Origin of the sequence: Bordetella pertussis 18323 (assembly GCF_000306945.1) — a bacterium.
In the GTDB taxonomy this organism is placed as follows: Bacteria; Pseudomonadota; Gammaproteobacteria; order Burkholderiales; family Burkholderiaceae_B; genus Bordetella; species Bordetella pertussis.
Map to the genome: position 1 here is coordinate 449,356 of NC_018518.1, position 114,833 is coordinate 564,188.

Consider the following 114,833-nt stretch of genomic DNA (forward strand, 5'->3'; position numbering starts at 1 on the left):
TGGAGCCAGGAAGCCGAGATCGACAACCTGGTCCTCGAAGAATTGCTCGACGACGAAGGCTCCCGCCGGCTGCATTGATGCGGCCGCGCCAGACATGGCGCGCCGGCCCGTGCTGGCGCGCCATCGCATTGATTTCCGGAACCGCGTGAATTACATCGGCCGCTTCGCCCCCAGCCCCAGCGGGCCGCTGCATGCCGGCTCGCTGGTCGCGGCGCTGGCCAGCTGGCTGGACGCCCGCGCCCATCATGGCCTGTGGCGCCTGCGCATCGAGGACGTCGACACGCCGCGCACCGTGCCCGGCGCGGCCGGCGTCATCATGGATCAGCTGCGGGCCCTGCACTTGCATTGGGACGGCGAGATCATGTGGCAGTCGCGGCGCGGCGCGGCTTACCAGCAGGCATTCGACGCCCTGGCCGCGCGCGGCCTGATCTACGGCTGCGGCTGCACCCGGCGCGAGATCGCCGACTCGGCGCTGCGCGGCACGGCTGGCGTCGATGGCGAACGCCCGTATCCCGGCACGTGCCGCGAGGGCCTGCCCGCGGGCCGCCAGGCGCGTGCCTGGCGGGTGCGCGTGCCGCCCGGCGTCGAGACCTTCGTCGATCGCTGGCTGGGGCCACAGCAACAGGACGTGGCGGCCGCGGTCGGCGATTTCGCCCTGCGCCGCGCCGACGGCCTGTGGGCCTACCAATTGGCGGTGGTGGTGGACGACGCCGACCAGGGCGTCACCGACGTGGTGCGCGGCGCCGACCTGCTGGGCTCGACCGCACGCCAGCGCGTGCTGGGACGGTTGCTGGGCCTGGCCCCGCCGCGCGTCATGCATGTGCCTCTGATCGTCGACCCGACCACGGGCCTGAAACTATCGAAGCAGAATGGCGCGCCGGCGCTCGATTGCAGCCAGCCGCTGCGCATGCTGCAGCAAGCCTGGAGCGGCCTGGGCTTCGCGCCCCTGGCGGCAGCCACGCCCGAGGCATTCCTGCAGGCGGCCACCGCACAATGGGCGCAACGTTTCGGCATGCGCCACGCCACCGTGCCGGCCGGTCCTAAAGCGGATTGAGATCCTCGCCCAGCATGCGCACCAGCAGGCCGGTCCCCCTGTCGTCCACGCGCATCTCGCCGTAGCGCGCGCGCTGGTAGCGCTGCTGCTCGCCTTCCGGAAAGAAATAGGCGTTGGTCACCAGGCGCACGCCGCTGGCGCGCAGGCGATAACGCAGCACGATCTCGTTGCCGTCGCGCGGCGCGGCCTGCTCCTGGATGCGCACCGGGCGCGCCACGCCGCGCTCGTCGGGAGCCAGTACGACGTAGCCATCGATGTGGGCGAACGCGGCGGCGTCCTGCCCGTCGGCCGGCCTGTCGTTGCGCCAGCGTTCGATATCCTCGCCCGCGGCAAATCGCAGCGCCATGTAGTCGCCCTGCATGAGCGAACGCGGATCGACCGGGGCCAGCTCCAGGATCGCCACCCGGCCCTTGGCCAGCAAGGCTTCGCGCTGCCAGATATTGCCGTTGACGACGGCCAGGGTCACGGCCAGCCCGGCCAGCACCAGGGCCACCCGCCAGCGCAGGGAGCGCGACGGCGGCCCCATGGGCGCGCGCGTCGCCGGGGCAGCGGTGCGCATCCATTGCGGCACCAGCCACACCAGCAGCCGGCCCAGGAACAGCAGCAGGGCGCCGCCGGCCAGCCACAACGCCTTGTCCAGCAGCGGGATCTGCAACTGGTAGTAGTAGATCATCAGGTAGGCCAGCAGGCTGATCACGCCCAGCATGGTCAGGCGCGGCTTGTGCAGGCCGAAACCCAGCAGCAGCCACGCCAGCGCGAAGGCCACGCCCGGGCTGGGCAACCAGAACAGCGCCAGTACCAGCAAGGCCAGCGGGACGCCCCAGAGCATGCCGGCGGTCAGCTGGCGGCGGCGCGGCCACAGCACCGACAGCGCAACCGCCACGGGCAGCAGGACGCCGGCGACCGTCAACACGGCGGTGGAGGGGTGCAGCGCCCAGAGGGCCCGCAACTGCATGGCCGTCACGCCGCCCGCCAGCCACACCATCGATTGCACCGCCAGCGCCAGCGCCCAGCCCAGCGGGTCGAGCTGCTGCGGCCGGATGCGCGACCATCGATGGCCCAGGCTGAACGCGACCGCCGCGCCCCAGGCGCCGACCACGGCCACGGGCAGCCATACGAATGCAGCGCGCAGCGCGTCGAACTCCAGCAGCAGGCCCAGCAGTTGCTTGTCGCCCATGCCGGGGGTGAGCCCGCGCCAGATCAGCCCGGCGCCGGCCAGGGCGATCATCCAGCCGCTCAGAAAGCGCAGCAGGAGATCCGGCGTGAGGGCATAGACCACCGCGCCCAGGGCCAGAATGAAGAAGCACGCGCTGGCGAACGAGGCGCTGTCCCATAGCCCCACCATCACCAGGATCTGGCCCGCAAAGCCCATCGCCGTGGCGCACTGGCGCCAGAACGGGCCCGAGTCGGTGCGCAGCACCGTCACCGCCACGATACACAGGCCCAGGCCGGCCACCAGCGCCCCTTCCTTGCTGGCGACGATGCCCGACGCGGCCACGAACAGCAGCAGCAGCCAGGTGGCCAGCCAGGCGCTCAGTCCCAGCAGGCCATGCACGTACCAGGGCGTCTCGGCCGCGCCACGGGCGTCCTCCGGCGCCAGCTCCAGCACTGGAGCGCCGGCTTCGGCCGGGTCGAGCCCATTGCCGGCCGAGGCGCCCGCGGGCTCGGCGTCGACCGCGGCCCGGGTGGACTGCTCGCCCAGCCGGCGCAGCCAACGCACCGCCCAGACCGCCTCGGCCATCAGCAGCCCGGCCAGCGGCAGCGCCGCCCACACGCCGGGCTCCAGTTCCAGCAGCCAGGCGCCGACCACCCGCAGCGATACGCAGATCATGGCCGCCGCCAGCAAGGCCAGGATGACCAGGTCGCGCCGCACCTGCTGATAGTAGAAACCCATGCCCAGCGTCGTGGCGATCCAGGCGATTCCGGTGGCCGAGGCCAGGTCGGCCAGGGCGCCGAAATCGAACAGCAGGGCCGCCACCAGCACGCCTTGCGCCAGCAGCGCCAGTACGCGCGGGCCGACCCGCGTGCTGACGTGGCGGTGATGCGCCACCCATTCCCAGCAGGCCAGCATGGCCAGGTTCAGGGCCGCCAGCACCGGCGCGGGAAATCCCGCCCCGGACAACGACCACCACCATGATAGTAAGCGCTCACCTAGCCAGAGCGCCACGGCTACATTGAGTATCAGTGCCCAAAGCAGCCAGAGCGCCTGGCTGGCGCCGGCCAGCGCCCATGGCAGCAGCAACAGCGCCCACCAGGCGAACAGTTCCCAGGTATCGGCGCCAGTCTGGTAAGTTTGACCCAGCAAGGCCAGCAACGCCCCCAGGAACAGGCCTGCCAGCACCAGCAATGCGCCGACGCCATGGCGGCGTACCCCGGTGGCCTCGCGCAGGCGCCAGGCCACCCAGGCGGCGATCACGGCCGACAGCGCCAACAAGCCCTGCGCCCCCGCGAATCGCTGGATTTTGGTCATGGCCGGCCAGTTGGCCGCCACCCAGCAAACCACCGCGCTGCCCAGCAGCACGACCCCCAGCCACAGGGTCGCGCGCCCCAGGAACTGACGCCATGCGTACAGCTCCGAACCCGCCTGTTGGTGAGTATCGACTTGCATGCCCCGATTCTCCGCTCTTATCATCCGCGCTAACTGCGGCGGGACTGCCGCCACTGGATACACATGAACAAAACGTTGATTATTGCCGAGAAACCCTCGGTGGCCCTGGATATATCACGCGCCTTGGGAGGCTTTGCGCGCGAGGGCGACTATTTTGAAAGCGATCGTTACGTGCTGGCTTCCAGTATCGGACATTTGCTCAGTCTGGTGGCGCCCAACGACCCGGTCAAGGGCAAATGGAGCTTCACGCACCTGCCGGTGATCCCGCCCGCCTTCGAACTGGGACCGACCGACAAGAAATCGGCCGAGCGCCTCAAGCTGCTGGTACGGCTGGCCAAGCGCAAGGATGTCGACGCCATCATCAACGCCTGCGACGCCGGGCGCGAAGGCGAACTGATCTTCCGCTACATCGTCCAGTTCGCCGGCGTGAAAAAGCCGATCCAGCGCCTGTGGCTGCAATCGATGACGCAGCAGGCGATCCGCGACGCCTTCGCCAACCTGCGCGACGACGAACAGCTCAAGCCGCTGGAGGCCGCCGCGCGCTCGCGCGCCGAGGCCGACTGGCTGGTGGGGATCAACGGCACGCGCGCCATGACCGCCTTCAACAGCAAGGACGGCGGCTTTTTCAAGACGCCGGTCGGCCGGGTGCAGACGCCCACGCTGGCCATCGTCAATGAACGCGAAAACCGCATCCGTTCGTTCGTCTCGCGCGACTACTGGGAAGTGCACGCCACCTTCGTGGCGGCCGCCGGCCTGTACGAAGGCCGCTGGATCGACCCCGCATTCAGGAAAGACGAGCGCGATCCGGAAAAGCGCGAGTCGCGCCTGTGGTCGCTGGCCGCCGCGCAAAGCGTGGTGGCGGCCTGCCGCGCCCAGAGCGGCAGCGTCACCGAGGAATCCAAGCCCTCGACGCAGATGTCGCCGGCGCTGTACGACCTCACCTCGCTGCAGCGCGAGGCCAACGGCCGCTTCGGCTTCTCGGCCAAGACCACCCTGGCGCTGGCGCAGACGCTGTACGAGCGGCACAAGGCGCTGACCTACCCGCGTACCGATTCGCGCTATCTGCCCGAGGACTACATCAACACCGTGCGCCAGACCATGCAGGTCCTGGCGCAGGGCGATTCCAACGCCGTCGGCGCCCTGTCGCGCCATGCCGATACGGTACTCGCGCAAAACTGGGTCAAGCCCAACCGGCGCATCTTCGACAACAAGAAGGTGTCCGATCACTTCGCCATCATCCCCACGCTGCAGGTGCCGCGCGACCTGAGCGAAGCCGAAGGCAAGCTGTACGACCTGGTGCTCAAGCGCTTCCTGGCGGTGTTCTTCCCGGCCGCCGAGTACCGCGTCACCACGCGCCTGACCGAAGTGCAGGGCCACCGCTTCAAGACCGAGGGCAAAGTGCTGGTCACCCCCGGCTGGCTGGCCGTCTACGGCAAGGAGGCCCAGGGCGAGGACGCCAACCTGGTGCCGGTGGCCGACGGCGAGACCGTGCGCGCCGAGGACGTCGAAGCGGTCGGCCTGGCGACCAAGCCGCCGGCGCGCTACAACGAAGCCACGCTGCTGTCGGCGATGGAAGGCGCCGGCAAGCTGGTCGACGACGAAGAGCTGCGCGAGGCCATGTCCGAGCGCGGCCTGGGTACGCCGGCCACCCGCGCGGCCATCATCGAAGGCCTGCTCAACGAGGCGTACCTGCGCCGCGACGGGCGCGACCTGGTCCCCACGGCCAAGGCGCGCCAGCTGATGGCGCTGCTTTCGGGGCTGGACGTCTCCGAACTCACCTCGCCCGAACTCACCGGCGAGTGGGAGCACAAGCTCAAGCAGATCGAGCAGGGCGCGCTGGACCGCGCCGCCTTCATGCGCGAGATTGCCCAGATGACCCAGGTCATCGTCAAGCGCGCCAAGGAGTACGAACGCGACACCGTGCCGGGCGATTACGCCACGCTGCAAACGCCTTGTCCCAAGTGCGGCGGCGTGGTCAAGGAAAACTATCGCCGCTTCGCCTGCACCCAGTGCGATTTCTCGATCGGCAAGCATCCGGGCGGACGCACCTTCGAACTGCCCGAGGTCGAAGAATTGCTGGCCAAGCGCGAGATCGGCCCGCTGCAGGGGTGCATCAGCAAGATGGGCCGCCCGTTCGCCGCCATCCTGCGCATCAGCGGCGAGTACAAGCTGGAGTTCGACTTCGGCCAGAACGACGAGGAAGACAACGAAGCCGTCGACTTCTCCGGCCACACGCCCGTGGGCGCCTGCCCGAAATGCAGCGCGCGCGTCTTCGAGCACGGCATGAGCTACGTGTGCGAGAAATTGGTCGGCCTGCAGAAAAGCTGCGACTTCCGCTCGGGCAAGGTGATCCTGCAACAGGAGATCTCGCGCGAGCAGATGGAAAAGCTGTTGACCGCCGGCCGCACCGACTTGCTCGACGGTTTCGTCTCCAGCCGGACCAACCGCAAGTTCAAGGCCTTCCTGGTGCGCCAACCCGACGGCAAGGTAGGCTTCGAATTCGAGCCGCGCGGCGACAAGCCCGGCCGCCCCGGCGCGGCGGCCAAGAAGGCGGCAGGCAAGACCGCCACCAAGACGGCGGCCAAGGCGCCTGCCAAGACCGCGGCCAAGAAGGCCGTCAAGAAAGCCGCCCCCAAGAAGGCGGCCACCAAGACCGCCGCCAAGAAGGCCGCCAAGAAATCGGCTGCCTGAACGCACGGCCCCGCGTCATCGCGCACCCCGCGCGATGACGCGCCGCATCCTGCCCGTACCCGCACCGCGCGGTCCACGCGACCGACGCGGCCAGTTGCGTTATCGTTGCCGCAATCCACTGGCAAAACCGCCTCCCCCATTCGAGGATGACATGACTGCACTCCGTTCCCCCCGCGGCGCCACGCGGCGGCGCTTCCTGGCCGGCAGCGGCGCCCTGATGGCCGTGGGCCTGGCGGGCTCGCGCCTGTCCTGGGCGCAGCCGGCGCTGGGCCGGGTTGCCTACGGCCAGGGCAGCATCGATCCGTTCTTCGCCGCGGGATACGTGGCGCTGAAGCAGGGCTATTTCGCCGCGGACGAGCTGGAGGTGGAATACCTGAACTCGCAAAGCGGTCCGCGCACCAACCAATTGCTGGCCGCCGGGCAGATCGTGTTCGGCGCCACCGCGGCCACCGCCGCGCCGGCGCTGACGCTGGCCGGCAAGCCGGCCGCCCTGGTGTTCGGGTTCGACCGCAAGCTGACCTACGCCAACATCATCGTGCGCCGGGCCGACTACGAAAGCGGCAAGATCCGCACGCTTGCCGACCTGGCCGGCAAGCGCGTGGGCGCGACGCAGCCGCAATCGAGCACCTGGCTGATGGCGCTGTACCTGATGCAGAAGGCCGGCGTGGCCGACAAGGTCGATATCCGCCCGCTGGGCGACCTGGCCACCATGCTGGGCGCGCTGAAGACCGGTTCGGTATCCGCCTCGATGGCAACGCTGTCGATGATGGAACAGGCCGTCCAGGAAGGCTGGGGCATGCCCATCTTCGACGCCACCACGGAAGCCTCGTGGCAGGAGTTCATGGGCGGCGACGTGCCCGGCATCGCCGCGCTGACGCTGCAGGACACCATCCAGAAACGCCCGGAAGTGGTGCAGGCCTTCGTCGGCGCCCTGGTCAAGGCGCAGGATTTCATCAGCGCCAACAGCGCGGCCGCCGTCACCGATCTGATCTACGACGACTACCTCAACGCCTACGCGCGGCCGGTCATCGAGAAGACCATAGGGCTGTACCAGCAAACGGTTTTCCTGCGCGACAACATCATCACCGAGGACGCCTACGCGCGCATGACCGCCATCATGGGCGACGGCCGCCAGTTCTCCAACGAGGAGCTGAAGAAGGTGCCGTACAGCGCCTGCGTGGACATGCGATTCGTGCGCAAGGCCCGGGGCCTGTGATGATCGAGCTCGAGCACGTCGGCAAGGTCTACCAGGCCCGCAATGCCACCGTGCACGCCGTAGGCGAGGTCAGCCTGCGCATCGACGATGGCGAGTTCGTCGCCATCGTCGGCCCGTCCGGCTGCGGCAAGAGCACGCTGCTGAACATGATCGCGGGCTTCCTGCCGCCCACCACCGGCACGGTCCGCGTCGCCGGCGCGCCGGTGGCCGGCCAGGTTCCGCCGGCGCTGGGCTACATCTTCCAGAAAGACACCCTGCTGCCCTGGTTCAATGTGCGCAAGAACGTGGCGCTGGGCCTGCGGTTCCAGGGCGTGGACAGCGCGCGCATCGCCCGGCGCGTGGACGAACTGCTGGAGCTCGGGCACCTGAGCGGTTTTGCCAACGCCTATCCGCACCAGTTGTCCGGCGGCATGCGCCGCCGCGTTGCGCTGCTGATGAGCCTGGCCGTCGAGCCACGCATCCTGTTGCTGGACGAACCCTTCGGCGCGCTCGACACCCACACCAAGACCCATCTGCATCGCGAGCTGGGCGAGATCTGGCGCAAGCTGGGCCAGACCATCGTCATGGTCACGCACGACCTGGACGAGGCGATCACGCTGGCCGACCGGGTCGTCGTCCTGTCGGGCCCGCCCAGCCGCGTGCTGCTCGACGAGCGCATCGCCATCGCCCACCCGCGCGACGTCTTCACGCTGCGCGACACGCCGCAGTTCACCGCGCATATGCGCAGCCTGTTGGCCGTCCTGGGCCAGCAGTTCCGCAACGCCGCCTGAGCCCGCCGATGTCCTCCGATTCCCCGCTCCCGGACGCGCTGCGCGATGGCGTGCGGCGCCGCCTGCGCGTCACGGCATGGCAGCTGCTCATCCTGGCGCTCATCCTGGGCGCCTGGGAAGGCCTGACGCGCGTTCCCTGGTTCGTGCAGAACACGATCTTCGATCCCTTCTTCATCAGCCAGCCCTCGCGCGTGGCGCAGCGCCTGTGGCAATGGATGCAACCCGGACCGCAATCGGTCTGGCCGCACCTGTGGCTGACGCTGCAGGCCACGCTGCTCGGCCTGGCGGTTGGCGTGGGCAGCGGCTTCGTGGTCGGCCTGGCGCTGTCGCGCAGCCGCATGCTGGCCGATGTGTTCAACCCGTTCATCGTGGCCTTCAATTCGATGCCGCGCATCGCCTTCGTTCCGCTGATCACGATGTTCTTCGGGCTGGGCATGGCCTCCAAGGTCGTGACTTCGTGGTTCGTGGTGTTTTTCCTGGTGTTCTTCAATACCTACAAGGGCGGCCGCAGCGTCGAACGCGAGCTGGTGGACTTCTGCCGCACCCTGGGCGGCTCGCCGCGCCAGATCCTGTGGCGCGTGCGCATCCCGACCGCCGCGGCCTGGACCTTCGCGGCGCTGCCCAACGCCATCAGCTTCGCGCTCATCGGCGTGGTGCTGGCCGAATTCGTCGGCTCGACCACCGGCATGGGCTACCTGATGATCACCGCGCTGGCCACGCTGAACGCCACCGACATGTTCGCGGCCGTAACGCTGCTCTCCGTCGTCGGTATCGTCCTGGTGTACTGTGTAACGTGGCTCGAGCGTAGACTATTGCACTGGGCCCCGGAATTCCGTGACTGAACGTCCGTAGACATGATCTCCCTACCGTATCTGCAACGCTTCGCCCTGTCCGGCCAGGTGGCCTTGGTCACCGGCTCGGCGCGCGGCCTGGGGCTGCGCATCGCGCAGGCACTGGCCGGCAGCGGCGCGCATGTACTGATCAACGGCCGCGACGCGCACGCCGTCGAGGCCGCCGTGTCGGACCTGCGCCAGCAGGGCCTGCGCGCCAGCGCGCAGCCGTTCGACGTATCCGACGAGCAAGCCATGGAGCAGGCCTTCGCGCGCATCGACGCCGAACACGGCCGGCTCGACATCCTGGTCAACAATGTCGGGGCTCGCAACCGCAAGCCGCTGGCCGAGACCAGCCCCGCCGAAATCCGCGCCATGATGGACACCAACCTGATCGCCGGCATCCTGCTGGCGCGGCTGGCCGCCCAGAGCATGATGCGCCAGCGCTATGGCCGCCTCATCGCCATCACCTCGGTGGCAGGCGAACTGGCGCGCGCCAACGACGCCGTCTATCCGGCCGCCAAGCAGGGCCTGACCGGCATGATGCGCGCCCTGGCCGTGGAGTTCGGCGGCCACGGCATCACCAGCAACGCCATCGCGCCTGGCGCGTTCGCCACCGAGACCAACGCGGCAATCGCCAACGACCCGCAGGCCGGCGCGGCCATGGCGGCGCGCAACCCCACCGGCCGCTGGGGCGATCCCGAAGAGATCGCCGGCGCGGCCGTCTTCCTGGCCTCGCCGGCGGCCTCGTATGTCAACGGCCACGTGCTGGTGGTCGACGGAGGGCTGTCCGTCCAGTTCTGAGCTTGCCCGACCCGCGAGGCTGCGCGCCGTTTCCCTGCAGGACTTCCCCAACATTCTTCAGAGGTGGTACAGCATGAAGCAGCACTTTATCGACAACGCCTCGGTACCCGGATCCTCGGGTGAACGCATTCCCGTCATCGATCCGTCCACCGGACAGGAATTCGACAGCATCGCGCGCGGCAACGCCGCCGACATCGACCTGGCGGTGCAGGCTGCGCGACGCGCCTACGAGGGCGCCTGGGGCCGCCTCAGCGCCGCCGAACGCGGCCGGCTCATGCTTGCGCTCTCGCTCAAGGTGCTGGAGCACCGCGACGAGCTGACCGCGCTCGAATCGCGCGATTGCGGCAAGCCGCTCAAGCAGGCCCGCGCCGACGTCATCGCCATCGCCCGCTATTTCGAGTACTACGGCGGCGCGGCCGACAAGCTGCACGGCGAGACCATCCCCTACCAGCAGGGCTATACCGTGCTGACGCTGCGCGAGCCGCACGGCGTCACCGGCCACGTGGTGCCCTGGAACTACCCCCTGCAGATCTTCGGGCGCAGCGTCGGCGCCGCGCTGGCGGCCGGCAACGCCTGCGTGGTCAAGCCCGCCGAGGACGCCTGCCTGTCGCTGCTGCGCGTGGCCGAACTGGCCGCAGAAACCGGCTTTCCCGCCGGGGCGCTCAATATCGTGACCGGCTATGGCCATGAGGCCGGCGACGCCCTGACGCGCCACCCGGGCATCGACCACATCTCGTTCACCGGTTCGCCGCGCGTGGGCGTGCTGGTCACGCAGACGGCGGCCGAGCGGCATGTCCCGGTCACGCTGGAACTGGGCGGCAAATCGCCGCAGATCGTCTTCGCCGACGCCGATCTCGACGCCCTGGTGCCGGTGGCCGTCAATGCCATCGTGCAGAACGCCGGCCAGACCTGCTCGGCCGGCAGCCGCCTGCTGGTCGAGCGCGGCGCCTACGAGCGCGTGCTGGAGCGCCTGGGCGCGGCCTTCGCGGCCTTGCGCGCCGGCCCCGCGCAAAGCGACCTGGATTGCGGCCCGCTGATCCGCAAGACCCAGCAGGAGCGCGTGCGCGGCTTCCTGGACCTGGCGCGCGGCGATGGCATCGCCACGGTGGCGCAAGGCCGCATCGTCCCCGAGGCGCCGGCCGAGGGCTACTACCAGGCGCCCACGCTGCTGCGCGACGTGCCGGTGGACCACCCGCTGGCGCAGGAAGAAGTCTTCGGTCCCGTGCTGGCGGCCATTCCGTTCGACGACGAGGCCGACGCGGTGCGCATCGCCAATGCCACCGAGTATGGCCTGGCGGCCAGTGTGTGGACCCGCGACGGCGGCCGCCAGCTGCGCATCGCGCGCAAAGTGCGCAGCGGCCAGGTCTTCATCAACAACTACGGCGCGGGCGGCGGCATCGAACTGCCCTTCGGCGGCGTGAAGGCCAGCGGCCATGGGCGCGAGAAAGGCTTCGAGGCGCTCTACGGCTTCACGGTGCTCAAGACCATCTCGATCAAGCACGACTGACCCATACCGACAACGAGGAGACACAAGATGCGATTGAATGGCAAAACGGCCATCGTCACCGGCGCGGGCTCGGGCTTTGGCGAAGGCATCGCCGCGGCGTTCGCGCGCGAGGGCGCCAAGGTGGCGGTCGCCGATATCAACGAAGCCGGCGGCCAGCGCGTGGCGGCGGCGATCAACGCGGCCGGCGGCCAGGCCGTCTTCGTGCGCGCCGACGTCTCGGACAACGCCGCCGTGGCCAACCTGCTGGCCGCCACGCTGAAGGCGTTCGACGGGCTGGACATCGTCGTCAACAACGCCGGCACCACGCACCGCAACCGGCCCATGCTGGAAGTCGAAGAAGACGAGTTCGACCGCATCTACGCGATCAACGTCAAGAGCATCTACCTGACCGCCAAGCACATGGTGCCGTACTTCCGCGCCCATGGCGGCGGCTCGTTCATCAATATCGCCTCCACGGCCGCGATACGGCCACGTCCGGGGCTCACCTGGTACAACGGCAGCAAGGGCGCGGTGGTCACCACCAGCAAATCGATGGCCGCCGAGCTGGGGCCGGACAACATCCGCGTCAATTGCGTCAACCCCGTGATCGGCGCCACCGGCCTGCTGGCGGACTTCATGGGCGTGCCCGACACGCCCGAGAACCGCAAGCGCTTTCTCGCCACCATCCCGCTGGGCCGCTTCTCCACGCCGCAGGACATCGCCAACGCCTGCCTGTACCTGGCCAGCGACGAAGCCGCCTTCATCACCGGCGCCTGCCTGGAGGTGGATGGCGGCCGCTGCGTGTAGGCGCGCGGCGACCGTCCCGGGTGCCTGTCCCCGCCGGGGGGACAGGCACCCGGGATCACGCCTGCGGGCTCGGGGACTCCGGCAAGGGCGGCTCCTCGTACCACTGGCCGTCGGCCAGCATCATGCGATGATGGCCATGGCCGGCCGGCATCATGGGAAAGCAGTTCTCCTGCTCGGCCACCGCCACGTCGAGGAAGTAGGGACCAGGGTGTTCGAGGCAGGCCGCCAGCGCGGCATCCAGGTCCTGCGGCCGCTCCACGCGCGCCGCGCCCCAGCCGAAGGCGCGCGCCAGCGCCACGAAATCCGGTAGCGACGCGTTGTAGCTGTGGCTGTAGCGCCCGCCATGGATCAACTCCTGCCACTGGCGCACCATGCCCATGTAGCCGTTGTTGCACAGCACGATCTTGACCGGCACATCGTGCTGCATGGCGGTGGACAACTCCTGGATGTTCATCAGCACCGACGCGTCGCCGCTGACGCACACCACGGTCTTGCCGGGATGCGCGATCTGCGCGCCGATCGCCGCCGGCACGCCGTAGCCCATGGTGCCCGCGCCGCCCGAGGTCAGCCAGCGATTGGGACGGTCGAAGCGCAGGTACTGCGCGGCCCACATCTGGTGCTGGCCCACATCGGTCGACACGATGGCGTCGCGTCCGTCCAGCGCCGCGCCCAGGCGGTGCATGAGATGCTGCGGCAGGATCTCGTCGGCCGCCGGCGTGTACGCCAGGCAGTCCCGGGCGCGCCAGGTGTCGATACGCTGCCACCAGGGCCCCAGCCGCTGCGCCGGCAGCGGGCTTGCCGCCAGTTCGTCGCGCAGCGCCTGCACCAGCGGCAGGCAGTCGCCCACCAGGGCGACGTCCACGCGCACGACCTTGTTGATCGACGCCGGATCGATGTCGATGTGGATCTTGCGCGCATGCGGACAGAACTCGGACAGCTTGCCGGTAATGCGATCGTCGAAGCGCACGCCGATGCACACGACCAGATCGGCGTTGTGCATGGCCAGGTTGGCCTCCAGAGTGCCGTGCATGCCCAGCATGCCCACGAACTGCGGATCCGAGGCGGGAAACGCGCCCAGTCCCATCAGGGTCAGCGTGCAGGGCGCGCCGCTCTGGCGCACCAGCTCGGTGAACGCGGCGCAAGCCTGCGGCCCCGAATTGACCAGGCCGCCGCCGCCGTAGAAAACCGGCCGGCGCGCCTGCGCCAGCAGCGCCGCGGCGCGCCGCACCGCACCCTGCGGCACCCGTGTGGCGGCCTTGCCGCCCTGGCGCCGTGCGCGCAGCGCCGCCAACTGCCTGCGCGCCGGATCGGCCTCGCCCTGCGGCGCGTCCGCCGGGCTGGCCAGCTGGATGTCTTTCGGAAAATCCACCAGCACCGGACCGGGACGTCCCTGGCGCGTCAGGTCGAAGGCGCGGCCCACCACCTCGGCCACGTCCTGGACCGCGCGAATCTGCGTATTCCACTTGGTGACCGAGCGCGAAATGCCGATGGCGTCGCATTCCTGGAACGCGTCGGTGCCGATCGCCGCGGTCGAGACCTGGCCGCTGATGCACAGCACCGGCACCGAATCGCACATGGCGTCCAGCAGACCCGAAGTGGTGTTGGCCATGCCCGGCCCCGAGGTGACGAACACCACGCCCGGCCTGCCGGTGGTGCGCGCGTAGCCTTCCGCCGCGTGTACCGCGGCCTGTTCATGACGCACCAGCACATGCCGCAAGCGCGGCTCGGCGTACAAAGCGTCGTATAGCGGCAACACGGCGCCGCCCGGATAGCCGAACACCGTATCGACGCCACGCTCGATCAGGGTGTGCAGGAGTATCTTCGCGCCATTGACGGCGGCCGCGTGTTCGACTTGCTGAAGGGCGGAAAGCGTGGAGGTATGCAGACGGTCGTTCATGCTGACCATCTTATGGGGTTTTAGGAAGAATACTTATCTTCTTTTCCAACAAATACCCCAAATCGCAGTAAATTAGCCCATGTTTTTCATCCGATTTAGAAAATGAAACTGGACAAGTTCGATCTGGCGATTTTGAAGGCCCTGCAGGACAACGCGCGCGCCAGCCTCAACGATATCGGCGCGGCGGTCGGCCTGTCGTCCACCCCGTGCTGGAATCGCATCAAGCGCATGGAAGGCGCCGGCATCATACGCGGCTATACGGTCGACATCGACCCCGCCAGCATCGGCTTTACCGATACCGTCATCGTGCATGTCACGCTGGAAAGCCACAGCGAGGAAACGCTCTACGAGTTCGGGCGCGCGCTGGCGCAGATCCCCGAAGTGCTGGAAGCCTTCCTGGTCTCGGGCGATTACGATTACTACATACGCATCGCGGTACGCGATACGCGCGATTACGAGCGGCTGCTGCACGAACGTCTCTATCGCATTCCGGGCATCCGGCACAGCAAGTCCTGCTTCGTGCTGCGCAGCCTGAAGGAAACCCGGCTGCCGCTCACGCCGCCGCCCGAGCAGGCATGACGCCGCGCCAGGCCGTTCAGGTCAGCACATAGCCGCGCGGCAACAAGGGCGCGGGCAGGGGATGGGCACCCAGGCCCTCGAGCAGGTCGATTTCGAGATCGCGCGCCAGCGCGGCCAGCGGCAGGTCGTTCTCGGCCAGGCCGAACGGCTCCTCCAGCTCATCGCCCAAGGCATCCAGGCCGAAGAACGTGTAGGCGACGAACGCCACCGCCAACGGTGTCAGCGGCCCCAGCGTGCCCACCAGGCCGAACGGCAGCAGCAGGCAGAACAGCCAGGCCGTCCGATGCAGCAGCAGCGAATACGCGAACGGCGTGGGCGTGGTCTTGATGCGCTCGCAGGCCGCCTGCACTTGCGCGCAGGCCAGCACGCGTTGCTGCAACCCCTGGTACACCACCTCGCCATAGCGGCGCTGCGGCCCGCCTTCGTGCAGGTCGCCGGTCACGGCGCGCAGGATGGCATCGGGCACGTTGCGGTGGCCGGCCAGCGCCATGCTTTCGGCGTCCGGCAGCCAGGGGCGCGCGGCGGTCAAGGGATCGCCGCCGCGCAGGCGCGCGACCAGCGCATGATTGAAGCCGATCAGGCGGCGCACGATACGCGCCTGGCGCGGCGCGTCGGCCGCGCCGGACAACACGGCCGCAGTCTCGCGCGCGAGGCTGCGGCACTGCGCGCTCAATTCGGCCCATTGCTTGCGGGCCTCCCACCAGCGGTCGTAGCAGACGTTGTTGCGAAAACCCAGGAACACCGACAGGGCCAGGCCGAACAGCGAAAAGGGCACGGCATTGAGGTGGCCGGGCGCGAACCACTGGCGCGCGTGCAGCCACGCAACGACACAGGACAACGCGACGATGACGGCAACCTTGGCGGCAATGTGCGGAATGACGGAGCCGCGCAAAATGAACAGCAGGCCCCAGGCGGTAGGGCGCGGACGGACAATCATGACAATCTGGCTACAACGGAACTTCGGCAACCACAACTATAGCCTGTGAAGCGCGCGGCGCCGTCGATATAATGGCCCGCTTGCCCGCCCACGCCTTTTGCGTCCTATGACCGAGATCATCAAACCCTGGCACTCCGTGCGCCGCTCCAGGCTGCACGGCAACGGCGTCTTCGCGACGCGCAAGATCCCGGCCGGCACCCGCATCATCGAATACGGCGGCAAGCGCATCAGCGCCGAAGAAGCCGATCGCCGGCACCCCACCAATCCGGACGATCCGTTCCATACCTTCTTCTTCTCGCTGAGTTCCGGCCGCGTCATCGACGGCGGCGACGAAGGCAACGACGCGCGCTGGATCAACCACTCGTGCGACCCCAACTGCGAAGCGCAGGAAGGCCGCCACGGCAAGCGCGTCTATATCGTGGCGCTGCGCGATATCGCGCGCGGCGAAGAGCTGTTCTACGACTACGGCCTGGTGCTCGACGGCAGGATCACCAGGAAGCTGAAAGAAGGCTACCGCTGCCTGTGCGGGACGACGCCGTGCCGCGGCACCATGCTGGCCCTGCCCGAGAAGAAAAAGACCAAGGCCAGGAGCGCCGAAAAGGCCTAAGGCCGACAGGGTCTGTCGGGCGCCGCATCGCAATCGGCGTACAATGGACCGGCCGCAGCAATGCGGTACAGGGCCGGCGGCGCCGCAAAGCACCGTCCGTCCCCAAGCAGTACGTCTTCAGGGCGGGGTGCAATTCCCCACCGGCGGTATGCCACGCAATGTGGCGAGCCCGCGAGCGCCCTGCGTTGGCAACAGCGCAGGGGTCAGCAGACCTGGTGAGATGCCAGGGCCGACGGTCATAGTCCGGATGAGAGAAGATGTGCCGGCACTTTCCCGCCAGACGGGCGCTCGCGCGCCTGCGCGGTATTGCGTTTGGCTGTCGATTTAGCCCTGAAACGTTTTTCGCCATTTCCTTTTTTGCGAGAGCGTTTCAATGTCCAACGTCGTTCCCACCCCTGTTTTCCCCCTGTTCGCCCAGCCTTTCGCCACGCGCCTGGAGCGCGCCCTGCAGCACCTGCGCATCGGCCGCCCCGTCATCCTGATGGACGATTTCGATCGCGAGAACGAAGCCGACCTGATCGTCGCGGCCGACAAGCTGACCGTGCCCGTCATGGCGCAACTGATCCGCGACGGCAGCGGCATCGTGTGCCTGTGCCTGCCGGGCGAAACCCTCGACCGCCTGGAGCTGCCGCCCATGGTCGACAGCAACCGCAGCCGGTACTCGACGGCCTTTACGGTGTCCATCGAGGCACGCGAAGGCGTGACCACCGGCGTGTCGGCGGTCGATCGCGTCACCACCATCCGTGCCGCCATCGCGCCGGGCGCGCGCAGCGGCGACGTGGTCAGCCCCGGACACGTATTCCCGCTGCGCGCGCAGCCAGGCGGTGTGCTGACGCGGCGCGGCCACACCGAAGGCTCGGTGGACCTGGCGGCCCTGGCGGGCCTGCGCCCGGCCGGCGTGCTGTGCGAACTGATGAATGCCGACGGCACGATGATGCGCGGCGCGTCGCTCGAGCGCTACGCCGCCAAAGAAGGCCTGGTCGCCCTGGCCATCGACGAACTGGCGGCGCATCTGCAAGCGCGTGGCGCCACCGGCGCGCCGGCCGAACTGGCCGTCGCCGCCTGAGGCGCGCGAGCCGTCAAGACGTCGACGCACGTGCCTGCGCCGCCATGGCGGCCAGGCACTGCACAGCGTCGCCGGCCACCACGCGGGCGGTGCACGCCAGCATCAGATTGAGATTCAGGCCGAAGTCCTCGACCGTGTAGCCCTGCGCGTCCACGTGACGCGACGGGTCGTGCGGCGCGCGTCTTGCGCCAAGCTGCTCGACCAGGCTAGCTGTGAAGATTCAATAGGTTGTATGCATGGTTCATCCGAACCGGATTTGAGAAACTGGAAATCGCCACCCCCCCAGTTCACTCAAGGAGCCCGGCCGGATGAACACCCATAAGCATGCCCGATTGACCTTCCTACGTCGACTCGAAATGGTCCAGCAATTGATCGCCCATCAAGTTTGTGTGCCTGAAGCGGCCCGCGCCTATGGGGTCACCGCGCCGACTGTGCGCAAATGGCTGGGCCGCTTCCTGGCTCAGGGCCAGGCGGGCTTGGCCGATGCGTCCTCGCGCCCGACGGTCTCGCCCCGAGCGATTGCGCCGGCCAAGGCGCTGGCTATCGTGGAGCTGCGCCGCAAGCGGCTGACCCAAGCGCGCATCGCCCAGGCGCTGGGCGTGTCAGCCAGCACCGTCAGCCGCGTCCTGGCCCGCGCCGGTCTGTCGCACCTGGCCGACCTGGAGCCGGCCGAGCCGGTGGTGCGCTACGAGCATCAGGCCCCCGGCGATCTGCTGCACATCGACATCAAGAAGCTGGGACGTATCCAGCGCCCTGGCCACCGGGTCACGGGCAACCGACGCGATACCGTTGAGGGGGCCGGCTGGGACTTCGTCTTCGTGGCCATCGATGACCACGCCCGCGTGGCCTTCACCGACATCCACCCCGACGAGCGCTTCCCCAGCGCCGTCCAGTTCCTCAAGGACGCAGTGGCCTACTACCAGCGCCTGGGCGTGACCATCCAGCGCTTGCTCACCGACAATGGCTCGGCCTTTCGCAGCCGCGCCTTCGCCGCGCTGTGCCATGAGCTGGGCATCAAGCACCGCTTTACCCGACCTTACCGCCCACAGACCAATGGCAAGGCCGAACGCTTCATCCAGTCGGCCTTGCGTGAGTGGGCTTACGCTCACACCTACCAGAACTCCCAACACCGAGCCGATGCCATGAAATCCTGGCTACACCACTACAACTGGCATCGACCCCACCAAGGCATCGGGCGCGCTGTACCCATCTCCAGACTCAACCTGGACGAATACAACCTATTGACAGTTCACACCTACCGAGTACGAACTGGTGGTGCGCGCCAAGGTGGCCGGCCTGGAGACTGATTACCAGGGCGAGATCCTGCTTTCTGATCTGGATCCTCCCCATTCCTGTACCGTTGCCTTCGAAGGCAAGGGGCTGGCCAGCGGCCTGGCTATCGGTACCGCCCAGGTCAACCTGAGCCCCAAGGACGACGGGACGCGCCTGAGCTATACGGTGGCGGCCATGGCCGGCGGCAAGCTGGCCGAGCTGGGCGAATCGACCATCATGAAGGCCGGCAACAAGATCGTGGAGAAGTTCTTCGCCGCGTTCATCGACCATATGGCCGGCCAGCCCCGCCTGGCGCCGTCACCGCCGCCGCCGGAGCCCGAACCGCGCGGCCTGACCAATTCGCGCTGGTCCTGGGCGGTTGCGCTGTGCGTGGTGCTGGTGATTCTGGGATATCACACCTTCTTCAAATAGGCAGCAAGAATCGGTGTTTTCCCTAGGTTGGCGGTGCTATGCTTGAGAGCATGAGCGCGCCGCCTACTCAAGACCCAGAAATTACGACGACAACTCAAGAATCCCCCCATTCTCGGCGCGATTTGTTACGAGCGATGGCGGGCGTGTCCGCCACCGTGGTGCTGGTGGCGTTCGACTCGACCATTGTCACGACCACGCTGCCACGCGTGGCGGCCGCGCTCAACGGGATGGCGTTGTACGCGTGGGTCGGCACGGCCTATCTGTTGGCGACCGCCGCCTCGATCCTGATTTTCGGCCGGCTGGGCGATATGTACGGCCGCAAACCCCTGATGCTGGTGTCGGTGTCGCTGGTGGCGCTGGGCTCGATCGCCTGCGGCCTGGCGCAGAGCATGCCGCAGCTGATCGCGTTCCGGACCCTGCAGGGCATAGGCGGGGGCATGATGATCGCGACGGCATTCGCCGCCCCGTCGGACCTGTTTCCCGACGCCGGCCAGCGGGTGCGCTGGATGGCGCTGGTGTCGGCGACGTTCGCGATGGCCAGCGGGATAGGCCCCGTGCTGGGCGGCGCGGCCACGCAGGCGCTGGGCTGGCGCGCGGCGTTTTTCATTTCGCCGCTGGCCGCGGTGGCGGCGTTGTTTCTGCTGGCGCGCTATTTCCCCCGCATCCGGCCGGCGCAGACGGCCAGCCGCCGCATCGACTGGGTGGGCGGCCTGTTGCTGATCGTGGTGGTGGGCGCGCCGCTGGCGGCCATCGAACTGGCTTTCGCGCCTGGCGATGGCGCCCATCCGCGCGTGGCGCTGGCGCTGGCGGTGGCCGGAATCGCCGCGGTGGCGCTGCTGGTGCCTATCGAGCGTCGCGTACGGTCCCCTATTTTCCCCCTGCGCGTGCTGGCCGGCCTCGAACCCCGGCTGCTGAACCTGGCTGCGGTGGCGGTGGGCGCGACGATGTTCATCCTGATTTTCTACAGTCCGCTGCTGCTGCAGCACGAGCTGGATTATTCCCCGAGCTGGATTACTCCCCGAGCGAGGCGGGACTGCTGCTGACGCCGCTGGTGGCGGCGATTTCGTTCGGCAGTATCATCAATGGCCGCCTGTTTCCCAAGCAGACCGAGCCGCAGCGCCTGATGGTGTTCGGCAGCTGCCTGCTGGCGGCCGGTTCCGCCATGATGCTGGCCGTGAGCGCCGGGACGTCGGCCTGGTGGATCGTGGCGGCATTCTTCGTCAACGGCACGGCGCTGGGATTCCTGCTGCCGAACCTGACGCTGTTCATGCAGATGCTCAGCGAACGGCGTGACGTGGGGGTGGCCTCGGCGCTGGTGCAGACCACCCGCGCCATGGGCAGCGCCGCCGGCACGGCTCTGGTGGGTATCGCGATTTCGCACAGTTCGGTGCTCGATGGGGTGCGTGCCGGCCTGATTCTCTGTGTGCTGCTGTCGCTGTTCAGCGCCGTGGTGGCGCACCGCGTGAAAATGAAGAACGTCGCGGCCACGCCCGCCGCCTGACCTGGAACTGATCCCATGCCGCGTCGTGATCTGCTGGACTTGCTGGCGCTGGCCGCCGTATGGGGCGGGTCGTTCCTGTTCATGCGCGTGGCGGTGCCCGAGTTCGGGCCCGCCGCCCTGATGGAGCTGCGCGTGGGGCTGGCCGCGCTGTTCCTGCTGCCGCTGGCCCTGTGGCGCGGCAAGCCGGCGTTGATCGCACGGCACTGGAAGGCGATATTGGTGGTGGGCACGCTGAATTCGGCGCTGCCCTTCCTGCTGTATGCCTATGCGGCCCAGTCGCTGGGCGCGGGCTTTCTGTCGGTGGCCAATGCGGTCACGCCGGTGTGGGGCGCGGTGATCGGCTGGCTGTGGCTGGGGGACCGCCTGCCGCGCATGCGCGCCCTGGGCCTGCTGATCAGCCTGTCGGGCATCATCGTACTGGTATGGGACAAGCTGGATTTCCATGACGGCGGCACGGGGCCAGCCGTGCTGGCCGCCATCAGCGCGCCGGTGTTCTACGGCATGGCGGCCAACTGGACCAAGCGCTATCTCGGCCACGTGGACGCGCTGACCAACGCAACGGGCAGCATGGTGGCCGCCTCGCTGGTACTGGCGCCCCTGGCGATCATCCACTGGCCCGAACAGGCGGTATCGTTCGAGGCGTGGCGCGCCACGGTGCTGCTGGCAATCGTCTGCACTGGCGCGGCCTATATCGTGTTCTTCCGCCTGATCGCCCGTGTCGGCCCGACCGCCGCGGTCAGCGTGACATTCCTGGTGCCGGTGTTCGGCGTGCTATGGGGCGTGTGGTTCCTGGACGAAGCGGTGACGCCGCGCATCCTGGCCGGCGCCGGCGTGATCCTGGTCGGCACCGCGCTGGCGCTGGGCCTGGTGGGCGCCCGGCGCGTCGCGGCAGCCGATTAGTACCGCCCCGCGCGCCCGGTCAGCGCCACGCCGATGCGCAGCATGGTGTAGGCCGCGACGTCGACGCATCGCCGCAGCCAGCCGCGCCGCTGGTAGTCCAGGGGCCGGATGAACTGGCCGCCCAGGGCAATGGCGCGCTCTAGGTGTGAAGATTCAATAGGTTGTATGCATGGTTCATCCGAACCGGATTTGAGAAACTGGAAATCGCCAACCCCCCAGTTCACTCAAGGAGCCCGGCCGGATGAACACCCATAAGCATGCCCGATTGACCTTCCTACGTCGACTCGAAATGGTCCAGCAATTGATCGCCCATCAAGTTTGTGTGCCTGAAGCGGCCCGCGCCTATGGGGTCACCGCGCCGACTGTGCGCAAATGGCTGGGCCGCTTCCTGGCTCAGGGCCAGGCGGGCTTGGCCGATGCGTCCTCGCGCCCGACGGTCTCGCCCCGAGCGATTGCGCCGGCCAAGGCGCTGGCTATCGTGGAGCTGCGCCGCAAGCGGCTGACCCAAGCGCGCATCGCCCAGGCGCTGGGCGTGTCAGCCAGCACCGTCAGCCGCGTCCTGGCCCGCGCCGGTCTGTCGCACCTGGCCGACCTGGAGCCGGCCGAGCCGGTGGTGCGCTACGAGCATCAGGCCCCCGGCGATCTGCTGCACATCGACATCAAGAAGCTGGGACGTATCCAGCGCCCTGGCCACCGGGTCACGGGCAACCGACGCGATACCGTTGAGGGGGCCGGCTGGGACTTCGTCTTCGTGGCCATCGATGACCACGCCCGCGTGGCCTTCACCGACATCCACCCCGACGAGCGCTTCCCCAGCGCCGTCCAGTTCCTCAAGGACGCAGTGGCCTACTACCAGCGCCTGGGCGTGACCATCCAGCGCTTGCTCACCGACAATGGCTCGGCCTTTCGCAGCCGCGCCTTCGCCGCGCTGTGCCATGAGCTGGGCATCAAGCACCGCTTTACCCGACCTTACCGCCCACAGACCAATGGCAAGGCCGAACGCTTCATCCAGTCGGCCTTGCGTGAGTGGGCTTACGCTCACACCTACCAGAACTCCCAACACCGAGCCGATGCCATGAAATCCTGGCTACACCACTACAACTGGCATCGACCCCACCAAGGCATCGGGCGCGCTGTACCCATCTCCAGACTCAACCTGGACGAATACAACCTATTGACAGTTCACATCTAGGCGTTCCTGCAGGTCCCAGGCGAAGGGCTGGTCGTCGACGACCACGTTGGCTTCGCGGGCCAGCAGCAGGCTGAAGGGATCGAGATTGGACGAGCCGACGGTAGCCATGTTGTCGATGACGGCGACCTTGGCGTGCAGGTAGCCCGGCATGTATTCGTAGATCTCGATGCCGCCGCGCAGCAGCCGGTCGTACAGCGCGCGCGTGGCGAAGTACTGCATGCGGTATTCGGGCTTGCCCTGCAGCAGCAGCCGCACGCGCACGCCGCGCGCGGCGGCCTGCATGAGGCTCTTGCGGAATTGATGCCCGGGGAAGAAATAGGCGTTGGCGATCAGGATGTCGCGGCGCGCATGCTGGATGCCATAAAGGTAGGCCTGCTCGAAGGTCTGCCGAAAGCGCAGGTTGTCGCGCAGCAGCAATGCCGCGCGCAGCTTGCCGGCCGGCGAGGCGTCGGCGTGCACCGGCTTGAACAGGCGCATCCAGTCCCTTGGGTGGCGGCGCAGGCGGGCCCAGTTCAGCCGTACCCACAACAGGTCCTGGGCATAGAGTATGTGCGGCACCAGGGGGCCCTGCACCGCCACGGCGAAGTCGAAGCGCGGCGCGGGGATGTCGTCGCCGGGGTCGAGGTCGTCGTAGTCGTCGACGATATTGATGCCGCCGACGAACGCCAGCTCGGCGTCGACCACGGCCACCTTGCGATGCAGGCGGCGCAAGCGGCTGCGCGAGAACGCCAGGTGGCCCAGCCAGCGGGGCTCGGGCCGGAAGATGCGGCACTGGCCGCCGGCCTGGGTGATGCGCAGGCGTATCGTCTCGGCCGTGCCGGCGCTGCCGAAACCGTCGAGCACCACGCGCACCTTGACGCCGCGGCGGGCAGCGCTCTCCAGGCATTCGAGCATCTGTCGCCCGGTGCGGTCGAGCAGGAAGATGTAGGTCTCCAGATGCACCGACAGGCGCGCCGCGTCGATGGCCTCGCATAGCGCGGGAAAGAAATCGCCGCCGTTTTGCAGCAGGCGGATGGCGTTGCCATCGGTCCAGTGCAACCTGACGATCTGGGCCTTCACGGCAATTCGAGCTCGGCCAGCAGCGGCGAATGATCCGACAGGCGCGCCCACTCGCGCCCGCGCAGGACGCGGGCGCTGCGCACGGCGAAGCCGCGTTGGTAGATGCGATCCAGGCGGAACCACGGGAACACCGCCGGGAAAGTCCGCGGCGGCGGCAGGGGACAATAGGCGCCGCCCATGCCCAGCTGGTTGTTGCGTTCGAGCACCGCCACGCTGTTGGGCACGCCGCGCAGTACGTTGCCCAAGCGCCTGACCGAGTCGCGCAGGCGCGGCAGGTCGCCGCCGTGCGAGCGCGGCGCGTGCGAAAACACTTCGTACAGGCCCAGCTGCTGCACGAACATCGGCGCCAGGCGGTCACCCCAATCGTTGAAGTCGCCCACGATCAGCAGCGGCGCGCCGTCCGGGACCGATTGCCGGATGCGGTCCGTCAGGGCCTGGATCTGGCGGCCACGACTGCCGGCGAACAAGCCCAGGTGCACGACGAAGCAGTGCACCTCGGTGCCGCCGACGTCGATGCGCGCGTGCAGCAGGCCGCGCTGCTCCAGACGATGGTCGGAGATGTCCTGGTTCTCGTGATCGAGGATGTCAAAGCGCGACAGCAAGGCATTGCCGTGATCGGTGCCGGTACGGATGGCATTGCGGCCATAGGCCGCCTGCAGGCGCAGTGCGGCGGCCAGCGATTCGTGCTGGGCGTGCAGGACCGAGGATACCTCGTTGCGTCCCTGGACCTCCTGCAGGAAGACCAGGTCCGGACGCAGGCCATACAGGCCCAGGCGCAGATCGTTGAGGGACTCGCGCCGGCCCAGGGCCGAGCGGCCTTTGTGGATGTTGTAGCTGACTACGCGAATAAGCGACATAGGAGGTATGGCGCGTTATCGAAACGGGCGAAGCCACGCCATTGCCCGGCCTGCCCGATTCCGGCCGCTGGCGGCGCCGCCGCCCATGGCGTCGGCGCTTCGCCAGCTTACTTCATTTCACTTCGACGTTGCGCAAGCGGATGTGCAGCTCGCGCAATTGCTTCTCGTCGACTTCCGACGGCGCGCCGGTCAACAGGCACTGCGCACGCTGGGTCTTGGGGAAGGCGATCACGTCGCGGATGGATTCGGCGCCGGCCATCATGGTGATGATGCGGTCCAGGCCGAACGCGATGCCGCCATGCGGCGGCGCGCCATACTGCAGCGCGTCCAGCAGGAAGCCGAACTTCTCGCGCGCCTCCTCGGCGTCGATCTTGAGCGCGCGGAATACCTTGCTCTGCACTTCCTCGCGGTGGATACGCACCGAGCCGCCGCCGATTTCCCAGCCGTTGAGCACCATGTCGTAGGCCTTGGCGACGGCCTTGCCCGGATCGCTTTCGAGGAAGTCCTCGTGGCCGTCCTTCGGGCTGGTGAACGGGTGGTGCGCGGCGGTATAGCGGTTTTCCTCCTCGTCGTACTCGAACATGGGGAAGTCGACGACCCACAGCGGCTTCCAGCCGCCGCTGAACAGGCCGGCCTTCTTGCCGAATTCGCTGTGGCCGATCTTCACGCGCAGCGCGCCGATGGCGTCGTTGACCACCTTGGCGCGATCCGCGCCGAAGAAGATGATGTCGCCGTTCTGCGCGCCGGTGCGCTTGACCAGTTCGGCCAGCGCGGCATCGTGCAGGTTCTTGACGATGGGCGACTGCAGGCCCTCGCGGCCCTTGGCCACGTCGTTGACCTTGATGTAGGCCAGGCCCTTGGCGCCGTAGATGCCGACGAATTGCGTGTAGGCGTCGATCTCGCTGCGCGACATCTCGCCGCCGCCCTGCACGCGCAGCGCCACGACGCGGCTGCCCGCGGTGGTGGCGGCCGAGGCGAACACCTTGAAATCCACGTCGCGCATGACGTCGGTCATGTCGGTGAATTCCAGGTTGACGCGCAGGTCGGGCTTGTCCGAGCCATAGCGCTGCATGGCCTCCGTCCAGCTCATGATGGGGAACGGCGTGGGCAGGTCCACGTCCTGCACCACCTTGAATACATGGCGGATCATGCCTTCGAAGATTTCACGGATCTCGACTTCGTTCAGGAACGAAGTCTCGCAATCGATCTGGGTGAATTCGGGCTGGCGGTCGGCGCGCAGGTCTTCGTCGCGGAAGCACTTGGTGATCTGGTAGTAACGGTCGAAACCCGAGACCATCAGCATCTGCTTGAACAGCTGCGGCGATTGCGGCAGGGCAAAGAAATACCCGGCGTTGACCCGCGACGGCACCAGGTAGTCGCGCGCGCCCTCGGGCGTGCTCTTGGTCAGCATCGGCGTTTCGATGTCGATGAAGCCGAGCTGGTCGAGGTACTTGCGCACTTCGATCGAGACGCGGTAGCGCAGCATCAGGTTGTGCTGCATCTGCGGGCGGCGCAGGTCCAGCACGCGATGGGTCAGCCGGGTGGTTTCCGACAGGTTGTCGTCATCCAGCTGGAACGGCGGCGTCACCGACGCGTTGAGGATCTCGACCTGCTGGCACAGCACTTCGACCTCGCCCGAGGCCAGCTCGGCGTTGGCCGTGCCTTCGGGGCGCAGGCGCACCAGGCCGGTGATGCTGATGCAGAACTCGTTGCGCAGGCGCTCGGCCGTGCCGAAAGCCTCGGCATTGTCGGGGTCGAACACGATTTGCGCCAGGCCCGTGCGATCGCGCAGGTCGATGAAGATGACCCCGCCGTGGTCGCGGCGGCGGTTCACCCAGCCGTACAGGGTGACAGTCTGGCCGAGATGGTCACGGCAAACCTGGCCGGTGTAGCAGGTACGCATGCGGGATAACTCCGTGTATAGGCTGTGTAAGCGTAAAAGGTTACGGTTCGGCGCCCGGCGCCAGGGGCGCACCAGGCGTCGTGGGCGGGGATACGGGCCGGCGATCCGCCGGCGCCACGACCCCCATGGAAACGATGTACTTCAGGGCCGCGTCGACGCTCATCTGCAGATCGATGACCTGGTCGCGCGGCATCATCAGGAAAAAGCCGGACGTCGGGTTGGGCGTGGTGGGCACGTAGACGCTGAGGTGTTCGCCGGGAAGGTACGAGGCCACCTCGCCGCTGGGCGTGCCGGTCAGGAAGGCGATGGTCCACGAGCCGGCGCGCGGGTACTGGATCAGCACGGCCTGGCGAAACGCCCGGCCATTGGGCGCCAGCACGGTATCGCTGACCTGCTTGACCGAGTTGTAGATCGAGCGCACCAGCGGAATGCGCCCCAGGATGCGCTCCCAGTGCTCGAGCAGGCTGCGCCCGAGCAGGTTGGCGGCAAACACGCCCGTCAGCAGCACCACGGTGATGACGAGGACGAAGCGGAACCCGGGGATATCCACGCCAAACAACGACTGCGATGACAAGAAGCCGGGAACGAACCCCTCCAGCGTCGCGACGAGCAGGCCCAGCACCCATACCGTGATGGCCAGGGGCACCCAGATCAACAAGCCGGTGATGAAGTACTTCTTGAACACGCGCATGACGCTGTGCCGCAATCAGGTGGAGGTGGCTGCCGGCGCCGCGGGTGCGGGCGTGGCGGCCGAGGCGGACGCACCGCCGGCGTCGCCGCCGCTGGCGGCCGGCGCGGCGGATTGGCCAGCGGCCGGCTTGCCCGCTCCGTTGTTGTTGCGAAAATCGGTGACGTACCAGCCCGAGCCCTTGAGCTGGAAGCCGGCGGCCGTCACCTGCTTGGAATACGTGCTCTGGCCGCAGGCGGGACAGTCCGCCAGCGGCGCATCGGAGATCTTTTGCAGCACGTCCTCGGCATGGCCGCACGCGCTGCATTTATATGCATAAATGGGCATTTAACGAAAACTCCCAGGCGAACCGGCGCGTGGAATTCCACCTCTGTGCCTGGCCGGGAAGGTCCGGGCGGCACGGCGGCTGGGCCGGCGAAATACGGGAAAGTCTTGAATTTTAGCGGTTTTTCAAGGAAAGGCCGCCTGGCGGCGGCGCGGCCCTGCCCTGTCTTATACCGGCAACATGAACATGGCAGCAGCCACCAGCGTCGGTACCAGCGCCGCGATGAACAGACGCCCAGACGATATGCTGCCGTCCGGGAAGTACTTCCCGAGGATGGCGAAACCGGCCGGATTGGGCGCGTTGGCGATCACCGTCAGGCCGCCGCCGGTGACCGCGCCGGCCACGAGCATGTAGCGCCAGGCCTCGCTGGTTCCTTCGACCAACGAGCCCAGGTAAGTCAGCGCGGCATTGTCGGTGATGGCCGTCAGCGCAGTCGCGCCCCAGAACAGCACCGTGGGTTCCAGCCCGCCCAGCAGATCCTGCAGCCACCATTTCTGCAAGCCGCCCAGCACGACCAGGCCGGCCAGGAAGAAACCGACCATCAGGCCTTCCCTGATCATCAGCCGGCTCTGATGGCGCTGGTAGGCGTGCGCGAAGCCGATGAACATCATCAGCATGCCCAGGAACACAGCGGGATGATGCGCGGTAAGGACGATCCCCACCAGGAAGGCCAGGTGCATCAGCGTCACCGGCGCCGGCACGGGCGGCCGCTTCTCGGATGCGTCGCCGGACGCATTGACGCCGGCGCCGGTGCCCACCGCGCCCTCCAGCAGGGCCTGGCGGCACAGCATGGTCAGCACGCCGGCGTTCAGGAAGACGGCGACGGCGGCGCGCCAGCCGAAATGGGTAGCCATGTAGGCGGTATCCCAGCCGAAGGTCGCGGCCACCATCAGCACGGGAGGCGCCGCGTAGGAGGTCAGCACGCCGCCGATGGACACGTTGACGAACAGCACGCCCAGCGTCATGTACTTGAAGCCGGCGCGGCCGCTGCAGCGGAAGTAGCCGTCGCGCAGCAGGATGGCGGCCAGCGTCATGGCCGCCGGCTCGGTGATGAACGAGCCGCCCAGCGGCACGATCGACATGACGATGAAGAAGGTGGCCAGCTCGCGCCGTATCGGCACCATGGCCGCCAGCAGCCGCACCACGCTGCCCACCAGCTCCAGGATGGGCCGGCTGGACGCCACCACCATGATCGCGAAGACGAACAGCGGCTCGGTGAAGTTGCGCGTATCCATGTACTGGACTGCGCGATCGGTGCCGGCCATCAGCGCCATACAGGCGATCAGTACGAACGCCCATACGCCAAAGACGGCCTCGACCTCGGAAAGCAGGTGCCATACGCCGGCATGCGGCCCGTTGCGGTGAGCCAGGCGAGCAAAGAAGGGAACGGAAAACGTGTGTAGTACCGCCACGCTGAACAACAGCGTGGCCACGATTTCAATAGCGTGGGGCATGGGGCTCTGTCGAAGGCGCTGCGCGGGGCGCCAGGCCTCGGCATGCTGCACGTGTTAAACAAGTGTCGGAATATAACGCAGCCGCGCGCCGCGGCGAACCCGTGAATACACCCGATGCGGCGGCCTTCATGTTTGCCGGCGGGCTTCGCGCAGCAGTTGGGCGCCTTTTTCCGCGATCATGATGGTCGGCGAGTTGGTATTGCCCGAGGTGATGGTCGGCATGATGGATGCGTCGATCACCCGCAGGCCCTGCAGGCCATGCACGCGCAACGCGGCATCCACCGCCGCCTGCGCGTCGTCGCCCATCCTGCAGGTTCCCACCGGATGGAAAATGGTCGTGCCGATCTCGCCGGCCAGCCGCTGCAGGTCTTCCTCGCTCTGCCATTGCTCGCCGGGCCTGTATTCCTGCGGCTGGTAGCGCGCCAGCGCGGGCTGAGCCACGATGCGCCGGGTCAGGCGGATGCTGTCGGCGGCGACTTTGCGGTCGGCCTCGGTGGAAAGATAGTTGCAGAGGATCTCGGGATGGTCGCCCGGATCGGGCGAGACGATACGCACGTGGCCCCGGCTGGTCGGACGCAGATTGCACACCGACGCGGTGAAGGCGGGAAAATCATGCAGCGGGTCGCCGAACTTCTCCAGCGACAGCGGCTGGACGTGGTACTCGAGATTGGCGCGCGACTGCTCGGGGCCCGAGCGGGCGAACGCACCCAGCTGCGACGGCGCCATGCTGAGCGGGCCGCGCCGCTGCACGGCGTATTGCAGGCCCATCCATGCCTTGCCCCACAGGGTGCCCGCCACCCCGTTCAAGGTGCGGGCGCCCCGCACCCGGTAGATCAGGCGCAGCTGCAGGTGGTCCTGCAGGTTTGCGCCCACGCCGGGCAGGTCATGCAGCACGGGCACCCCGCGCGCCTGTAGCAGCGCCGCCGGCCCCACGCCGGACACCTGCAGCAGTTGCGCCGACCCGATGGCGCCGGCGGCCAGCACCACCTCGCCGCGCGCCTGGGCATACTGTTCGCCGCCGCCCTCCGCCATGAAGCGCACCCCTACCGCGCGGCGGTTCTGGAACACCACGCGCGCCACCCGCGCGCCGGTCAGGACCTTCAGGTTGCCGCGGTCCATGGCCGGCCGCAGAAAACCCTTGGCGGTGTTCCAGCGCACGCCGCGGCGCTGGTTGACCTCGAAATAGTCGCAACCCTCGTTGTCGCCCTGGTTGAAGTCGTCGATCGAGGCGATGCCGGCCTGCGCGGCCGCCGCACGGAACGCGTCGAGCAATTTCCAGGACAGGCGCTGGCGCTCGACCCGCCATTCGCCGCCCGCGCCGTGGAAGGCGCTGGCGCCGCCATGGTGGTCCTCGCTGGCCTTGAACAGCGGCAGCACGTCGTCCCACCCCCAGCCCGGGTTGCCCTGCGCCGCCCAGCCGTCGTAGTCGGCGCGCTAGCTGTGAACTGTCAATAGGTTGTATTCGTCCAGGTTGAGTCTGGAGATGGGTACAGCGCGCCCGATGCCTTGGTGGGGTCGATGCCAGTTGTAGTGGTGTAGCCAGGATTTCATGGCATCGGCTCGGTGTTGGGAGTTCTGGTAGGTGTGAGCGTAAGCCCACTCACGCAAGGCCGACTGGATGAAGCGTTCGGCCTTGCCATTGGTCTGTGGGCGGTAAGGTCGGGTAAAGCGGTGCTTGATGCCCAGCTCATGGCACAGCGCGGCGAAGGCGCGGCTGCGAAAGGCCGAGCCATTGTCGGTGAGCAAGCGCTGGATGGTCACGCCCAGGCGCTGGTAGTAGGCCACTGCGTCCTTGAGGAACTGGACGGCGCTGGGGAAGCGCTCGTCGGGGTGGATGTCGGTGAAGGCCACGCGGGCGTGGTCATCGATGGCCACGAAGACGAAGTCCCAGCCGGCCCCCTCAACGGTATCGCGTCGGTTGCCCGTGACCCGGTGGCCAGGGCGCTGGATACGTCCCAGCTTCTTGATGTCGATGTGCAGCAGATCGCCGGGGGCCTGATGCTCGTAGCGCACCACCGGCTCGGCCGGCTCCAGGTCGGCCAGGTGCGACAGACCGGCGCGGGCCAGGACGCGGCTGACGGTGCTGGCTGACACGCCCAGCGCCTGGGCGATGCGCGCTTGGGTCAGCCGCTTGCGGCGCAGCTCCACGATAGCCAGCGCCTTGGCCGGCGCAATCGCTCGGGGCGAGACCGTCGGGCGCGAGGACGCATCGGCCAAGCCCGTCTGGCCCTGAGCCAGGAAGCGGCCCAGCCATTTGCGCACAGTCGGCGCGGTGACCCCATAGGCGCGGGCCGCTTCAGGCACACAAACTTGATGGGCGATCAATTGCTGGACCATTTCGAGTCGACGTAGGAAGGTCAATCGGGCATGCTTATGGGTGTTCATCCGGCCGGGCTCCTTGAGTGAACTGGGGGGTTGGCGATTTCCAGTTTCTCAAATCCGGTTCGGATGAACCATGCATACAACCTATTGAATCTTCACAGCTAGCCGCCCCGCCCCGCTCATTTCCAGGCCGCGCGAGCGCTGCAGGCCCGTCAGGAGTATCCGCGTGGGATCGTGGGGCGCGCGCGTGCGGCGGTTGTAGAGTTCGAGCTGGTAGACGGCCAGCATGGTGCTCAGGCGCCCGTCCAGCCAGTCGCTCTTGACCCCGGCTTCGTACTGGCGCGTATGTTCGGGCGGCAGATCATTGGCGTTGCCCCGCGCGTCCGGCGTGATGCCTATGGTGCCGCCGCCGGTGGGCGAGAAAGTCTTGCTGTACGACGCGTAGAACGCGTGCGCCGGCCAGGGCGTCCAGACCACTCCCAGGCGCGGACTCACACTGCGGTCGCCACGGCTGCCTTCCAGGCCCAGCAGGCGATTGCGCGTGCGCACCCCGAACCGGTCCAGGCGCGCGCCCGCCACCACCTGCCAGGACTCGCTCAATCGCAGTTGATCCTGCAAGTAGTAGCCTTGCGTACGCACGCGGTGACGCGCATCGCTGGCGCGCTCCATGCGGCCGTGGTGCTGCTGGCTCAAGTCGGGGTGGTGCAGCGCCAGCCCGGGCACCGGCTGCGCGCCGGGGCCTTTGGTGGCCGCGCGGTGCAGCGTCGGATCACGATGCTGGCTGCCCAGCTCGACGCCGGCCAGCAAGCGGTGTTCGAGCCAGCCGGTGGCGAACGTGCCCTCGGCCTCGAAGACGTTGTAAAGATGCCGGGCGCGCAGGTGCTGCTGCCAGCGCTGGCGTTGCACCAGCCCGGTCTCGGCGCGCCAGCCGGACAGATAGGTGTTGTCGAAATCGCTATGCAGCCGGAACGTCGACAGGGTATGGCGCAGCTCCCATCCATTGGCCGCCCGGTAGCGCAGGCGCGAGCGCAGCACCTGGACCCGATCGTCGATATTGTCGCGCCCGGGGTCGCCGTAGACGGTCGAGCGCCCGACCGGCGCGGGCCGGCCGTCCACCGAGGGAATGCCGCGGTCGGGCACGCGGTCGTAGCGGCTGTGTTCGTACTGCGCCAGCCAATCGAGCCGTGGCGTAATGCGCCACGCCAAGGCGGGCGACGCCAGGCGGCGGCGCGAGCTGACCCCGTGCCTGAAACTGCCCGCATTCTCGCCGCCCACGTTCAGGCGCAGGCTGACCGTGTCGGAAGGGTCCGCGCTCAGGTCGGCGTACAGGCTGCGAAAGTCCTCGCCGCCCAGCCGGACTTCGAGGGTGGAAGCGCGGCCCGGCCCGGGCGCCTTGCTCACCCGATTGACGATGCCGCCCTGGCTGCCGCGGCCGTACAGAACGCCGGCCGGCCCCTTGAGCACCTCGATGCGCTCGATGTTGTGCAGGTCGCGCACGTACTGGCTGTCATCGCGCACCCCGTCCAGGTAGAAGTCGCTGCCGGCGTCGAACCCGCGTATGCGCAAGCCGTCGAAGCGGGTATCGCTGGCGTCGGTGACATTGGGCACGCCGGCCAGCGCCTCGCCCAGCGTGCGCGCGCCATAGTTCAGGGCGTCCGGCACCTTCACGGTGTCGACCGTCTGCGGCACCTCCCGCAGCGGTGTGGCGGTACGGGTGGCGGTGCTGCCTTCGAATACCCGCGGATCGTCGGGATCGTCGCCGATGACCGCGATGGGCGCCAATTCAGCCGGCGCGGCCCCGCTCGGCGCGGGAAAGGCGCCTGCCAGCGCCATGGCGGCCAGCGCCGGGATCAGGGATAAGCGGCAAGGTGGAATCATGGATGCGAGCTATTGCGACTTCCGGATTGGAAGCACTCGCGATCCTAGCGATAATGCGCATCATTCCCGAATAGGACGTTTCCGCGAACCCCCTTGCCAGGGCCGATGTGCCAGGCCCTGGCAAGGGCGGGTTGCCTCAGGCGCGCACGCGCACGGCCTGCGACACGCGCGCCGCCTTGGCCCGGGCCTGGTCGACGTCGTCGGCCACGGCCAGCCCCACGCCCATGCGCCGCTTGGCGTAAGACTCGGGCTTGCCGAACAGGCGGATGTCGGTGCCGGGCTCGGCCAGCGCCTGCGCCACGCCCTCGAAGGCCACGCCGCGGGCATCGACCCCGCCGTAGATGACGCTGCTTGCGCCCGGCTGGCGCAGGCGCGTGTCCACCGGCAGGCCCAGCAGCGCGCGCGCATGCAGCTCGAATTCGTTCTGCACCTGGGAAATCAGGGTGACCATGCCGGTGTCGTGCGGACGCGGGCTGACTTCGGAGAACCAGACCTGGTCGCCGGCCACGAACAGCTCCACCCCGAATATGCCCAGGCCGCCCAGGTCGCCGGTCACGGCCAGGGCGATCTCGCGCGAGCGCTGCAGCGCGACCGGCGACATGGGATGGGGCTGCCAGCTCTCGACATAGTCGCCATCGACCTGGCGATGCCCGATGGGCTCGCAGAACTGCGTCACGATCTGCCCGTCGGCGCCGCGGGCGCGCACCGTCAGCAGGGTGATCTCGTAGTCGAACTCGATGAAACCCTCGACGATCACGCGTCCGGCGCCCACGCGCCCGCCCTCCTGGGCGTAGCGCCACGCGGCGGCGATGTCATCGGCCGAGCGGATGATCGACTGGCCCTTGCCCGAGGAGGACATGACCGGCTTGATCACGCACGGATAGCCGATGCCGCCGTCGATGGCCTCGCGCAGCGCCTGCTCGGTATCGACGAAGCGGTAGGGCGAGGTGGGCAGGCCCAGGGTCTCGGCGGCCAGCCGGCGGATGCCTTCGCGGTTCATGGTCAGGTGGGCGGCGCGGGCGGTGGGCGTGACGTGCACGGCGCCTTCGTCCTCCAGCGCGACCAGCAGGTCGGTGGCAATGGCCTCGATTTCGGGCACGACCACATGCGGGCGCTCCTGCTCGATGACCTGCCGCAGCGCCTGCGGATCGGTCATGGAGACCACGTGGGCGCGATGCGCCACCTGGTGGCCCGGCGCGTCGGCATAGCGGTCGACCGCGATGACCTCCACCCCCAGGCGCTGCAGGGCGATCACCACCTCCTTGCCTAGCTCGCCTGCGCCCAGCAACATGACGCGGGTAGCCGTTGGAGACAGCGGGGTGCCGAGAACCGGCGCGGGAAAGGTGGACATGACGACGGGCCTGCCTGAAAAGAAAAAGGGCGCAAAAAGGAGCCGCCAGCATGCCATAGGGGCCCGGACCCGGCAACTTGGCGCACTGCGATTAAAATCCGCTCCATGAGCGCTCATCCCGACCCCACGCCCGAGGCCATTCTCGCCTCGGCACGCCGCACGCTGCAGACCGAGGCGCAAGCTATTGCCGACCTCGCCGCCCGGCTCGACGACAGCTTCGTGCAGGTCGTCGGCATGCTGCTGGCCTGCCGCGGCCGTGTCGTGGTCAGCGGCATCGGCAAGACCGGGCACATTGCCCGCAAGCTGGCCGCCACCCTGGCCTCCACCGGCACGCCGGCCTTTTTCGTGCACGCCGCCGAAGCCATCCACGGCGACCTGGGGATGGTCACCCGCGACGATGTCCTGATCGCGATTTCCTATTCCGGCACCGGCCAGGAGCTGCTGACCATTCTGCCGGTGGTGCGCCGCATGGGCGCGGGACTGATCGCCATTACCGGCAACGCCGAATCCGAACTGGCCCGCCTGGCCGACGTGCACCTGGACGCCAGCGTGTCCCAGGAGGCCTGCCCGCTCAATCTGGCGCCCACCGCCAGCACCACGGCGGCGCTGGCCCTGGGCGACGCCCTGGCGGTCGCCTGCCTGGAGGCGCGCGGCTTCGGCCGCGAGGATTTCGCGCGTTCCCACCCCGGCGGCGCCCTGGGCCGCCGCCTGCTCACCCACGTGCGCGACGTGATGCGGCACGGGCCCGCGCTGCCCATCGTCGCCGAAGACGCCCCCCTGCCCCGCGCGCTCGAGGAAATCTCGGCCAAGGGCATGGGCATGACGGCGGTCGTCGACGCACAGCGCAAGCCCGTGGGCATCTTCACCGACGGCGACCTGCGCCGCCTGATCGAGCGCGTCGGCGACATCCGCAGCCTGACGGTAGCCGACGGCATGACCCGGGCTCCGCGTACCATCGGGCCTGACGCGCTGGCCGCCGAGGCCGCCCAGCAAATGGACGACCGCCGCCTCAACCAGATGCTGGTGGTGGACACCGCCGGCGTGCTGATCGGCGCCCTGCATACTCACGACTTGATGGCAGCCAAAGTAGTATGACCAAGAACTCTCCTGTTTCCGTGCCGCACCCCGCCGAAGCCCTGGTGCTCGCCCGCATCCCCGCCTCGGTGCGCGAACGCGCCGCCGCGGTGCGCCTGATGGTTTTCGACGTCGACGGCGTGCTGACCGATGGCGGCCTGTACTATGGCGAGCACGGCGAAATGTTCAAGCGTTTCCATGCGCTGGACGGCCATGGCCTGCGGCTGCTGATGGAAGGCGGCCTGAAAGTCGCCCTGATCACCGGCCGCTCCGGCCCCATCGCCGACCGGCGCGCCGCCGAGCTGGGCATCGCCGAAGTGCTGCAAGGCGTGCGCGACAAGGGCGGCGCCCTGAGTGAACTTGCCCAGCGCGTGGGCGTCCAACTCAACCAGACCGGCTATATGGGCGACGACATCATCGACCTGCCTGCCATGCAGCGCGCCGGCTTCGCCGCCAGCGTCGCCAATGCGCCGGGCTACGTGGCGCAAGCCGCCCACTGGGTATCCAGCCAGCCGGGCGGCCAGGGCGCGGTGCGCGAATGCTGCGACCTGCTGCTTGCCGCCCAGGGCCGCCTGGGCACCTTCCTGGGCACGCCGGCCCTGCTCGGGCCCGGCGCCATCCAGTAACCGTTATCAGGCATGAAAGAACGCTTTCCCTCGCTGATCGCCTTGTTCCTGCTGCTGGCGCTGGTCGTCGGCACGTGGTGGGCGGCCGACTATGCGCAACGCGCCGTCCAGGTCGATCCGCCGCGCCGGCTGACGCACGAGATGGACTCGTGGGCGCGCGATTTCGTGATGCTGCGCACCGACGTCCAGGGCCACCCGATCAACCGCCTGGAAGGCGTCTATGTCGAGCACTTCCCCGACGACGACTCCTACCACGTGACCACGCCGCGCGCCATCGGCCAACAGGCCGGCAACCCGATCACCATCGGGGTATCGAAAACCGCCATCATGGAACAGGGCGGCCAGCGCATCGTCATGAACGGCGACACGCACGTGCACCGGCAGCCCGACGCCCGCAACGAGACGCTGGACGTACGCAGCCAGCAGCTGATCCTGCTGCCCGACGAAGACGTGGTGTTCACCGACTTGCCCGCCCAGGTCAACAAGGGCAATTCCCGCATGAACGGCACCGGCATGCATTACAACAACAAGACCCGGCAATTGCGCGTATCGGCGGCCGCCGACGTCGAAATTGCAGGAACCGAGGGGCGCAAGCGGCAATCCACCGAGACGCCCGCCAACTCCAACCAGAACAAACCATGACCCACCTGAGGCTTTCCCTTGCCCCGCTGCGGTTGTGCAGCATCCTGCTGCTGGCCGCTGCCGGCGCTGCGCAGGCGCAGGCGCAATCCGGCCAGGCCGCGCCGGCCGAAGAGCCGAGCACGCTGATCCTCTCGGACACGCTGCACTACGACGACATCAAGCGCCAGAGCATCTTCACGGGCAACGTCATCCTCACGCGCGGGCTGATGACGCTGACCTCGGACAAGCTGGAAGTCAACGAGGACGCGGCGGGCAACCAGTTCGGGGTCGCCACGGCCGACAAGGGCAAGATCGTCACCATCCGCCAGGACCGTCCCGAGACCTTCGAGCTGATCGAGGGCAAGGGCCTGCGCGCCGAATACGAAAGCAGCAAGAGCCAGTTCGACCTGATCGGCCAGGCCATCGTCACCCGCTACATCTGCGGCAAACCGTTCGACACGATTCGCGGCGACCGGGTGCGCTACAACGAGAAGACCGGCATCTACCAGGCGCAGGGCGGTCCGAACTCATCGGCCGCAGGCGGGCGCGTACGCTCGCTGGCCGAGCCGCGCGCCAAGGCCGACGCCGCGATCGCGGAATGCCGCGCCAAGAAGCAAGCGCCCAAGAAGCCGCAGTGAACCGCGCCTCCCTCTCCTATCACGTTGCACGATGACCGACTCCCACGCCACTCTGTCCACCGCCACCGCTGCCGGCGCCGCCGCCGGCAGCCTGCGCGCCACCGGGCTGCGCAAGACCTACAACGGCCGCACCGTGGTGCAGGATGTCTCGCTGTCGGTGGTCAGCGGCGAGGTGGTGGGCCTGCTCGGGCCCAACGGTGCGGGCAAGACCACCAGCTTCTACATGATCGTCGGCCTGGTTCCGGCCGACTCCGGGCGCATCGAGATCGACGGCTCGAACATCACGTCCATGCCCATCCACAAGCGGGCGCGCATGGGCCTGTCGTACCTGCCCCAGGACGCCTCGGTGTTCCGCCGCCTGACGGTGGAGCAGAACATCCGCGCCGTGCTGGAGCTGCAGCTCGGCCCCAACGGCAAGCCGCTGCCCGAGGCCAGGATCCGCGACAACCTCGAAGCCCTGCTGGAAGAACTGCAGATCGGCCATATCCGCGCCAACACCGCCATTTCGCTGTCCGGCGGCGAACGACGCCGGGTCGAGATCGCGCGCGCCCTGGCCACCAGCCCGCGCTTCATCCTGCTTGACGAACCCTTCGCCGGGGTCGACCCGATCGCCGTGATCGAGATCCAGCGCATCGTGCGCTTCCTGAAGGGCCGCGGCATCGGCGTGCTGATCACCGACCACAACGTGCGCGAAACCCTGGGCATCTGCGACCGCGCCTACATCATCAGCGAAGGCAAGGTCCTCACCGATGGGCACCCCGACGAAATCGTCGGCGATCCGGCCGTGCGCCGCGTCTATCTGGGCGAGCATTTCCGCATGTAAGCGGGGGCTGCGCCGCGTCCTCTCGGGGAAAGCCCTAAGCCCTGCGCGCGCCCCTCTGGGGCCGCCATCAAACGTACACAATCTTGCGCTAGCTGTGAAGATTCAATAGGTTGTATGCATGGTTCATCCGAACCGGATTTGAGAAACTGGAAATCGCCGACCCCCCAGTTCACTCAAGGAGCCCGGCCGGATGAACACCCATAAGCATGCCCGATTGACCTTCCTACGTCGACTCGAAATGGTCCAGCAATTGATCGCCCATCAAGTTTGTGTGCCTGAAGCGGCCCGCGCCTATGGGGTCACCGCGCCGACTGTGCGCAAATGGCTGGGCCGCTTCCTGGCTCAGGGCCAGGCGGGCTTGGCCGATGCGTCCTCGCGCCCGACGGTCTCGCCCCGAGCGATTGCGCCGGCCAAGGCGCTGGCTATCGTGGAGCTGCGCCGCAAGCGGCTGACCCAAGCGCGCATCGCCCAGGCGCTGGGCGTGTCAGCCAGCACCGTCAGCCGCGTCCTGGCCCGCGCCGGTCTGTCGCACCTGGCCGACCTGGAGCCGGCCGAGCCGGTGGTGCGCTACGAGCATCAGGCCCCCGGCGATCTGCTGCACATCGACATCAAGAAGCTGGGACGTATCCAGCGCCCTGGCCACCGGGTCACGGGCAACCGACGCGATACCGTTGAGGGGGCCGGCTGGGACTTCGTCTTCGTGGCCATCGATGACCACGCCCGCGTGGCCTTCACCGACATCCACCCCGACGAGCGCTTCCCCAGCGCCGTCCAGTTCCTCAAGGACGCAGTGGCCTACTACCAGCGCCTGGGCGTGACCATCCAGCGCTTGCTCACCGACAATGGCTCGGCCTTTCGCAGCCGCGCCTTCGCCGCGCTGTGCCATGAGCTGGGCATCAAGCACCGCTTTACCCGACCTTACCGCCCACAGACCAATGGCAAGGCCGAACGCTTCATCCAGTCGGCCTTGCGTGAGTGGGCTTACGCTCACACCTACCAGAACTCCCAACACCGAGCCGATGCCATGAAATCCTGGCTACACCACTACAACTGGCATCGACCCCACCAAGGCATCGGGCGCGCTGTACCCATCTCCAGACTCAACCTGGACGAATACAACCTATTGACAGTTCACATCTAGGCAAACCGGTGCCGCGGTCCGCGGCGCCGTCTCCACATTGCAAAGGAAGACCTCATGTCCTTATCCGTCGGCAACGCCGCGCTGCTGCCTGGCCGCAACCTGATTGGATCGGAATGGCGCGAAGCGGCGCTGGGCGCGCGCTTCGCGGTTGCGGATCCCGCCACCGGCAAGGTGATCGCGCATGTGCCCGACAGCGGCGCGCGCGATGCGGGCGCGGCCGTCACGGCGGCGCACCAGGCCTTCGCGGACTGGCGCCGGACCCCCGCCAAGGTCCGCGCGCAGATCATCAAGCGCTGGAATGCCCTGTTGCACGAGAACGCCGAAGACCTGGCCCGTCTGATTTCCTCGGAGCAGGGCAAGCCGCTGGCCGAGGCTCGCGGCGAGGTGAGCTATGCGGCCAGTTATGTCGAGTGGTTCGCCGAAGAGGCCACGCGCGCCGACGGCGACCTCATCCCCAGCCCGGCGCAAGGGCGGCGCATGTTCGCGCTGCGCGAGCCGGTCGGCGTGGTGGCGGCGATCACGCCGTGGAACTTCCCGGCGGCCATGATCGCCCGCAAGATCGCCCCGGCCCTGGCGGCCGGGTGCACGGTCGTGTGCAAGCCGGCCGAGGACACGCCGCTGACGTCGCTGGCGCTGACGGCCCTGGCGCAGCAGGCGGGGGTGCCGCCCGGCGTGCTCAACATCGTGACCGCCTCGCGGGGCCGCGCCGCCGAAGTCGCCGACGCCTGGCTGGACGACCCGCGCGTGCGCAAGATCACCTTTACCGGCTCCACCCCCGTGGGCAAGCATCTGGCCAGGCGCAGCGCCGACACCTTGAAGCGGGTCTCGCTGGAGCTGGGCGGCAATGCGCCTTTCATTGTGTTCGACGACGCCGACCTGGACGCCGCGGTCGAGGGCCTGATGGTGTCCAAGTTCCGCAATGGCGGCCAGACCTGCGTCTGTCCCAACCGCATCTTCGTGCAGGCCGGCGTGCACGACGCGTTCGTCCGCAAGCTGGCGGCGCGGGTGGAGGGGCTGGTCGTCGGGCCGGCCAGCGACCCGGCTTCGCAGATCGGGCCGATGATCAACGCGCGCGCCGTCGAGAAGATCGAGCATCACGTCGCCGACGCCCTGGAGCGCGGCGCTCGCCTGGCAGTGGGCGGCAAGCGCATCCACTCGGCCCGTTGCGCCGGCGACCACTATTACGCGCCGACCGTGCTGACGGGGGTGGACGAGACCATGGCGTGCTTTCGCGAGGAAACCTTCGGGCCGGTTGCGCCGATCACGGTCTTCGCCAGCGAGGCCGAGGTGGTGGCGGCGGCCAATGCGACCGCGTTCGGCCTGGCCGCCTACTTCTACTCGACCGACGTGCGGCGCATCTGGCGCCTGGCCGACGCGCTGGAGACCGGCATCGTCGGCGTCAACGAGGGCGCGCTGGCCGCCGAGGCGGCCCCGTTCGGCGGCGTCAAGGACTCGGGTTACGGCCGCGAAGGATCGCGCCATGGCCTGGCCGAGTACATGCAGATCAAGTACGTCTGCCAGGGCCAGCTGGACTGAGGGCGCGTCGCGCGATCAGGCGGTGCCCCGGCCTCGCGGCGCGTATCCGCCGTTGCTCGCGCGCAGTCCTGCGATCAGTTCGGCATGGTAGCGGTCCAGCTGCGCGCGAGCGGCGGCCGCGTCCAGCGCGCGGCCTCGGTACTCCTTGACGCGCGCGGTGTCGCCGCCGCGCCGAACGCGCAGCGAACGGCCCACGCTGTCGGGGTGCCGTTCGGCCAGCGCGCGGCGCAGCGCACGATTGTCGTCGCGCGAGAATGGCGCGATCCAGTCGATGATCCACAGTCGGTCGCCGCAGTTCCAGGCATTCCCGCCCAGCGACGAGGGCGCCATGACATAGGAGAGTTCGGTGTCGGCGTCCATTAGGGCCCAGCTGCAGTATGCAACCGGCACGTCATTGCATCGCAGCAGAATGTATTGGCCCAGTTGAATCGGCGCGAGCGTGTTGCGTGCGAGCAGATGCACCGGCCAGTCGCGGTGCATGGGAGAGTTCATCCACAGCCAGGCAATATTGCCCAGTGCCGCGAAGTCGTCGGTGGGATTGAGGAGGGAGGGCGCTTGGGCGGACGGAAGCATGACATCGGTGCATGGTGGAGCGGGGGGCATATTCCGTGTTGGGTGCGCGCATGGCAAGCCGCCGGCGCATCATGGTTGCGCCGGAATGGCTTTTCTTACATGTTTCCAGGATATGTCCGTATTTCGGGCGATGCCTCGGTCGCGGCGCCTGCTTTTGTCGAACATGTGCAATGTTGTTGTCGCGATCGCGTTGGCGCTTGCTCGCTTATTTATCTCCCTTGAAGCCTTGTTCTTCTTTTCATTAGAAAGAAATATGCGCTTTGTGTTTAGGATGATTTTCCTGTCCGAGTAGGGTGGATCCAAATTTTCCGGATTGGTGGGAATTTGTGCATTTTCATTGCGAATGTTGGAATAATTTCGCCCATCGTCATACGACATGCTGGATGTTTGGTTCTTGCAGAAGGATGAGGTTCTGAGCGCTACACACCGGTTGCGTCGGTGCGAATCCGTTCAATCGACTACTTATCGACAGATCCACATGCAGCAATCGCATCAGGCTGGTTACGCAAACGCCGCCGACCGGGAGTCTGGCATCCCCGCAGCCGTACTCGATGGCATCAAGGCCGTGGCGAAGGAAAAAAACGCCACATTGATGTTCCGCCTGGTCAACCCCCATTCCACCAGCCTGATTGCCGAAGGGGTGGCCACCAAAGGATTGGGCGTGCACGCCAAGTCGTCCGATTGGGGGTTGCAGGCGGGCTACATTCCCGTCAACCCGAATCTTTCCAAACTGTTCGGCCGTGCGCCCGAGGTGATCGCGCGGGCCGACAACGACGTCAACAGCAGCCTGGCGCATGGCCATACCGCGGTCGACCTGACGCTGTCGAAAGAGCGGCTTGACTATCTGCGGCAAGCGGGCCTGGTCACCGGCATGGCCGATGGCGTGGTCGCGAGCAACCACGCAGGCTACGAGCAGTTCGAGTTTCGCGTGAAGGAAACCTCGGACGGGCGCTATGCCGTGCAGTATCGCCGCAAGGGCGGCGACGATTTCGAGGCGGTCAAGGTGATCGGCAATGCCGCCGGTATTCCACTGACGGCGGATATCGACATGTTCGCCATTATGCCGCATCTGTCCAACTTCCGCGACTCGGCGCGCAGTTCGGTGACCAGCGGCGATTCGGTGACCGATTACCTGGCGCGCACGCGGCGGGCCGCCAGCGAGGCCACGGGCGGCCTGGATCGCGAACGCATCGACTTGTTGTGGAAAATCGCTCGCGCCGGCGCCCGTTCCGCAGTGGGCACCGAGGCGCGTCGCCAGTTCCGCTACGACGGCGACATGAATATCGGCGTGATCACCGATTTCGAGCTGGAAGTGCGCAATGCGCTGAACAGGCGGGCGCACGCCGTCGGCGCGCAGGACGTGGTCCAGCATGGCACTGAGCAGAACAATCCTTTCCCGGAGGCAGATGAGAAGATTTTCGTCGTATCGGCCACCGGTGAAAGCCAGATGCTCACGCGCGGGCAACTGAAGGAATACATTGGCCAGCAGCGCGGCGAGGGCTATGTCTTCTACGAGAACCGTGCATACGGCGTGGCGGGGAAAAGCCTGTTCGACGATGGGCTGGGAGCCGCGCCCGGCGTGCCGAGCGGACGTTCGAAGTTCTCGCCGGATGTACTGGAAACGGTGCCGGCGTCACCCGGATTGCGGCGGCCGTCGCTGGGCGCAGTGGAACGCCAGGATTCCGGCTATGACAGCCTTGATGGGGTGGGATCGCGATCGTTCTCGTTGGGCGAGGTGTCCGACATGGCCGCCGTGGAAGCGGCGGAACTGGAAATGACCCGGCAAGTCTTGCACGCCGGGGCGCGGCAGGACGATGCCGAGCCGGGCGTGAGCGGTGCGTCGGCGCACTGGGGGCAGCGGGCGCTGCAGGGCGCCCAGGCGGTGGCGGCGGCGCAGCGGCTGGTTCATGCCATTGCCCTGATGACGCAATTCGGCCGGGCCGGTTCCACCAACACGCCGCAGGAAGCGGCCTCGTTGTCGGCGGCCGTGTTCGGCTTGGGCGAGGCCAGCAGCGCCGTGGCCGAAACCGTGAGCGGTTTTTTCCGCGGGTCTTCGCGCTGGGCCGGCGGTTTCGGCGTGGCTGGCGGCGCGATGGCGCTGGGAGGCGGCATCGCCGCGGCCGTTGGCGCCGGGATGTCGTTGACCGATGACGCGCCGGCCGGACAGAAGGCCGCCGCCGGCGCCGAGATCGCGCTGCAGTTGACAGGTGGAACGGTCGAGCTGGCTTCTTCCATCGCGTTGGCGCTGGCCGCGGCGCGCGGCGTGACCAGCGGCTTGCAGGTGGCCGGGGCGTCGGCCGGGGCGGCTGCCGGCGCATTGGCCGCGGCGCTCAGTCCCATGGAGATCTACGGCCTGGTGCAGCAATCGCACTATGCGGATCAGCTGGACAAGCTGGCGCAGGAATCGAGCGCATACGGTTACGAGGGCGACGCCTTGCTGGCCCAGCTGTATCGCGACAAGACGGCCGCCGAGGGCGCCGTCGCCGGCGTCTCCGCCGTCCTGAGCACGGTGGGGGCGGCGGTGTCGATCGCCGCGGCGGCCAGCGTGGTAGGGGCCCCGGTGGCGGTGGTCACTTCCTTGCTGACCGGGGCTCTCAACGGCATCCTGCGCGGCGTGCAGCAGCCCATCATCGAAAAGCTGGCCAACGATTACGCTCGCAAGATCGACGAGCTGGGCGGGCCGCAAGCGTACTTCGAGAAAAACCTGCAGGCGCGTCACGAACAACTGGCCAATTCGGACGGCCTACGGAAAATGCTGGCCGACCTGCAGGCCGGTTGGAACGCCAGCAGCGTGATCGGGGTGCAGACGACAGAGATCTCCAAGTCGGCGCTCGAACTGGCCGCCATTACCGGCAACGCGGACAACCTGAAATCCGTCGACGTGTTCGTGGACCGCTTCGTCCAGGGCGAGCGGGTGGCCGGCCAGCCGGTGGTCCTCGACGTCGCCGCCGGCGGCATCGATATCGCCAGCCGCAAGGGCGAGCGGCCGGCGCTGACGTTCATCACGCCGCTGGCCGCGCCAGGAGAAGAGCAGCGCCGGCGCACGAAAACGGGCAAGAGCGAATTCACCACATTCGTCGAGATCGTGGGCAAGCAGGACCGCTGGCGCATCCGGGACGGCGCGGCCGACACCACCATCGATCTGGCCAAGGTGGTGTCGCAACTGGTCGACGCCAATGGCGTGCTCAAGCACAGCATCAAACTGGATGTGATCGGCGGAGATGGCGATGACGTCGTGCTTGCCAATGCTTCGCGCATCCATTATGACGGCGGCGCGGGCACCAACACGGTCAGCTATGCCGCCCTGGGTCGACAGGATTCCATTACCGTGTCCGCCGACGGGGAACGTTTCAACGTGCGCAAGCAGTTGAACAACGCCAACGTGTATCGCGAAGGCGTGGCTACCCAGACAACCGCCTACGGCAAGCGCACGGAGAATGTCCAATACCGCCATGTCGAGCTGGCCCGTGTCGGGCAACTGGTGGAGGTCGACACGCTCGAGCATGTGCAGCACATCATCGGCGGGGCCGGCAACGATTCGATCACCGGCAATGCGCACGACAACTTCCTAGCCGGCGGGTCGGGCGACGACAGGCTGGATGGCGGCGCCGGCAACGACACCCTGGTTGGCGGCGAGGGCCAAAACACGGTCATCGGCGGCGCCGGCGACGACGTATTCCTGCAGGACCTGGGGGTATGGAGCAACCAGCTCGATGGCGGCGCGGGCGTCGATACCGTGAAGTACAACGTGCACCAGCCTTCCGAGGAGCGCCTCGAACGCATGGGCGACACGGGCATCCATGCCGATCTTCAAAAGGGCACGGTCGAGAAGTGGCCGGCCCTGAACCTGTTCAGCGTCGACCATGTCAAGAATATCGAGAATCTGCACGGCTCCCGCCTAAACGACCGCATCGCCGGCGACGACCAGGACAACGAGCTCTGGGGCCACGATGGCAACGACACGATACGCGGCCGGGGCGGCGACGACATCCTGCGCGGCGGCCTGGGCCTGGACACGCTGTATGGCGAGGACGGCAACGACATCTTCCTGCAGGACGACGAGACCGTCAGCGATGACATCGACGGCGGCGCGGGGCTGGACACCGTCGACTACTCCGCCATGATCCATCCAGGCAGGATCGTTGCGCCGCATGAATACGGCTTCGGGATCGAGGCGGACCTGTCCAGGGAATGGGTGCGCAAGGCGTCCGCGCTGGGCGTGGACTATTACGATAATGTCCGCAATGTCGAAAACGTCATCGGTACGAGCATGAAGGATGTGCTCATCGGCGACGCGCAAGCCAATACCCTGATGGGCCAGGGCGGCGACGATACCGTGCGCGGCGGCGACGGCGATGATCTGCTGTTCGGCGGCGACGGCAACGACATGCTGTATGGCGACGCCGGCAACGACACCCTCTACGGGGGGCTGGGCGACGATACCCTTGAAGGCGGCGCGGGCAACGATTGGTTCGGCCAGACGCAGGCGCGCGAGCATGACGTGCTGCGCGGCGGAGATGGGGTGGATACCGTCGATTACAGCCAGACCGGCGCGCATGCCGGCATTGCCGCGGGTCGCATCGGGCTGGGCATCCTGGCTGACCTGGGCGCCGGCCGCGTCGACAAGCTGGGCGAGGCCGGCAGCAGCGCCTACGATACGGTTTCCGGTATCGAGAACGTGGTGGGCACGGAACTGGCCGACCGCATCACGGGCGATGCGCAGGCCAACGTGCTGCGCGGCGCGGGTGGCGCCGACGTGCTTGCGGGCGGCGAGGGCGACGATGTGCTGCTGGGCGGCGACGGCGACGACCAGCTGTCGGGCGACGCCGGACGCGATCGCTTGTACGGCGAAGCCGGTGACGACTGGTTCTTCCAGGATGCCGCCAATGCCGGCAATCTGCTCGACGGCGGCGACGGCCGCGATACCGTGGATTTCAGCGGCCCGGGCCGGGGCCTCGACGCCGGCGCAAAGGGCGTATTCCTGAGCTTGGGCAAGGGGTTCGCCAGCCTGATGGACGAACCCGAAACCAGCAACGTGTTGCGCAATATCGAGAACGCCGTGGGCAGCGCGCGTGATGACGTGCTGATCGGCGACGCAGGCGCCAACGTCCTCAATGGCCTGGCGGGCAACGACGTGCTGTCCGGCGGCGCTGGCGACGATGTGCTGCTGGGCGACGAGGGCTCGGACCTGCTCAGCGGCGATGCGGGCAACGACGATCTGTTCGGCGGGCAGGGCGATGATACTTATCTGTTCGGGGTCGGGTACGGGCACGACACGATCTACGAATCGGGCGGCGGCCATGACACCATCCGCATCAACGCGGGGGCGGACCAGCTGTGGTTCGCGCGCCAGGGCAACGACCTGGAGATCCGCATTCTCGGCACCGACGATGCACTTACCGTGCACGACTGGTATCGCGACGCCGATCACCGGGTGGAAATCATCCATGCCGCCAACCAGGCGGTAGACCAGGCAGGCATCGAAAAGCTGGTCGAGGCAATGGCGCAGTATCCGGACCCCGGCGCGGCGGCGGCTGCCCCGCCGGCGGCGCGCGTGCCGGACACGCTGATGCAGTCCCTGGCTGTCAACTGGCGCTGAAGCGCCGTGAATCACGGCCCGCCTGCCTCGCGCGGCGGCGCCGTCTCTTTGCGTTCTTCTCCGAGGTATTTCCCATCATGACGTCGCCCGTGGCGCAATGCGCCAGCGTGCCCGATTCCGGGTTGCTCTGCCTGGTCATGCTGGCTCGCTATCACGGATTGGCAGCCGATCCCGAGCAGTTGCGGCATGAGTTCGCCGAGCAGGCATTCTGTAGCGAAACGATACAGCTGGCGGCGCGCCGGGTCGGCCTGAAAGTGCGGCGGCACCGACCCGCGCCGGCGCGGCTGCCACGCGCGCCGCTGCCGGCCATCGCGCTGGACCGGCAGGGCGGCTACTTTGTTCTTGCCCGCTTCGAGCCCGGCGCGGACCAGGCCGTACTCATCCAGCGTCCGGGCCAGGCGCCCGCGCGCCTGGGGCAGGCCGAGTTCGAGGCGCTGTGGGCGGGGGAGCTGCTGCTTTGTGCTTGCGCGGCCAGCCCGACGCAGGCCCTGGCGCGCTTTGACTTCAGCTGGTTCATTCCGGCGCTGGTCAAGCATCGCCATCTCATCGGTGAGGTGCTGCTGATCTCGTTGGTGCTGCAGTTCATTTCCCTGTTGACGCCCTTGTTCTTCCAGGTGGTCATGGACAAAGTGCTGGTCAACAACGCCATGGAAACGCTCAATGTCATCGCAGTGGGGTTCCTGGCGGCCATCCTGTTCGAGGCCCTGTTGACCGGCATCCGTACTTACCTGTTTGCGCATACCAGCAGCAAGCTGGATGTGGAGCTGGGTGCGCGCCTTTACGCGCATCTGCTGCGCTTGCCGCTGGCGTACTTCCAGGCGCGCCGGGTGGGCGACTCGGTGGCCCGCGTGCGCGAACTGGAGCATATCCGCGCCTTTCTTACCGGCAATGCCGTGACGGTGCTGCTCGATGTGGTGTTTTCCGTGGTGTTCATCGCCGTCATGTTCTTCTACAGCGTGAAGCTGACGCTGGTCGTGCTGGCGGCGTTGCCTTGCTATTTTCTTCTGTCGCTGGTGCTGACGCCGGTGCTGCGCCGCCGCCTGGATGTCAAGTTCAACCGTGGCGCCGAGAACCAGGCCTTTCTGGTGGAGACCGTCAGCGGCATCGACACCGTCAAGTCGCTGGCGGTCGAGCCGCAGTGGCAGCGCAACTGGGACCGGCAGCTGGCCGGTTACGTCGCGGCCGGCCTGTCGGTGGCCAACGTCGCCATGCTGGCCAACACCGGGGTGACGCTGATCAGCCGGCTGGTTGCGCTGGGAGTCCTGTGGGTGGGCGCCACCGAGGTGGTCGCGCAGCGCATGACCGTGGGTGAGCTGGTGGCCTTCAACATGCTGTCCGGCCATGTGACGCAACCCGTGATCCGGTTGGCGCAGCTGTGGAACGATTTCCAGCAGACCGGCGTTTCGATGCAGCGTCTGGGCGACATCCTGAACTGCCGTACCGAGGTGGCCGGCGACAAGGCACAATTGCCGGCGCTGCGCGGTTCCATCGAGCTGGACCGGGTATCGTTTCGCTATCGGCCGGACGCCGCCGATGCGCTGCGCAATGTCAGCCTGCGCATTGCGCCGGGCGAGGTGGTGGGTGTGGTAGGGCGTTCCGGGTCGGGCAAGAGTACGCTGACTCGGCTGATACAGCGCATGTTCGTCGCCGACCGCGGCCGGGTGCTGATCGACGGCCATGACATCGGCATCGTGGACAGCGCTTCGCTGCGGCGCCAGCTGGGCGTTGTGCTGCAGGAAAGCACGCTGTTCAACCGCAGCGTACGCGACAACATTGCGCTGACCCGCCCCGGCGCGAGCATGCACGAAGTGGTGGCGGCGGCGCGGCTGGCGGGAGCGCACGAGTTCATCTGCCAGTTGCCTGAAGGCTACGACACCATGCTGGGCGAGAACGGCGTGGGATTGTCGGGCGGTCAGCGCCAGCGCATCGGCATCGCCCGCGCGCTGATCCATCGCCCGCGCGTGCTGATCCTGGACGAGGCCACCAGCGCGCTGGACTACGAGTCGGAGCACATCATCCAGCGCAACATGCGCGATATCTGCGACGGCCGCACTGTGATCATCATCGCCCACCGGCTCTCCGCCGTGCGCTGCGCCGATCGCATCGTCGTGATGGAGGGCGGCGAGGTGGCCGAGTGCGGCAGCCACGAAACGCTGCTGGCCGCCGGCGGCCTGTACGCGCGCTTGCAGGCGCTGCAGGCAGGGGAGGCGGGATGAGACGCGCACTGCGCGAACTCGCGGCCCGCCACGGCCGGGTGCTGGCGGCCAGCTGGCGTCAGCGCCATCGACGCCCGGCGGGCTGGTTCGATCCGGTGGAGACCGAGTTCCTCCCTTCCGCGTTGTCGCTGCAGGAGCGTCCGATATCGCCCACGGCCCGTTGGCTGGCGCGCATACTGATGGCGCTGGCGGCGGGCGCGCTGGTCTGGTCGGTAGTGGGCAAGACCGAGATCGTCGTGCATGCGGCGGGCAAGGTGGTGCCGGTGGGCCAGAGCAAGATCATCGCGGCGTCCGAAACCGGTCGCGTCGCGCGCGTGCTGGTCGCCGACAATAGCCGCGTGGCCGCCGGCGACGTGCTGCTGCGGCTCGACGCGGGCGTGACGGAGGCGGAAGAACGCAAATGGCGTGTCCAGGCTGCGCAGGCGCGCCAGGACGAGGCCCGCTCCCGCGCCATGATCAGGGCGCTGGATACCGGGCGCGCGCCGGTATTGGCCGAGCTGCCGGCCGATCCCGGCATGATGGCGGCCCAGTCATACTTGGACAGCCAGTATGCCGACTATCAGGCGCAATTGCGCTCCATCGAGGCGGCAATCGCCACCTATCGGCGCGAGCTTGGGCTGGTGACGCAGATCGCCCATGCTCATCGTGGCCTGCGGCGCGACGGCGACGTATCGCAGCAGGCCTACCTGGAAAAAGAGCAGGCGCGCATGACCCTGGAAGGCCGGTTGCGCCAGAGCGAGGCGCAGCGCGCCGCGCTGCAGACCCAGACGCGACGCCAGGCGTTCGAGACGCTGGTCCTGGCGCGCAAGCTGGCTGCGCAGGCCGAGCAGGAGATCGCGCGCACGAGTGCCCAGCGCAGCCGGTTGGTGCTGACCGCGCCTGTCGATGGCGTCGTGCAGCAGCTGGTTGCGCTGACCGAGGGAACGGCGGTGGCCGCGACCCAGCCCTTGATGATGGTGGTGCCCAGCGGCGCCGGCATCCAGGTCCAGGCTCAGCTCGACAGCAAGGACATCGGCTTTGTCAGGGCGGGCGCGCCAGCTACCGTCAAGGTCGGCGCCTACGACTATACGAAGTACGGAACGCTCGAAGGCAAGGTGTTGTATGTGTCTCCGGATACGGTGGTCGACGACCGCCAACAGCACTCGTACCGCGTGACGATCGCGCTGGCGCACCCTGCCCTGGAGGTGGACGGCAAGCCGCGGCTGCTCAAGGAAGGCATGGCGGTGCAGGCCGATATCCGGACCGGCTCGCGGCGCCTCATCGAGTATCTGCTCAGCCCGGTGGCGCGGCATGCCGGCGAAAGCCTGGGGGAGCGCTAGCATGGCCGCGGTGCAAGTCAGGCGACGCGGCCGGGCCCTGGCGTTGGCGCTGTGGGCCGGGTTCGCGCTGAGCGTGGGAGGCGGGGTGCGGGCGCGCGATGGCCTGGCAACGCCGCCCGCGTTCGAGGGCCAGGCGGCGCCTGCCGTCTCGTGGCCTTGTCCGCCGCCGGCGGATCGGCTCGACGACCTGGCCTTGCTCGAGGCGATCGACCTGGCGCTGTGCCACAGCCCGGCCTTGCGCCAGGGTTGGGCGCGGATCAAGGCGCGGTCGGCCGAGGTCGGGCTGGCGCGTGCGCCCTATTATCCCAGCGTCGCGTTGAGCGCCGGGCGTTCGGCGCAGCGGCGCAGCACGGGGTTGGGCGAGGACGGGGTTCGCAACAATGTGATGGCGGTAACGCTGGCCTGGCGCCTGTTCGACTCGGGCGCCCGTTCGGCCGCCCTGCGGGCGGCACAGGCGCAACTGGACGAGGCCGCGCAGGCCTATGGCGCGGTGCTGCAGGACAAGCTGGCCGAAGTGGTCGGCGCCTATTACGAGGCGGCCACGGCGCGGCAGGCGCTGCATACTGCGGTGGAAGACACGGAGATCGCCCGGCGTTCGGCCAGCATCGCGGCGCGCCGCGCGCGCGCAGGCCTGGACAGCCACGGCGATGTGCTGCATGCGCAGGCTGCCCTGGAGCGCGCGCGCCTGGCGCAGGCGCAGGCCGAAGGCGCGCAGGCACGCGCGCTGGCCGGCCTGGCGCAGGTCCTGGGCGTCGATCCGGCCACGCCGATCGTCCTGGCGCCGGGTCCGCTGGCGCCGCAACGGATCGAAGATCGGGAGCTGGCCCAATGGCTGCGGGACGCCCGGCAGCGTCATCCCGCGATCAAGGCAGCGCAGGCGGGCCTGGCAGCGGCCACCGCCCAGGTCGATGTGGCGCGGGCCACGGATATGCCGACGGTGGATCTTTCGCTGGGCCATTATCGCAACAGTAGCGAGAACGTCTCGGTGTTCGCCGGTTCGTCGCGCAGCGTGTCCGCCAGTCTGAACCTGCGGATTCCGCTGTTCGACGGATTCGCCCGGAGACATCGGATCCAGGGCGCGCGCGCCGAAGTGCAGCGCCAGGAGGCTCTGCTCGACCAGGCCCGCCTGGCGACCGGCGCGGCCGTGGCGCGCGCCTATGCCGATCTGCGGGCTGCGCGCGCCAGCCATGAGGCCAGCTTGCGCTGGCTGAAGGCCGCGCGAGCCGCTTACGAGTCGGACCTGCGCCGCTACGAGGCGGGGGTGGGCGGCGTCGCGGAGCTGCTGCGCGCGCAATCCGACTGGCTGTCGGCCCGGCAGCGCCACGTGCTGTATGCCGCCCAGCTGCGCACCCGCGCGCTGGCCCTGCTGGCCGCGGCGGGAGAGCTGGGCCGTTCGACGATCGACGGCGATCCGCCTAAGGAGTAACCCTGCAAATCGCCGCGTTATGCAGATTTCGCATAACCGGCCAGGCACCCATCCCTATACTGCCCTGCATTCGGCGCTTCCGATTACGCGGTGATGGTGATGGATCTACGTTGGTTCCAGGATTTTCTGACCCTGGCCGAATGCGGCCAGTTCACGACGGCTGCCGAGCTGCGCCATGTGTCGCAGTCGGCCTTCAGCCGGCGCATCCAGTCGCTGGAGACCTGGGTCGGCACGCCTCTGATCGACCGGGGCTGCTTCCCGACACGCCTGACGGCGGCGGGCGAGCAGTTCCGCTCGGCCGCCGCCGAGATCGTACGCAAGGTGATCGACGCGCGCGGCGAAGCGGGCGCGACCGGGCACGACAGCATGGTGTTGCGCGTGGCCATGCCGCATTGCCTGGCGACCTCGCGCTTTCCCGCCTGGTGCGCGCGCTGGCAGCAGGTTGGCGGCGCGGCGTCGCTGCGCCTGCACGTGGGCAATGTGCATGACTCGGTCGAATGGCTGGCCGCCGGCGTGGTGGACCTGCTGGTGTGCTTTCGCCATGCCGTGGAGGACATCCAGCTCGATGCGCAGAGTTATATGCGGGCAGGCGTCGAGGCCGATGTCTTGCGCCTGTATCGCCCGGCGGGCATGGCGCTGGACGAGGCCGAGCTGGCGTGCGAGGCGCCGCAGGCGCGCTATCCCTATGTGTCGTATGCGCAGGGCGCCTATTTCCGGCGCCTGATCGAGCTGTCGTGCGGGCCGCTGCTGCAGCGCGCCGTCCTGCAGCGGGTGTGCGAGACCGATTTCGTCGACGGCGCGCGCGACCTGGTGCGCGCCGGCGTGGGGCTGGCGTGGCTGCCCGATTCCAGCGCCCGCGCGGCCGTGGAGCACGGCGAGATCGTCGCGGTGGCGGACCGGCGTTGCGCCATTCCGATGGAAATCTGTATGTACGCGCGACGCCACGGGCCGGCGCAGGAAGCCGTGGAGCGCGTGTTCGACCAGTTCGGGCGCGGCTAGCTGTGAAGATTCAATAGGTTGTATGCATGGTTCATCCGAACCGGATTTGAGAAACTGGAAATCGCCACCCCCCCAGTTCACTCAAGGAGCCCGGCCGGATGAACACCCATAAGCATGCCCGATTGACCTTCCTACGTCGACTCGAAATGGTCCAGCAATTGATCGCCCATCAAGTTTGTGTGCCTGAAGCGGCCCGCGCCTATGGGGTCACCGCGCCGACTGTGCGCAAATGGCTGGGCCGCTTCCTGGCTCAGGGCCAGGCGGGCTTGGCCGATGCGTCCTCGCGCCCGACGGTCTCGCCCCGAGCGATTGCGCCGGCCAAGGCGCTGGCTATCGTGGAGCTGCGCCGCAAGCGGCTGACCCAAGCGCGCATCGCCCAGGCGCTGGGCGTGTCAGCCAGCACCGTCAGCCGCGTCCTGGCCCGCGCCGGTCTGTCGCACCTGGCCGACCTGGAGCCGGCCGAGCCGGTGGTGCGCTACGAGCATCAGGCCCCCGGCGATCTGCTGCACATCGACATCAAGAAGCTGGGACGTATCCAGCGCCCTGGCCACCGGGTCACGGGCAACCGACGCGATACCGTTGAGGGGGCCGGCTGGGACTTCGTCTTCGTGGCCATCGATGACCACGCCCGCGTGGCCTTCACCGACATCCACCCCGACGAGCGCTTCCCCAGCGCCGTCCAGTTCCTCAAGGACGCAGTGGCCTACTACCAGCGCCTGGGCGTGACCATCCAGCGCTTGCTCACCGACAATGGCTCGGCCTTTCGCAGCCGCGCCTTCGCCGCGCTGTGCCATGAGCTGGGCATCAAGCACCGCTTTACCCGACCTTACCGCCCACAGACCAATGGCAAGGCCGAACGCTTCATCCAGTCGGCCTTGCGTGAGTGGGCTTACGCTCACACCTACCAGAACTCCCAACACCGAGCCGATGCCATGAAATCCTGGCTACACCACTACAACTGGCATCGACCCCACCAAGGCATCGGGCGCGCTGTACCCATCTCCAGACTCAACCTGGACGAATACAACCTATTGACAGTTCACACCTAGAAGGCGGCAAGAGACAATCCAATCACTACAGAGCAAGGCGCACCGAAGCCGGGCTCCCCGCATGCAAACGCTAGATTATATAACGCTCATGCGATGAGAGAATTGTCGCTGCCCGCACGGGGCGTGCGCGAATCGCAAAGTTCGGTACAATGTCGCCTCTTCGCGCCCGTAGTTCAATGGATAGAATGAGAGTTTCCGAAGCTCTTGATACAGGTTCGATTCCTGTCGGGCGCGCCAGTTTCCCAAGGCCCTAGCGGCCATCGCGGCGCCACGGTCCGCAGCAGGCGGACGGCGTGGCGCAACGCGCAAGCGTCGCGCCACCGCGCCGCGTCCGCACCGCAATCCCAGAAGAGTCACTTCCGGCCATTCGTCCGGACCGCACTGCCCATGCGCCGTGGCGGCGTCGGCCGGCGTGCGCCTTGCTCCCCGGTTGCCGCGCTGGATGCGCGCGGCGCCTACATGACAGAAAAGTAATGTTCCCGACAGCTTGCGGACGGTCGCGGCTCACTACAGTGGCCGCTTGACCCAGTCTGACCAGCGAGGATCGAACATGAGAGCAAGGGTGTACGCAGTGCGCATGGCCGCGGCCGCGTGCGGGATTTCGTTCGGCGCGGCCGCCTCCGGCGCCACCGCGATCGGCAAGCCCGGCGTGGCGTCCAAGGCCAGCCGGACGGTCAATGTCGACATGACCGACGCCATGCGTTTCACGCCCGACCAGATCGAGGTCAAGGCTGGCGAGACCGTGCGCTTCAAGGTGACCAATTCCGGCAAGATCCGCCACGAGATGGTGCTGGGTACCGATGCCGACCTGGGCGCGCATTACCAGATGATGCTCAAGGATCCTGGCATGCGCCACGAGGAGCCCAATTCGGTGTCGCTCGATGCCGGCAAGAGCGGCGAGATCGTCTGGCAGTTCGACAAGGCGGGGCGCGTGGCTTTCGGCTGCCTCGAACCCGGGCACTATCCGGCCGGCATGAAGGGCGCGGTTTCCGTCAAGTAACCACGAGCCGGGGCGCCGCGGCGTTCCCGGGGAGAAGCACGAATGAGCAGAGCAGTTTCGAATCAGCGCCGCCGCTTCGTCCAGGGCCTGGCGGGCGGAGGCGTGCTGGCGGGCCTGGGGCTGTGGCGCCAGGCCGCCTGGGCCCAGCCCGGCGCGGCGCAGCCCGAAGTGTTGTCGGGCACCGAGTTCAACCTGGAGATCGGCCGCACGCCGGCCAACTTCACCGGCGCGGCGCGCATGGCCACGACGGTCAACGGCAGCATCCCGGCGCCCATCCTGCGCTGGCGCGAGGGCGATACGGTGACGCTGCGCGTGACCAATCGGCTGGACGAAGACACGTCGATCCACTGGCATGGCATCCTGCTGCCGACCGGGATGGACGGCGTGCCCGGCCTGAGCTTTCCGGGCATCCGCCCGGGCGAGACCTTCACCTACCGCTTCCAGGTACGGCAAAGCGGCACGTACTGGTATCACAGCCACTCGGGGTTCCAGGAACAGACGGGCCTGTACGGCGCCATCGTCATCGAGCCCAGGCGCGCCGATCCGGTGCGAGCCGAGCGCGACCACGTGGTGCTGTTGTCCGACTGGACCGATGAAGACCCCATGAGCGTGTTCCGCAAGCTCAAGGTCATGCCCGATTACTACAACTACATCCAGCCCACCGTCGACAACCTGATCGACGATGCGCGCAAGCAGGGCTGGGCAAGCACGTTGGGCGAGCGCCTGATGTGGCAGCAGATGCGCATGAACCAGACCGACCTGGCGGACGTCTCGGGCGCGACCTATACCTATCTGGCCAACGGCAAGTCGCCGGCCGGCAACTGGACCGGGCTGTTCAAGCCGGGCGAGCGGGTGCGGCTGCGCTTCATCAACGGTTCGGCCATGACGTACTTCGATGTGCGCATTCCCGGCCTGAAGATGACGGTCGTGGCGGCGGACGGGCTGCCGGTGAGGCCGGTGGAGGTCGACGAGTTCCGCATCGCCGTGGCCGAGACCTACGACGTGATCGTCGAGCCGGCCGAGGATCGCGCCTATACGATCTTCTCGCAGGCGATGGACCGCTCGGGCTACGCGCGCGCCACGCTGGCGCCGCGCGAGGGCATGCAGGCCGAAGTGCCGGCGCTCGATCCGGTGCAGGTGCTCACGATGATGGACATGGGCATGGCGCACGACATGCCCGGCATGGACCACGGCGCGGCGGGGCAGCAGGGCGCGGCCATGGACCACGGCGCCATGGGCGGGATGGACCATGCCGCCATGGGGCATGGCTCGAGCGAGGCGAGCGGGGGCATGGTGGAAGTCAGGCACCCCTATCCCGCCGAGCACGGCCCGGCCAATTCCATGCTGCCCGATATCGTGACCACGCGGCTGGACGATCCGGGCGTCGGTCTGCGCGACAACGGACGCAAGGTCCTGACTTACGCCGACCTGCGCTCCATGGTCGAACCCGAGGACAACCGCGCGCCGACCCGCGAGATCGAGTTGCACCTGACGGGCAATATGGATCGCTACATGTGGTCGTTCAATGGCCTGAAGTTTTCGCAGGCCAAGCCCATCGTGCTGAAGTACGGCGAGCGCGTGCGCTTCGTGCTGGTCAACGACACCATGATGACCTACCCCATCCACTTACATGGGTTATGGAGCGATCTCGAGTCGCCCGACGGCAACTTCCAGGTGCGCAAGCACACGATCAGCCTGAATCCGGCCCAGCGGATCAGCTACCGCGTGAGCGCGGACGCCAGGGGGAACTGGGCCTACCACTGCCATCTGCTGTATCACATGGAAGCGGGCATGTTCCGCGCCGTCGTCGTGGAGTGAACGGAACATGCCGAATTTCAGTATCGACAGGAAGCGATTGGCCGGCATGGCGGCCAGCCTGGGCCTGGCCGCCGCGGCCGCGGCCGCGAGCGCTTGGGCGCAGGCGCCGGCGATGGACCATGGCTCCATGCCGGGCATGGATCACGGCGCCGCGCCTGCGCCGGCGATCGGCGCCTTGCCGAGCAGCGATGGCGCGGGTGATCAGTCGTACGCAGCCTACGGCATCCATTCGCACATGATGGACGACATGGTGACCAGCCAGCTGCTGTTCGACAAGCTGGGCATGACCTATGACCGCGACCGTCGCACGGGCCTGCAATGGGATGGCCAGTTCTGGGTCGGGCGCGACCTGGACAAGCTGTGGATCAAGAGCGAGGGCGAGCGCGTCGGCGGCCGCTCCGACGGCAAGGTGGAAGCCTTCTGGAATCGCACGATCTCGCCGTTCTGGGATCTGCAGGTGGGCGCGCGGCGCGATTTCGGCACCGGACCCAAGCGCAACTGGGGCGCCATCGGCCTGCAGGGCGTGGCGCCGTACAACATCGAGACCGAGGTGACGGCCTACGTGGGCGGCTCGGGGCGGACCGCGCTGGCGCTGAAAGCCGAGTACGACCTGCTGCTGACCCAGCGGCTCGTCCTGACGCCGGAGATCGAGGCCAGCGTGTACGGCAAGGACGACAAGGCGCGCGGCATCGGCGCCGGCCTGTCCGACGCGTCGTTCTCGCTGCGCCTGCGCTACGAGATCACGCGCGAAGTGGCGCCCTATGTCGGCGTTTCGTTCGGCCGCAAGTTCGGCAAGACCGCCAGCTATGCCAGCGAGGAGGGCGAGAGCCGCTCGGAGCGGGCCATCATGGCGGGCGTGCGGATCTGGTTCTAGGCGGGCCTACTGGGCCAGATAGTCGCGGATGCGCGCCTTGAACCCCGGCTGCGCGGCCGAGCGGGCCAGCGCGGCCAGGTCGGCGTCGTCGTGGTCGTCCCGCAGTACCCGGTGCAGCGTGGCGCGGGTGGCCGGATCGAGCGCGGTGGCCGCTTCGGCGGCCGCGTCGATCAGCGCGGGCCACTGCGCCTGGGCGGCGCAGTCGCGCACGAAGCCGATGCGCCGCGCTTCGTCGGCGTCGAATGCACGGGCGCTGCCCAGGATGGAGAGGGCCTGGTCAGCGCCGACGATATCGCGAAAGCGGCGTGTGCCCAGCACCAGGCCGAACTTCAGCCCGGGCATGCGAAAGCCGGCCTCCGGGGTGCAATAACGCCACTTGCAGGCCGCGAACAGATCCACGCCCGCGCCGAAGTTGCGGCCGTGCGCCAGCGCCAGCGTCAGGCTGGGAGAGCCGGCCACGCGCTGCAGCAGCATTTCGATGCGCACCATGCGCAGCAACAGATCGCCTTCGCTTTGCGTCTCGTAGTCGGTGAAGTCGAATCCGGCGCTGAAGTTCCTGCCAGCGCCGGCGAACACCAGCAGCGGCACCTGTTCGCGGTGGGCGGCATCCACGCCGTCGATGAGCGCCTCGACCAGTTCGGCCGACAGCGCGTTGCGTTTTTCGGGGCGGGACAGCGTGAAGGTCCAGGCTGCCGGTTGCCGCGTGATGGTAAGGGGAAGGGAGGCGGACATGGCGCTCAACCCGCCGGCCGGGCCGCCAGGGCCGACAGGATCTCGTCGTTGTGCTCGCCCAGGGCGGGCGGGCGGCGCATGACGCCGGCCGTGCGCGCGTCAAAACGCACCGGCGAGACGAACGTCCGGGTGCGCACGCCGTTGGGCAATTCGAGGTCCTGCACCCAATCCATGTGTTCGACCGGCGGGTCGGCCAGCACTTCGGAGTAGTCGTTGATGGGCGCGCACGGCACGCCGGCCTGGCGGAAGCGCTCCAGCCAGGCATGGGAGTCGTGTTCGGCGAAGATGGCCTCCAGGATGTCGCGCAGGGCGACCTGGTGTTCGGCGCGGTCGGTGGGATTGGCAAAGCGCGGGTCGGCGTGGAGGTCGTCGCGCTCGACGACCTTGCAGACCGCTTTCCATAGCGAGTTGTTGCCGGCGGCCATGCCGAAGTAGCCGTTCTTGCAGCGGAATACCTGGTACGGCGCGTTGCGGGGGTGCGCCGAGCCCAGCTTGACCGGGTCCACGCCGGTACCGAAGTACTGGGAGGTCTGCAGGGCGGCGATGCCCAGCGTGGCTCCGAGCATGGAGACGTCGATGTGCGTGCCCTGGCCGTCGGCCTGCACGCGGCGCAGGGCGGCGGCGATGGCGAAGGCGGCATACAGGCCGGCGGTGAAGTCGTAGACGGGCACGCCGCATTTCACGGGGGCGCCGCCTTCTTCGCCGGTGACGCTCATCAGCCCGCTCATGGCCTGCAGCGTCAGGTCGAAGCCGCCTTCCTGGCTGCGCGGGCCGCTTTGGCCGTACGCCGATACCGAACAATAGACCAGGCGCGGGTTGCGCGCGCGCATGGCCTGCTGCCCCAGCCCCAGGCGGTCCATGACGCCGGGGCGGTTGTTTTCGATCAGTACGTCGGCGCCGGCGATCAGCTCGATGGCTGCGTCGCGCTCGGCCTCGTTCTTCAGGTTCAGGGTGACCGAGCGCTTGTTGCGGTTCAGGGAGGCGAAGTTCTCGCTGTAGCCATCGGTGATGGGCGCCCAGCTGCGCAAGGTGTCGCCTGTGCCGGGCGGCTCGATCTTGACGACGTCGGCGCCCATGTCGGCCAGCAGCATGCCGCAGAACGGGCCGGCGGCCACGTTGCAGATTTCGATGACGCGTACGCCTGCGAGGGTGGATTCCTGGTTCATTTTTTCTCCTGGTGCTTCAGGCGGCGCCGCCGAAATAGCCGCCGCGATAACCCATGTGCGCCGACAACTGCCGCGCCGCCTGTTGCACCAGCGGCGCGTATTCACGCATTTTCTGGTTTGTCAGCCGTTCGAGCGGGCCGGAGATGCCCAGCGCCGCCACGGCCTTGTCCAGCCCGTTGAAAATCGGCGCGGCAATGCCGCCGATGCCCTGGCGCCACTCGCCGCGGTTGATGGCGTAGCCGATGCGGTTGACGTCGGCCAGCTCCTGCTTGAGGGCGAGCAACGACACGTGCGTGTCTTCGGTGTGCCGCTTGATGGCGGCGCCATAGTGGTCGAGGTAGTCGGCCGTCTGGCAAGCCAGCAGGGCCTTGCCGGTGGCCACCGCGTAGGCCGGCGCCCGGCCGCCCACGGTCGAATAGGCCAGCAGGGGCTGCGGGCTGTCCAGCTTGTCGACATAGACCACGTCCAGCCCGTCGAGCACGGACAGGTGCACGGTTTCGTTGGTCAGCCTGGCCAGTTCGTCCATGAACGGCGGGGCCAGTTTGCGGGCGTCCAGGCTGGCCAGCTGGCGCGCGCCCAGCTCGAACAGCTTCAGCGTGCACTGGTACGAGCCCGTGGCGGGGTCGCGCCGGACATAGCCGGCGTGGGCCAGCGTCTGCAGGGTGCGATGCGTATTGCTGCGGGTGAGGCCGATTTCCTCGGCGATCTGGTCCAGCGTGGGCGTGGCGCCGTCGAGCCGGCTGATGGCTTCGAGGACCGTGAGGCCCTTGAGCAGGGTTTTGTCCATATGTCGTATGCCTTTGCAGCGCAAGCGCCGGCCTGGCGCTCATGCGTATGCCAGGGTGGTCGCGCACAGAATACAGATAGCGGATTCATAAATCAAATAATGAAATGGTAATCCCAAGTATTAGGAAGTTATCGAATCCACCCTCGGGCCTGGAAATACGCTTGATATTGGCCATATTGATTGACGGCCATCCAGGCTGTTCTTTATTATTTTCCACATATATAGAGTTCATATCCTATATTTTGATATTTTCCGGGCATGATGACGCCGCATGGGCGATGTGCTCGAATGAAGGGACCGACAGGAGGGGATCATGTCCGAGAGATTGCTCAATACCGTGGTGGCGCTGGGCCAGCTGGTCGAACGCACCGGCCTGCAGGAGGCCGCCATCCTGGCGCAGGCGCGGCAGCTGATCGCCGGCCTGGTGGCCCATGACGACTGGCTGCCCGACGAAATGGCGCAGCCGCATCCCGAGTACTACCGGCAGTATCTGCTGTACGGCGACCCGCGCGACCGCTACTCGCTGGTCAGTTTCGTGTGGGGGCCGGGCCAGAAGACGCCGGTGCACGACCACACGGTATGGGGCGTCATCGGCATGCTGCGAGGCGCCGAGACCGACCAGCCGTTCCGGCGCGCCGCCGACGGCCGGCTGGCGCCGGAGGGCCCGGGCAAGGTGCTGCGCCCCGGCGACGTGGCCTGTGTGTCGCCGTCGATCGGCGATATCCACCAGGTCAGCAATGCCTACGACGACCGGGTGTCGATCAGCATCCACTTGTACGGCGGCAATATCGGCCGCATACGGCGCAGCGTCTACGACCCGCAAACCGGGGCGAGCAAGGCGTTCGTGTCGGGCTATTCGAACGCCATGACGCCCAATCTCTGGGCCGCGCCCAACGCCGGCTGAAGCACGGCGGCGCGGGCTGGCGGCCGCCGCGCTTCAGGCGGCGTCTTCGAGCGCCTGGCCGAACTGGTACAGCACGGCCTCGTCCAGATGCCGGCCGATCAACTGCATGCTGATGGGCAGCCCCTGGCTGTCGGCGCCGAACGGCACCGACAGGCTGGGGTGGCCGGACAGATTGGTCGGCGCGGTCAGGCGGGTCAACAGCCAGGTGGTGGAGTACTCCTGGCCATCGAGCGCGGTGGTGCGCTGGTCGCGCAGCGGGGCGGTGAGGCCGCAGGTGGGGCATAGCAGCACATCGACCTGTGCCAGCGCCTCGTCGAAGGCCCGGCGCGCCACGGTGCGCATCGCCATGGCCTGCAGGTAATCGACCGCCAGCACGTCGGCGCCGGTCAGCAGGCGCGCGCGCACTTCGTCCTGGTACGGCGCATTGGTCGTCAGCGCCCGCAGGTGGCGCGCATAGGCTTCGGTCTTGAGCACCAGTTGCTGGGCTTCGTAGATGGCCTGCACCTGGGCGATTTCGATGGGCACCACCTGCGCGCCCGCCTGGCGGAAGGCTTCCTGCGCCTGTTCCAGCGCCTGGCGCACCGGCGCATCCAGATAGTCGAGGTAGAAACCGGTGGCCAGGCCCACGGTGCGGCCACGCACGGATTGGCCGGCCAGGCGCGCGTAGCTGTGCGCCGGCTGGCCGGCGAGCGCGTCCAGCAGCACGGCGTTGTCGCGTACGGTGGCGCTCATCGGGCCGACGTGATCGAGCGTCTGGCTCAAGTCGAAGGCGCCGGCGCGCGGCAGCAGGTCATAGGTGGGCTTGAGGCCCACCACGCCGCACAGCGCGGCGGGCAGGCGGATGGAGGCGCTGGTGTCGGTGCCCAGCGCGGCGGCGCACAGCCCGGCGCCCAGCGCCGCGGCCGAGCCGCTGCTGGAGCCGCCCGTCATGCGGGCCGGGTCGCGCGGGTTGCATGCCGCGCCGAAGTACGAGCGATCGCCGGTGGGACCGTAGGCGAACTCGTGGGTGTTGGTCTTGCCCACGATGATGGCGCCCTCGGCGCGCAGCCGGGCGACGACCTGCGCGTCGCGTTCGGCGCTCGCCTGGTTCGCGTACTGCTGCGAGCCCATGGTGGTGCGCATGCCGGCGACGTCGATCAAGTCCTTGACGGCCACGGGGATGCCATGCAGCGCGCCCGCCGGGGCGCCGCCGGCGAAGGCGGCGTCGGCGTCGACGGCCTGCCGCATGACGGTTTCAGGGTCGACGCTGATGAAACTGTTCAGCGGCGAGGCGGCTATCCGGTCCAGCAGGTCGCGCAGGGTGGCGGAAGGGGTGGTCTGGCGCGTGCGGTAGGCAGACGCGAGGGCAGCAATGGTCAGCATTTTGATGAAAGACGGGTAAGGCGCAAGGCAAGGCGCGGACAGCGTCCGCCGGCGAGGCCGGCGGACGCCGCGGTTTACTGCAGCGGTTCGATCTTGCCGTTGTTGAAGCGGGCCAGGCGGATCGAGCCGTCGTTCTGGTTCTTCTTGTCGAAGCGCACCGGCCCCAGCAGGGTCTCGAAGCCCTGCAGCTGGGCCAGCCCGGCCTGGATCTGCTCGGGCTTGGTGCCGCCGCCCTTGCGCGCGGCTTCCACCACGGTGTAGACGGCTTCGTATGAACCGGCGTCGAACGCGCCGGGCAGGCTGTTGTAGCGTGCCTGGTAGGCGGTCTCGAACTGCTTGGAGCGCGCGTCGCTCAGGCCCGGCAGCCAGGTGGTGGGGAACACGGCGCCCTCGGCCGCGGCGCCAGCCAGCTCCTGGAACTTGGGCACGCCCTGGCCCTCGTTGACGATGAGCTGCGTCTTCAGCCCCAGTTCGCGGATCTGGCGCGCGATGATCGAGCCTTCCGTGTAGTAGCCGTGCACGAACAGCACGTCGGGCGCGCGGTCGCGGATGTTGGTCAACTGGGCCTTGAAGTCGGTCTCGCCGCGGTTGTATTCCTCGTAGGCCACGACTTCGGCGCCCAGTTCCCGGGCGCGGTCGGCGGCCGCCTTGGTGGGCGGCTTGCCGTAGTCGGAATTCTCGGCCAGGAAGGCCACCTTGCGCGCGTTCTTGTTCTGCACATAGTGCTCGATCGCCTTGGTATCGAGCTGGTTGTCGGTAATCTTGATGCGCCAGGTGTACTGGAAGCCCTGCTCGGTGATGATGGGCGAGCCGGCCATGCCATTGACCAGCGGCACCTTGTATTTCTCGTTTTCCTTCGAGAAGGCGATGGTGACCAGGCTGGCGGCCGAGCCGACGATGGCGTCGACCTTGCGCTGGGTGATCAGCTTCTTGGCGGCGTTGATGCTGGTGGCCGGGTCGCTCTTGTCGTCTTCGCCGTGCACTTCGAGCGGTACGCCGTTGAAGCCGCCGGCCTTGTTGATTTCCTCGACGGCCAGGCGGGTGCCCTTGTTGTGGGCGTCGCCGTACGAGGCGGCCGGGCCGGTCACGGATTCGATGATGCCGATGCGCAGCGGCGTGGCGCCGGCCGCGGCCTGTTCTTCCTTCTGGCCGCAACCGGCCAGGGCGACGGTCGCCGCGATCGACGCGACGGCCAGGGTGCGGGGAGCGAATGCAATCATGATGTCTCTCTAGTCGGGAGGGGGGGATGCCGTGCATCGGCGAAAGTGGCGTGGCGCGTATCAGCCGTCCATGCCGAGATAGGTCTTGCGCACGAGGTCGCTGTGCAGCAGGGCTTGGGTATCGTCCGAGCCGACGATCTGGCCGGTCTCCAGCAGGTAGCCGCGCTGGGCCGTCTGCAGCGCCAGCGTGACGTTCTGCTCGACCAGCAGGATGGTGGCGCCGGCGGCGTGGATCTCGCGCAGCTTGTCCATCAGCTCGGCCACCACCAGCGGCGCCAGGCCCAGCGACGGTTCGTCCAGCAGCAGCAGCTTGGGGCGGCCCATCAGCGCCCGGCCGATCGCCACCATCTGCTGCTCGCCGCCGCTCATGGTGCCGGCCTTCTGCCGGTAGCGCTCCTTCAGGCGGGGGAACTGCGTCAGGATGCGTTCGATGTCCTGCTGGATTTCGTGGTGGGTGGAGCGGCGCGCCCGCGCGCCGATGACCAGGTTCTCGACCACCGTGAATTCGGGGAACACGCGCCGTCCCTCCGGGACGATGCTGATGCCCTTGCGGATGATGGCGTCGGGCGCCTGGCGGTCGATGCGCTCGCCCATGAACTCGATGGCGCCGCCGCGTACCGGCTGCAGGCCGAGAATGGACTTGAGCAGCGTGCTCTTGCCCGCGCCGTTGGCGCCCAGCAGGGTGACGAACTCGCCGGCGGCGACGTCCAGGCTGCACTGCTTGAGCGCCTGCACGCGGCCGTAATAGGTGTCGATGCGGTCGATCTTAAGCATGCTGCGCTCCCGCGTCCAGATAGGCTGCTATCACTTTTTCGTCGCGCTGCACCTCCTGCGGCGTGCCGTCGGCGATCTTGTGCCCGTATTCCAGCACCACGATGTGCTCGCACAGGCCCATGACCAGCTTGATGTCGTGTTCGATGAGCACGATGGTGTAGCCCAGCTCGTGCAGCTTGAGGATCAGCTTGCGAAGGGCGATGCGCTCCTGCAGGTTCAGGCCCGCGGCCGGTTCGTCCAGCAGCAGGATCCTGGGGTCGGTGGCCAGTGCGCGCGCGATGTCCAGCTGGCGCTGTTCGCCGTAGGGCAGGTTGGAGGCCAGTTCGTCGGCCTTGCCCGCCAGCCCGACGTACGACAGCAGCTCGATCGCCCGTTCGCGGGTGGCGCGGCGTTCGGCGCGCTCGCCCGGGGTGCGCAGGATGGAGGCCAGCACCCCGGCGCGGGTGCGGTCCTGGCGGCCGATCATCACGTTCTCGGCCAGCGTCAGGTCGGGGAACACCATGATGTTCTGGAACGTGCGCGCCACGCCCAGGCGGTTGATCTGGTGCAGCTTCAGGCGGCTGATTTCCTTGCCGTCGAAGCGGATCGAGCCCGCGGTCGGCGTGTAGATGCCGCTGACCACGTTGAACAGCGAGGTCTTGCCCGCGCCGTTGGGGCCGATCAGGCCATGGATGACATTGGCCTGCATGGTGAACGATACGTCGGAGAGCGCCTGGACGCCGCCGAACGAAAGGGTCACGTTGTTGACGGAAAGCATGCTTACCTCGCGCGCAGGGATTTGAGCTTGTTGGGCAGATCCACCAGTCCCTTGGGCAGGAACAGGATCACCAGCGCCAGCAGCAGGCCGTAGACCAGGATGTTGTATTGGCCGAATTCCTGGGCGCACTCCTCGATGATGGTCAGCGCGAAGGCGCCGATCACCGAGCCGTAGATGTTGCCGATGCCGCCCACGAAGGTCATGATCAGGAACAGCACGGAGACGTGGATGCCCAGCCTGTCCGGGTCGATGAAGCCGTCGTAGTGCACGAACAGGGTGCCGGCGAATGCCGCGAACAGGGTGCTGATGGTGAATGACAGCACCTTGTAGCGGAACACCGGGATGCCCAGCGACTGGGCGGCCAGTTCGTTGTTGGCGATGGCCTGCAGGGCGTCGCCGGTGCGCGAGTCGATGACCCGGCGCAGGATGACGAAGCCGGCGAACATGCACAGCAGCACGTAGTAGTAGTAGCCCAGGTCGCTGGTGAGCGACCAGCCGAAGAAATCCGGTGCGGGCACGGCCGTCAGCCCGGAAGGTCCGCCGGTGATCGTGCTGTTCTTGATGATGGCCTGCACGATGACCGCGACGGCGATGCTGGCCAGCGCCAGGTAGTGGCCGCTGGTGCGCAGCACCAGCATGCCGACCAGGCAGCCCAGCACGCCGACCGCGGCCGTGGCGACCGGCACCGATACCAGGTAGGGCACGCCGGCCTTGGCCATCATGCCCGACAGATAGGCGGCCAGACCGAAGAAGGCGGCGTGTCCCAGCGAGATCTGGCCGGTGTAGCCGGCGAACAGCGTCAGGCCCATGACCACGATGGCGTAGGTGGCTGCCCGCACGCCCAGGTGGGTGATGAACGGGTCGTTGAGCAGGGCCGGCAATGCGATGAGGACCAGCGCGCAAAGCGCGGTTCCATATTTGCGACGAAACATGATGCGGTGTCCTTCTGGCTTGGTCTGCTTAGACTTTCTTGATCTGCTTCTTGCCCAGGATGCCGTTGGGCTTGACCAGGATGATGAGCAGCAGGATCGAGAACGAGACCAGATCCTTGTAGGCGGAGTTGATCAACAGCGTGCCGAACTGCTCGATGACGCCCAGCATGATTCCGCCCAGCACCGCGCCCGAGAGCAGGCCCAGCCCGCCCAGCAGCGCGGCGGTGAAGCCCTTGAGCATGATCAGGTTGCCCATGTCGAACGACAGCACCGCGATCGGCGCGTAGACGATGCCGGCCGCAGCGCCCAGCGCCGAGCACAGCGCCACGGTGAAGTTGTTGATGCGTGAAACGTTGATGCCCATCATGCGCGCGGTGGTCTTGTCCTGCGCGACCGCCCGCACCGACAGGCCCAGCGGCGTGCGGGTGAACAGCAGGTACAGCAGCAGCATGATGAGCAGCGTCATGCCGATGACGATCAGGTACTGGTCGCTGATGCGCACCGAGCCGATCGAGGCCGCATGTTCGCTCAGCGGCGGAAAGCGGTACGCGGACGAGCCGAAGACCAGTTGCGCGGCGCTGCGCAGCAGGATGAACAGCGCCACGGTCATCATGAACAGCGAGAGCTGGTTGCTGTTTTCCAGCCGCCGCATGAAGATCCGTTCCAGGAACGAGCCGAACACCAGCGCCGAGGCGATGGCCAGCGGAAAGGCCAGCCACATCGACAGCCCCAGGTCCACGTGGAAGACGTAGCCCAGGAATGCCCCGACCATGAAGATTTCGCCTTGCGCGAAGTTGATGATGTCCATGCCCCGGAACACCAGCGTGATCGCCAGGGCGATCATGGCATAGGTGCTGCCCACGGACAGGCCGTAGATCAGTTGCTGCAGAAAATGGTCCATACGGATCTCTACCCAAACGTTTGGGTAGCAATTGTAGGGGCGTGCGCGGCCGCTGGCAATTTAGTATTTACCCGAACGTTTGGGTAAAACGGGAATGTTGCTATGATGCGCGCAAAAGGAAGGCCACATGAAAGGTAAGCAGTCTCCGGTCACTTTGCGCTCGCTGGCGCAGCAGCTGAAGGTGCACGTGTCGACCGTCTCGCGCGTGCTCAATGGCACCGACGACGACGCGCGCAACGCCGCCGCGCCCGAGACGGTCGAGCGCATCCGCGAACTGGCGCAGCAGCTCAATTACCGACCCAATCCGCACGCCATCGGCCTGCGCACCCAGAAAACGCGCACGGTCAGCGTACTGGTGCCGCAGCTGTCCGACCTGGTCGTGGCCACGATCTACGAGGGTATCGACGCGGCGGCCGCCGACTCGCGCTACCTGACGTTCGTGGCCAATACCGGCGACGCGCCGCCGCGCCAGCGGCAATTGGGCGAGATGGCGCTGGATCGCCGGGTCGAGGGGCTGATCTTCGCCGATGCGCGCCGCGACGATACCCGGTTCCTGGACGAAATCGCCCGGCGCGGCGTGCCCATGGTGCTGGTCAGCCGCCATCTCGGCACGCATTGCGCCGTGACCTGCGACGACGTGGCCGGCGGCCGCATGGCGGCCGAACATCTGCTGGCGCTGGGCCATCGCGACATCGCCGTGCTGGCCGGCGAGCAGTACGCCAGCACCGGCTGCGACCGCAGCGCGGGGTTCATTGCCTATTGCCGCGAGCAAGGGGTGGATATTCCGGCCAAATGGATACTGCATGGGCCGTTCGATACCCGCGCCGGCCGGCTGGCCGGCGAGAAACTGTTTCGCAGCGCCCGCAAGCCCTCGGCGGTGTTCGCGGTCAACGACTTCCTGGCCATCGGCCTGATGGGCGCGGTGCGCGATCGCGGCCTGCGCGCGGGGCACGATGTGGCCATCGTGGGCTTCAACGACACGCCGCTGGCCGCGGAACTACCGATCAGCCTGACTACGATCCGCTCGCCCATGCACGCCATGGGCTACCGCAGCATGGAGCTGCTGCTCGAGCGTATCAAGGGGGGGCGCCCGGCGTCCGAGCGGCTGGCGCCGCAGCTGATGGTGCGGGCCAGCACCTGTCCGCGCCCTGGCGAGCCCAGCGGGCTCGCCTAGCTGTGAAGATTCAATAGGTTGTATGCATGGTTCATCCGAACCGGATTTGAGAAACTGGAAATCGCCACCCCCCCAGTTCACTCAAGGAGCCCGGCCGGATGAACACCCATAAGCATGCCCGATTGACCTTCCTACGTCGACTCGAAATGGTCCAGCAATTGATCGCCCATCAAGTTTGTGTGCCTGAAGCGGCCCGCGCCTATGGGGTCACCGCGCCGACTGTGCGCAAATGGCTGGGCCGCTTCCTGGCTCAGGGCCAGGCGGGCTTGGCCGATGCGTCCTCGCGCCCGACGGTCTCGCCCCGAGCGATTGCGCCGGCCAAGGCGCTGGCTATCGTGGAGCTGCGCCGCAAGCGGCTGACCCAAGCGCGCATCGCCTAGGCGCTGGGCGTGTCAGCCAGCACCGTCAGCCGCGTCCTGGCCCGCGCCGGTCTGTCGCACCTGGCCGACCTGGAGCCGGCCGAGCCGGTGGTGCGCTACGAGCATCAGGCCCCCGGCGATCTGCTGCACATCGACATCAAGAAGCTGGGACGTATCCAGCGCCCTGGCCACCGGGTCACGGGCAACCGACGCGATACCGTTGAGGGGGCCGGCTGGGACTTCGTCTTCGTGGCCATCGATGACCACGCCCGCGTGGCCTTCACCGACATCCACCCCGACGAGCGCTTCCCCAGCGCCGTCCAGTTCCTCAAGGACGCAGTGGCCTACTACCAGCGCCTGGGCGTGACCATCCAGCGCTTGCTCACCGACAATGGCTCGGCCTTTCGCAGCCGCGCCTTCGCCGCGCTGTGCCATGAGCTGGGCATCAAGCACCGCTTTACCCGACCTTACCGCCCACAGACCAATGGCAAGGCCGAACGCTTCATCCAGTCGGCCTTGCGTGAGTGGGCTTACGCTCACACCTACCAGAACTCCCAACACCGAGCCGATGCCATGAAATCCTGGCTACACCACTACAACTGGCATCGACCCCACCAAGGCATCGGGTGCGCTGTACCCATCTCCAGACTCAACCTGGACGAATACAACCTATTGACAGTTCACAGCTAGCCCAGGTTCGGCGCCAGGGTGCGGCGCACGTCCTCTTCGGCGCGGCTGCTGCGCGCCACGTAGTCGGCCAGCTGGTCGGCGCCGATGTTGCCCACGTTGAAATACTGCGACTCGGGGTGGCTGAAATAGAACCCCGAGACGCTGGAGGCCGGGAACATGGCGTAGCTGTCGGTCAGCTCCATTCCGACGTCGGCGGCGTCCAGCACGCGGAACAGGTCCGTCTTGACCACGTGCTCCGGGCAGGCCGGATAGCCGGGCGCCGGCCGGATGCCGCTGTACTTCTCGGCGATCAGCTCATCGTTGGACAGCGCCTCGTCCGCCGCGTAGCCCCACAGGTCGCGGCGCACGCGCGCGTGCATGCATTCGGCGAACGCCTCGGCCAGCCGGTCGGCCAGCGACTTCAGCATGATGCTGGAGTAGTCGTCCAGCGCCGCCTGGAACTCGGCCTCTTTCTTCTCGATGCCCAGGCCCGCGGTCACGGCGAACATGCCGATGTAGTCGAGCAGGCCGCTGTCGCGCGGCGCGATGTAGTCGGCCAGGCACTTGTTGCTGACGCCTTCGCGCTTGACGCCCTGCTGGCGCAGGTTGCGGTAGGTGAACAGCATCTCGCTGCGCGTCTCGTCCGCGTAGACCTCGATGTCTTCGTCATTGACGCGGTTGGCCGGATAGAAGCCGACCACGCCGCTGGCGGTCAGCCAGCGCCCGTCGATGATGCGCTTGAGCATGGCCTGGCCTTCCTCGTAGACCTTGCGCGCCTGCTCGCCCACCACCTTGTCGTCCAGGATGGCGGGGAACGGGCCGAACAGGCTCCACGTCTGGAAGAACGGCCCCCAGTCGATATAGCGCGCGATCTCGGCCAGGTCGTAGCTCTTGAAGGCGCGCCGGCCCAGGAACTTGGGGCGCGGCGGCTGGTAGCCGGACCAGTCGATCTGCGGGCGCGCCGCGCGCGCCTCGGCCAGCGACACCAGCGGCACCGCCTTGCGGTTGGCATGGCAGCGGCGCACATCCTCGTACTCCTGCGCCAGCTCCGCCAAATAGGCCGGGGCCTGGTCGGACATGAGGCTGGTCGCCACGCCGACCGAACGGCTGGCATCGGGCACGTAGATCACCGGACCGTCGTAGTTGGGCGCGATCTTGACCGCCGTATGGACCCGGCTGGTGGTCGCCCCGCCTATCATCAGCGGCATGGCGCGCTCGCGGAAATAGGGGTCGCGCTGCATTTCTGAAGCCACGTAGGCCATCTCTTCGAGGCTGGGCGTGATCAGGCCGGACAGGCCGATCATGTCGGCGTTCTCGTCCTTGGCCTTCTGCAGGATCTGGGCGCACGGCACCATCACGCCCATGTTCACGACTTCGAAGTTATTGCACTGCAAGACCACCGACACGATGTTCTTGCCGATGTCGTGCACGTCGCCCTTGACGGTGGCGATCACGATCTTGCCCTTGGCGCGCACATCGCCGCCCGCGGCCGCGATCTGGCGCTTTTCCTCCTCGATGAAGGGAATCAGGTGCGCCACCGCCTGCTTCATCACGCGCGCCGACTTCACCACTTGCGGCAGGAACATCTTGCCCGCGCCGAACAGGTCGCCGACCACGTTCATGCCGTCCATCAGCGGACCTTCGATCACTTCGATGGTGCGCCCGCCGCGCGCGGCGACCTGCTGGCGCACTTCCTCGGTGTCCTCGACGATGAAGGTGGTGATGCCGTGCACCAGGGCATGCGCCAGGCGCTGCTCGACCGAGCCGGTGCGCCAGGTCAGGTCTTCTTCCTTCTTCGCGCCCGAGCCCTTGACGGTCTCGGCAAACTGCACCAGCCGTTCGGTGGGCGAGCGCTCGTCGGCCGAGTCGCTGCGGCCCACCGGCTCGGGGCGGTCCAGGATGACGTCCTCGACCAGGTCGCGCAGGTGCGGCGCCAGGTCGGCATATACGCCCAGCTGGCCCGCGTTGACGATGCCCATCGTCAGGCCGGCCTCGATGGCGTAGTACAGGAAGACGGTATGGATCGCCTCGCGCATCGGCTCGTTGCCGCGGAACGAGAAGCTGACGTTCGAGATGCCGCCCGAAATGCGGGCATGCGGCAGGTTCGCGCGGATCCAGCGCGCGCCTTCGATGAAATCGACGGCGTAGTGATTGTGTTCGTCGATGCCGGTGGCCACCGCGAACACGTTGGGATCGAAGATGATGTCCTCGGGCGGGAAGCCCTCTTCCTCGACCAGGATACGGTAGGCGCGGCCGCAGATTTCCTTGCGGCGCTCCAGCGAGTCGGCCTGCCCCTGTTCGTCGAAGGCCATGACCACCATGGCCGCGCCGTAGCGGCGGCACAGGCGCGCATGATGGCGGAACGGCTCCTCGCCTTCCTTCATGGAGATCGAGTTGACCACGGCCTTGCCCTGCACGCACTTCAGGCCGGTCTCGATCACTTCCCACTTGGAACTGTCGATCATCACCGGCACCCGCGCGATGTCGGGCTCGGACGCGATCAGGTTGAGGAAGCGGTGCATACAGGCCACCGAGTCCAGCATCGCCTCGTCCATGTTGACGTCGATGATCTGGGCCCCGTTCTCGACCTGCTGGCGCGCCACGGCCAGCGCCTCGTCGTATTTCTCCTCGCGGACCAGGCGGGCGAACATCTTGCTGCCCGTCACGTTGGTGCGCTCGCCCACGTTGACGAACAGAGTCTCGTCGTCGATGTTGAGCGCCTCCAGGCCCGACAGGCGGGTCTTGACCGGCACCTCGGGCACCGCGCGCGGCGTCAGCGCGGCCACCTTGCCGGCGATGGCGCGGATGTGCTCGGGCGTGGTGCCGCAACAGCCGCCGGCCATGTTGACCAGCCCGGCCTGGGCGAACTCTTCCAGCAGGGCCGAGGTATCGGCCGGCGTTTCGTCAAAGCCCGTCTCGGCCATGGGATTGGGCAGGCCGGCGTTGGGATAGACGCACACATAGGTGTCGCAGATCTTGGACAGCTCGGCCACATACGGACGCATCAGCGCCGCGCCCAGCGCGCAGTTCAGGCCGATGGTGACCGGCCGCGCATGGCGCACCGAGTTCCAGAACGCCTCGACGGTCTGGCCGGACAGGATGCGGCCCGACGCATCGGTCACGGTGCCCGAAATCATCACCGGCAGGCGCACGCCGCGCGCCTCGAACGCTTCCTCGACGGCGAAGATGGCCGCCTTGGCGTTGAGCGTATCGAAGATGGTTTCGATCAGGACGATGTCGATGCCGCCGTCGAGCAGGCCATTGAGCTGCTCGACATAGGCCGCGCGCAGCTCGTCGAAGGTGACGTTGCGCGCCCCCGGGTCGTTGACGTCGGGCGAGATGGACGCGGTCTTGGGCTGCGGCCCCAGCGCCCCGGCCACGAAGCGCGGATGCTCGGGCGTGCTGTAGGCGTCGCAGGCGGCGCGCGCCAGGCGGGCCGACTCCAGGTTCATCTCGTAGGCCAGCTCCGGCAGGTCGTAATCGCCCTGGGCGATCGACGTGGCGCCGAAGGTGTTGGTCTCGATCACGTCGGCGCCGGCCTCGAGGTACTGCCGGTGGATTTCCGCGATCACGTCCGGGCGCACCAGCGACAGCAGTTCGTTGTCGCCCTTGAGATCCTTGTGGTGCTCGGCGAAGCGCTCGCCACGGAAATCGGCCTCGCCCAGCTTGTAGCGCTGGATCATCGTGCCCATGGCACCATCCAGGATCAGGATGCGCTTGTCCAGTTGGCGGACGAACTCGCCGCCATGCGTGTAGGCGGACAGCGGGAAGGGGATACGGGGATAAGGCACGGTTTGTCCTGAGATGGGCGCGCGGTGTGGCAAAAAGGCAAGAAACGACCCAAAAATCAAGCTGACATGGTAACAAAATGGGCATTTCCCTGCCCCGCGGTGATACAGTTCTGGCCCCGAACCGGTGCTTTCGGCAAGTACGCTTGCGCGGAAGGTAAACGGGAAACAGGAAGGCCCTGCCCAGCCTGTGCTGCCCCCGCAACGGTCCCCATGGCGCGCGACGCGCCGTGGCAGCCCGATACCGGCCGGTTCGACAGCGAGGATGCGCCGCCCGCGGCCATGCTCATTTTCGTGAACGACGTGCGGGGTCGCGCGTCACACTGAGAACCATCCGTTATGAAATCCCGCTCACTCCGGCGCTGCGCCGGTGTCCTGGCCTGTGTCGCTCCGTTGGCCGGCCACGCCCAGGCCGGCGCCGCCGCCGGCCAACCCATCCCCGAACTCGATCCGGTCGTCGTCACCGCCGCGCGATCGCCCCAGCTGCTCAAGAATGTGCTGGCCGACGCCAGCGTGATCGAGCGCGATACGCTGGCGCGCGCCGGCCAGTCCAGCCTGGCCGAAGTGCTGGCGCAGCAGCACGGCATCGAATTCGCCGACAGCGGCGGCCCGCAAAGCGTCACCAGCCTGTTCATGCGCGGCGCCAACAGCAACCAGACCCTGGTCCTGCTCAACGGCCAGCGCATCAACAACGCCAACGGCGGCGGCATTGCGCTCAACGCGCTGCCGCCGGAAGCCATCGAACGCATCGAGATCATGCGTGGCGCGGCCAGCAGCCTGTACGGGGCCGACGCGATCGGCGGCGTGATCAACATCATTACCCGCGAGCCGGGCGACAAGGCGCTGTCGGCCTATGCCAACGCCGGTTACGGCACCTACGGCACCAGCCGCTACGACGCCGGCGTCTCGGGCGCGGCCGACGGCTTCAGCTACAGCCTGTCCACCGGCTATGGCCAGAGCCATGGCTTCAACGCCACCAACCGCCGCTCGTTCTCGTACAACCCGGACAAGGACAGCTACTACCAGAACTACGCCACCGGCACGCTGGGCTACGAATGGCGGCCCGAGCAGAAAGTGGTGGCGCAGGTCTACCGCAGCCGCATCAACGGCGGCTACGACGCCTCGGCCTCGTACGACTACAACGACCGCTACATCCAGGACCTGCAGGCCTATTCGCTGGCCAGCGAAAACCGCCTGACCCGCTACTGGAAGAGCACGCTGCGCGCCGGCTATGTGGAAGACAAGAACGATTCGCGCGCCGAAGGCATGTTCGAAGACAACAACACGCGCTTCCGGACCCGCCAGATGCAGTACCTGTGGCAGAACGACTTCACCCTGGCCGCCGGCCAGACGCTGACGCTGGCCTACGAGCACCTGGACCAGCGCGCCGACGGCCAGATGAGCACCGCCACCGGCATCGGCAACTACACCGAGACGCGCCGCCACGTGAACTCGTACACCGGCGTCTACCTGGGCGATTTCGGCCGCCACCATGTGCAGGCCAGCCTGCGCAACGACAACAACTCGCAGTTCGGCAGCCACACCACCGGCGGCCTGGCCTACGGGTTCGACCTGACGCCCAACCTGCGCGCCACCGTGGCCGCCAACACGGGCTTTCGGGCGCCGTCGTTCAACGATCTGTACACGCCGACCAGCGCGTTCGGCTATCGCGGCAACCCCGACCTCAAGCCGGAAGAGTCGCGCAACGCCGAGATCGGCCTGAAATACCAGGACGAGGACAGCGAACTGGGCGTGGTGTATTACCAGACCCGCATCAAGAACCTGATCCAGGTGACCGAGGACTTCAGCACGGTCGAGAACGTCGGGCGCGCCCGCCTGCAAGGCTTCACCATCAGCGGCGCGCACCGCTTCGGCAACACGCGCCTGCGCGCCAGCCTGGACCTGAGCAACCCGCGCAACGAAGACACCGGCAAGCAATTGCTGCGCCGCGCCCGCACGGTGCTGCGCGCCGGCATCGACCATCGCTTCGACCGCCTGCTGGTGGGCGCCGAGTGGTACGCCTCGGACGAGCGCTACGACTACGGCTTCCCCGAGGAAAAGCGCCTGGGCGGCTACGGCCTGGTCAACCTGACCGCGGCCTACGACCTGAGCCGCAACATGCAGGTGCAGGTGCGCTGGAACAACGTGCTCGGCCAGCGCTACACCTTGGCCGACGGCTACAACACGGCCGGCTCGAACGCCTTCGTCAACCCGTCGTGGCGCATGTAGGCAGGCCCGCCATGTCCGCCGCCCGCCTCGCCCTGCGCCTGATCGCTCTGACCGTGGCCGCGCTGGCCGCGTCGGGCGCGGCCGGCGCGGCGCCCGTGCGGGTGGTCGACGACCAGCGGCGCACTGTCGAGCTGGCCCAGCCGGCGCGCCGCGCCATCGCGCTGGCGCCGCACGCCGCGGAACTGGTCTACGCGGCCGGCGCCGGCGACCGGCTGGTCGGCGCGGTGCGCGGCACCGACTACCCGCCCGCGGCGCGCCAGTTGCCCAGCGTAGGCGACGCCATGCAGCCCGACCCCGAACGCATCGCCGTCCTGCGCCCCGACCTGCTGATCGGCTGGCAACCCGCCGCCGGCGCGCCGCTGGCCCCGATCGCGGCCCGGCTGGGCGCGGCGCTGTACTACAGCGACCCGCGCACCCTGGCCGATATCCCGGCCGCCATCGAGCAACTGGGACGCCTGTTCGGCACCGAAGCGCAGGCCGACGCCGGCGCGGCCGCCCTGCGCGCGCGCCTGGCGGCCCTGGCCGCGCGCTATGCCGGCAAGGCGCCGGTGCGGGTATTCGTGCAGGCGGGCACCGATCCGCTGTTCACGCTCAACGACCACAGCATCGTCGGCGACGTGCTGCGCCTGTGCGGCGGGGTGAACGTCTACGGCCAGGCCCCCATCCTGGCGCCCCAGGTCACCCTGGAAGGCGTGCTGGCCGCGCGCCCGGACGCCATCGTGGCCGGCGTGACCGGGACCGCCGACGCGGCCGCCACCCTGCGGGCCTGGCAGACCGCCGGCGTGCCGGCCGCCCTGCGCGGCCATGTCTATGGCATCGACGCCGACAGCCTGTACCGCCCCACCGGCCGCCTGATCGACGCCGCCGAGCAGCTGTGCGCGCGCCTGGACGAGGCGCGCGGCTGAGCCCGCGCCGCCGGCCAGCCCCGGCGTGCTTTATCATTGGCCCTACCGCCGCAAACACTCTTGCGCACGCGCGCCTGCGCGTTGCGCCTACCGAAGCATCGCCATGACCACTGAAGATACCCTCACCATCGCCGGCCGCAGCTACCAATCGCGCCTGCTGGTCGGCACCGGCAAATACCAGGATTTCGCGCAGACGCGCGCCGCGCTGGACGCCAGCGGCACCCAGATCGTCACCGTCGCCATCCGCCGCACCAATATCGGCCAGAACCCGGATGAGCCGAGCCTGCTCGACTTCGTGCCGCCGTCGCAGTTCACGCTGCTGCCCAACACCGCCGGCTGCTACAGCGCCGACGATGCGGTGCGCACGCTGCGCCTGGCGCGCGAACTGCTCGACGGCCATGACCTGGTCAAGCTGGAGGTGCTGGGCGACCCGCAGAACCTGTTTCCCAACATGCCGGAAACCCTGAAAGCCACCAAGACGCTGGTCGACGAAGGCTTCAAGGTCATGGTGTATTGCACCGACGACCCGATCCAGTGCCGCATGTTGGAAGACCTGGGCGCGGTCGCGGTGATGCCGCTGGCCTCGCTGATCGGCTCGGGCATGGGCATCCTGAACCCCTGGAACCTACGCCTGATCATCGATCAGAGCAGCGTGCCGGTGCTGGTCGACGCCGGCGTGGGCACCGCCTCGGACGCCGCCATCGCCATGGAGCTGGGCTGCGACGGCGTGCTCATGAACACCGCCATCGCCGGCGCGCGCGATCCGATCCTGATGGCCAGCGCGATGCGCAAGGCGGTCGAGGGCGGCCGCGAGGCCTACCTGGCCGGCCGCGTGCCGCGCAAGCTGTACAGCGCGGCCCCCAGCTCGCCCACCGAAGGCCTGATCGCCGCAGCCAAATGAACCACCCTGCCTCTTCGGCGACGCCCCGTGGCGAGCGCCGGATCCCCAACGCGCTGAGCATCGCCGGCGTCGATCCGTCCGGCGGCGCCGGCGTGCTGGCCGACGTCAAGGCCATGAGCGCCCTGAGCGCCTACGGCTGCGCGGTCATCGCAGCCATGACCGCGCAGAACACCCAGGGCGTGATCGGCATCTCGCCGGTGCCGGCCGAGTTCGTCGGCCTGCAGATCGACACGCTGTTCGCCGATGTGCCCATCGACGCCGTCAAGCTGGGCATGCTGGGCCAGGAAGCCGTCACCCTGGTGGTGGCCGAAAAGCTGGCTCGCTGGCAGCCGGGGCACATCGTGCTCGACCCGGTCATGGTGGCCAAGAGCGGCGACCTGCTGCTGGAGCGCCGCGCCGTAGGCGCGCTGCGCGAGACGCTGCTGCCGCTGGCCACGCTGCTCACGCCCAACCTGCCCGAGGCCGGCGTGCTGCTGGACGAACGGCCGGTCGAGACCCTGAAGGAAATGCGCCGCGTCGCCGAACGGCTGCGCAACCGCATGACCCACGCAGGCCAGCGCTGGGTCATGGTCAAGGGCGGCCACCTGCCCGGCAACGAAACCATAGACCTGCTGCACGACGGCGACCGCATGATCGAACTGCCGGGCCATCGCATCGAAACGCCCAATACGCACGGCACAGGCTGCACCCTGTCGGCCGCCCTGGCGGCCCTGCTGCCGCAGTGCCCGGACGTGCCCGAGGCTGCCCGCCGGGCCAAGGCCTACCTGACCGAAGCCATCCGGCAGGCCGACCGCCTGCAGGTCGGCAGCGGCCACGGGCCGGTGCACCATTTCCATGCTTGGTGGTAGTGCCGTCCGAATCGGTACAATGGCCTGTTGACTCCTCTATATTGGTTTCCGATTTTCCGTCATGAATGCTTCGACCCTGCCCGACGTAGAACAAGCCCGATTCAACATGGTGGAACAGCAAATCCGCCCCTGGGACGTGCTGGACCCCAAGGTGCTGGACGCCCTGTTCGCCGTACGCCGGGAATTGTTCGTGCCGCCGGCGCTACGCGCCCTGGCCTTCTCCGACCTCGAAATCCCGCTTGAAATCAACGCGGTCAACACGCGCCAGAACATGCTGGCCCCCAAGATCGAGGCGCGCCTGGCCCAGGAACTGCTGCTGCAGCCGACCGACTGTGTGCTGGAGATCGGCACCGGCTCGGGCTACCAGGCCGCCCTGCTGGCCTACCTGGCGCAACAGGTGACCACGGTCGAAATCGACAGCCGCCTGGCCACCTTCGCCCAGCAGAACCTGCAGGTGAACAATGTGGCCGACGTCAAGGTCGAAACGGGCGACGGCCGCAATGGCTGGGGCTCGACCGAATACGACGCGATCCTGGTCACCGGTTCGGTGCCGGTGGTGCCCGACGCGCTGAAATACCAGTTGCGCGTGGGCGGCCGGCTGGTCGTCATCGTCGGACAGGCGCCCATCATGACCGCCTACCGCATCACGCGCACCACGGCCGCCAGCTTCGAGACCGTCTCGCTGTTCGAGACCGTCATCAAGCCGCTGCGCGGCACCACCGTATCCCAGTTCAAATTCTGAACCATGCGTATCGGGCGGGTTGCGGCGTTGCTTACCTTGGCCTGCGCCGCGAACGCCAGCGCGCAGGACCTGATGCAGGCCTGGCGGGCCGGCCTGTCCAACGATCCGCAATTCGCCGCGGCGCGCGCCGCCTACCGGGCGGGCCAGGAAAAACTGCCGCAAGCCCGCGCCGGGCTGCTGCCGGCCCTGTCGGGCGAAGCCGGCGGCCTGTATAACGAAAGCCGCACCACCCACGGCCTGGGCGTCTCGCACAGCGGCGGACGCGGCACCTGGGACCTGGTCCTGACCCAGCCACTGTTCGACTGGTCGCGCTGGCAGCGCTTCGAGCAATCCAAGCTGGTCGTGGCCGACGTCGAAGTGCAGTTGCAGCAGGCCTTCCAGGACCTGATGCTGCGCGTGGCCAATGCCTATTTCGGCATCCTCACCGCCCAGGACGCGCTGGCGGCCACCGAGGCCGAGAAAGCCGCCGTCGCCGAACAGCTGGCCGCCGCCAAGCGCACGTTCGAACTGGGCAACGCGACCATCACCAACACCTACGAAGCCCAGGCGCGCTACGACCTGGTCGTGGCCGAGGAGCTGCGGCAACAGAACGACCTGCAGACCCAGCGCGACGCGCTGTCGCGCATCATGGGCGAGGCGCCCGGCGCGCTGGCCGAACTGCCGCCCGGCATACCGCTGCCGGCGCCGCAGCCAGCGCGCCTGAACGACTGGTCCACCCAGGCCGAGGCCTCGGGGCTGGACGTGCTGCGCGCGCAGCTGCAAACCCGCATCGCCAGCCACGAGATCCAGATCGCCCGCAGCGGCCACATGCCCACCCTCAACCTGCGCGCCAGCAGCGGCAGCGCGACCGACGGCGTATTGCAGGGCACCGGGCCGGGCCGCCCGATCGAGAACACCGTCGGCGTGACATTGTCCATCCCGCTGTATGCCGGCGGCGGCATCTCCTCCCAGGTAACAGAAAAAGTCCAACTGGAACAAAAGGCCCGCCACGACTTCGAGGACGCGCGGCGCCAGGCCGTGCAATCGGCGCGCCTGTACTACAACGGTGTCCTGACCGGATTGGCGCGCGTGCGCGCGCTGGAGGCGGGCGAGAAATCCAGCCGGGCCGCCGTCCAGGCCAACCAGACCGGCTACGAGCTGGGGGTGCGCATCAACCTGGACGTGCTCAACGCACAGCAGCAGCTGTACGCCACCCAGCGCGACCTGGCGCAGGCGCGCTACGGCGCCCTGCTCGACAGCCTGCGCCTGAAAGCGGTAAGCGGCATCCTCTCCGAGGCCGACCTGGACGCGGTCAATCGCCTGCTGCGGCTGCCGCGCAACTGAACCGGCGCGCCCGCAGGCGCTCAGCCCTGGCGGATCTTGCCCAGCAGCGCGGTGGTGGAGCGCTCGAAATCGAACGGAATCGCCACCGCGCGGCCGCCCCAGCTCTTGACCAGGGCCGTCTCCGGCAGGGTGTCCATATCGTAGTCGCCGCCCTTGACGATCAGGTCGGGACGCAGCTCGCCGATGAGTTCCTGCGGCGTGTCCTCGTGAAAAGAAGTCACCGCGTCGACGCAGCCCAGGGCCGCCAGCAGCGCGGCGCGGTCTTGCACCTGATTGAGCGGCCTGTCGCTGCCCTTGCCCAGGCGCCGCACGGACTCATCCGTATTGACCGCCACCACCAGGGTCGCGCCCAGCTGGGCGGCCTGGTCCAGATAAGTGACGTGGCCACGGTGCAGGATATCGAACACGCCATTGGTGAACACCAGCGGACGCGGCAGACGGCCAGCGGCCACCGCGGCAACCAGCTCGGCGCGCGACAGGATCTTGGATTCGAAACGGGCAGAAGACATAAACCGATTTTACGGGAGCCTGTCCCCGGATGGGGACTGGCACCGGCAAACTTCCGTGCCTGCCGTGCAGAGGGACTGGCTCCGGCAAACTCCTCCGGTGCCTTGTATCTTTCCTCCGGTGGTGATTAGCTATCACCACCGCGCGCCGATGACCGCGAGTTGGTGCCCAAAGCGAGGACTTTGTGGGACAGATAGCGGCTCGGCAGCGCACTGCTGGGCCGGCGAGACACTGGACGGTATCGTAGGGCGAGGACCCTGTATGTACAAGGCAAGTGGGCGCAGTGGCTGACAGCAGTTTGTTATCTGCAGGAGGCCAAGTCCATGTTTTCATAGGTATTGATGTATCAAAGGCCAAGCTGGATTGCACGTTGCTGACGGCTGAGGCTGACAAGCGTAAGACCAAGGTGGTGGTCAACACCGCCGCGGGCGTACAAGCCCTGCTGGCGTGGTGCGCCAAACACGGCGCACAGCCGGCGCAGTTGCACGCCATCCTGGAGCCTACGGGTCTGTATCACGAGCAAGCGGCCACGGCGCTGCCCCAGGTCCGGGTCTCTTTGGTCAATCCCGCCCAGGCCCGGGACTTTGCCAAGGCCTTGGCGCTGCGCTCCAAAAATGATGCGCTCGACAGCTACGTGCTGGCTCGCTATGGACAGACGCTGAGCCCGGCGCTGTGGCACCCGGCGCCCTTGCATGCGCGTCAACTGCGCGCCTTGTTGACGCGACGCGAGGCGCTGAGCAAGGATCTGTTGCGTGAGCTCAATCGCAAAGAGAAGAGCCAGTTCAGCCCCTCGGCGCCCTTGGTCGATGGTTCCATCGACAAGGCCATCGCGTTCTTGCGCGAACAGATCAAACAAATCGAGCGGGCGATCGATCAGCACATCGACAACCACCCCGACCTCAAGCAAGACTGCGAGCTGCTGAACTCCATCCCCGCCATCGGGCCTCAGGCCGGCAACGCCATCCTGGCCGTCATGCACAATCGGCATATCGACTCCGCCCAGAGCCTGGCCGCCTATCTCGGGGTGGTCCCTGTGCAGCGCCAATCCGGCAGCAGTCTGAACAGCTGCGCACGCCTGTCCAAAGCCGGCCCCTCCCAGGTGCGCGCCACGTTATACATGGCGGCCCTGGTTGGGACCCGCCACAACCCCCACATCCGCGCCCTTTACCAGCGCCTGCTCAAAGCAGGAAAAAGCAAAAAGGCCGCGCTGGGCGCGGCCATGAGAAAACTGGTGCATCTGTGCTTCGGGGTCCTCAAAAACCGCATCCCCTACCAGCCCAATTACGCCATGAACGGTTGACTGCCAAGACGGTATCTGTCCCCACGGGGACAGGCACCGGACCCCTGCGGAGACAGGCGCCCTGCGACCCGGGCGCGCCCGCGCATCTGTAACAGGGACGCCCCGGATAATTCAGCTTGCGGTCAGGGCCGTAAAACTCTGTATATTCCCAGGGTTCGCCCCGAATCCATGCAGAGAGACCGCTTTCGCCTATGCATCAACCCGTACTGCCCGCCTTCCTGATCGCCCGCTGGCTGCTGTTGCTGGTCTTGCTGGCCGGCATCTATTTCCTCAGCGGCTTCCTGGTGCCGGCGTTGGCGGCGCTGATCATCGGCCTGGCGACCTGGCCCCTGTTCCAGCGCCTGGTGCGCGCATTCGGCGGGCGCACCACGCTGGCCGCCACCCTGGCCCTGGTGGCCGTCATCGTGATCCTGGTGGTGCCGCTGTCGCTGGCGCTGTCGTACGCCATCAAGGAGGCCGGCAACTTCTTCGCCTGGGCGCTGGCGGCCAACAAGCACGGCGTGGACGTGCCGGCCTGGATCATGTCGCTGCCCATGGTGGGAGAGCGCCTGGCCGAGTACTGGCGCACCTACCTGGGTGAGCCCCACGCCCTGGGCGCCCTGGTCGAGATCGTCAGCGGCGAGCACCTGGGCAACATCTACCGCATGGTGCTGTCGGCCACGGGCAATGCCTTCCAGCTGCTGCTGACCGTGCTGTTCATGCTGATCACCCTGTTCTTCGTCTACAAGGACGGCACCCGCATGGTGGGCCAGCTCGACATCCTGGGCGAGCGCGTCCTGCCGGCGCGCTGGCAGCGCTTCTCGCGCGTGGTGCCGGCCACGGTCAGCTCCACCGTGACGGGCATGTGCCTGATCGCCCTGGGCGAGGGCGTCGTGCTCGGCCTGGCCTATTGGGTGGCCGGCGTGCCCTCGCCGGTGCTGCTGGGGGTCATCACCGGGTTCATGGCGCTGGTGCCGGGCGGCGCGCCGCTGTCGTTCACGCTGGTGTCGCTGTACCTGGTCGGCTCGGGCCACCTGGTGGCCGGCATCGGCCTGTTCGTCTGGGGCACGGTCGAACTGTTCATCGTCGACAAGACTCTGCGGCCCCGCCTGGTGGGCGGGCCGGTCAAGCTGCCGTTCCTGCCGACCTTCTTCGGGCTGGTCGGCGGCGTCAAGACCATGGGCATTGTCGGGCTGTTCGTCGGCCCGGTGCTGATGGCGCTGCTGGTGGCGATCTGGCGCGAGTGGGTGCGCAATGTCGAGCGCGAGCGCGACCAGTCGATCCTGAACCCCGAGGGCGAGGAACCGGCGGCCTGACGGCGCCCGGCAAAGGAGTATGCTTGCAGGGCGCGCGGCCAAGGGTTGAGCCGCGCGCATCCAATCTGCCAGTCAAGAGGTTCGGGATGTCCGCCGCATTGGTCGCACAGCAGGTCGCTACGCTGCGTGAGCAGGGTTTCGCGGTCGTGCGCAATTTTGCTTCCCCGCCGGTGCGCCAGGCGCTGCGGGAATTGGCCTTGCAACACCTGGCGCAGACCGTGGACCCGGTCGAGTACGAGGCCGATCTCAAATACCCGGGCGCGCCCAGCTCGCGCCTGGCCGCCGGCGGCCAGACGGTACGCCGGCTGCTCGACGCCTACGGGCGCGACCAGCGTTTTCGCGACTGGGCCACGCAGGCGGCCATCGGCGCCTTCCTGCGCGCCTATTTCCAGGACACGCCGGTGCTTTCCACGGTGCACCACAACTGCATCATGACCAAGCATCCGGCCTTCGGCAGCCTGACCGGCTGGCACCAGGATATCCGTTACTGGTCATTCAGCGACGACGACCTGGTGTCCTGTTGGCTGGCGCTGGGCGACGAGCGGGCCGACAACGGCGGGCTGTATTTCGTGCCCGGTTCGCACACGGCGTCGTTCATGCCCGAACAGTACGACGCACGGAAGTTCTTCCGCGACGACCTGCCGCAGAACCAGGAATGGATAGGCCGGGCCGTCTGCCCGGAACTGCAGGCGGGCGACGTGGTGTTCTTCCATTGCCGCACCTTGCATGCGGCGCGCCAGAACGCCACCGATACGGTCAAACTGTCGCTGGTGCACACCTACCATCCGGCCAGCTGCCACCCGCTGCCCGGTACGCGCTCGGCCGGCTCGCCCGGCGTGCCGCTGCCTTGAGGTCCGGCCACGCGCGGCGCCCTGCGCCGCCTGGCCATGTCGGACGCACGCCAGGGGGGCGCACGGCGGCGCGGCGCTACGCTACACTGGCCGCGCTGTTTCGTCCGCGAGCGCTTGCCCCATGATCAGACTGCGCAATTTCCTGCGCCGCATCGGCCGCTACTTCCCGCCCAATTGGTGGCTGGCGGCGCTGGTTGCCATCGACGGCTATCTGTTCGTGCGCCCCGTGCTCGGGCGCGCGGTCGATTACCCCATGGACTACTGGCTGTCGTTCGACAGCTGGCGCGATGCGATGGACGCCGTCGGGCTGCTGCAGATCCCGCGCGTCATCCTCGGCGCCGGCCTGCTGCTGATGGCGGCCGGGCTGGTGCTCAAGGCGCGTATCGCCTGGGCTTTCTCGCTGGTGTTGCTGGGCGCCATCGGCGTGGTGGCCGGGTGGGACGGCGGGCATGGCCTGCTGCTGGCCTACACGGGCGTGCTGATCGCGGCGCTGGTGTGCTTCTGGCGCCGCTTCGATCGCGCCAGCCTGGCGGCCGGCAGCCTGTTCGCCGTGATCAGCATCACGTCGCTGCTGATCTACGCCGTGTTCGGCACGCTCTACCTGGGCGCCGAGTTCTCGCCCAAGGTCGAGAGCCCCGCCACCGCGTTCTATTTCTCCATCGTGTCGATGTCCACCGTGGGCTATGGCGATATCACTCCGCAGACGACCGCCGCGCGGCTGTTCGCGGCCTCGATCATCATCCTGGGCATCACGGTGTTCGCCACGTCGATCAGCGCCATCGCCGGGCCGGTGATCGGCGGCAATCTCAAACGGCTGGTCCGAGGACGGATATCCCACGCCATGCGCAAACATCACATCATCATCGCCGGCGCCACGCCGCTGGCGCAAAGCGTCTACGCCGGCATGCGCGAACGCGGCAACAACGTCACCGTCGTGGTCGCCCCGGGCATCGCGCACAATTATCCGGAGGATGCCGACCTGGTGACCGGCGATCCCTCCAACACCGCCGTGCTGGCCGAGGCCGGCGCCGCCCATGCGCGCTATGTGCTGGCGCTGCGCGACGACGACGCCGACAACGCCTTCATCGTGCTGGCCGCCAAGGAAGTGGCCGGCCCGGACACCAAGACGGTGGCGGTGGCCAATACCGCCATGCACCTGGCCAAGATCCGCCGGGTACAGCCCGACATGGTGTTCTCGCTGCAGCTGCTGGGCGCCGAGCTGCTGGCCCGCACGCTCAGCGGCGAGACCATCGACAACGCGTTGATCACCGATCTGTTCTTCACCAAGGCCACGCCTTCGGGCGCGGCCTAGCTGTGAACTGTCAATAGGTTGTATTCGTCCAGGTTGAGTCTGGAGATGGGTACAGCGCGCCCGATGCCTTGGTGGGGTCGATGCCAGTTGTAGTGGTGTAGCCAGGATTTCATGGCATCGGCTCGGTGTTGGGAGTTCTGGTAGGTGTGAGCGTAAGCCCACTCACGCAAGGCCGACTGGATGAAGCGTTCGGCCTTGCCATTGGTCTGTGGGCGGTAAGGTCGGGTAAAGCGGTGCTTGATGCCCAGCTCATGGCACAGCGCGGCGAAGGCGCGGCTGCGAAAGGCCGAGCCATTGTCGGTGAGCAAGCGCTGGATGGTCACGCCCAGGCGCTGGTAGTAGGCCACTGCGTCCTTGAGGAACTGGACGGCGCTGGGGAAGCGCTCGTCGGGGTGGATGTCGGTGAAGGCCACGCGGGCGTGGTCATCGATGGCCACGAAGACGAAGTCCCAGCCGGCCCCCTCAACGGTATCGCGTCGGTTGCCCGTGACCCGGTGGCCAGGGCGCTGGATACGTCCCAGCTTCTTGATGTCGATGTGCAGCAGATCGCCGGGGGCCTGATGCTCGTAGCGCACCACCGGCTCGGCCGGCTCCAGGTCGGCCAGGTGCGACAGACCGGCGCGGGCCAGGACGCGGCTGACGGTGCTGGCTGACACGCCCAGCGCCTGGGCGATGCGCGCTTGGGTCAGCCGCTTGCGGCGCAGCTCCACGATAGCCAGCGCCTTGGCCGGCGCAATCGCTCGGGGCGAGACCGTCGGGCGCGAGGACGCATCGGCCAAGCCCGCCTGGCCCTGAGCCAGGAAGCGGCCCAGCCATTTGCGCACAGTCGGCGCGGTGACCCCATAGGCGCGGGCCGCTTCAGGCACACAAACTTGATGGGCGATCAATTGCTGGACCATTTCGAGTCGACGTAGGAAGGTCAATCGGGCATGCTTATGGGTGTTCATCCGGCCGGGCTCCTTGAGTGAACTGGGGGGTTGGCGATTTCCAGTTTCTCAAATCCGGTTCGGATGAACCATGCATACAACCTATTGAATCTTCACACCTAGCCGTCGTCGAGGCCGATTTCGTAGCGTACCGAGCCGCCCAGGAAGAAGCGGGCCAGCACGCGAGCGTGCAGCGCTCCGTCGCACGGCGCCTGCAGGCGGGCGTGATGCGGGCGGAATGCCAGCGGTTCGTCGCCGGCAACCAGCAGGCCGTCGCGCGTGGCCGCGCGGACGCGGCACAGCGTGCCCAGGAACTCGCCGACGAATTCGGTGGCGGGCTCGCGGTACAGCGTTTCGGCATGGCCGATCTGTTCCAGCCGGCCCGCCGACATGACCGCGATGCGATCGCCCAGCATCATGGCCTCGTCCTGGTCATGCGTAACGATGATGGTGGTGATGTCCAGGCCGCGCAGCATCTGCGCCAGTTCGACGCGCAGGTGCTCGCGCAGCTTGGCATCCAGCGCGGTCAGGGGTTCGTCCAGCAGCAGCACGCGCGGCTCGATGGCCAGCGCGCGCGCCAGCGCCACGCGCTGGCGCTGGCCGCCGGAAAGCTGCGAGATGCGGCGTCCGGCCAGGGCCTGCAGCTGTACCAGTTCCAGCATCTGCCGCACGCGCGCCGTGCGCGCCGCCTCGGCCATGCCGCGTACGCGTAGGCCATAGCCGACGTTGTCGGCCACCGTCATGTTGGGAAACAGCGCATAGCTCTGGAACACCACGCCAACTCCCCGCGCTTCCGGGGCGAGCGCGGTGACGTCTTCGTCGCCATAGAGGATGCGGGTGCCGGCGTCGGGCTGCTCCAGGCCGCAGATCAGCCGCAGCAGCGTGGTCTTGCCACAGCCCGAGGGCCCCAGCAGTGCGAGAATCTCGCCGCCCGGAATGTGCAGGTCCAGCGCCTGCAGCGCGCGCGAGCCGCCCGGCCAGGTCTTGGCGCAGTTTTCCAGCGTGATCGATACAGAGGCGCTCATGTTGCGGTCTTCTCGTTGGTAATGGGAGCATTGGCGGCATTGCGTTCGCCGCGGGCGGCCAGCCATTGCAGGCCGACCAGCAGCGGCATCAGCATCAGCAGGAACACCAGGGTATAAGCCGAGGCGATCTCCAGCCGCATGGACGCATAGCTGTCGGCCAGGCCGACCGGCAGCGTCTTGGTCAACGGCGTGTGCAACAGCCAGGTGAGATTGAATTCGCCGATCGACAGCGTCAGCACGGTCAGCGCGCCGGTCACGATACCCGGCGCCGCGTTGGGCACGACCACGGTCAGGAAGCGGCGCAGCCGCGACGCGCCGAGCGTGGCGGCTGCCTCGTCCAGCGTGGCGAGATCGGCGCCGGCCATGCTGGCGCGGGTGGCCCGCACCATGAAGGGCAGCGTGAAAAGCACGTGGCCGATCACGATGAACCAGATGCTGCCGCGCAGGCCGCTGACCGTGCCCCAGGACACGATCAGCGCCAGCGCCGAGGCCAGCCCCGGCACGGCCACCGGCAGGGTCAGCAGTTCCTCGAGCGCGCGCGCCATCCGGCCGTGGTGCAGCGTCAGGACCCAGGCCGCCGGCACCCCGGTCAGCGTACAGACCAACAGGGTCAGCAGCGCCACGGCGAACGAGCGCCAGATCGTATCGGCGTACAGATCCCAGACTTCGATCACCCAGCGCAGGGTCAGGCCGCTTTCCAGGCCCACGAAGTAGTTGCGCGTCAGGCCGGCCAGCACGGACAGCACCACCGGGCCGATCAGGAACGCGGCCACCGCCAGCGTGACGGTCAGGCCCAGGCGGGCGTCGGTCTTGGAATACATCGCGGACATGCCGGCCTCCCTCAAGCGCCCGCGCCGGCGCGCGCGCCGGCCAGGCTGTGCGCGGCATACAGCACCGCCCAGGTTGCCAGGCCCAGCACGATGGACAGCGCCGCCGCCACCGGAATATTGGCGTAGTTGGTGAATTCGTTATAGATCGTCAAAGGCAGCACGTCGATCTGCGTGGCCAGCGTGAACGCCGTGCCGAAGGCCCCATGCTGGTGGCGAAGCTCATGGCGCCGGCGCCCAGCAGCGCGGGCGTGAGCGCGGGCAGCTCGATATCGACGAAGCGGCGCCACGGCCGCGCGCCCAGCGTGCGGGCCGCCTCCAGCAGGCTGACGTCGATCTGCTGCGCCGCCGCGGAAATCATGCCGATGGTGCGCGGCAGCGAAAAATACAGGTAGCCCAGGAACAGCCCGCCCATGCCGTAGGCGAACACCATGGGCTCGCCGGTCATCCATTCGGTCAGCGAGCCGATGACGCCCTGGCGGCCGGCCAGCAGGATGATCAGGAAACCCACCACCACGCCGGGAAACGCCAGCGGGAACATCAGCAGCGCGACCAGCGCGCGGCGTCCGGGGAACTCGCGGTGCCAGGCCAGGAAGCGGCCGATCGGCAGCGACAGCAACAGCGTGGCCAGCGTGGCCAGCGTGGCCAGCGTGGCGACCAGCGACAGCGCCACGGTATTGAACAGGCTGCGCCAGTACTGCGGGCTGGTGACCACGATGTAATACGCCGAGTGGCCTTCCTCGACGGTGGCGCCGGTCAGCACCAGGCTGGCCATGGGCAGCAGCCAGAAGGCCAGGAACAGCGCCGCGGCCGGCGCAGCGAACAACAGCCATCCGCGGCGCTGCATATCAATTCACCTCTTTGGCGTAGCGTTCGGAGAAGCCGCGCTGGGCCACCGACATCTTCACGTAGTCCACCGTACCGGCGCGCGCGTATTCGCTGGCGGGCAGGAACTTCTTCTGCGCCTCGGCCGAGATCGCCTCGGCACGGACCGGGCGCAGGAAGGCATTGGCCCAGATGGCCTGTCCGCGTTCGGACAGCGTGAAATCCAGCACCTTGCGGCCGTTGTCCGCATGCGGCGCGTTAGCCACCAGGCTCATCACGTACGGGACGGCGATGGTTCCTTCGGCCGGGATGACGAAGTCGACGTTGGCCTCGTCCTTGTACTTGGCGCGATAGGCGTTGAAGTCATAGTCGATCAGGATCGGGATTTCGCCCGACAGCACGCGCGCATAGGCGGTCTGCTTGGGCACGATGGGCCGGTTGGCGCGCATCTTCTTGAACCAGTCGATGGCGGGATCGAAGTTGTCCAGCGTGCCGCCCAGCGCGCGGTTCAGCGCCACGGCGCCGACATAGCCGACGAAGGCCGAGGCCGGATCCAGGTAGCCCACCATGCCGCGGTACTCGGGCTTTTGCAGGTCGGCCCACGACTTGGGCACCGGCTTGCCGCGCAAGGCGTCGACATTGACCATGAAGCCCAGTGTGCCGGAGTGGATGGCGAACCATTTGCCGTCGGGATCCTTCATGCCGTCGGGGATTGCGTCCCAATGCGCCGGCTTGTAGCTTTGCACCAGCCCGTCCTTGTCGGCCTGGATGCCGAACGTGACGCCGTAGTACACCACGTCGGCCACCGGGTTGGCCTTTTCGGCGGCGATCGACGCCAATGCCTGCCCCGAGTTCTTGTTGTCGCCGGGCACCGTAATGCCGGTGGCCTCCTTGATGGCCTTGAGCTGGGTGGCCCAGTCGGCCCATTCGGGCGGACAGTTGTAGCAGATGGCGTTCTGCGCCTGGGCGGCGCCGGCGCCGATCGCCAACGCCAGCAGCGTGCCGCGCAACGCGGCCTGGATGATGCGTTTCATGGTGAGGGTTCCTCTTCGGGGCGTGGGGCGGCGGCGACGGTGCCGCCAGGGAAGATGCGATAGGGCAGGCGCGCCGATTCGATCGGCACGCCCTGTTCCATGTGGGCCAGCAGGCGGGCGCACGCGGCCGCGCCGATGTCGCGGCTCGGTTGCGCGACGGTGCACAGCGTGGGCACCATCAATGCGCCGATCGCCACGCCGTCGAAGCCGCACACCGAGATGTCGCGCGGCACGCGCAGGCCCAGTTCGACCAGATGCGCGATGACGGCCGTGGCCAGCAGATCGTTGGAGCAGAACAGCGCGGTAGGGGCATGGGCGGCCTGCACGGCCTGCTGCAGGGTGGACAGGTTCGAGGCGGTGTGCGTGGGCATGGCCAGGTGCGCCACAGGTTCCAGCCCCAGCGTGCGGGCCGCGGCGCGCGCCTTCGAGGCGGCGCCGCGCCCGGTCCGAGGCGGCCAGCGGCCCGGTCACCAGCGCGATGCGGCGGTGTCCCAGATCGGCCAGGCGTTGCACCATGTCGCGCGCGGCGGCGCGGTTGTCGACCGACACAAAAGGGTGCGACCCCGATTCGTTATAGGCCAGCACATGCGGCACCTGCGCCTGTTCGAGGGCTTGCAGCGTGGCATTGCGGGCAGGGTTGCCGACGGTCAGGATCAGGCCGTCGATCTGGTGGTCGATCAGCGCCTGCACGGCGTCGGCCTCGATCGCGGGCTGGTAGTTGGTCGTCGCCATCATGACGCTGTAGCCGGCGCGGCGTGCATACTGTTCGGCGCCCTCGAAGCAATCGGCGAATACCGGGTTGGTCAGCGTGAGCAGCAGCAGGCCGATGGTGCGCGAGCGGCCGGCGCGCAGGCTGCGGCCCACGCGGTTGGGCCGAAAGCCGCTGCGTTGCGCGACCGCTTCGATATGCGCGAGCGTATCGGGCTTGAGCAGCGCGGGCTGGTTGAAGGCGCGCGATACCGTGGCGGGCGATCTCGATGATAGATGGTCGGCCTGGCGGCTTGCGGCTCACAGCGTGCCTCGCGAGGAATTGTCACGATGAAAACGATTTCATTCTAGGCATGCAGCATGACAACGATGTGTCACGGCGCCACCTTAGTCGAAATTTCCCAAAGCGCCAACGACATTGCATCGTGCAGTGCCGCAAGTTTTGCGCCATGCGCCGGGTTGCTTCTACACTCGAAGCGCGGCGCGCGCGTTCCGAAAACAAATATTGCGGCGCCGCGCATATTGCAATCCGAGTCGTGCATAAAGACATCATTGGGGAATGGGGAAAGCGATGAACCTGAATCGCATCAGCGCGTCCGAGGCCGCGCGCCTGCTGAATCGGCGCGACCTGACGGCCGAGCAATTGGCGCGGGCCTGTCTGGCTCGCATCGAGCAGCGCGAGCCGGAGGTCCAGGCCTGGACCGCGCTGCGTCCGGACGCCGTGCTGGCCGCCGCGCGCGAACTCGACCGTGGTCCGATACGCGGCGTGCTGCACGGCCTGCCGCTGGGCGTGAAGGATATGTTCGACACAGCCGATCTGCCCACCGCCTATGGGTCCGGCATCTACCAATCGCATCAGCCGCGCGCCGACGCCGCCGCGGTCGCGCTGTGCCGCGACGCGGGCGCGTTGGTGCTGGGCAAGACCGCCACCACCGAGTTCGCCACCTACCACCCCGGCCCCACGCGCAATCCGCGCAACACGGCCTATACGCCGGGCGGCTCGTCCAGCGGGTCGGCCGCGGCCGTGGCCGACGACATGGTGCCGCTGGCGCTGGGCACGCAAACTGCCGGCTCGGTGATACGGCCGGCCGCGTACTGCGGCGTGGTGGGCTACAAGCCCAGTTTCGGACGCATTTCGCGCGCCGGCCTGAAATCGCTGGCCGAAACGCTCGATACCGTCGGCATGTTCGCGCGCAGCGTCGACGACGTGGCCTTGCTGGCCTCGGCCTTGATGCGCGACGCGCGGCTGCGCGAATTGCGCTATGACGGCACCCCGCGCGTGGCCATGTTCCGCAGCCCGCAATGGCGCCATACCCTGCCCGAAACGCGTCCAGCGTTCGAGCGCGCCGCGCGCGCGCTTTCGCAGGCGGGCGCCGTCGTGGAGGAACTGGCGCCGCCGCCCAACGAGGATTGCGGGCTGGCGCAGCTGCATAGCGATGTGATGGCCTACGAGGCCGCGCAGGCGCTGGCTTTCGAACGCATCCACTACCCATCGCAACTGAGCACCAAGCTGGCGGCGATGCTGGAGGCCGGCGCCGCGCTGACCGCCGAGCAATACCTGGCCCACCTGGCGCAGGCGGGGCAGGCGCGCGCGAAAGTGGCCGAATGGCTGCAGCGCTACGACGTGCTGCTGGCGCCCAGCGCTACCGGCGATCCGCTGTTCTGCCGGGCCTGGACCTTGTTCGGCGTACCGTGCGTGCACCTGCCGTTCGCGCAAGGGCCGCAAGGCTTGCCGGTGGGGTTGCAGGTCGTGGGAGGGTTTCGCGACGACCAGCGCCTGCTGGCGATCGCGCGCTGGATGAATGGCGTGCTGGCGGCGGATTGACGCTGCCGGGGTAGCGGGTGCCGGTCCCCGCACGGGGAGCGACTCCTGCGGCAAGGGTGCCTGTCCCCGCGGGGACAGGCACCCGAGGGGTTACGCGGCGACGGCTTCGGTTTCGGTGGCTTGCGTAGCGGCGACGTGATGGCGGTTGACGGCGCCCAGCACAGCCTTGAAGGAGGCAGTGACGATGTCGCGGTCGATGCCTACGCCGAAGCCGGTGGGCGAATCGCCAACGCGCACTTCCACGTAGCAGGCGGCGCGGGTGTCGGTGCCGATGGCGTGCTCGTGGTAGTCCATGATGCGCACAGGCACGTCCAGCGCCGCCACGAAGGCCGAGATCGCGCCGTCGCCGCTACCCTTCACGATGCGGCGCTCGCCGTTGAAGCTGAGTTCGGCCTCGATGCTGAAGTGCTTGCCCTCGCCGGCCGACGGATCGCCGTCGATACGGTGGCGGACCAGCTGCCAGGGCTGCTGCTGCGCCAGGTATTCGCTGTCGAAGATCGTGTAGACGTCGTCCGAGGATACCTCGCGGCCGGTTTCGTCGGTAACGCGCTGGATGGCGCGGCTGAATTCGATCTGCAGGCGGCGCGGCAAGACCAGGCCGTGCTCCTGTTCGAGCAGGTAGGACACCCCGCCCTTGCCCGACTGGCTGTTGACGCGGATGACGGCGTCATAGCTGCGGCCCAGGTCGGCAGGGTCGATCGGCAGGTAAGGCACTTCCCAGGGAGCGTCGGCCTGCTGTTGCGCGAAGCCCTTCTTGATGGCGTCCTGGTGCGAGCCGGAGAATGCCGTGAAGACCAGGTCGCCCGCGTACGGATGGCGCGGATGGACCGGCAACTGGTTGCAGTACTCGGCGCAGCGGCGCACTTCGTCGATGTCGGAGAAGTCCAGGCCGGGGTGCACGCCCTGCGTATAGAGGTTGAGCGCCAGCGTGACCAGGTCGACGTTGCCGGTGCGCTCGCCGCTGCCGAACAGGCAGCCCTCGATGCGGTCGGCGCCGGCCATCACGGCGAATTCGGCGGCCGCCACGGCGGTGCCGCGGTCATTGTGCGGGTGCACGCTCAACACGATGCTGTCGCGGCGCGCGAGGTTCTTGTGCATCCACTCGATCTGGTCGGCGTACATGTTGGGCGAAGTCGCCTCGATGGTGGCCGGCAGGTTGAGCACCATCTTGCGCTGGGGCGTGGCGTCCCATTCGTCGGCCACCGCGTTGGAGACGTCGAGCGCGAATTCGGGCTCGGTGGTGCTGAAGACTTCGGGCGAGTACTCGTAGCGCCATTGCGTTTGCGGGTACTTCGCCATGTACTGCTTGACCATGCGCGTGCCGGTGACCGCGATGTTCTTGATTTCGTCGCGGCTCATGTTGAACACGATCTTGCGGAAAGCCGGAGCGCAGGCGTTGTACAGGTGGATCATGGCCTGCCTGGCGCCGGCGGCGGCCTCGACGGTGCGGCTGATGAGATCTTCGCGCGACTGGGTCAGGACGATGATGGTGACGTCGTCCGGGATGCGCTTTTCATCGATCAGCTTGCGCACGAAGTCGAAGTCGGTTTGCGACGCCGACGGGAAGCCCACTTCGATTTCCTTGAAGCCGATCTTCACCAGCTGCTCGAAAAAACGCACCTTGCGTTCGACGCTCATGGGCTCGATCAGCGACTGGTTGCCGTCGCGCAAGTCGGTGCTCATCCAGATGGGCGGCTGGGTGATGCGGCGGCTGGGCCAGGTGCGCTCGGCGAAGTCGCGCGCAAAGGGTTGGAACGGTACGTATTTGGTGGCGGGGTTGGCGAGCATCATCAGTACACCTCGATCGGTTTCTTGTGAATCCCGTAGAGCCAGCGGTAATGACGTCGGCCATGGTGACGGCCGCGCATGGGGCTGGCCCACTGCATTGCGTTGGTCGTTTCGCGGGCAGTTTGGCCGTAAATCGGCCGGATTCAGTTTAATAAAACGGGGGAAAACGCGTGTGGCGAGCGTACGGCTGCCGAGCTACCACGGGGCACTAGGCCCGGCAACCGATCGGTAGGCGTAGTAGCGATAGGGCGGTGGGGGACACCGCGAGGCGCAGGCCGGCCACGGCCGCATTGGAGCGGTCGTAGGCAATCGCGAGGAAGGTGCGTTGGGCGGCCATAACCTATAGTCAAACACATTTCCCGGCGCAGCGCAAATGTAAACGGCGCGCCAGGGCGCGCCGTCAGGCCGGTCCGGGATGCGCCCAGGCGCTCAGCGCGCCGGCCCGATATGCGGCTCGGCGAGCCTGGGCTCGACCGCGCGCGGTTCGGTAATCCGCGGCTCGGCATGGCGCGCCGCGCAGTGGCGCTCGTCGGGGCCCGGCCGGTGCGCCGGCGCATCCAGGATGCCGGATTGCTCGCGCACCAGCGCGATCTTGCCGATGTGGTTATGCCGCAGTTCGGTGTGGGCGCGTTGCAGATCGCCCACGGTGAGCGGTTCTTCGCGCTCGCCCCACACCCAGCGCAGCACGTCCAGGACCTCCGGCGAGAGCCGCGGCGCCAGGTCGGACAGCACGTCGGTGGGGACCACGGCGGCGCGGCCGGCGGCGATGCTGGATCCCAGCCAGGCGCGTATGGAGAAAAACACGATCAGCGACCAGATCGCCACCACGCCCCACCAGAAGTAGGGGTTGACGCGGGTCAGCATGTCGACGGCCTGCTGGCCCAGGGCATGCATGCCCTCGAACGACAGCGACTTGCCGAAGGCCAGCAGCCAGGCGGCCACGAGCAGCCAGATGACGGCGGCGATGGCGACCACCACGACCCGGAATATCAGGCGGGGGAGCGCCAGTTTCAACAAGGCCTGGCCGATCAGGCGGCCGTCCTGGCGGATGCGTTCGGGCGAAGTGGGATTCATCATGCAAAATATTGTACCTATGACTCGTCCCGCGCTAGAACTTCGTCCTGGTCAACATTTGACGTTGACCCCTCAACTGCAACAGTCGATCCGGCTGTTGCAGCTGTCGTCGCTGGAGCTGGAGGCCGAACTGTCGCAGGCGCTGGCCGAGAATCCGTTGCTGGAACGCGACGAAGATCCGGCGCGCGAGGAGCAGGCCGACCCCGAGCGCGAGGCCTCGGTCGAGGCCGACGAGGCGCCGGATACCGAACTGCGCCTGGACGAGATGCCCGGTTCGGGCGGCGTTCTTCCCGACGACGACAGCGACCTGCCGCAGGCGGCGCGCCCGGATACCCTGCGCGAACACCTGCTGGGGCAGCTGGCGCTGACGCGCGCCGCGCCGCGCGATGCGGCGCTGTGCGGTCTGCTGATCGACGAACTGGACGAGAACGGCTACCTGGATTCGCCCCTGGAAGAGATCCTGACCTGGCTGCCGGCCGAGGTGCAGGCCGACCTGGACGAGCTGCGCGCGGCGCTGGCATTGCTGCAGTCGTTCGATCCGGCAGGCATCGGCGCGCGCGACATGGCCGAATGCCTGCAGCTGCAGTTGCGCCAGCCCGATCCGGCGCGCCTGCCCGAGGCGGCCGATGCCGAGGTGCTGGCCTGTGCGCGGCGCATCTGCGCGCAGCATCTGCCCTTGCTGGCCACCGGCAACGTGGCCCGCGTGCGCGAGGCCGTGCAATGCGACGAGGCGGTCGTGCGCGCCGCGCATGCGCTGATCCCGCGCCTGGAACCGCGGCCGGGCCGCGCCTGGGCGGTGCCGGCGGCCGATTACGCCATTCCCGACGTGATCGTGCGCCGTACCCGCCAGGGCTGGCAGGCGGTGCTCAACAGCGCCGTCGTGCCGCGGCTGCATGTCAATGCCGTCTATGCGCAAGTGCTGGGCGGCCAGCGCCAGGGCGGCAACGCCGGCCTGCAGGCGCAGCTGCAACAGGCGCGCTGGATGATACGCAACGTGGAGCAGCGCTTCGACACCATCCTGCGCGTGGCGCAGGCGATCGTGGCGCATCAGCAGGCGTTCTTCACCCAGGGGCCGGCGGCCATGCGGCCGCTGATCCTCAAGGACATCGCCGGCGAACTGGATCTGCACGAATCGACCATTTCGCGCGCGACGACGCAGAAGTACATGCTCACACCGTTCGGTACGCTGGAGCTCAAGCGCTTCTTTGGCGCGGGCGTGTCCACCGATGGCGGAGACGCCACCTCGGCCACCGCGGTGCAGGCGGTGATCCGCCAGATGGTGGCCGACGAGGATCGCGCCAAGCCCTTGTCGGACAGCCAGATCATGCAGCGCCTGGCCGACCAGGGCATCGTCATTGCCCGCCGCACGGTGGCCAAGTACCGCGAGGCGCTGCGGATTGCGCCAGCGACGCTGCGCAAGGCCCACGCCGCGGGTCGTTAGGACGCCTCCTAATTTGTTCCTGATTTCAGGTAGTTAGCTGCGGGATTCGTTGCAAATTTGCCGCTCGGAGCAGCTTGCGCGTGACAGAATAATTGCCGATAATTGTTCTCATGTACATTTGCATATGTAATGCCGTTACCGAACGCCAAGTCCGCGCCTGCGTGGACGCGGGCGCGGCTACGCTGGGCGATCTCCAGTTCGAACTGGGCGTGGCCACGTGCTGCGGCTGCTGCGCGGCAACCGCCACCGAGTACCTGCCCGGCGGGCGGGCCTCGAGCGTGTGCGAAGTGCGGTCGGTCGCCGTTCCGGTCAACCCGCCCGCGGCGCTCGAGCCCGTAGGCACGCCCCAACCGGCGGCCAACGGCTTTCCGATTCCCCTCGTCGCCGTCGCCTGAGCGACGCGGCGCCTTGCGCCAGCCGGCTCATGCTGCCTGGCGCAATTTATCGTCCCCACAGAAGTCCATGATCAGGCGGGCCAGTTCGTGCACCGCCCGCGAGCCCGTATCGCTCATGCACAGCGCCAGCTCGCTGGGCGCCGGGCGCGGCAGCAAGGCGTCGCAGCGCGCCATTGCGGGCGTCTGACAGCGCTGCTCCAGCAAGGCCACGCCCAATCCGCCCTCCACCGCCGCCTGCAGCCCTGACAGGTTGGGACTTTCGTATGCGATGCGCCAGCGCCGGCCGGCGCTCTCCAGCGCATGGATGGCGCGGTTGCGGTACTGGCAGCCCTGCGGGAACGCGACCAGGGCAATCGGGTCGGGCAGCGTGGCGGGGCCGCCGGCCGCGCACAGCCAGTGCAGGCGCTCGGGCCACGCCGCCCGGCTCGGGCCGGCGCCGGGCTCGCGCTTGAGCAGGACCAGGTCCAGTTCGCCGCGGGCCTGGGCCCGGTGCAGGTTGGCGCTGAGATCGCAGCGCATCGACAGCCGTACCTGCGGATGCCGGCGGGCGAAGTCGGCCACCATGTGCGTCAGCCGGGTGACCGCCAGGTCGTCGGGCAGGCCCAGCCGCACGACCTCCAGCCGCCGCTCGCCGCTGACCACCTCGCGGATTTCGTTGGAAAGCGCCAGCATGCGCCGCGCATAGCCCAGCAGCCGCTCGCCGTCCTCGGTCAGCCGCACGCCGCGCCCTTCGCGGATGAACAGCGCACATCCCAGCGCGTCTTCCAGCTTGCGGATCTGCTGGCTGACGGTCGATTGGGTGCGGTGCACGCGTTCGCCCGCACGGGTGAAGCCGCCGGCGTCGACGACGGAAACAAAGCTGTGCAGCAGGTCCAGGTCCACGGCGGTTCGCTCCGGAAAATGCATCGGTTTTTCAAATACTTTTGATCCAAATAAAGAATTTGTCAATGGATCGGGCCGCTCGCAGAATGCAGGCTAAGGTCGCCGCTGGCGGCCGGCAACGGGAAGCCATCATGAAGACCACATCGGCCGCGGCAGCGGCAGGCGCCTGGCGCGGCGCGCCGGACCGCGCGGCCACGCCCTGGGGCGCCATCGCCGTGTTCTGCCTCTTGTGGAGTTCGGCCTTTGCCGCGGCCAAGATCGCCGTGCACGATGGCCCGCCACTGGTGTTGCTGAGCGCGCGCTTCCTGCTTGCCGGCGTGCTGCTGCTGGCGGTGGCGCGCCTGGGCGCGGGATGGCGCCCGCCCGCGCCGCGCGAGCTGGCCGTGCTGGCACTGCTGGGCGTGCTCAACAATGCGCTCTACCTGGGGTTGAGCTGGACGGGCTTGACCACCGTGTCATCGGCCTTCATGGCGGTGCTGATCAGCACCAATCCCTTGTTGATCGGCATTCTGGCCGGACCGGTGCTGGGCGAGCGGCTTGGCTGGCGCAAGCTGGCGGGCCTGTGCCTGGGGCTGCTGGGCGTGGCGCTGGTGTTGCGTTCGCGCCTGTCCGGCATGCACGAAGACCTGCACGGCACCCTGCTGGCCGGCGGCGCGCTGCTCGCGCTGGTCGCCGGAACGTGCTGTACAAGCGCATGGCGCCAGCCGCCGGCCTGTGGACGGCAACCGGCGTGCAGTCGCTGGCAGGCGGGCTGGCGCTGCTGCCAGTGGCGCTGAGCCTGGAAAGCGTGGCGGACGTGCGCCTGACGGTGGGCCTGGTCGGCAGCATGGCCTACATGGTCGTGGCGGTGTCGATGGGTGGTTACTACCTGTGGTTCCTGATCCTCGGCCGCGCCAGCGCTACGTCGGCCAGCGCCCTGCATTTCCTGATGCCACCCCTGGGCCTGCTGTTCGGCTGGGCCTTGCTGGGCGAGCCGGTCTCGCGCCTGGACCTGCTGGGTATCGTGCCGATTGCGCTGGGGATCTGGCTTGCGACACGGCGCGGGCGGGCCCCGGGCTGATTTGTGGCCGCGCGCCAACGGCGCGCGCGAGCGATCGTGCGCCATGCGCGGGCACCGCATTCGGGCGGGCCCGCGGCGCGCGCCACGGCGCAATTCGCGGCGCGCATGGCGCCGCAAGCCGCATCAGGCATGGCGCATGCATGCGGCCTGTCGAATACGCATACTCATTCTCATTGTCTTGACGCTTTCAGATTGCGCTTGCATCGCTGTTCATCAAATGCGCTCTTGGGCTAGGTGTGAACTGTCAATAGGTTGTATTCGTCCAGGTTGAGTCTGGAGATGGGTACAGCGCGCCCGATGCCTTGGTGGGGTCGATGCCAGTTGTAGTGGTGTAGCCAGGATTTCATGGCATCGGCTCGGTGTTGGGAGTTCTGGTAGGTGTGAGCGTAAGCCCACTCACGCAAGGCCGACTGGATGAAGCGTTCGGCCTTGCCATTGGTCTGTGGGCGGTAAGGTCGGGTAAAGCGGTGCTTGATGCCCAGCTCATGGCACAGCGCGGCGAAGGCGCGGCTGCGAAAGGCCGAGCCATTGTCGGTGAGCAAGCGCTGGATGGTCACGCCCAGGCGCTGGTAGTAGGCCACTGCGTCCTTGAGGAACTGGACGGCGCTGGGGAAGCGCTCGTCGGGGTGGATGTCGGTGAAGGCCACGCGGGCGTGGTCATCGATGGCCACGAAGACGAAGTCCCAGCCGGCCCCCTCAACGGTATCGCGTCGGTTGCCCGTGACCCGGTGGCCAGGGCGCTGGATACGTCCCAGCTTCTTGATGTCGATGTGCAGCAGATCGCCGGGGGCCTGATGCTCGTAGCGCACCACCGGCTCGGCCGGCTCCAGGTCGGCCAGGTGCGACAGACCGGCGCGGGCCAGGACGCGGCTGACGGTGCTGGCTGACACGCCCAGCGCCTGGGCGATGCGCGCTTGGGTCAGCCGCTTGCGGCGCAGCTCCACGATAGCCAGCGCCTTGGCCGGCGCAATCGCTCGGGGCGAGACCGTCGGGCGCGAGGACGCATCGGCCAAGCCCGCCTGGCCCTGAGCCAGGAAGCGGCCCAGCCATTTGCGCACAGTCGGCGCGGTGACCCCATAGGCGCGGGCCGCTTCAGGCACACAAACTTGATGGGCGATCAATTGCTGGACCATTTCGAGTCGACGTAGGAAGGTCAATCGGGCATGCTTATGGGTGTTCATCCGGCCGAGCTCCTTGAGTGAACTGGGGGGTTGGCGATTTCCAGTTTCTCAAATCCGGTTCGGATGAACCATGCATACAACCTATTGAATCTTCACAGGTAGCTGGCCCGTCCGTGCCAGGGCTGCGATTGCACCAGCGCGTAGTGGTCGTAGCGCCACGCCACGGGCGGCGGCGGCGCGGGCGCGGTGGCATGGGCGTCCACGTTGCGCAGCAGCGTGACATGCGGCTGGAAGCCCTGCTGCGGCGCCGGCCAGCCCAGGGCGCGCAGCCACGCCCACAAGTCGTCGTGCAGCGCCGCCAGGGCGGCGTCGGCTTGCTGCGGGCCGGCCCACACGATGCGTTGGCGGGCGAACAGCCCATAGCGGGCCAGCGCCAGGGTGGCCGGCGCGATGCGCCTTGCCGCGGTGGCGGCGCCCAGCTCGGCGACCTGCGCGGGCGTGGCCGCGCCCAGGAACGCCAGCGTCAGGTGCAGGGTATCGGTGCGCATGACGCGTCCGCCGTATGCCAGCTGCGCGTGCACCGCCCAATCCGCCAGCCGGGCCGCCGTGGCGGGGTCCGGCCACAAGGCGAAGAACAGGCGGGGCGGCGCGATCGCCGCTTCGGTCGGTGGGTGGGCCATGCGCGCATTATCGTCCGAAGCGCGGCAGGACCGAAGCACCGGCACACCGGCGCCCGTCCCGACATGGTGTGCCTGTCCCCGCCGGGACAGGCCCCCCCGCCATGCGCCATCCTGGCGGGACGCCGCCCCTAGGCCCCGGCCAGCACCAAGCCTTCCTGGGGCGCCAGCACGCGGCCGGTCTGCTCCTTGCGGTAGCGGTTCAGGTCCTTGACGCTGTCGAACTGGCGATCGAGCAGCTTGGACAGGATGTGCAGGATGCGGGTGGCGACCTTGCCCTCCCAGGTGCCGTCGAAACGGATCTGGGTGTCGAGCCAGTGCTCCAGCCAGCCCGGCTCGGGCAGGCGCGACTGCACCGTGTCGTTGGGGAACAGGGCCTTGTTGACGTGCAGGTTGGTCGGATGCATGGCCTGCGCGGTGCGGCTGGCCGAAGCCATCAGCACGCCGATCTTGGCGAACGACTGGCGGGCTTGCAGGCTGGTCTGGTCGCCGCGATTGTGCAGCGCGCGGCGCATGTACTGCAGGTAGGCGCCGGCATGGCGCGCCTCGTCCTTGGCGACCGTGCGGTAGATCGCCTTGATCACCGGCTCGGTGTGCCAGTCAGCGGCGCAGCGGTACCAGTGGTTTAGCCGGATCTCGCCGCAGAAATGCAGCATCAGCGTCTCCAGCTCCGGGGCCGGGTCGAACTCGAAACGGACCTTGTGTAGCTCCTCTTCGGTCGGCATCAGTTCCGGCCGGAAGCGGCGCAGGTATTCGATCAGGACCAGCGAATGCTTCTGCTCTTCGAAAAACCAGACCGACATGAACGCGCAGAAGAAATCGCTGTCGCCGCGGTTGTCGCGCAGGAACATCTCGGTGGCCGGCAAGGCCGCCCACTCGGTGATCGCGTTCATCTTGATGGTGTGGGCTTGCTCGTCCGACAGCTTGCTGCCGTCGAAGTCGTCCCATGGGATATCGGACGCCATATTCCAGCGCACCGCTTCCATGGTTTTGAAGAGTTCAGGGTAAAGCATAGTCGGCCCTTGTTCAGAATTCCCGCTTGGGGCTCATAGGATGGTGAAAATCGGTTCGGGTCGGCCGCGTCGAACACGGACCTGGCGAGTTCTACTAGTTATCGCCGGTTACCGCGAAGCTGTAATGACAGTTCGGTGACGAAACCATGACAGGAGGACTCAAATCATGATTCGCTACCGGTTCAAGGCCCACAGGGCCACGGCCACCGCCACGGCCAGCACCGCGGTCAGGGCGGCCGTCAGCCGATTGCCCTGCTCCTGGGCGCGGCGCAGGCGGTTCATCTCGGCCAGCAGGTGCGGCGTCAGGTTGGGACGGCTGAAATGCTCGTGCACCAGGCGCGGCAACGATGGCAGCATCTGCGACCATTGGCCGGCCTCCTTGGCCAGGCTCTGGCGCAGCCCCGTCAGGCCGATGCGCTGCCGCATCCAGTGCTCGAGATAGGGCTTGGCGGTTTTCCAGAGATCCAGGTTGGGATCGAGCTGGCGCCCCAGGCCTTCGACGTTGAGCAGGGTTTTCTGCAGCAGCACCAGCTGCGGCTGGATCTCGACATTGAAGCGGCGCGAGGTCTGGAACAGCCGCAGCAGCACCTGGCCCAGCGAGATCTCGGCCAGCGGACGGTCGAAATAGGGTTCGCACACCGCGCGCACCGCGCCTTCGAGCTCTTCCTCGCGGGTTTCGGGCGGCACCCAGCCCGACTCGATATGCAGCTGGGCCACGCGGCGATAGTCGCGGTGGAAAAAGGCCAGGAAATTCTGCGCCAGGTAATTCTTGTCGAACTCGGACAACGAGCCGACGATGCCGAAGTCCAGCGCGATATAGCGGCCCAGCGTCTGCGGCGCATCGGACACGTAGATATTGCCCGGGTGCATGTCGGCGTGGAAAAACCCGTCGGTGAAGACCTGGGTGAAGAAGATTTCCACCCCGCTGCGCGCCAGCGTCGGGATATCGATACCGGCGGCGCGCAGGCGGTCGACCTGGCCGACCGGGATACCGTACATGCGCTGCATGGTGAACACCGTGCTGGCGGTGTACTCCCATACCACCTCGGGAACGATCAGCATCTCGCCGCGGCCCGACTCCGGGCCGAAGTTGCGCCGCAACTGGCTGCAATTGGACGCCTCGCGCACCAGGTCGAGTTCGTCGTGCAGGTATTTGTCGAACTCGGCCACGACCTCGCGCGGCTTCAGCCGCCGGCCGTCGGCGCCCAGGCGCTCGATCACGCCGGCCACCACGCGCAGCAGCGCCAGGTCCTTTTCGATGACGTTGAGCATGCCCGGACGCAGCACCTTGACCGCCACCTCGCGGCCGTCGTGCAGCACGGCGAAGTGCACCTGGGCGATCGAGGCCGAAGCCACCGGATCGACGTCGAACTGGGCGAACAATTGCGCCGGCGGCGCGCCCAGCGCCGCCTCGATGCAGGCAGCCGCCTGCGCCGACGGAAATGGCGGCACGCGATCCTGCAGCAGCGCCAGCTCGTTGGCGATATCGGCCGGAATCAGGTCGCGACGCGTCGACAGCACCTGTCCGAACTTGACGAAGATCGGCCCGAGCGACTCCAGCGCCATGCGCAGCCGCACGCCGCGCGGCGCGCGCGGCCGGGTACCCAGCCGCATGATCCGCAGCAGGCACGTGGCCAGCGGGTGGTTCAGGCTCGACAGCACCAGCTCGTCGAGTCCATACCGCAGGGAAACCAGCAGGATGCGCAGCAGCCGCAGGAACGTCAGCATGGCATTCATGCGCCCCGCCTTGCGTCCAGGCGGGCCAGGCGCGCTTCCAGCGCCGCCGCCGAGCGCGCCAGCGCGTCGCTGTCGGCGCCGAACCGGGCCAGGTCCAGGCGCCATTGCTCCCATTGCGGCCGGCCCACCAGCACCGCGCTTTCCTCGGCCAGGTATTCGGAAACGTTGCGGGCCAGCCGGCCGCCGGCCTCGCGGGCGCCGCCGGCCAGCGCACGCGCGCCGCCCAACAGACGCGCCGCCGGAATGTCGCCGACCACGCGGGCCAGCTCGTCCTCGGCGTCCCAGCGCAGGTCGCGCGCCAGGTCCGCCACCACCTGCGCCAGCGCCGCGTCGCCCGAGATATGCGTCAGATCGGCGAAATCGGCGCGGCCGTCGCCGGGCAGCAGGCGAGCCAGACTGGAGGATTCGGCCGCCGACAGCGTGACGTTCGGCACCACCGCCGAATCGGCCTCCTGCACCCGCCCCTCGCTATCGATGGTCAGCGACAGCGCGAACCCGCCCAGCGCGAACCGCACGGTCTTGCCGGCGTGGCGCGCCAGCCGGTCGCGCGCCCAGGATTCGCGCTCGAGCAGCGCGTTCAGCGCGCGCGCGGCGATCCTCGGCAAGGTGGGCAGGGCAGCAAAAGGCAGCATGGAATCGACAGGCGCGGACCACCCGCGGGGTGTCCGCAGCAACAAAGACAAAAGCGCAGTGTAACGGGTTCAAAAGCACCGTGTGCCGGCTGGCCATTGATGCCGCGCAAGACCGGCCCATAAGCGAACCGGCCCTGGCGGGCCGGTTCACGGTGCAGCCCGGCCGTCGGGCCGGGACCGCGGGGCCGGTTCACGCGGGAACGGGCCCTGGCCATCCCGCCGTGGCGGTCAGCTGGCGTGTTCGACCGGAATCTGCTGGATACCTGCCAGCAGCCAGCCGCCGTCGGCCGGTTTGAACAGATTCCAGACTTCCTCGAAGCGGAACGCCTCGGTGCCCGGGGCTTCGCGCAGCATGCCGGAGAAGCGCACGCTGGCGAGGTGGCCATCGGAAACCGTCTCGATGCCGAGCAGCTCGGCGTTGAGCAGCACCACTTCGGTCTTGTTGGCGGCGGCGCCGCGCGCTTCCAGTTGCGGCTTGAGTTCGCTGATCAGGTCGTCGGTCAGGAAGTCGCGCAGGCTTTCGACCTCGCCGCTGTCCCAGATGCCCTGGATGCGCACGAACTGGTCCTTGGCCTGCTGCAGGAAACGCGGCGTGTCGAAATCACCCGGGATGAACCAGTTGCCGTCGTCGCCGGCCTTGGGCAGCGCGGCTGCCGCTGCGGCGGGCGCCGCGGCAGCGACCGGCGCCGCGGCGGGCTGCTGGGCAGGCGCCGGGTTCAGGCTTTCGCGCCACATGGGCTGCTGCGACGGTTGGCCGGGACGGTTGCCGCCCGCCGCGCCGTACGCGCCCTGCATGGCCTGGCGCGGCGCGCCGCCGCGCAGCCGGCGCACGATGAAGATGACGGCGAACACCACCAGGGCGATCAGCAGCATGCTGGCCATGAACTCGGCAAACGCGCCGGACAGGCCCAGGTGCGACAGCAGCGCGGCCAGGCCCAGGCCGGCGGCGATGCCGGCGATGGGGCCGAGCCAGCGCGACATGCCGCTCTTGGCGGCGGTGCCGGCGGCGGCCGTGCCTGCGGCGGCGGTAGCCGGACGCGCGGCGCTGGTGGCGCCGGCGGTGGAGCCCGCCCCGGCGGCCGGCGGCGTCACGGCCTGGCGCTGCTGGGTGATATTGGTGGATTGGCGGCCAAAGCTGGAGCCACCGCCCATGCGGCGGGCCTCCGCGTCAAACGACGCGCCCACCATCGCCGTGCCGGCGACGGCGACCAGCGCCATGGCGCAAAATCGGGAAAAACGGGATCGGGACATGCTTTTGTGCTCCTCGCGTACGCGCCGCCACTCCCCCGCGGGAGCGGCTGGAAAGGCCCCGGTTGGGGCCTGCGCGGCAAACCTTACAGGCAACTGAACAATCTAAGCATAACGGACAAGCCGGCACGCCACAAGTTCCCCGTGGCGCCGCGCAGGACGTGCGTTTCAGCCCAGCCGCACGCCTTCGTGCAGGGCCGCCACGCCGGCGGTCAGATTGAAGTACTGGACGCGGTCCAGGCCGGCGTCGCGCAACATGCCGGCCAGGGTTTCCTGGTCGGGGTGCATGCGGATCGATTCGGCCAGGTAACGGTAGCTGGCCTCGTCGTTGGCGACCTTCTTGCCCATCCAGGGCAGCACATTGAAGGAATACCAGTCGTAGGCCGGCGCCAGCGGCTTGGCCACGCGCGAGAATTCCAGCACCAGCAGCTTGCCGCCCGGCTTGAGCACGCGGGTCATTTCGGCCAGGGCGCGGTCCTTGTGGGTCATGTTGCGCAGGCCGAAGGCCACGCTGACGCGGTCGAAATACTGCGACGGGAACGGCAGGCGCTCGGCGTCGCAGACCGCGGTGGGCACCAGCAGGCCGCTGTCGGTCAGGCGATCGCGGCCGACGCGCAGCATGGATTCGTTGATATCGGTCAGCCACACTTCGCCGCTGGGGCCGGCGCGCTTGGCGAAGGCGCGCGCCAGGTCGCCCGTGCCGCCGGCGATGTCCAGCACCTTCATGCCCGGCCGGACCGCGGCGCGCCCGATCGTGAAAGCCTTCCAGACGCGGTGCAGGCCGGCCGACATGAGATCGTTCATGACGTCGTAGCGCGAGGCGACCGAATGGAAGACCTCGGCGACCTTGCGGGCCTTGTCGGCTTCGGGCACGGACTGGAAGCCGAAATGCGTGGATTGCTCGCCCTGCGGCGCCGATTCGGGCTGGGAATGAGGAGTTTGCATGGTGAAGTCCCGGTATATGGTCCAATGGTAGCCGATCGGAAGCGGCCCGCCGCCGTGGACGGCCTGGCCCGGATGTGGCTACGGTCACATACGTGAAATATTGCGGCCATACTATCGCAATGTTCGCGCCGCGCCGGCGCATGCTGCGTATCCATTGCCTACCATGTCCAGCACCATTCTTGTCGTTGAAGACGAACCCGCCATCCAGGAACTGATCGCCGTGAACCTTTCGTTCGCGGGCCACAAGGTCCTGCGCGCGTTCGATGCCGAACAGGCCCAGACCCTGATCCGCGCCGAGCTGCCCGACCTCATCCTGCTCGACTGGATGCTGCCGGGGGCCTCCGGCCTGTCGCTGGCCCGCAAGCTGCGCGACGAAGAGCGCACCCGCGCCGTCCCGGTCATCATGCTGACGGCCAAGGGCGCCGAACAGGACAAGGTCGACGGCCTGGAGGCGGGCGCCGACGACTACATCACCAAGCCCTTCTCGCCCAAGGAGCTGATGGCGCGCATCAAGGCCGTGCTGCGCCGCCGCGCCCCGCAGCTGACCGACGACATCATCGACGTCGCCGGGCTGAAGCTGGACCCGGTCACCCACCGCCTGTCGGGCCACAGCCAGTCGCTGTCCATCGGGCCCACCGAGTTCCGCCTGCTGCACTTCTTCATGACCCACCCGGAGCGGGTGTTTTCCCGCTCGCAGCTGCTCGACCAGGTGTGGGGCGACCACGTCTTCGTGGAAGAGCGCACGGTGGACGTACATATCCGCCGCCTGCGCAAGGCGCTGGAACCCAGCGGCCATGACGCGCACGTCGAGACGGTGCGCGGCAGCGGCTACCGGTTTACAGCACAGGTGCCGGCGCGCTAAAAAACCGCACGATGATCTGGCTGCGCACCCTTTTCATGATCGCCTTCTGGGCGGTCATGGCCCTGCTTGCCCAATGGCTGATCGGCGACCCGGCCGGCTGGCTGCTGTTCGGCGCGGCCACGGCGGCCATGCTGCTGTGGCGCAGCTGGCGCCTGCACCTGGTGTCGCGCTGGGCCCATGACCCCGAATCGGCGCCGCCGGCGGCCGTCGGCCCCTGGGACGACATCCTGGCGCCGCTGTATCGCTACACGCGGGCGCGCGCACGCGAACTGGCCGAAACGCGCGAAACCATGCAAAGCATGCTGGCCGCCGCCCAGGCGCTGCCCGACGGCGTGGTCACGCTCAACGAAGATTTCCAGATCGACTGGGCCAACCGCATGGCGCGGCGCCACCTGGGCCTGCGCCTGCCGGCCGACCGCGGCCACAACCTGCTGAACCTGCTGCGCGCCCCCGAATTCGTCGCCTATGCGCATCGCGGGCACTGGCCCGAACCCATCCTGGTGCGCCTGAGCCTGAACGGCCAGGAGCGGGTCATGATGATCCACCTGGCCGGCTACGCCAGCAACCAGCGCCTGCTGATTTCCCGCGATGTCACCCAGATCGAGCGCCTGGAAACCACCCGGCGCGATTTCGTCGCCAACGTCTCGCACGAGCTGCGCACGCCGCTGACAGTGCTCGCCGGCTTCCTGGAGACGCTGCGCGAGCTGCCGGCCGAGGCGCTGCCCGCCGAACAGCGCGACCAGTACATGGCCATGATGCACGAGCAGGCGCGGCGCATGCAGGCCATCGTGGAAGACCTGCTGACCCTGTCCACGCTCGAATCCTCGCCCGAGGCCGACCCGCTGGCCGTCGATGTCGGCGCGCTGCTGCGCACTGCCCGCCAGCAGGTCGAGGCGCTGTCGAACGGCCGGCATGTGTTCGAGTGGCAGATCGAGGAGGGGCTGGATGTGCTGGGCAGCGGCACCGAGCTGGCTTCGGCCCTGTCCAACCTGCTGACCAACGCGGTGCGCTACACCCCCGACGGCGGGCGCATCATCGTGCGCTGGCGGCGCGGCGCCGACGGCGAGGCGCTCTACAGCGTGCAGGACACCGGCATCGGCATTCCGGCGCGCCACCTGCCGCGCCTGACCGAGCGCTTCTACCGGGTCGACCGGGGCCGCTCGCGCGCGGCCGGCGGCACCGGCCTGGGCCTGGCCATCACCAAGCACATCGCCATGCGCCACGACGCCGACCTGCTGATCGACAGCGAGCTCGGCAAGGGCAGCACCTTCACGCTGCGCTTTCCCGCCGAGCGCGTGACCGGCGAAGATCCGGACCGCTGAGGCGGCGGGCGATCCAGCGCATAATGCAGGATCTCGACATTCTGCATCCGCCCCCATGTGCATCCTCGTTATCGAAGACGAGCCCAAGCTGGCCGACTATCTGCACAAGGGCCTGTCCGAGCAAAGCCATATCGTCGACGTCGCGCGCGACGGCGTCAACGGCCGCCACCTGGCGCTCGAGGGCGACTACGAACTGGTCATCCTCGACGTGATGCTGCCCGACATCGACGGCTTCGCCGTCCTGGCGGCGCTGCGCGCGGCCGCGCGCAACACGCCGGTGCTGATGCTGACGGCGCGCGACCGGGTCGAGGACCGCGTGCGCGGGCTGGAAGGCGGCGCCGACGACTACCTGGTCAAGCCGTTCGCGTTCTCCGAGCTCCTGGCGCGCGTGCATGCGCTGCAGCGGCGCGGGCGCAGCCAGGAATCCACCCTGCTGCGCCTGGCCGACCTCGAGCTGGACCTGGCCAGCCGCAAGGCGCAGCGCGGCGGACGCCGCCTGGACCTGACGGCCAAGGAGTTTTCGCTGCTGGCGCTGCTGCTGCGCCGCCAGGGCCAGATCCTGTCGCGCACCACGCTGGCCGAGCAGGTCTGGGACATGAACTTCGACAGCGACACCAACGTCATCGACGTCGCCATCCGCCGGCTGCGCGGCAAGCTGGACGACCCCTACGACGCCAAGCTGCTGCATACCGTGCGCGGCATGGGCTACGTGCTGGAATCGCGCCCGTCATGAGGCTGCGCACGCCGTCGATGCAACGGCGGCTGACGCTGTGGCTGGGCGTCATCGCCCTGCTGGCGTCCAGCCTGGCCGGAGCGCTGCTGTTCTGGACGCTGAAACAGGAAGTGCAGCGCCAGGAAATCACCGAGGCGCGCGGCAAGGCCGAACTCATCGAGCACCTGGTGGGCATGCAGTCCCATACGTCGCGGGCGCTCAGCGACATGCTCGACGGCATCCAGGCCGGCCATGGCCACCTGGGCATCTGGATCACCAGCCCGGACGGCACGCTGCGCTATGGCAACGCCACGCCCGAGGTGCTGAGCGTCACGGACGACGACGAAGTGCTGCTGCGCAACGCAGATGACACCCGCATGCGCGGCGTGCGGCTGACCCTGCCGGGCCCGCCCGAGGCCGGCGCCACGCTGACCGTGGCGGTCAATACGCTGGCCAACGCGCGCTTTCTCTATGCCTATGGCACCGCGTTGCTGCTGATCTGCGCGCTGTGGATCGGCGCCACCGTGGTGCTGGCGGCCTGGGCCGTGCGCCGCACGCTGGCGCCGGTGCGGCGGCTCTCCGGCCAGGCGGCCAGCATCCAGCCCGAGCACCTGGACGTGCGCCTGCCGGTGGTGGGCATCGACCGGGAATTGAGCGACCTGGTGGCCTCGTTCAACCGCACCCTGGACCGCCTGCAGGAGGCGTACCAGCAGATGGAGGGCTTCAACGCCGACGTCGCGCACGAGCTGCGCACGCCCCTGGCCACCCTGATCAACGGCGCCCAGGTCACGCTGTCGTCGCCCCGCTCGGCCGAAGAGCTGCGCGAAGCGCTGACCTCCAACCTCGAGGAGCTCGAAGACCTCAAGACGCTGGTCAACGACATGCTGTTCCTGGCACGCGCCGACCGCGGCGAGCAGGCCGCCGACCTGGCGCCCGCACGGCTCGAACAGGAAGCCCTGCGCGTGGCGGAGTATTTCGAAGCCACGCTGGAGGCGCAGGCGCTGCACGTGGCGGTGCAAGGCAGCGCCACGTGCGCCGCCAACCCTGGGCTGGTGCGCCGCGCCCTGGCCAACCTGCTGGCCAACGCGATACGCGCCACGCCGCGCGGCGCCACCATCACCGTGCGCTGCGCCGCCCTGCCCGACGGCGCGGCGCGCCTGACGGTGCACAACCCGGGCCCGCCCATCCCGGCCGCGGACCTGCCGCGCATCTTCGATCGCTTCTTCCGCAGCGGCGGCGCCCGGCCGCCGCGCGGCGAAGGCCACGGCCTGGGCCTGGCCATCGTGCGCGCCATCGCGCGCATGCACAACGGCGGCGTGACGGCGGCCAGCGGCCCGGCAGGTACCGAGATCGGCTTTTCCCTCGGGGCGAGGCCCGCGCAAGATGACAAACGCGTAATCCGGGCGACAGACTGAGGTCAGTCCCGCCCTGCTATCGTCGGCCGTACTTTCGCGCCCCCGCACGCATGCTACGCTTGGCCGGCGCGCTGCCCCCCTTGAACCTCCGCTATACAGGCTTTCATGTCGCACGTATCCACGCTTCGCCGCGCCCTGCTGGGGGCCTTGCTCCTGGCGCCGGCCGCGGCCCTGGCCAACACACCGATCCCCATCGACGTCTGGCGCACGCCCACCTGCGGCTGCTGCGAAGACTGGCTGCAGCACCTGCGCAGCAACGGCTTCGAAGTCCGCGCCCACATGGTCGAGGACACCGCGCCGGTGCGCAGCCAGGCCGGCATGCCGGCCCGGTACGGCTCGTGCCACACCGCGCGCGTGCAGGGCTATACCGTCGAAGGCCATGTGCCGGCGGCCGACATCCGTCGCCTGCTGCGCGACAAGCCGCGCGCCGTGGGACTGACCGCGCCCGGCATGCCCATCGGCTCGCCCGGCATGGACGGCCCGGCCTACGGCGGGCGGCGCGACGCCTACGATGTGCTGCTGGTGCAGCCCGACGGCTCGGTCCGGGTGTTCCAGGCGTACCGCTGACGCGCATTTCGCCACACCGGCGCTATGGGCACTGCCCGGGCGCCGCCCGATCTGGTCCACAATGGGGGGGGGGGGTTTTCAACCCTTGTTGTACAGGCAACCCAACATGGCCCAGATTGTTCTGTTCGAGAATATCCACCCCAGCGCCCGCGCCGTCTTCAGCGCGGCCGGCTATACCGACATCGTCGCCCACGCGGCGGCGCTGCCTTCGGGCGAGCTGCGCGAGGCCCTGCGCGGCGCCGAGGTGGTGGGTATCCGCTCGCGGACCCATCTGGACGCCGACCTGCTGGCGGCCAACCCCGACCTGCGCGTGGTGGGGTGCTTTTGCATCGGCACCAACCAGGTCGACCTGGACGCCGCCATGATGCGCGGGGTGCCGGTCTTCAACGCGCCGTTCTCCAACACCCGCTCGGTGGCCGAGCTGGTGCTGGGCGAAGCCATCCTGCTGCTGCGCCGGATCCCCGAGAAGAACGCCCGCGTCCACCTGGGGCATTGGGACAAGAGCGCCGCCGGCGCCTACGAGGCCCGCGGCAAGACGCTGGGGATCGTCGGCTACGGCAACATCGGTTCGCAGATCAGCACCCTGGCCGAGGCCATCGGCATGCGCGTGGTGTTCTTCGACGTCGAGGCCAAGCTGCCGCTGGGCAACGCGCGCGCCGCCGGCTCGCTGGCCGAGCTGCTGGAGCAGGCCGATGTCGTCACCTTGCACGTGCCCGGCGGCAAGTCCACCCAGAACATCGTCAACGCCGACACCCTGGCGCGCATGAAGCGCGGCGCGATTCTCATCAACGCCTCGCGCGGCACGGTGGTGGACATCCAGGCGCTGCACGACGCCCTGGCCAGCGGCCACCTGGCCGGCGCGGCGCTGGACGTGTTTCCGACCGAGCCCAAGAGCGCCGACGAACCGCTGGCCAGCCCGCTGATCGGCATGCCCAACGTCGTGCTCACGCCGCACATCGGCGGCAGCACCCAGGAATCCCAGGAAAACATCGGCCGCGAAGTGGCCGAGAAACTGGTGCGCTTCCTGCAAGCAGGCACCACCAAGAGCGCCGTCAATTTCCCCGAGCTGTCGTACCAGGCGCCCGTGGGCGGCTCGCGCATCATCCACGTGCACCGCAACGCCCCCGGCGCGCTGGGCGCGCTGGACAACCTGATGGCCCAGCATGGCCTGAACATCGTCAGCCAGAGCCTGCAGACCAAGGGCCAGATCGGCTACGCCGTCACCGACGTCGACGGCGAAGTCAGCGACACCGTCCTGGCCGACCTGCGCAGCCACCCGGTCACCGTGAGGTGCGAAAAGCTGTAACCCCTGGGTGCCTGTCCCCGAACGGGGACTGGCACCAATCCCCCCCCCCCTCACGCTTCCCCGAAACTCACCGCCGCCCGCAGGCATTGCGCCAGCCGTTGCGCCAGCGGCGACTGCCCCAGCGGCTGGCGCACGATGAGGCCGATCTCACGGGCGAAGCGGACCTGGTCGTCCAATTCGAGCAGGCGCAGGCCGCGCGCATCCAGGTGCCGCGTATGCGGCAGCAGGGCCACGCCCAGGCCGTGGCGCACCAGGTTGGCGATGGCGTCGATTTCGTCGAGCTCGATGGCTTCGCGCACATCCAGCCGATGCCGCTTCAGGAACATGTCCACCAGCCGGCCGCCGAACGAGGCGCGGTCGTAGCGGATGAAGGGCTGGCCGGCCAACAGCTCGCGCCAGGGCCCCTCCGGCGCCGCCTCGGGCACGGCCAGCACCATGGGCTCGTGCAGCAGGGGCTGCCATTCCAGCTCCGGCGGCAGCGCGAACGGCGGGCGGATCAGCACCGCCAGGTCGACTTCGCCGGCATCGACATGGCCCAGCAGCGTGAGCGACACGCCCGGCACGATGCGCACGCGCACATCCGGGTGCTCGGCGCGCAGGGCCGCCAGGGCCCGCACCAGCAGATCCTGCTGCACCGACGCAATCGCGCCCACGCGCAACAGGCCGCTGATCCGGCCGGCGCCGGCCATGCCCACCACGCGGTCGGCCATGGCGACCAGCACCTCGGCCTGCGGCAGCAGGCTACGGCCATGGTGGTTCAAGGCGGCCGACTTGCCGGTCCGTTCGAACAGCGCCACGCCCAGGTGTTCTTCCAGGCGCTTGATCTGTGCGCTGACGGCCGACTGCGTCAGGCCGAGCCGGCGCCCGGCTCCCGTGAAGGTGCCGCCGCGCGCCACGGCGATGAAGGTTTTGAATTCCCGGATCACAATCGATTTTATTGATGCTCAGCCCGAATATTTATCGTTTTTCTATCACAAAAACAACTAATACACTATGCCCTGAATCTTCAATGCCGTCAGGAGCTCGCATGTCCACCCCGTCTCCCATTCCTCCGTTCCACCTGGCCTTCCCGGTCCGCGACCTGGCCGAAGCCCGTGATTTCTACGGCGCCTTGCTGGGCTGTCCGGAAGGGCGCAGCTCGCCCGAGTGGATCGACTTCAATTTCTATGGCCACCAGATCGTGGCCCACCTGGCGCCCCAGGCATGCGGCTCGGCCGCCACCAACGCGGTCGACGCGCACAACGTGCCGGTGCGCCATTTCGGCGCGGTGCTGTCCATGGACCAGTGGGAAGCCCTGGCCGGCAAGCTGACCGACGCCGGCACCGAGTTCGTGATCGAACCCTATATCCGCTTCAAGGGCGAGGTGGGCGAGCAGGCCACCATGTTCTTCCTCGATCCGTCGGGCAACGCACTGGAGTTCAAGGCCTTCAAGAACATAGAATCCCTGTTTGCCAAGTAACTTTCTTCGCAGCAGGTATCGCCGTTGACCGCATCGCCCTCGCCTCCTTCTTCGGCGCCCGCCGGCTGGCGCATCCTGCCGCAGGGCGACCGCTGCCTGATCGTGTGGTTCGGCGCGCAGATCGACGCCGGCGTCGGCCGCGCCTGCCTGGCGGCGGCCGGCCTGCTGCGCGCCGCCGGCCTGGCGGGCGTGACCGACGTGGTGCCCTCGTTCGCGGCGGTGGCGGTGCACTATCGCCCCGGCCCGGACGGCGCGCCCGACTACGCCACGCTGGCGGCGCAAGTCGAACGCCTGCTGGCCGGCGGCATCCCGGTCGACGACAGCGCCGGGCGGGAAATGGAAATCCCCGTGTGCTACGGCGGCGAGCATGGCCCCGACCTCGAAGAAGCCGCGCGCGCCGCGGGCCTGACGCCCGAGGCGCTGGTCGCGCTGCATGGCGCGCCCGGCAGCA

At 67.9% G+C, this 114,833-nt stretch carries 96 protein-coding genes, 1 tRNA gene, 8 pseudogenes and 2 riboswitches (2 of these 107 only partly in view); of the genes and pseudogenes, 60 read left to right on the plus strand and 45 right to left on the minus strand.

Going from position 1 to position 114,833, the window contains the following annotated elements:
- Together BN118_RS02190 and gluQRS are read left to right on the plus strand one after the other, a co-directional pair.
- Nucleotides 1–78: the 3' end of a Smg family protein gene (locus BN118_RS02190; RefSeq protein ID WP_003815964.1), read on the plus strand. 381 nt of this gene lie to the left of the window's left edge; 78 of the gene's 459 nt are visible here — the last part of the coding sequence; its start codon lies beyond the left edge, outside the window; the stop codon is at nt 76–78.
- A 16-nt stretch (nt 79–94) separates the two neighbouring features.
- Entirely contained in the window at nt 95–1,054 is a 960-nt protein-coding gene (gluQRS, locus tag BN118_RS02195; protein WP_014905472.1) for a tRNA glutamyl-Q(34) synthetase GluQRS, read from the plus strand.
- On the opposite strand, the gene BN118_RS02200 is transcribed toward gluQRS, so the two are convergent.
- Entirely contained in the window at nt 1,041–3,662 is a 2,622-nt protein-coding gene (locus BN118_RS02200) for a GDYXXLXY domain-containing protein (RefSeq protein WP_014905473.1), read from the minus strand. The two genes, gluQRS and BN118_RS02200, sit on opposite strands and share 14 nt — an antisense overlap.
- Before the next feature lie 63 nt (nt 3,663–3,725).
- Between BN118_RS02200 and BN118_RS02205 the strand changes: the two genes are divergently transcribed.
- The 7 genes from BN118_RS02205 to BN118_RS02235 all read left to right on the plus strand — a co-directional run bounded on the left by BN118_RS02205 (nt 3,726) and on the right by BN118_RS02235 (nt 12,266).
- A complete protein-coding gene (locus tag BN118_RS02205) occupies nt 3,726–6,353 on the plus strand; it encodes a DNA topoisomerase III (RefSeq protein WP_010929817.1) in 2,628 nt (875 codons plus the stop codon).
- 151 nt (nt 6,354–6,504) lie between these two features.
- Entirely contained in the window at nt 6,505–7,569 is a 1,065-nt protein-coding gene (locus BN118_RS02210) for an ABC transporter substrate-binding protein (RefSeq protein ID WP_014905474.1), read from the plus strand.
- A complete protein-coding gene (locus BN118_RS02215; protein WP_041166124.1) occupies nt 7,569–8,339 on the plus strand; it encodes an ABC transporter ATP-binding protein in 771 nt (256 codons plus the stop codon). The genes BN118_RS02210 and BN118_RS02215 overlap by 1 nt, the downstream gene beginning before the upstream one ends.
- An 8-nt stretch (nt 8,340–8,347) precedes the next feature.
- Nucleotides 8,348–9,181 carry an ABC transporter permease gene (locus BN118_RS02220; protein WP_014905476.1) on the plus strand — a complete coding sequence of 278 codons (834 nt, stop codon included), beginning with the start codon at nt 8,348–8,350 and terminating at the stop codon, nt 9,179–9,181.
- A gap of 12 nt (nt 9,182–9,193) precedes the next feature.
- Nucleotides 9,194–9,973, plus strand: a complete 780-nt coding sequence (locus BN118_RS02225; protein WP_014905477.1) for an SDR family oxidoreductase — start codon at nt 9,194–9,196, stop codon at nt 9,971–9,973.
- A gap of 73 nt (nt 9,974–10,046) precedes the next feature.
- Nucleotides 10,047–11,480, plus strand: a complete 1,434-nt coding sequence (locus BN118_RS02230; protein WP_010929820.1) for an aldehyde dehydrogenase family protein — start codon at nt 10,047–10,049, stop codon at nt 11,478–11,480.
- A gap of 27 nt (nt 11,481–11,507) precedes the next feature.
- Entirely contained in the window at nt 11,508–12,266 is a 759-nt protein-coding gene (locus tag BN118_RS02235; protein WP_003818228.1) for an SDR family oxidoreductase, read from the plus strand.
- Nucleotides 12,267–12,321: 55 nt separating this feature from the next.
- On the opposite strand, the gene ilvB is transcribed toward BN118_RS02235, so the two are convergent.
- Complete coding sequence (gene ilvB / locus BN118_RS02240) at nt 12,322–14,172, minus strand: biosynthetic-type acetolactate synthase large subunit (RefSeq protein WP_010929822.1); 1,851 nt, start codon at nt 14,170–14,172, stop codon at nt 12,322–12,324.
- A 93-nt stretch (nt 14,173–14,265) separates the two neighbouring features.
- Between ilvB and BN118_RS02245 the strand changes: the two genes are divergently transcribed.
- Nucleotides 14,266–14,742 carry an Lrp/AsnC family transcriptional regulator gene (locus BN118_RS02245; protein WP_010929823.1) on the plus strand — a complete coding sequence of 159 codons (477 nt, stop codon included), beginning with the start codon at nt 14,266–14,268 and terminating at the stop codon, nt 14,740–14,742.
- 16 nt (nt 14,743–14,758) lie between these two features.
- Here the strand turns inward: BN118_RS02245 and BN118_RS02250 are convergent, their stop codons facing one another.
- The gene (locus tag BN118_RS02250; protein ID WP_023853391.1) at nt 14,759–15,679 is read right to left on the minus strand and encodes a bestrophin family protein; all 921 of its coding nucleotides are present in this window, start codon (nt 15,677–15,679) and stop codon (nt 14,759–14,761) included.
- A 106-nt stretch (nt 15,680–15,785) separates the two neighbouring features.
- Between BN118_RS02250 and BN118_RS02255 the strand changes: the two genes are divergently transcribed.
- Nucleotides 15,786–16,286, plus strand: coding sequence for an SET domain-containing protein (locus BN118_RS02255; RefSeq protein WP_003818232.1), 501 nt, complete (start codon nt 15,786–15,788; stop codon nt 16,284–16,286).
- Nucleotides 16,287–16,395: 109 nt separating this feature from the next.
- A riboswitch (FMN riboswitch) is annotated at nt 16,396–16,549 on the plus strand.
- A gap of 110 nt (nt 16,550–16,659) precedes the next feature.
- The gene (gene ribB / locus BN118_RS02260) at nt 16,660–17,352 is read left to right on the plus strand and encodes a 3,4-dihydroxy-2-butanone-4-phosphate synthase (protein WP_010929826.1); all 693 of its coding nucleotides are present in this window, start codon (nt 16,660–16,662) and stop codon (nt 17,350–17,352) included.
- Nucleotides 17,353–17,365: 13 nt separating this feature from the next.
- Here ribB and BN118_RS20635 read toward each other — a convergent pair.
- A pseudogene (locus BN118_RS20635) lies at nt 17,366–17,563 on the minus strand (nucleoside 2-deoxyribosyltransferase); the annotation flags it as partial.
- Nucleotides 17,564–17,660: 97 nt separating this feature from the next.
- Here BN118_RS20635 and BN118_RS02270 point away from each other — a divergent pair.
- The 5 genes from BN118_RS02270 to BN118_RS02285 all read left to right on the plus strand — a co-directional run bounded on the left by BN118_RS02270 (nt 17,661) and on the right by BN118_RS02285 (nt 21,457).
- The gene (locus BN118_RS02270; protein WP_014905478.1) at nt 17,661–18,659 is read left to right on the plus strand and encodes an IS481-like element IS481 family transposase; all 999 of its coding nucleotides are present in this window, start codon (nt 17,661–17,663) and stop codon (nt 18,657–18,659) included.
- Nucleotides 18,622–19,056, plus strand: coding sequence for an SRPBCC domain-containing protein (locus BN118_RS02275; RefSeq protein ID WP_033446233.1), 435 nt, complete (start codon nt 18,622–18,624; stop codon nt 19,054–19,056). Before BN118_RS02270 ends, BN118_RS02275 begins: the two co-directional genes overlap by 38 nt.
- 143 nt (nt 19,057–19,199) lie before the next feature.
- The gene (locus BN118_RS21315; protein WP_409334280.1) at nt 19,200–20,099 is read left to right on the plus strand and encodes an MFS transporter; all 900 of its coding nucleotides are present in this window, start codon (nt 19,200–19,202) and stop codon (nt 20,097–20,099) included.
- Nucleotides 20,100–20,107: 8 nt separating this feature from the next.
- Complete coding sequence (locus BN118_RS21320; RefSeq protein WP_023852850.1) at nt 20,108–20,557, plus strand: MFS transporter; 450 nt, start codon at nt 20,108–20,110, stop codon at nt 20,555–20,557.
- Nucleotides 20,558–20,572: 15 nt separating this feature from the next.
- Nucleotides 20,573–21,457 carry a DMT family transporter gene (locus BN118_RS02285; RefSeq protein WP_010929974.1) on the plus strand — a complete coding sequence of 295 codons (885 nt, stop codon included), beginning with the start codon at nt 20,573–20,575 and terminating at the stop codon, nt 21,455–21,457.
- Here BN118_RS02285 and BN118_RS20510 read toward each other — a convergent pair.
- Nucleotides 21,454–21,603 (minus strand): annotated as a pseudogene (locus BN118_RS20510) (cardiolipin synthase ClsB); the annotation flags it as partial. The gene BN118_RS02285 and the pseudogene BN118_RS20510 sit on opposite strands and share 4 nt — an antisense overlap.
- A gap of 95 nt (nt 21,604–21,698) precedes the next feature.
- Here BN118_RS20510 and BN118_RS02295 point away from each other — a divergent pair.
- The gene (locus tag BN118_RS02295) at nt 21,699–22,649 is read left to right on the plus strand and encodes an IS481-like element IS481 family transposase (RefSeq protein ID WP_005015810.1); all 951 of its coding nucleotides are present in this window, start codon (nt 21,699–21,701) and stop codon (nt 22,647–22,649) included.
- On the opposite strand, the pseudogene clsB reads toward BN118_RS02295, so the two are convergent.
- The 10 genes and pseudogenes from clsB to purT all read right to left on the minus strand — a co-directional run.
- A pseudogene (gene clsB, locus BN118_RS02300) lies at nt 22,644–23,708 on the minus strand (cardiolipin synthase ClsB); the annotation flags it as partial. The gene BN118_RS02295 and the pseudogene clsB overlap by 6 nt on opposite strands.
- On the minus strand, nt 23,705–24,565 hold the full coding sequence (locus BN118_RS02305; RefSeq protein ID WP_010929972.1) for an endonuclease/exonuclease/phosphatase family protein: 861 nt from the start codon (nt 24,563–24,565) through the stop codon (nt 23,705–23,707). The gene BN118_RS02305 and the pseudogene clsB, both read right to left, overlap by 4 nt.
- A 112-nt stretch (nt 24,566–24,677) precedes the next feature.
- Nucleotides 24,678–26,468: an aspartate--tRNA ligase gene (aspS, locus tag BN118_RS02310; protein WP_003807038.1), complete on the minus strand. Its 1,791-nt coding sequence runs from the start codon at nt 26,466–26,468 to the stop codon at nt 24,678–24,680.
- A 40-nt stretch (nt 26,469–26,508) separates the two neighbouring features.
- The gene (locus BN118_RS02315) at nt 26,509–27,174 is read right to left on the minus strand and encodes a DUF502 domain-containing protein (RefSeq protein ID WP_003807035.1); all 666 of its coding nucleotides are present in this window, start codon (nt 27,172–27,174) and stop codon (nt 26,509–26,511) included.
- Nucleotides 27,175–27,483: an FmdB family zinc ribbon protein gene (locus tag BN118_RS02320; protein WP_010929971.1), complete on the minus strand. Its 309-nt coding sequence runs from the start codon at nt 27,481–27,483 to the stop codon at nt 27,175–27,177.
- Nucleotides 27,484–27,648: 165 nt separating this feature from the next.
- Nucleotides 27,649–28,935, minus strand: a complete 1,287-nt coding sequence (locus tag BN118_RS02325) for a putative Na+/H+ antiporter (protein ID WP_010929970.1) — start codon at nt 28,933–28,935, stop codon at nt 27,649–27,651.
- Between the two features lie 126 nt (nt 28,936–29,061).
- Nucleotides 29,062–30,369 (minus strand): annotated as a pseudogene (locus BN118_RS02330) (GMC family oxidoreductase); the annotation flags it as partial.
- Entirely contained in the window at nt 30,370–31,320 is a 951-nt protein-coding gene (locus tag BN118_RS19365; RefSeq protein ID WP_014905388.1) for an IS481-like element IS481 family transposase, read from the minus strand.
- 81 nt (nt 31,321–31,401) lie between these two features.
- Nucleotides 31,402–33,135, minus strand: a complete 1,734-nt coding sequence (locus BN118_RS02335; RefSeq protein ID WP_023852660.1) for a TonB-dependent receptor — start codon at nt 33,133–33,135, stop codon at nt 31,402–31,404.
- 136 nt (nt 33,136–33,271) lie between these two features.
- The gene (purT, locus tag BN118_RS02340; protein WP_010929968.1) at nt 33,272–34,486 is read right to left on the minus strand and encodes a formate-dependent phosphoribosylglycinamide formyltransferase; all 1,215 of its coding nucleotides are present in this window, start codon (nt 34,484–34,486) and stop codon (nt 33,272–33,274) included.
- 105 nt (nt 34,487–34,591) lie between these two features.
- Here purT and BN118_RS02345 point away from each other — a divergent pair, with 105 nt between their 5' ends.
- The 7 genes from BN118_RS02345 to BN118_RS02375 all read left to right on the plus strand — a co-directional run bounded on the left by BN118_RS02345 (nt 34,592) and on the right by BN118_RS02375 (nt 40,945).
- The gene (locus tag BN118_RS02345) at nt 34,592–35,581 is read left to right on the plus strand and encodes a KpsF/GutQ family sugar-phosphate isomerase (protein WP_003815171.1); all 990 of its coding nucleotides are present in this window, start codon (nt 34,592–34,594) and stop codon (nt 35,579–35,581) included.
- Nucleotides 35,578–36,186, plus strand: a complete 609-nt coding sequence (locus BN118_RS02350) for a KdsC family phosphatase (RefSeq protein ID WP_003815172.1) — start codon at nt 35,578–35,580, stop codon at nt 36,184–36,186. Before BN118_RS02345 ends, BN118_RS02350 begins: the two co-directional genes overlap by 4 nt.
- 12 nt (nt 36,187–36,198) lie before the next feature.
- Nucleotides 36,199–36,828 carry an LPS export ABC transporter periplasmic protein LptC gene (gene lptC, locus BN118_RS02355; RefSeq protein WP_010929967.1) on the plus strand — a complete coding sequence of 210 codons (630 nt, stop codon included), beginning with the start codon at nt 36,199–36,201 and terminating at the stop codon, nt 36,826–36,828.
- On the plus strand, nt 36,825–37,445 hold the full coding sequence (gene lptA / locus BN118_RS02360; RefSeq protein ID WP_003815175.1) for a lipopolysaccharide transport periplasmic protein LptA: 621 nt from the start codon (nt 36,825–36,827) through the stop codon (nt 37,443–37,445). Before lptC ends, lptA begins: the two co-directional genes overlap by 4 nt.
- A 31-nt stretch (nt 37,446–37,476) precedes the next feature.
- Nucleotides 37,477–38,268 carry an LPS export ABC transporter ATP-binding protein gene (gene lptB / locus BN118_RS02365; protein ID WP_003815177.1) on the plus strand — a complete coding sequence of 264 codons (792 nt, stop codon included), beginning with the start codon at nt 37,477–37,479 and terminating at the stop codon, nt 38,266–38,268.
- 190 nt (nt 38,269–38,458) lie between these two features.
- Nucleotides 38,459–39,409 (plus strand): IS481-like element IS481 family transposase, encoded by a 951-nt coding sequence (locus BN118_RS02370; RefSeq protein ID WP_005015810.1) that lies wholly within the window; start codon nt 38,459–38,461, stop codon nt 39,407–39,409.
- Nucleotides 39,410–39,463: 54 nt separating this feature from the next.
- Nucleotides 39,464–40,945, plus strand: coding sequence for an NAD-dependent succinate-semialdehyde dehydrogenase (locus tag BN118_RS02375; protein ID WP_010929993.1), 1,482 nt, complete (start codon nt 39,464–39,466; stop codon nt 40,943–40,945).
- A 15-nt stretch (nt 40,946–40,960) separates the two neighbouring features.
- On the opposite strand, the gene cyaC is transcribed toward BN118_RS02375, so the two are convergent.
- Both cyaC and BN118_RS20055 read right to left on the minus strand, forming a co-directional pair.
- A complete protein-coding gene (cyaC, locus tag BN118_RS02380; RefSeq protein ID WP_010929994.1) occupies nt 40,961–41,518 on the minus strand; it encodes a cyclolysin-activating lysine-acyltransferase in 558 nt (185 codons plus the stop codon).
- A gap of 69 nt (nt 41,519–41,587) precedes the next feature.
- The gene (locus BN118_RS20055) at nt 41,588–41,896 is read right to left on the minus strand and encodes a hypothetical protein (RefSeq protein WP_153302771.1); all 309 of its coding nucleotides are present in this window, start codon (nt 41,894–41,896) and stop codon (nt 41,588–41,590) included.
- A 100-nt stretch (nt 41,897–41,996) separates the two neighbouring features.
- Between BN118_RS20055 and cyaA the strand changes: the two genes are divergently transcribed.
- The 10 genes from cyaA to BN118_RS02435 all read left to right on the plus strand — a co-directional run bounded on the left by cyaA (nt 41,997) and on the right by BN118_RS02435 (nt 57,818).
- Entirely contained in the window at nt 41,997–47,117 is a 5,121-nt protein-coding gene (gene cyaA, locus BN118_RS02390; protein ID WP_010929995.1) for a bifunctional adenylate cyclase toxin/hemolysin CyaA, read from the plus strand.
- 77 nt (nt 47,118–47,194) lie between these two features.
- Nucleotides 47,195–49,333 (plus strand): cyclolysin T1SS permease/ATPase CyaB, encoded by a 2,139-nt coding sequence (gene cyaB, locus BN118_RS02395; RefSeq protein ID WP_041166126.1) that lies wholly within the window; start codon nt 47,195–47,197, stop codon nt 49,331–49,333.
- Nucleotides 49,330–50,652: a cyclolysin T1SS periplasmic adaptor subunit CyaD gene (gene cyaD, locus BN118_RS02400; protein WP_010929997.1), complete on the plus strand. Its 1,323-nt coding sequence runs from the start codon at nt 49,330–49,332 to the stop codon at nt 50,650–50,652. The genes cyaB and cyaD overlap by 4 nt, the downstream gene beginning before the upstream one ends.
- 1 nt (nt 50,653) lies before the next feature.
- Nucleotides 50,654–52,078 (plus strand): cyclolysin secretion protein CyaE, encoded by a 1,425-nt coding sequence (gene cyaE, locus BN118_RS02405; RefSeq protein WP_010929998.1) that lies wholly within the window; start codon nt 50,654–50,656, stop codon nt 52,076–52,078.
- A 90-nt stretch (nt 52,079–52,168) separates the two neighbouring features.
- On the plus strand, nt 52,169–53,077 hold the full coding sequence (locus BN118_RS02410) for a LysR family transcriptional regulator (protein ID WP_010929999.1): 909 nt from the start codon (nt 52,169–52,171) through the stop codon (nt 53,075–53,077).
- 98 nt (nt 53,078–53,175) lie between these two features.
- On the plus strand, nt 53,176–54,126 hold the full coding sequence (locus tag BN118_RS02415) for an IS481-like element IS481 family transposase (protein WP_005013747.1): 951 nt from the start codon (nt 53,176–53,178) through the stop codon (nt 54,124–54,126).
- Between the two features lie 162 nt (nt 54,127–54,288).
- Nucleotides 54,289–54,363, plus strand: a tRNA-Arg gene (locus BN118_RS02420).
- Between the two features lie 313 nt (nt 54,364–54,676).
- Entirely contained in the window at nt 54,677–55,126 is a 450-nt protein-coding gene (locus BN118_RS02425) for a cupredoxin domain-containing protein (RefSeq protein ID WP_041166127.1), read from the plus strand.
- A gap of 42 nt (nt 55,127–55,168) precedes the next feature.
- Nucleotides 55,169–56,944 carry a copper resistance system multicopper oxidase gene (locus BN118_RS02430; protein WP_010931403.1) on the plus strand — a complete coding sequence of 592 codons (1,776 nt, stop codon included), beginning with the start codon at nt 55,169–55,171 and terminating at the stop codon, nt 56,942–56,944.
- Between the two features lie 7 nt (nt 56,945–56,951).
- Complete coding sequence (locus tag BN118_RS02435) at nt 56,952–57,818, plus strand: copper resistance protein B (protein ID WP_010931404.1); 867 nt, start codon at nt 56,952–56,954, stop codon at nt 57,816–57,818.
- 6 nt (nt 57,819–57,824) lie between these two features.
- On the opposite strand, the gene BN118_RS02440 is transcribed toward BN118_RS02435, so the two are convergent.
- Genes BN118_RS02440 through BN118_RS02450 form a run of 3 tightly spaced genes read right to left on the minus strand, consistent with a single transcriptional unit; the run spans nt 57,825 to nt 60,527 of the window.
- On the minus strand, nt 57,825–58,559 hold the full coding sequence (locus tag BN118_RS02440; protein ID WP_019249391.1) for an enoyl-CoA hydratase/isomerase family protein: 735 nt from the start codon (nt 58,557–58,559) through the stop codon (nt 57,825–57,827).
- Nucleotides 58,556–59,716: a CaiB/BaiF CoA transferase family protein gene (locus BN118_RS02445; protein ID WP_014905481.1), complete on the minus strand. Its 1,161-nt coding sequence runs from the start codon at nt 59,714–59,716 to the stop codon at nt 58,556–58,558. Before BN118_RS02445 ends, BN118_RS02440 begins: the two co-directional genes overlap by 4 nt.
- Before the next feature lie 16 nt (nt 59,717–59,732).
- Nucleotides 59,733–60,527: an IclR family transcriptional regulator gene (locus tag BN118_RS02450; protein ID WP_010931406.1), complete on the minus strand. Its 795-nt coding sequence runs from the start codon at nt 60,525–60,527 to the stop codon at nt 59,733–59,735.
- A gap of 289 nt (nt 60,528–60,816) precedes the next feature.
- Between BN118_RS02450 and BN118_RS02455 the strand changes: the two genes are divergently transcribed.
- Nucleotides 60,817–61,407, plus strand: a complete 591-nt coding sequence (locus tag BN118_RS02455; protein ID WP_003815296.1) for a cysteine dioxygenase family protein — start codon at nt 60,817–60,819, stop codon at nt 61,405–61,407.
- Nucleotides 61,408–61,440: 33 nt separating this feature from the next.
- Here the strand turns inward: BN118_RS02455 and BN118_RS02460 are convergent, their stop codons facing one another.
- From BN118_RS02460 to BN118_RS02485, 6 genes are all read right to left on the minus strand, one after another.
- A complete protein-coding gene (locus tag BN118_RS02460; protein ID WP_014905482.1) occupies nt 61,441–62,769 on the minus strand; it encodes an amidase in 1,329 nt (442 codons plus the stop codon).
- Nucleotides 62,770–62,843: 74 nt separating this feature from the next.
- Nucleotides 62,844–63,989 (minus strand): ABC transporter substrate-binding protein, encoded by a 1,146-nt coding sequence (locus BN118_RS02465; protein ID WP_010931408.1) that lies wholly within the window; start codon nt 63,987–63,989, stop codon nt 62,844–62,846.
- Nucleotides 63,990–64,049: 60 nt separating this feature from the next.
- Nucleotides 64,050–64,763: an ABC transporter ATP-binding protein gene (locus BN118_RS02470; protein WP_014905483.1), complete on the minus strand. Its 714-nt coding sequence runs from the start codon at nt 64,761–64,763 to the stop codon at nt 64,050–64,052.
- The gene (locus BN118_RS02475; RefSeq protein WP_014905484.1) at nt 64,756–65,520 is read right to left on the minus strand and encodes an ABC transporter ATP-binding protein; all 765 of its coding nucleotides are present in this window, start codon (nt 65,518–65,520) and stop codon (nt 64,756–64,758) included. The genes BN118_RS02470 and BN118_RS02475 overlap by 8 nt, the downstream gene beginning before the upstream one ends.
- A 2-nt stretch (nt 65,521–65,522) precedes the next feature.
- The gene (locus BN118_RS02480; protein ID WP_014905485.1) at nt 65,523–66,452 is read right to left on the minus strand and encodes a branched-chain amino acid ABC transporter permease; all 930 of its coding nucleotides are present in this window, start codon (nt 66,450–66,452) and stop codon (nt 65,523–65,525) included.
- A gap of 28 nt (nt 66,453–66,480) precedes the next feature.
- Nucleotides 66,481–67,353: a branched-chain amino acid ABC transporter permease gene (locus BN118_RS02485; protein ID WP_003817774.1), complete on the minus strand. Its 873-nt coding sequence runs from the start codon at nt 67,351–67,353 to the stop codon at nt 66,481–66,483.
- Nucleotides 67,354–67,480: 127 nt separating this feature from the next.
- Between BN118_RS02485 and BN118_RS02490 the strand changes: the two genes are divergently transcribed.
- The gene (locus BN118_RS02490; protein WP_003815283.1) at nt 67,481–68,527 is read left to right on the plus strand and encodes a LacI family DNA-binding transcriptional regulator; all 1,047 of its coding nucleotides are present in this window, start codon (nt 67,481–67,483) and stop codon (nt 68,525–68,527) included.
- A 98-nt stretch (nt 68,528–68,625) separates the two neighbouring features.
- Nucleotides 68,626–69,576: pseudogene (locus tag BN118_RS02495) on the plus strand (IS481-like element IS481 family transposase).
- Here BN118_RS02495 and metH read toward each other — a convergent pair.
- Nucleotides 69,573–73,346 carry a methionine synthase gene (gene metH, locus BN118_RS02500; RefSeq protein WP_014905486.1) on the minus strand — a complete coding sequence of 1,258 codons (3,774 nt, stop codon included), beginning with the start codon at nt 73,344–73,346 and terminating at the stop codon, nt 69,573–69,575. The pseudogene BN118_RS02495 and the gene metH sit on opposite strands and share 4 nt — an antisense overlap.
- A gap of 105 nt (nt 73,347–73,451) precedes the next feature.
- Nucleotides 73,452–73,610, plus strand: a riboswitch (cobalamin riboswitch).
- Between the two features lie 72 nt (nt 73,611–73,682).
- Between metH and BN118_RS02505 the strand changes: the two genes are divergently transcribed.
- From BN118_RS02505 to BN118_RS02530, 6 genes are all read left to right on the plus strand, one after another.
- The gene (locus BN118_RS02505) at nt 73,683–75,572 is read left to right on the plus strand and encodes a TonB-dependent receptor domain-containing protein (protein WP_010931557.1); all 1,890 of its coding nucleotides are present in this window, start codon (nt 73,683–73,685) and stop codon (nt 75,570–75,572) included.
- 11 nt (nt 75,573–75,583) lie between these two features.
- Nucleotides 75,584–76,477 carry a cobalamin-binding protein gene (locus BN118_RS02510; RefSeq protein WP_010931558.1) on the plus strand — a complete coding sequence of 298 codons (894 nt, stop codon included), beginning with the start codon at nt 75,584–75,586 and terminating at the stop codon, nt 76,475–76,477.
- A gap of 103 nt (nt 76,478–76,580) precedes the next feature.
- Nucleotides 76,581–77,378 (plus strand): thiazole synthase, encoded by a 798-nt coding sequence (locus BN118_RS02515; RefSeq protein WP_010931559.1) that lies wholly within the window; start codon nt 76,581–76,583, stop codon nt 77,376–77,378.
- Nucleotides 77,375–78,226 carry a bifunctional hydroxymethylpyrimidine kinase/phosphomethylpyrimidine kinase gene (thiD, locus tag BN118_RS02520; protein WP_010931560.1) on the plus strand — a complete coding sequence of 284 codons (852 nt, stop codon included), beginning with the start codon at nt 77,375–77,377 and terminating at the stop codon, nt 78,224–78,226. Before BN118_RS02515 ends, thiD begins: the two co-directional genes overlap by 4 nt.
- A gap of 61 nt (nt 78,227–78,287) precedes the next feature.
- The gene (locus BN118_RS02525) at nt 78,288–78,968 is read left to right on the plus strand and encodes a protein-L-isoaspartate O-methyltransferase family protein (protein WP_003817656.1); all 681 of its coding nucleotides are present in this window, start codon (nt 78,288–78,290) and stop codon (nt 78,966–78,968) included.
- A 3-nt stretch (nt 78,969–78,971) separates the two neighbouring features.
- On the plus strand, nt 78,972–80,291 hold the full coding sequence (locus tag BN118_RS02530) for a TolC family outer membrane protein (protein WP_014905487.1): 1,320 nt from the start codon (nt 78,972–78,974) through the stop codon (nt 80,289–80,291).
- A gap of 20 nt (nt 80,292–80,311) precedes the next feature.
- Here the strand turns inward: BN118_RS02530 and rfaE2 are convergent, their stop codons facing one another.
- Nucleotides 80,312–80,800, minus strand: coding sequence for a D-glycero-beta-D-manno-heptose 1-phosphate adenylyltransferase (gene rfaE2 / locus BN118_RS02535; protein WP_003815102.1), 489 nt, complete (start codon nt 80,798–80,800; stop codon nt 80,312–80,314).
- 281 nt (nt 80,801–81,081) lie between these two features.
- On the opposite strand from rfaE2, the gene BN118_RS02540 reads away from it, so the two are divergent.
- The 4 genes from BN118_RS02540 (at nt 81,082) to kch (ending at nt 85,556) form a co-directional block, all read left to right on the plus strand.
- Nucleotides 81,082–82,098 carry an IS110-like element IS1663 family transposase gene (locus tag BN118_RS02540; protein ID WP_010930525.1) on the plus strand — a complete coding sequence of 339 codons (1,017 nt, stop codon included), beginning with the start codon at nt 81,082–81,084 and terminating at the stop codon, nt 82,096–82,098.
- A gap of 191 nt (nt 82,099–82,289) precedes the next feature.
- On the plus strand, nt 82,290–83,393 hold the full coding sequence (locus BN118_RS02545) for an AI-2E family transporter (RefSeq protein ID WP_003807735.1): 1,104 nt from the start codon (nt 82,290–82,292) through the stop codon (nt 83,391–83,393).
- Nucleotides 83,394–83,479: 86 nt separating this feature from the next.
- On the plus strand, nt 83,480–84,244 hold the full coding sequence (locus tag BN118_RS02550) for a phytanoyl-CoA dioxygenase family protein (protein ID WP_010931562.1): 765 nt from the start codon (nt 83,480–83,482) through the stop codon (nt 84,242–84,244).
- A 121-nt stretch (nt 84,245–84,365) separates the two neighbouring features.
- Nucleotides 84,366–85,556, plus strand: a complete 1,191-nt coding sequence (kch, locus tag BN118_RS02555; RefSeq protein ID WP_010931563.1) for a voltage-gated potassium channel protein — start codon at nt 84,366–84,368, stop codon at nt 85,554–85,556.
- Here kch and BN118_RS02560 read toward each other — a convergent pair.
- The 6 genes and pseudogenes from BN118_RS02560 to BN118_RS21160 all read right to left on the minus strand — a co-directional run bounded on the left by BN118_RS02560 (nt 85,553) and on the right by BN118_RS21160 (nt 91,205).
- On the minus strand, nt 85,553–86,503 hold the full coding sequence (locus BN118_RS02560) for an IS481-like element IS481 family transposase (RefSeq protein ID WP_005012067.1): 951 nt from the start codon (nt 86,501–86,503) through the stop codon (nt 85,553–85,555). The genes kch and BN118_RS02560 overlap by 4 nt on opposite strands.
- A 98-nt stretch (nt 86,504–86,601) precedes the next feature.
- Complete coding sequence (locus tag BN118_RS02565) at nt 86,602–87,507, minus strand: ABC transporter ATP-binding protein (RefSeq protein ID WP_014905488.1); 906 nt, start codon at nt 87,505–87,507, stop codon at nt 86,602–86,604.
- On the minus strand, nt 87,504–88,337 hold the full coding sequence (locus tag BN118_RS02570; RefSeq protein WP_003815918.1) for an ABC transporter permease: 834 nt from the start codon (nt 88,335–88,337) through the stop codon (nt 87,504–87,506). Before BN118_RS02570 ends, BN118_RS02565 begins: the two co-directional genes overlap by 4 nt.
- Before the next feature lie 11 nt (nt 88,338–88,348).
- Nucleotides 88,349–89,181: pseudogene (locus tag BN118_RS02575) on the minus strand (ABC transporter permease).
- Between the two features lies 1 nt (nt 89,182).
- Nucleotides 89,183–90,193 carry an ABC transporter substrate-binding protein gene (locus BN118_RS02580; protein ID WP_010929637.1) on the minus strand — a complete coding sequence of 337 codons (1,011 nt, stop codon included), beginning with the start codon at nt 90,191–90,193 and terminating at the stop codon, nt 89,183–89,185.
- Nucleotides 90,190–91,205 (minus strand): annotated as a pseudogene (locus BN118_RS21160) (substrate-binding domain-containing protein). Before BN118_RS21160 ends, BN118_RS02580 begins: the two are co-directional and overlap by 4 nt.
- Nucleotides 91,206–91,472: 267 nt before the next feature.
- Between BN118_RS21160 and BN118_RS02595 the strand changes: the two are divergent.
- Nucleotides 91,473–92,726 (plus strand): amidase, encoded by a 1,254-nt coding sequence (locus BN118_RS02595; protein ID WP_010929638.1) that lies wholly within the window; start codon nt 91,473–91,475, stop codon nt 92,724–92,726.
- A gap of 90 nt (nt 92,727–92,816) precedes the next feature.
- Here BN118_RS02595 and leuA read toward each other — a convergent pair whose 3' ends face one another.
- Together leuA and BN118_RS02605 are read right to left on the minus strand one after the other, a co-directional pair.
- A complete protein-coding gene (gene leuA / locus BN118_RS02600; protein ID WP_010929639.1) occupies nt 92,817–94,517 on the minus strand; it encodes a 2-isopropylmalate synthase in 1,701 nt (566 codons plus the stop codon).
- Nucleotides 94,518–94,943: 426 nt separating this feature from the next.
- Nucleotides 94,944–95,591: a hypothetical protein gene (locus tag BN118_RS02605; RefSeq protein ID WP_010929640.1), complete on the minus strand. Its 648-nt coding sequence runs from the start codon at nt 95,589–95,591 to the stop codon at nt 94,944–94,946.
- A 16-nt stretch (nt 95,592–95,607) separates the two neighbouring features.
- Between BN118_RS02605 and rpoN the strand changes: the two genes are divergently transcribed.
- Both rpoN and BN118_RS02615 read left to right on the plus strand, forming a co-directional pair.
- Nucleotides 95,608–97,029: an RNA polymerase factor sigma-54 gene (gene rpoN, locus BN118_RS02610; protein WP_014905489.1), complete on the plus strand. Its 1,422-nt coding sequence runs from the start codon at nt 95,608–95,610 to the stop codon at nt 97,027–97,029.
- 92 nt (nt 97,030–97,121) lie between these two features.
- Nucleotides 97,122–97,424 (plus strand): (2Fe-2S)-binding protein, encoded by a 303-nt coding sequence (locus tag BN118_RS02615; protein ID WP_003815905.1) that lies wholly within the window; start codon nt 97,122–97,124, stop codon nt 97,422–97,424.
- Between the two features lie 27 nt (nt 97,425–97,451).
- Here BN118_RS02615 and BN118_RS02620 read toward each other — a convergent pair whose 3' ends face one another.
- Nucleotides 97,452–98,330, minus strand: coding sequence for a LysR substrate-binding domain-containing protein (locus tag BN118_RS02620; protein WP_010929512.1), 879 nt, complete (start codon nt 98,328–98,330; stop codon nt 97,452–97,454).
- A 107-nt stretch (nt 98,331–98,437) separates the two neighbouring features.
- On the opposite strand from BN118_RS02620, the pseudogene BN118_RS02625 reads away from it, so the two are divergent.
- Nucleotides 98,438–99,366: pseudogene (locus BN118_RS02625) on the plus strand (DMT family transporter).
- A gap of 230 nt (nt 99,367–99,596) precedes the next feature.
- Here the strand turns inward: BN118_RS02625 and BN118_RS02630 are convergent.
- The 7 genes from BN118_RS02630 to ubiE form a co-directional block, all read right to left on the minus strand.
- Nucleotides 99,597–100,547, minus strand: coding sequence for an IS481-like element IS481 family transposase (locus BN118_RS02630; RefSeq protein WP_005013747.1), 951 nt, complete (start codon nt 100,545–100,547; stop codon nt 99,597–99,599).
- Nucleotides 100,548–100,639: 92 nt separating this feature from the next.
- The gene (thpR, locus tag BN118_RS02635) at nt 100,640–101,206 is read right to left on the minus strand and encodes an RNA 2',3'-cyclic phosphodiesterase (protein ID WP_049805779.1); all 567 of its coding nucleotides are present in this window, start codon (nt 101,204–101,206) and stop codon (nt 100,640–100,642) included.
- An 89-nt stretch (nt 101,207–101,295) separates the two neighbouring features.
- Nucleotides 101,296–102,177 (minus strand): ferritin family protein, encoded by an 882-nt coding sequence (locus tag BN118_RS02640; RefSeq protein ID WP_014905490.1) that lies wholly within the window; start codon nt 102,175–102,177, stop codon nt 101,296–101,298.
- Between the two features lie 174 nt (nt 102,178–102,351).
- Nucleotides 102,352–103,914 (minus strand): ubiquinone biosynthesis regulatory protein kinase UbiB, encoded by a 1,563-nt coding sequence (gene ubiB / locus BN118_RS02645; RefSeq protein WP_014905491.1) that lies wholly within the window; start codon nt 103,912–103,914, stop codon nt 102,352–102,354.
- The gene (locus tag BN118_RS02650) at nt 103,911–104,546 is read right to left on the minus strand and encodes a ubiquinone biosynthesis accessory factor UbiJ (RefSeq protein WP_023853232.1); all 636 of its coding nucleotides are present in this window, start codon (nt 104,544–104,546) and stop codon (nt 103,911–103,913) included. Before BN118_RS02650 ends, ubiB begins: the two co-directional genes overlap by 4 nt.
- A 228-nt stretch (nt 104,547–104,774) precedes the next feature.
- Complete coding sequence (locus tag BN118_RS02655) at nt 104,775–105,797, minus strand: Tim44 domain-containing protein (protein ID WP_010929656.1); 1,023 nt, start codon at nt 105,795–105,797, stop codon at nt 104,775–104,777.
- Nucleotides 105,798–105,962: 165 nt separating this feature from the next.
- Complete coding sequence (gene ubiE, locus BN118_RS02660; RefSeq protein WP_003815111.1) at nt 105,963–106,739, minus strand: bifunctional demethylmenaquinone methyltransferase/2-methoxy-6-polyprenyl-1,4-benzoquinol methylase UbiE; 777 nt, start codon at nt 106,737–106,739, stop codon at nt 105,963–105,965.
- A gap of 163 nt (nt 106,740–106,902) precedes the next feature.
- Between ubiE and phoB the strand changes: the two genes are divergently transcribed.
- The 6 genes from phoB (at nt 106,903) to serA (ending at nt 112,923) form a co-directional block, all read left to right on the plus strand.
- Nucleotides 106,903–107,601, plus strand: a complete 699-nt coding sequence (gene phoB, locus BN118_RS02665; protein ID WP_003815113.1) for a phosphate regulon transcriptional regulator PhoB — start codon at nt 106,903–106,905, stop codon at nt 107,599–107,601.
- 11 nt (nt 107,602–107,612) lie between these two features.
- Nucleotides 107,613–108,923: a phosphate regulon sensor histidine kinase PhoR gene (phoR, locus tag BN118_RS02670; protein WP_010929655.1), complete on the plus strand. Its 1,311-nt coding sequence runs from the start codon at nt 107,613–107,615 to the stop codon at nt 108,921–108,923.
- A 55-nt stretch (nt 108,924–108,978) separates the two neighbouring features.
- Entirely contained in the window at nt 108,979–109,656 is a 678-nt protein-coding gene (locus tag BN118_RS02675; protein ID WP_010929654.1) for a heavy metal response regulator transcription factor, read from the plus strand.
- Nucleotides 109,653–111,050: a heavy metal sensor histidine kinase gene (locus BN118_RS02680; RefSeq protein ID WP_014905492.1), complete on the plus strand. Its 1,398-nt coding sequence runs from the start codon at nt 109,653–109,655 to the stop codon at nt 111,048–111,050. The genes BN118_RS02675 and BN118_RS02680 overlap by 4 nt, the downstream gene beginning before the upstream one ends.
- A 105-nt stretch (nt 111,051–111,155) precedes the next feature.
- Nucleotides 111,156–111,617 carry a DUF411 domain-containing protein gene (locus BN118_RS02685; RefSeq protein ID WP_010929652.1) on the plus strand — a complete coding sequence of 154 codons (462 nt, stop codon included), beginning with the start codon at nt 111,156–111,158 and terminating at the stop codon, nt 111,615–111,617.
- 106 nt (nt 111,618–111,723) lie between these two features.
- A complete protein-coding gene (serA, locus tag BN118_RS02690; RefSeq protein ID WP_023853237.1) occupies nt 111,724–112,923 on the plus strand; it encodes a phosphoglycerate dehydrogenase in 1,200 nt (399 codons plus the stop codon).
- A gap of 50 nt (nt 112,924–112,973) precedes the next feature.
- Here the strand turns inward: serA and BN118_RS02695 are convergent, their stop codons facing one another.
- Complete coding sequence (locus BN118_RS02695; protein WP_010929650.1) at nt 112,974–113,849, minus strand: LysR family transcriptional regulator; 876 nt, start codon at nt 113,847–113,849, stop codon at nt 112,974–112,976.
- A 101-nt stretch (nt 113,850–113,950) separates the two neighbouring features.
- Here BN118_RS02695 and BN118_RS02700 point away from each other — a divergent pair, with 101 nt between their 5' ends.
- Both BN118_RS02700 and pxpB read left to right on the plus strand, forming a co-directional pair.
- Nucleotides 113,951–114,382, plus strand: a complete 432-nt coding sequence (locus BN118_RS02700) for a VOC family protein (protein ID WP_003815126.1) — start codon at nt 113,951–113,953, stop codon at nt 114,380–114,382.
- Between the two features lie 24 nt (nt 114,383–114,406).
- Nucleotides 114,407–114,833, plus strand: partial view of a 5-oxoprolinase subunit PxpB gene (pxpB, locus tag BN118_RS02705; RefSeq protein ID WP_010929649.1) — the 5' portion only. It continues 302 nt past the right edge of the window; 427 of the gene's 729 nt are visible here — the first part of the coding sequence; it begins with the start codon at nt 114,407–114,409; its stop codon lies beyond the right edge, outside the window.

Coding starts and splice junctions, on each gene's coding strand:
- BN118_RS02205 (WP_010929817.1), top strand. CDS start 3,726: ATGAACAAAACGTTGATTATTGCCGAGAAACCCTCGGTGGCCCTGGAT.
- BN118_RS02525 (WP_003817656.1), top strand. CDS start 78,288: ATGAATGCTTCGACCCTGCCCGACGTAGAACAAGCCCGATTCAACATG.
- BN118_RS02305 (WP_010929972.1), bottom strand. CDS start 24,565: ATGTCGCTTATTCGCGTAGTCAGCTACAACATCCACAAAGGCCGCTCG.
- BN118_RS02685 (WP_010929652.1), top strand. CDS start 111,156: ATGTCGCACGTATCCACGCTTCGCCGCGCCCTGCTGGGGGCCTTGCTC.
- BN118_RS02455 (WP_003815296.1), top strand. CDS start 60,817: ATGTCCGAGAGATTGCTCAATACCGTGGTGGCGCTGGGCCAGCTGGTC.
- thiD (WP_010931560.1), top strand. CDS start 77,375: ATGAACCACCCTGCCTCTTCGGCGACGCCCCGTGGCGAGCGCCGGATC.
- BN118_RS02640 (WP_014905490.1), bottom strand. CDS start 102,177: ATGCTTTACCCTGAACTCTTCAAAACCATGGAAGCGGTGCGCTGGAAT.
- BN118_RS02270 (WP_014905478.1), top strand. CDS start 17,661: ATGAACACCCATAAGCATGCCCGATTGACCTTCCTACGTCGACTCGAA.
- cyaD (WP_010929997.1), top strand. CDS start 49,330: ATGAGACGCGCACTGCGCGAACTCGCGGCCCGCCACGGCCGGGTGCTG.
- BN118_RS02510 (WP_010931558.1), top strand. CDS start 75,584: ATGTCCGCCGCCCGCCTCGCCCTGCGCCTGATCGCTCTGACCGTGGCC.
- BN118_RS02350 (WP_003815172.1), top strand. CDS start 35,578: ATGACCAAGAACTCTCCTGTTTCCGTGCCGCACCCCGCCGAAGCCCTG.
- BN118_RS02430 (WP_010931403.1), top strand. CDS start 55,169: ATGAGCAGAGCAGTTTCGAATCAGCGCCGCCGCTTCGTCCAGGGCCTG.
- BN118_RS02655 (WP_010929656.1), bottom strand. CDS start 105,797: ATGTCCCGATCCCGTTTTTCCCGATTTTGCGCCATGGCGCTGGTCGCC.
- BN118_RS02650 (WP_023853232.1), bottom strand. CDS start 104,546: ATGCTGCCTTTTGCTGCCCTGCCCACCTTGCCGAGGATCGCCGCGCGC.
- BN118_RS02235 (WP_003818228.1), top strand. CDS start 11,508: ATGCGATTGAATGGCAAAACGGCCATCGTCACCGGCGCGGGCTCGGGC.
- rpoN (WP_014905489.1), top strand. CDS start 95,608: ATGACTCGTCCCGCGCTAGAACTTCGTCCTGGTCAACATTTGACGTTG.
- BN118_RS20055 (WP_153302771.1), bottom strand. CDS start 41,896: ATGTCGTATGACGATGGGCGAAATTATTCCAACATTCGCAATGAAAAT.
- BN118_RS02480 (WP_014905485.1), bottom strand. CDS start 66,452: ATGTTTCGTCGCAAATATGGAACCGCGCTTTGCGCGCTGGTCCTCATC.
- BN118_RS02620 (WP_010929512.1), bottom strand. CDS start 98,330: ATGCATTTTCCGGAGCGAACCGCCGTGGACCTGGACCTGCTGCACAGC.
- purT (WP_010929968.1), bottom strand. CDS start 34,486: ATGTCCACCTTTCCCGCGCCGGTTCTCGGCACCCCGCTGTCTCCAACG.
- BN118_RS02605 (WP_010929640.1), bottom strand. CDS start 95,591: ATGATGAATCCCACTTCGCCCGAACGCATCCGCCAGGACGGCCGCCTG.
- BN118_RS02565 (WP_014905488.1), bottom strand. CDS start 87,507: ATGAGCGCCTCTGTATCGATCACGCTGGAAAACTGCGCCAAGACCTGG.
- aspS (WP_003807038.1), bottom strand. CDS start 26,468: ATGCGTACCTGCTACACCGGCCAGGTTTGCCGTGACCATCTCGGCCAG.
- lptC (WP_010929967.1), top strand. CDS start 36,199: ATGAAAGAACGCTTTCCCTCGCTGATCGCCTTGTTCCTGCTGCTGGCG.
- BN118_RS02335 (WP_023852660.1), bottom strand. CDS start 33,135: ATGATTCCACCTTGCCGCTTATCCCTGATCCCGGCGCTGGCCGCCATG.
- BN118_RS02560 (WP_005012067.1), bottom strand. CDS start 86,503: ATGAACACCCATAAGCATGCCCGATTGACCTTCCTACGTCGACTCGAA.
- BN118_RS02475 (WP_014905484.1), bottom strand. CDS start 65,520: ATGCTTTCCGTCAACAACGTGACCCTTTCGTTCGGCGGCGTCCAGGCG.
- BN118_RS02225 (WP_014905477.1), top strand. CDS start 9,194: ATGATCTCCCTACCGTATCTGCAACGCTTCGCCCTGTCCGGCCAGGTG.
- BN118_RS02285 (WP_010929974.1), top strand. CDS start 20,573: ATGCCGCGTCGTGATCTGCTGGACTTGCTGGCGCTGGCCGCCGTATGG.
- BN118_RS02345 (WP_003815171.1), top strand. CDS start 34,592: ATGAGCGCTCATCCCGACCCCACGCCCGAGGCCATTCTCGCCTCGGCA.
- ilvB (WP_010929822.1), bottom strand. CDS start 14,172: ATGGTCAGCATGAACGACCGTCTGCATACCTCCACGCTTTCCGCCCTT.
- BN118_RS02200 (WP_014905473.1), bottom strand. CDS start 3,662: ATGCAAGTCGATACTCACCAACAGGCGGGTTCGGAGCTGTACGCATGG.
- BN118_RS02700 (WP_003815126.1), top strand. CDS start 113,951: ATGTCCACCCCGTCTCCCATTCCTCCGTTCCACCTGGCCTTCCCGGTC.
- BN118_RS02460 (WP_014905482.1), bottom strand. CDS start 62,769: ATGCTGACCATTGCTGCCCTCGCGTCTGCCTACCGCACGCGCCAGACC.
- BN118_RS02490 (WP_003815283.1), top strand. CDS start 67,481: ATGAAAGGTAAGCAGTCTCCGGTCACTTTGCGCTCGCTGGCGCAGCAG.
- cyaE (WP_010929998.1), top strand. CDS start 50,654: ATGGCCGCGGTGCAAGTCAGGCGACGCGGCCGGGCCCTGGCGTTGGCG.
- gluQRS (WP_014905472.1), top strand. CDS start 95: ATGGCGCGCCGGCCCGTGCTGGCGCGCCATCGCATTGATTTCCGGAAC.
- cyaC (WP_010929994.1), bottom strand. CDS start 41,518: ATGCTTCCGTCCGCCCAAGCGCCCTCCCTCCTCAATCCCACCGACGAC.
- BN118_RS02445 (WP_014905481.1), bottom strand. CDS start 59,716: ATGAACCAGGAATCCACCCTCGCAGGCGTACGCGTCATCGAAATCTGC.
- BN118_RS02505 (WP_010931557.1), top strand. CDS start 73,683: ATGAAATCCCGCTCACTCCGGCGCTGCGCCGGTGTCCTGGCCTGTGTC.
- ubiB (WP_014905491.1), bottom strand. CDS start 103,914: ATGAATGCCATGCTGACGTTCCTGCGGCTGCTGCGCATCCTGCTGGTT.
- BN118_RS02325 (WP_010929970.1), bottom strand. CDS start 28,935: ATGCCCCACGCTATTGAAATCGTGGCCACGCTGTTGTTCAGCGTGGCG.
- BN118_RS02485 (WP_003817774.1), bottom strand. CDS start 67,353: ATGGACCATTTTCTGCAGCAACTGATCTACGGCCTGTCCGTGGGCAGC.
- BN118_RS02675 (WP_010929654.1), top strand. CDS start 108,979: ATGTGCATCCTCGTTATCGAAGACGAGCCCAAGCTGGCCGACTATCTG.
- cyaA (WP_010929995.1), top strand. CDS start 41,997: ATGCAGCAATCGCATCAGGCTGGTTACGCAAACGCCGCCGACCGGGAG.
- BN118_RS02630 (WP_005013747.1), bottom strand. CDS start 100,547: ATGAACACCCATAAGCATGCCCGATTGACCTTCCTACGTCGACTCGAA.
- BN118_RS02375 (WP_010929993.1), top strand. CDS start 39,464: ATGTCCTTATCCGTCGGCAACGCCGCGCTGCTGCCTGGCCGCAACCTG.
- BN118_RS02425 (WP_041166127.1), top strand. CDS start 54,677: ATGAGAGCAAGGGTGTACGCAGTGCGCATGGCCGCGGCCGCGTGCGGG.
- ubiE (WP_003815111.1), bottom strand. CDS start 106,739: ATGCAAACTCCTCATTCCCAGCCCGAATCGGCGCCGCAGGGCGAGCAA.
- BN118_RS02530 (WP_014905487.1), top strand. CDS start 78,972: ATGCGTATCGGGCGGGTTGCGGCGTTGCTTACCTTGGCCTGCGCCGCG.
- BN118_RS02470 (WP_014905483.1), bottom strand. CDS start 64,763: ATGCTTAAGATCGACCGCATCGACACCTATTACGGCCGCGTGCAGGCG.
- BN118_RS02435 (WP_010931404.1), top strand. CDS start 56,952: ATGCCGAATTTCAGTATCGACAGGAAGCGATTGGCCGGCATGGCGGCC.
- BN118_RS02230 (WP_010929820.1), top strand. CDS start 10,047: ATGAAGCAGCACTTTATCGACAACGCCTCGGTACCCGGATCCTCGGGT.
- BN118_RS02250 (WP_023853391.1), bottom strand. CDS start 15,679: ATGATTGTCCGTCCGCGCCCTACCGCCTGGGGCCTGCTGTTCATTTTG.
- BN118_RS02570 (WP_003815918.1), bottom strand. CDS start 88,337: ATGTCCGCGATGTATTCCAAGACCGACGCCCGCCTGGGCCTGACCGTC.
- BN118_RS02545 (WP_003807735.1), top strand. CDS start 82,290: ATGCATCAACCCGTACTGCCCGCCTTCCTGATCGCCCGCTGGCTGCTG.
- phoR (WP_010929655.1), top strand. CDS start 107,613: ATGATCTGGCTGCGCACCCTTTTCATGATCGCCTTCTGGGCGGTCATG.
- kch (WP_010931563.1), top strand. CDS start 84,366: ATGATCAGACTGCGCAATTTCCTGCGCCGCATCGGCCGCTACTTCCCG.
- leuA (WP_010929639.1), bottom strand. CDS start 94,517: ATGATGCTCGCCAACCCCGCCACCAAATACGTACCGTTCCAACCCTTT.
- BN118_RS02245 (WP_010929823.1), top strand. CDS start 14,266: ATGAAACTGGACAAGTTCGATCTGGCGATTTTGAAGGCCCTGCAGGAC.
- BN118_RS02210 (WP_014905474.1), top strand. CDS start 6,505: ATGACTGCACTCCGTTCCCCCCGCGGCGCCACGCGGCGGCGCTTCCTG.
- rfaE2 (WP_003815102.1), bottom strand. CDS start 80,800: ATGTCTTCTGCCCGTTTCGAATCCAAGATCCTGTCGCGCGCCGAGCTG.
- BN118_RS19365 (WP_014905388.1), bottom strand. CDS start 31,320: ATGAACACCCATAAGCATGCCCGATTGACCTTCCTACGTCGACTCGAA.
- BN118_RS02255 (WP_003818232.1), top strand. CDS start 15,786: ATGACCGAGATCATCAAACCCTGGCACTCCGTGCGCCGCTCCAGGCTG.
- BN118_RS02415 (WP_005013747.1), top strand. CDS start 53,176: ATGAACACCCATAAGCATGCCCGATTGACCTTCCTACGTCGACTCGAA.
- BN118_RS02320 (WP_010929971.1), bottom strand. CDS start 27,483: ATGCCCATTTATGCATATAAATGCAGCGCGTGCGGCCATGCCGAGGAC.
- serA (WP_023853237.1), top strand. CDS start 111,724: ATGGCCCAGATTGTTCTGTTCGAGAATATCCACCCCAGCGCCCGCGCC.
- BN118_RS02220 (WP_014905476.1), top strand. CDS start 8,348: ATGTCCTCCGATTCCCCGCTCCCGGACGCGCTGCGCGATGGCGTGCGG.
- BN118_RS02680 (WP_014905492.1), top strand. CDS start 109,653: ATGAGGCTGCGCACGCCGTCGATGCAACGGCGGCTGACGCTGTGGCTG.
- lptB (WP_003815177.1), top strand. CDS start 37,477: ATGACCGACTCCCACGCCACTCTGTCCACCGCCACCGCTGCCGGCGCC.
- BN118_RS02295 (WP_005015810.1), top strand. CDS start 21,699: ATGAACACCCATAAGCATGCCCGATTGACCTTCCTACGTCGACTCGAA.
- BN118_RS02580 (WP_010929637.1), bottom strand. CDS start 90,193: ATGAAACGCATCATCCAGGCCGCGTTGCGCGGCACGCTGCTGGCGTTG.
- BN118_RS02465 (WP_010931408.1), bottom strand. CDS start 63,989: ATGATTGCATTCGCTCCCCGCACCCTGGCCGTCGCGTCGATCGCGGCG.
- BN118_RS02215 (WP_041166124.1), top strand. CDS start 7,569: ATGATCGAGCTCGAGCACGTCGGCAAGGTCTACCAGGCCCGCAATGCC.
- cyaB (WP_041166126.1), top strand. CDS start 47,195: ATGACGTCGCCCGTGGCGCAATGCGCCAGCGTGCCCGATTCCGGGTTG.
- BN118_RS02515 (WP_010931559.1), top strand. CDS start 76,581: ATGACCACTGAAGATACCCTCACCATCGCCGGCCGCAGCTACCAATCG.
- BN118_RS02370 (WP_005015810.1), top strand. CDS start 38,459: ATGAACACCCATAAGCATGCCCGATTGACCTTCCTACGTCGACTCGAA.
- lptA (WP_003815175.1), top strand. CDS start 36,825: ATGACCCACCTGAGGCTTTCCCTTGCCCCGCTGCGGTTGTGCAGCATC.
- BN118_RS02595 (WP_010929638.1), top strand. CDS start 91,473: ATGAACCTGAATCGCATCAGCGCGTCCGAGGCCGCGCGCCTGCTGAAT.
- ribB (WP_010929826.1), top strand. CDS start 16,660: ATGTCCAACGTCGTTCCCACCCCTGTTTTCCCCCTGTTCGCCCAGCCT.
- phoB (WP_003815113.1), top strand. CDS start 106,903: ATGTCCAGCACCATTCTTGTCGTTGAAGACGAACCCGCCATCCAGGAA.
- BN118_RS02550 (WP_010931562.1), top strand. CDS start 83,480: ATGTCCGCCGCATTGGTCGCACAGCAGGTCGCTACGCTGCGTGAGCAG.